This is a genomic window from Embleya sp. NPDC059237, from assembly GCF_042754105.1.
Lineage (GTDB): Bacteria > Actinomycetota > Actinomycetes > Streptomycetales > Streptomycetaceae > Embleya.
Genome location: NZ_JBHZAE010000005.1, coordinates 527,948 through 612,853, shown reverse-complemented (window position 1 = coordinate 612,853; position 84,906 = coordinate 527,948). Strand labels below are relative to the sequence as shown.

Sequence of the window (84,906 nt, the reverse complement as noted above, 5' to 3'; positions counted from 1 at the left end):
GTCAAATGAGGCAGAATCCGCTGCCATCCCCCAGAACAGCACACCCACCAGAAACGATCGAACGGCTCCAACGTCACAAGATCAGCGACAGAGCCGACGAACGTGCTCAGTCGTGGGACCGGGAGGACAACCCTGCGGCCGTGGGGGTGTCCGCGAGCGTCCATGACTCGACGGCGGTCTGAACCTTGAGCACGCGGGCGTAGGCTCTCAGGGATGCGGATAGGCGAGTTGTCCAAGCGCACGGGCGTGAGTCCGCGCTCACTGCGGTACTACGAAGAGCAGGGCCTGCTGACCAGCTCACGCTCCGACGCGGGGCAGCGTCACTATTCCGATGCTGCGGTCCAGCGCGTGTCACTCATCCGACAGCTGTTCGACGCGGGTATGTCCAGCAGGGTGATCGCGACTGTGCTGCCGTGTGTGGACGTCCCGGGTGACCTGGGCGTCGCCGAGGAGACGTTCACGGCGATGATGCGCGAGCGCGACCGGATCGACGCCGACATCGCGCACCTGATCGAAACCCGGGATGCACTCGACGTGCTGATCAGGGCCAACAGCCGACACCGGGCGGAGCTGTCCACGGGCCCGGAATCGGTGGCGCAGTCGGCCTGATGATGTGATCTGCATCTCAGTCGGTTGCCCCTCACGTCAATGTCAGAGGTGAGGATGGTGACAACGCCCGGAATCACCGGGTCGGTGGTACGAGAGGCGGCAGAAGATGGGCCAGGCGTGGGGTTTCGGCAGGTATGGCGGGCCCGAGGTGCAGGAGTTCTTCGATCGTCCCGATCCCGTCCCCGGTCGCGGCGAGGTGCTGATCCGGGTCGATGTCGCCGGCGTGAATCCCCTCGACCACCTTCTGCGCTCGGGTCTGGTCGACGGGCTCGACGGCGGGCGTCCGTTTCCCCGCGTGCTGGGCATGGAGGCAGCCGGAATCGTTCTCGCCCGGGGCGAGGACGTCGACGGGCTCGAGGTGGGTGACGCGGTCTTCGGCTTCGCACTCACCGGTGGCGGCACCTACGCCGAGACGACGGTGCTGTCCGCGCCGAACACCGCGCGCATCCCGGAGGGTCTGTCCACGACCGTGGCGGCAACGCTGCCAGTAGCCGGGACGACCGCGGTGGACGTGCTCGACCAGCTCGGCCTCCCGGCCGGTGCCACGGTCCTGGTCAACGGAGTCGGGGGCGGGGTCGGCCTTGCCGTCGCCCGGCTGGGTATCGGGCGCGATCTGCGTGTGATCGGCACCGGGAGTACCGCCAAACGCGAGCACGCCGAGGCCATCGGGGTGCGGTTCATCGACTACACCGCCGAGGACGTCGCCGCCGCGGCACGCGAGCTGGTTCCGGACGGCTTCGACGGGATCGTCGACCTGGCCGGAGGCACCTCGCTGCGGACGGTCGCTCCGCTGGCCCAGGATCCCCGCAACGTCATCGCTGTGGGTGATATGTCTGTGCCCGATCTCGGTGGGCGTTTCGTCGAGCGTCGCGTCGACCGCGAGAACCTGGAGCGGTCGGCCCGGCTGGCCCTCGACGGACTCCTCGCACCCGTAATCACCGCGGTCCATCCGCTCTCCGATGCCCCGGCCGCCCTCGCCACCGTCGAGAACGGTCACACCTCGGGCAAGGTTGTCATCAAGGTGGCATGAGCTGTGCCCGGCCGTCCGAAGCTGTCGACCGTCCATTGCGGACTGACGGAAACCCGTGGTCAGCGCATCATCAACTGAGCACGTTCGTCGGCTCTGTCGCTGATCTTGGATGCTGTTGGCGATCTTCTGTGGGTCAGTGATTCCGGGGGATCGCGAGCTCGTCGCAGAGTCGTTGGAAACGGCTGGGAGCTCTGGGTGTTCGGGTGGGCATCGTGCCTGGTGGCAGGCATCCGCTGAGCCGGGCGATGTTGGTGCCAGCGGCGGCGAGAACGTGTTGGACATGGGTCTTGGCAATGCCGCGGTAGCGGCAGTTGCGCATCCCGTGGGCCCGGACGGTCTCGGAGACGGTCGCCTCACAGCCGGCCCGCATCGCGTACCGCCGCCGCCTTTCCGGGGCCTGTTGATCCCGGCGGACCCGACTCTGGATCTCGTGTAGAGGCCGGGGCATCAGGGTCAGATGTCGACCACGGCCGCCGGTGTTGCCGGTGCTCGTGCGCGCAGAACACGAAGACTCCGCATGCGCCCGACGTCGACAGGGTCGCCGGTGCGCCCGAGGTCGGTGCGGCCCAGCGGACGGCCGTACGCGACGTCGAGGCCGCGTACACGGCGCTGGAACAGTCGCTGGGCGGGCACGCCGAGCGCCGTGGCGAGGCGGTGTCGGACGTGTGCGGTGCCATGTTGAAGCGTCCGTCGTTCTTCGGCGAAGGGGGCGGGAGGTGGAGCAAGGTCCGCTGTGAGCGCGAGATCGTGCGCGCGTACGTACTCGACGGACCCCGGGCAACGCACGCAACGATCGTCGCCGACGCCCTGACCGCCGCCGGCTGGTCCCGCCCCGGAGCCGATTTCGTGGATCCGGGTACCTCCCCGTGTCCCGCGCCCGCGCCGTCCACCCCCCGAACCCCTTCCACGCAGGTCGTCCACGAATACCCGTGCACCATCGAGGCGACTCTGCCGTCCCGCGTGAGCCTGCATGCGCGGTTCTCGGACCAGGACCCGTTGCCCTACTTCTCCTCCCGGCTGCGACTCACCGACGCACGTTCCACCACCGGCACGATCACCGATTTCGACGTCCACTCCGTCACGAACACGCCCCGAGCGGCCGGGAGCAGCGTCGTGATCGTGTCCGTCCTCGATCCCTACTTCCAGCAATGACCGTGTTCCCGAACCGATTTCGCGCCCGCGCCCGAACCGTCCGTACGGCGTACCAGTCCACCGGCGCGAGGCTCCGACACCGGCGGACCCTCCTCACCGAGACCGTTGCGATCCGCGCTGTGGGGAAGCACGAGGGCCCCTGACCCGGGGGCAGGGGCCCGGTGCCGGGAGCCGCACGCCGGGGTCACCCCTCGGGCGTGTGGGCGGAGGCGCCCGGCGACGCAGGACACCGGATGTGCCGAAGCACGCTGGTTGTCACCAACGACCGCGTCGAGCTGCGATTTCCCGCCGACGAAGCACGCAGGTTGTCACCGGATCGGCACACCGCTTGTCACCATCGACCGACAAGGCACACGTGTTGTCACCGGCCGGATCGCTCCGACCACTCCCCGACCTGCCCAAAAACGTGTCCCTCCGAGCAGAGATCCACGCGAACAACCGTGCCGATGTGACAACCAGCGTGCCTCGGCACACGACAGGCTCAGACGTCAGACCGACAACCCCACCCGAAAGTCGTAAGGAAAACCAGACAGGAAAACCCGACAGGAACCCGAAAGACGCCCCACAGGAACCGCCACTCCAGCGACACCGGTTCACCTCAACCGCGGCCAAGACCCGCCGACCGGACGCCCCAGGCCTCACCCACCGAAACAGCCCGCCACCCGTCCACAGGTCTTCCCAACCGAACCGACCATCCGTCCCAAATCCTGCAAAACCACAGGCCACAAGCCAGACCAAAGCCGAGCAAGACGCAAAACCCAGGCCACGCACCCAAGATCCAAAATCCCAGATCCTGCAAACACACTGGTCAACACATGATCAATCGACAAGAACTTTCAAAACAGCCGGGACGGAGCAACCGACGCGGTACTGCTGGGGTGGGTGGCGGCGTGCGGCGGGGCCGAGGACAGCCCGCTCGGATGCGCGGTGCACCTCGGCGAGGTCCTGGTCGTGTGGGATCCCGGGGAGTGGCACGGGATCTCGTCGCACGGGTCCGCCGACGACACCGCGACGGTGGCGCGGGCCGCCGAGCGGATCGCGGCCGAGGTCGCCGACGGCCGGTGGATCCTGGGCGCCGACCCCGACGACGGGGCGCCCCGCCCCGCCGGCCCGGACGAACTCGCGCGTGCGGTGCGCGCCGCGAGCGGGGACGCAGATCGGTGGCCGACTGCGGGCCGCCCGCCCGGCGGCCCTCCGCTTTGCCGGGCCCCGCCCGCACCCCGGGCGGCAGCGGCGCGAGGTCCTGGGACACCCTTCCGTCCCGGCTGTGATTCACGTCACTGCCGGCGGCTCGGTGCAGCACCCGGCCCCGTTCCGCCGTCATGGGGGCAGTGATCGGGACGGGACGAGGAGAGGAGGTCGGCGGGTGAGGTTTCGCAGGAGCGGTCCGGGCAACGGATTCACGGAGTTCGTCGCACAGCGGTCGGGAGCGTTGTTCCGCACCGCGTATGCGCTGACCGGTGACGTGCACGTGGCCGAGGATCTGGTGCAGGAGACGCTGGAGCGGGCGTGCCGACACTGGCGGAAGGTCGCGGTGGCGGACTCGCCGGAGGCGTACGTGCGCAAAGTGCTGGTCAACCTGGCCAACGACCGCTGGCGGCGGCTGTCGCGCCGGGGCGAGCGCCCCGGGCTGTCGGGGGTGCCCGAGACGGCCGACCCCCGGGACCGGTTCGGGCAGGTGGATCTGCGCGCGGAACTGATCGAGGCACTGCTCGGGCTGCCGATGGGCATGCGCAGCGTGGTGGTCCTGTACTACCTGCACGATCTGGACGCCCGGCAGGTCGCCGACGTCCTGGACATCTCTTCGAGTGCGGTGAGGTCCCAGCTCGCCCGCGGCCTGGCCAAGCTGCGCGATTCCGTATCGGGCGCCCAGGCGCCGCACACGCCGTCGGCCGCTTTCGGAGGTACGAAGTGAGGAACACGTCGTCCGGACCGGCCCCGTTCGAGCCGGGCCTCGAAGCCGAGCTGCGTGCCGCGGTGGCCTCCTTCGCCGACGGGCCGACGGCGCCGGTCGTCGACGCGGCCGCGATCGAGCGAGCCGTCAGCCGCAGCCGCACCCGCCGGGCGCTCCTCGGCACCGCTGCGGCGTGCTGCGTGCTGGCGTGCGCCACGGTGGGGTCCTTCGCGCTGAAGCCCGTGCCGCCCGCGCCCGGCGCCTCCCCGTCCCTGTCCCCACCGGCGAACGGGGCGTGCACCCCGCTCGCCACCGGCACCCCCAAGAGCGGAAGCGCCGATGCGACTCCGACACAGGAGCAGGAGCAGACCGCGGGAGCGGGCATCGCGCTGCCGGACCTGGCCGGCATGCCGGTCGAACAGGCCGAAAGCCTGCTGCGCGGACTCGGACTGAGCTGCACGATCATGCGGCACACGGACTGGAACGCTCCCGCCGGGCAGGTGATCGGCAGTCACCCCCGGGGCGGCGCAGAACCGGTGGCACCGGGCTCGTCCGTCCTCCTACTGGTCTCGACGGGCAAACCCGGCAGAACCTGAGCGACCGGGCCCTTCGGCCCGCGCACCGGCCGAGTGACCCAGGGGCCGGTGCCGGGCAGTCCGTCGACTCGGCACTCGGCCGCCCGCGCCGGACTCGACGGCGCGAACGACGTGATGTTCGCGACGGTCACCGCGATGTCCCCGGACGATCGGCGCGGCGCGGCGAACACCGCAATCGACACGCTCGCCGGCGTCCTGGGCATGGGCATGGCCGGCCCGCACTGCGTGGAGCCGGGCCAGGCGGGCCGCCTCGGTGGTGGTCTCGTCGGCGCTGCTGCCGCCGTCCGGCCGGCGGTCCGTGCGGGCCGGCAGATCGGCGGCGAGGTGGGTCTCGGCGACCGTGGGCACCCACACACGACCGTTCAGCTCCACGGCGGCCCCGTACTGCAGGGTCCGCAGGGCGTCCCGGCAGAGCAAACCCGGGTCGGCGCGGGAGCAGTCGCGGCGTCCGCCCGCCCCACCCCAACCCGGCCAGGGATGTCCCGACCTCTCGGACCCGGTACACGCGGCGCAGCGAACACGGTTCCGACGCGCGAACACACCGCCCGCCACGAGGAATTCCCCCTCGCGTTGCGCGGCCTTCCCAAACCCTGCGACACCGCAGGTCAACCGACCCATCGCCGAAAGGCACACCCACCACCACAGACCGAAGCCCCATGTCACCAAGCACAGGCCGATCTTCTCGATCGGTGCCGCACCCCATGTCAGAGCACCGCACCCCGAACCCGCCATTGAGAAGAGGCACCGCTGCGCGCACCCCGCGTCCGGTCGTCCTCTCGAACCCGGGAACCGAACCCACCGAACCGCAACGGGGCGTTGGCGCCCGCATCTCGGGCGAGCCTGGCGCGGCGTACCTGTCAACTTGGGAGTTCGAGCCGGGACGGTGCCGGGCGGTATGCATTCGCTGAAACGGACGAGGTTGGTTCCGGCGGCGACGAGGACGTGTCGGACGTGGGCCTTCGTCCGGAGGGGCCGGCTCGCCCGGACGTCGAACGGCACCCGCATCCCCGGTCCGTTCGTTCGACTCCTACGCCCCGAACATGTCGGACGCCGCTGCCCGGGCGTGCCCGTACACGGACTTCCATGGCGCTCCGGCGGCGGGTTCCGGCCGGGTTCTCGTCGAAGTGCCCGACCCGGGCGTGGCCGGCCTCGTCCACGAGCAGATACTCGATGGCGTTCCCGACGGAGAACGACGAGGTCTCACGGCCGAGCGTGTCGAAGACCCGGACCCGATTCGCACATGCGCCCGACGGAAGGGGACGCCAAAGGGAATTCTCAACCGCGTTGCCCGCCCCCCTCACACCCTGCAGCACCGCAGGTCAACCGACGCCCCACCGAAAGACACACCCGACACCACACACCGAAACCCCAGCCCACGAAACACGAAACAACATTCTCAATCCGTGCCGCACCCCAGGTCAGAGGACCACACCCGCACAACCCCGCTGAGACGACACACCCGCCCCCGTCCACAGGCTTTCCCAACCGAACCGACCATCCGTCCCAAATCCTGCAAAACCACAGGCCACAAGCCAGACCAAAGCCGAGCAAGACACAAAACCCAGGCCACGCACCCGAGATCCAAAATGCCAGATCCTGCAAACGCACTGGTCAACACATGATCAACCGACAAGAACTCTCAAAACAGCCGGGACGGAGCAGCCGTGAGGCCGCGGCCTGGGGGACAGAACTCGCTCGGCGCCGCGATCCGCCTCGCCGGTCAGGCGCCCTTGATGCGGTTCAGCTTCGTCAGGAGGTTCGCCAGGTCGGTGGCCGCAGAATGGTGGCCGTCGGCAAGGGCACGCCGATACAACTCCTCGGCGTCCTCCATACGACCCAACTTCTCCAATAGGAGCGCAAGGTTGTAGGCCGCAGAGCGGTGCCCGGCAGCAACGGCACGCCGATACAACTCCTCCGCTTCCTCCACGCGACCCAACCTCGCCAAATACCAGGCGAGGTCGAAGGCGGCGTACTCGTATCCGTCGGCGAGGGCACGCCGATACAACTCCTCCGCCTCTCCGACATCCCCCGAATCGTGAGTTCGCTTGGGGTTGTCGTCGAGGTCGGTGTCCGTGGTCGAAGGCACGTAGGCGGTCTCTTTGGGGCTCTGGGTTGTCGGTCGACGTTGGTCGCCGTGGGGTGGGAGGCGGTTGCGTGTCTCTGTGGCGCTGGTGGGGCGATCCTTTGGGTTTTTGGCGAGGAGGTCCAGGACGAGTTGGTTCAGGTGCGGTGACACGTCGGGGCGTAGCTCGATCGGCGCTTGCGGCTCTTCGTGGAGGTGGGCGTACATCTGCCCGGATGCCTCGTGGTGGGCGAAAGGTGTTCTACCGGTGAGGAGTTCGCAGAGGATGCAGCCGAGGGAGTAGAGATCGCCGCGGTGGTCGCCGACGCCTCCTTGCCAACGTTCGGGCGACATGTAGGGGGTGGTGCCGATCATGGCGCTTGCGCTGGCGGTGATGGTGGCGTAGGTGCGAGCGAGGCCGAAGTCGAGGATCTTGATGCGGCCTTCGTGGGTGAGGAAGAGGTTCGCGGGCTTCAGGTCGCGGTGCACCAGGTTCGCGGCCTGGGCGGCTTCGAGGGCGTCGCAGATCTGGCGGGTCCAGTCGACGACCTGGTCGATGGAGGGCAGGTTCTCCCGGCAATGGTGGGCAAGGTCTTGTCCGTGGAGGCGTTCCATGACGAGGTACATGGGTTCGCCTTCGGCCCCGCCGCCGGCGTCGTAGATGGTTACGACGTTGGGATGGTTGAAGGTGGAGGCGGCCTGGGCTTCGCGGACGAACATCCTCTCGGCCGCGGGGTCCCCGTTCTTGGTGAGGAGTTTGACGGCGACGGTCCGGTGCAATCGAAGGTCGTCGGCGGTCCAGACCTCACCCATGCCGTCATGGCCGAGGCGGTGCAGGAGTTCGTAACGCCCGTCGACGATGCGGTGTGTGTCGGCCACGGTGTGCCCCCTCTGCGCGTGGTCCTGGAATCGATGGTCTACCAGGCTGTGAACGGGCGCATCAGGGCTTTCCCCGTCTTGGGTGCGGGAGGAACGACGACGTGTCCGGCGCCGGCACCGGATCCGGCTGACGCTGCCTGCTCGGAGGCTCGCGGGGCGGACGCCTCCAAGCGTGACAAACGTGGATCGGCTGCCACGTCACTCCCGGGCGGCTCTGATCGCGCCGTCGCCGGGCCGCGCCGCAGGGGATGCCGGCCTCACCCGATCGTGAGCGGCGCGGGCACGGGAAGGGGCCATCGGGTGCCGGTGTCGGGGTCGCCCGCCCAGACGAACTGCTCGTCGTCGGCCGTGACGGTCATGCCGTGCTCGTACAGTCCGATCGCGCCCGCCGCGGTCCACGCGTCCCACGCGGCCTCGAGTTCGTCGACGAGGCGACGCGGACCGCCCTGAGAGGCGATCGGACGACCGTTCGGCGGCGTGGTGATCGTCGCCCAGGACTCGGTGCCGTCGTGGAGACGGGCGTGGACGCCGTGCGAATCGGCGGAGGTGTCGAACAGAACGTCGGGCAGCCGCAAGCGCAGCGCCCAGATCAGATGCGCGTCGTCGTGCAGGGGGTGTGGGTCGCGGGTGAGGGGGCGTTCGTGGTCGGGGTCACGGTCGGCGCGGACCTGTCGGTGGGTGGGGGTAGTGGGGGTTCCGCGGGCGTTCATGAATTGGGCGAGGCCGTGGAGCCATCCGCTCGCGGAGCGGCCGTCCTTGCCGATGGTGAGGGCGAAGTAGCCCAGGCGGGTCCAGGGGAAGACGATGTCGCCGCCGGGGGTGGTCTGTTCGATCCAGGCGCGGGGGACGCGTTCGACCGCGTAGGTGGCGATCAGCCGGTCGTAGGGGGCGGCCGGGGGCCGGCCGAGGGCGCCGTCGCCGACCCGGACGTCCACGCGCGCTCCGGCGCGGGTCAGGGTCGCGGCCGCGCCGGTGGCGAGGGCGGGGTCGGCCTCGATGCTGGTGACGTGTCCGGTGGGGCCGACGCGGTGGGCGATCAGGGCGGCGTTCCAACCGGTGCCGGTGCCCAACTCCAGGACACGGTGGCCGGGTTCGAGGTCGAGGGAGTCGAGCATGTCGACGACGATCGACGTACACGACAAGGACGAGGACGGGACGCCGTCGGTGATCTGAGTGATCGTCGCCTCGTCCGGGCCCGCGTGGACGAGCCGGGTCCAGCCCTGCGGGTCGCCGGCGCGGGTCACGCGCTGCCAGGCTTGGCCGTCCCAGGTCCACAGAGTGTCGGGCGCGAAGGCGTCGCGGGGCAGAGTCTCGACCGCCTCGCGCAGCCACGGGGAGTCCTTCGGCCACGCGTCGCCGGTGTCCATCGCCGCGAGCGCACGGCGGCGATGGCCGACGATGTCGCCGGGATCGACGCTCACTCCTGCCGGTCCTTCTTGTGCTTGCCCTTGGGGTCCTCGGGCTTCGGCACGCGACCGTCCCCGTTGCCGGGAGGCGGGTCGCCCTTGTCCAACGGCTGCTCCGGCTTACTGTGATCACCCACCACACACCCCCCGGGATCGTCACGTTCCGAAGTCCCATGATGACGCGGAACACACCCCAGGGGAACCGGCGCACACCACGTCGCCGAAACAACACACTGAACCGGACCCCCTCCGGGGAGGCGGAAGAGGCGTGTTGGCGGTCCGGGCCTTGTGCGCCCGTCCCGCGCGTTGCCAGCGAGCCACGCGAGATCTCTTTCAGGTCCGGTCTCGCCAGTACCCCGATCGTTCCGACGCTCGCGGCCACGCTCCGCCGGCATGCGGACCAGCGGCTCCGCAGTCGCGATGGGCACGATGCAGGCGGCGTGGGAGCAGGCGTGTGTTCTGCGCTCGGCGGGCGAGCCCGGGGCATGTCCGACCTGTTCGAGTGCATCGCAGCGGCCACGACGACGGCCGGGCCCGTCACCGGCGGCGAACCGCGGGCAATGGCCTGCGCCTTCCGACTTCGTGGACCTGATCGACGGACCGGGGGCCTGCGAACGCACCCTGCTGCAAGCCCTCGGCGTCGCCCTCACAGCACGGCAGCGGCGGGCTGCCTTTCCGCCGGAACGACTCGACGCCCTCTCCGCGCTTGGCATGAGGTGGACATGAGTTCGGGTATTGGACCGCCCCGGCCCCAATGCCACCGTCGGCGGAGCGCGCGGTGGTCTCGATCAGAGGGATCCCGCGCGCCCAGAACGGACGTACGGCTCGCGGGGCGAATCCGGGGCCGGTCTATGGATCGCTCTTTCGAGCGAGTGTGCTCGCACCTTTCGGATGAACTGCTCATGGTGATGCCGGCGTGAGTGAGTGCCCTTCGCGGGATCCACGCATTGTCCTCGTGGCATGCGTGCGGGCTGTGCCTCGCGACGGAACCACGGGAGATGTCGGCCCTGCGTGTGGCCGGCGCCGTCCTACGACCCGGCCAACCCCAAACTGGCCGGTTTTCACGCTGTACCGGTGGGCCCGGAAGAGCCTGGGAACAAGGGCACGTTGGTCGCGCCGTTGCTCGGTTGTCTCCATGCGTCTTGGTGGTCGATATCCTGGCCCGGCGTCCTGCCGCTTTCGATGCGGCCCAGCATTTCGGCGACGTAAATGCATTCCTCTTCGTCCTTCAAGAAGAGGGGTGTGATGGCGGACTCCTTGAAGGACTTGTGAATTTTCGTGTCACTCCACAGTTTGTCTGCGGCGAGGGCGAGGCGGTGGAGGAGGTAGGTCGTCGTCTCCGTGGTCATCGAGGCACCCTTCTTCCCTGCGGCGAAGGCACCATGCGCGACGAAGTTCCGTAGATCGACCAGTTCTTTGGCAGGCGGTACGTACTCGCCGTCGGCGGCAGGTCGGGTGGCCTCCAGGTAGTGCAGGCCATTTTTGAGTCGCAGCCCGGCACTGGTGGTGGCGGGCTCAACGCAGTGGCCGACGAGTTCGGCCGCGATCAGCGCCGCGAACACCGATCCCAGGTACACCTTGTTGCGGAAGGCAAGGCCGGAGACGGACATGTGCTCTCGCAACAGACCCGTCGTGTAGAGATACTTGCAGCTGAAGGTCGAGATGCCGTGCCGGGCGGCGATCGGTCTCCACGTCGTTGCCTGGGCACCCGAGAGGGTTCTTACGTCTTTGCGTATGGCATCTTTCATGTGGTCATCGTGGTCCGTGTGGGAGCCCCCTGCCCAGCGATTTCACATCATTGATGTCCGCCCCTTGGACACGGCTCCTCGCCCGTGCGCGGGGAGCGCGACCGCCGCGACGTCGACCTCGCCGGAGCCGTCCTGCGTTACGAGGTCAGCCGCAGCCTCCTGGCCCGCACCCTCGTCACCTATCCCGAAACCGTCGCCCTCGCCCGCGCGTTGACCACACTCCCCCACCGTGTTCCGCGGACACACCCCACGAGCCGGCTTACACGTATCGGCACACACGGGCGCTGGAACACATCGCCGGCCACCTCGAACTCCCCCGCCTGGTGGTCCCACCCGACGACCTCCTGTGGGCCGGGCTCCACCACCACGGCTCGGCCTGACCGGTAACGACCCGCCTCCCGATGAGAGCCGACACCCGCCTCGGGCCACCCACACCGACACCCCGAAACCCCCGCAAAAACCCGCGGCTACCTCACGACGCATCAATACATCACCGAGAAAACCCGGACCGTTCCCACGAAACTACGAAACCCCAGGCCACCACCACCGAGCCAGCCCCAAGAAACCCCCACCACCACACCCCGAGACCACCAAACAACCCGCCGGATTTCCAATCAACACACGAAACCCCAGACCAGCCATCAACCACACCCCCCACTACAACGCTCCGCCACAACGCTCGGGGGCGCCTCGGTACGAAGGAACTACTTCCAGCAGATCAGCTCCCGGCAGAAGGACTCTTACCTGGCCATCGCCCCACCCATAAGCGCGTCCTGTTCCGCGTGCCGGTCGCCCAGCTCGCGGAACACGGTAGCGGCGGCGGTATGGGCGTCCATCGCCTCCTCGAACCGCCGCACCTCCCGCAGGGTGAGCCCGAGGTTGTTCCGCGCCATGCCCTCGCGGTGCCGGTCGCCCAGCTCGCGGAATATGGTGACGGCGGCGGTTTGGGCGTCGATCGCCTCCTCGAACCGCCGCACCTCCCGCAGGGTGAGCCCGAGGTTGCCCCACGCCGCGCCCTCGCGGTGTCGATTGCCCAACTCTTGGTAGATGGTGACGGCAGTGGTTTGGGCGTCGATCGCCTCCTCGAACTGCCGCACATCGTGCAGGGCGGCCCCGAGGTTGCTCCACGCCGCGCCCTCGCGGTGCCGGTCGCCCAGCTCGCGGAACACGGTGGCAGCGGCGGTGTGGGCGGTGATCGCCTCCTTGAACCGCCGCACCGCCCGCAGGGTGAGCCCGAGGTTGGTCCACGCCGCGCCCTCGCCGTGTCGGTCGCCCAGCTCGCCGAACATGGTGGCAGCGGTGGTGTGGGCCTTGATCGCCTCCTTGAACCGCCGCACCGCCCGCAGGGTGAGCCCGAGATTGTTCCACGCCGTGCTCTCGTGGTGCCGGTCGCCCAGTTCGCGGAACACAGTGGCGGCGGTGGTGTGGGCGTCGATCGCCTCCTCGAACCGCCGCACATCGTGCAGGGCGAGCCCAAGGCTGTCCCACGCCCTGCCCTCGTAGTGCCGGTCGCCCGACTCTTGGCACGCGCCGAGGGCGGCGATGGTGACAGTGATCCAGTCGTCGAAGTAGCGCTGTTGGTCGAAGTAGACGGCGAGGGCGAGGGCGAGGTCGGTGGTCGTCTCCCCGTGGCCGAGGGGCGGGTCGGCGGTCGCCATGGCGACCAGGGTGGCGTGTTCGGCGTCCAGCCAGGCGAGGGCGTGGGCGCGGTCGGGGAAGCGGGGGTCGCATGGGCCGGGCCGGGTGTGGAGGTGGGTGGCGGCGGCAGCGGTGGTGATGCGGTAGTGGGCGTGGAGTCGGATTCGTGCCCGGTCGCGGTGGTCGGTGTCGGTGTGGGTCTTGCCGTGGTGGTCGGCGTGCAGGCGTACGAGGTCGTGCATGCGCCAGCGGCCCCAGGTGGCGGCGGGTTCGACGAGGTGGGCGCGGGCGAGGTCCTGCAGGAGTTCCTCCGTGTCGTGCAGTGCGGTGTCGGTGACGTCGGTGTGGGCGAGGTGGGCGGCGGCCTCGGTGGAGATGTCCACCCCGGGGTTGAGGGGGAGGAGGCGGAACAGGCGGGCGTGTTCGGGGTCGAGGCGGCGGTAGGACAGGTCGAACGCGGCGCGGACGGCGCGGTCCTCGCGGCGCAGCCTGTTCAGCCGAGTGTGTCCGCCGGTGAGGGCGGTGGCGAGGGAGGCGAGGGGTCGGGTGGGGGTGTCGGCGAGCAGGGCCGCGGCGATGTGCAGGGCCAGCGGCAGGCCCGCGCACATGCGTGCGACGGCGGTGGCGGCGTCGGGTTCGTCGTCGACACGCGTGTCGGCGGGGCCGCGGGTGGTGTGGAGTGAGCGGCGCAGGAGTTCGACGGCGTCGGTGTCGGTGAGGGTGTCGAGGTCGTGGAGGCGGGCGTCGAGGTCGAGGGTGTGGCGGGAGGTGACCAGGGCTGCGGTGATGCCGTCGGTGGGTAGGAGGGGGCGGGCCTGGTCGGCGGTGGAGGCGTTGTCGACGACCAGCAGGACGCGGCGGTCTTCGCGGGCGTAGGCGGTCAGGATGCTGCGGAACAGGCGGGCGCGGTCGTCGGTTTCGGCGGGGATGTGTTCGGCGGGGATGCCGAGGGCGCGTAGCCAGCCGTCCAGGGCGCGTGCGGGTGTGACGCGGCGTTCGGGGTCGTAGCCGAGGAGGTCGACGAACAGCGCCCCGCCGGGGAACCAGCCGGGCTTGCGCAGCGCCGCGGTGGCGGCTTGGACGGCGAGTTCGGTCTTGCCGATCCCGGCCAGGCCGGACACCGCCGCGACCGGCACCGACTGCGCAGCGTTTCGGCCGGGCGCCAGGTCTCGGAGCAGGCGGTCCAGGTGGGTGTCGCGGCCGGAGAACGCCGGCGACGGCGCGGGCAGCCCGGACAGCGCCGGTTCGATGCGCGGCGGCAGTTGCACGGTGATGTTCCGGCCTTGGACTACGGCGTGGAAGAACACACCGCCGCCGATGTCGTTGTGCGTGTCTCCGGTGTCCAGGGCGCCTCGGGGGCCGGGGTCGTCGTCCTCGCCGGGCGCGTCGGTCACGGGCCTTCGGCTTCGTTCGGTTCCGCCGCGGGACCCGCCCCCGGTGGTGGGGTGGTGAAGGTCAGCCCGGAGAAGTCCCGGCCCTGCAGGACGGGTCCCTGGAACGTGCCGCCGCCGATCCGATTGTGTGTTCCGCCGTCGCTGGTACGCACCAAACGGGCGTGCTCGTGCCACCGCGCCAGGTCCGCGCCGAACCGCGGGTCGCTTGCGGCGCGCTCCGCCAGCGCGGTGCTCAGCGCGTCCGCGCGGGCCCGATCGGCGGGCGCCGCCTCCAGCGCCGTGAACTCCGCCGCCCCCGACCCGGGCAACCCCTCCGGGTCGGCCGGGGGCGCGGCGTCGTCCGCGTTCCGAAACGGACGCCGCACCAGCGCACCCAGCCCCGCCCACGCCTGCCGCCCCAGCTCCCCGCCCACGCCCCCCGCGAGAGCCGCCAACAAACCGATCGTAATCGGATCCACTGTGTACCCCCCAGTACCGCGAACGGGTACCCACGGTAGGACCAACCGCTCTGTGGTGAAGGCGGATTCACCCACAATCCGGCAGGCGGCGACGCAAGCGTGACCTACCGGATGGGAACCCGAGTTGGTATTCGGATCGGCACGCAGTGCTCCTCGGGGACGGTGGCGGCAGGCGACGGTGGTGCTACGGCCGGATCTCGACGGGTGCGCCGCGGGCAGCGATCAGCGACGACGCGGGCGGGTCGGCGGGGGAAGTCGCGGCGTTGCCGCTCGTCGAGGCCCTCGGCGGCCTGTCGCGGGTCCCGACCGGGGCGACCTCGATCGGCCCGGGCGACGGCGAGGACCCGAAACAGGGCGGCGCTTCCCGCCGCAGCGCGGCACACGCTCTCGGTGGTGGGTCGCCGGTCGGTGCGACGGCCGCTGATGTGCGTCCTTGCGCACGGTCCGGATCCGGTGTCGAGGGCGGTCGTCGACGGCGCGGTCGTGTCGTGCGGGAGTCGTCGGGATTGGGGTGTGGGGCGGCACGTGTCGATTCCGTTTCGGTCCGTGGGTTGACGGCCGTGGCCGTCCGGGGTCGTGGGGTGGGGTGGCCGGCACCGGTGCGTGTGCGGTCGGTGCCAGCCACCCGGTGTGCCCCGCAGTGCGGCCTGCGGGGCACGGTGCCCGCACTCGCTGCGCCACGCGTCGCGGTCGCCGTCGTGAAGGGGACGGTCGATCGCGGGGGCGCGGTGGGCGGGCTTCGGAGGTGGGACCGTCCATGCGAGCGGGTGGTCCCACCGGCTTGCGGAGTCGGTATCGCGGCGGGGCGGCGTGCGATGCCGGCTCGGTGTCAGGGGGTTGAGAGTCGGGGGTGGGGTATGCGGCCTCGTCCCGTGCGGCGGGGCCCGGTCCGGCAGCCGCACGCGTCGGACAGCGGCCGACGGTGTGCCCGTGGGCAGGGGATCAGGATGGGTGCGGTCGTGCTGTCCGCGGATCGCACGAGGTGGTCGACGAAAGCGTGGAGCTGTTCGTAGGGCGGGAGTTCGTGGGGTGACAGCACTCGCGCGGCGATCGTGTGGGCGCGGGGGTCGTCGGTGGTGTGGCGGCTGAGTACCAGTGCCACGCGGTGTTGCGTGTCGGCGTGCGCGGGATCGGTGACGGCCCGCACGAGCCCGGGCAGGCCGCGGTCGGCGGCGACGTGTCGTGGACCGGTGCTCGTCGTGATCACGCGGGTGAGGTTCAGGGCTCCCCTGTCGCCCAGTTCGGCGCGAAGGAGTCCGTCGAGGCACACGGCGGCGTCCTCGGCGCGGCCGGTGGCCGCGAACAGGTGCAGGCACCATCCTCGGGCCGCGTTGCCGGCTCGGGGTAAATGGCGTCGGGTGCCGGGGAGTTCGCACGGTCCGAGCACGATGGCGGACCGGACGGGATCGATGGTGGTCACCGGTGTGCTCCCGGGAGAGGCGAGGGTCGAACGAGAAGTGTGGGGAGGGCCGGACCGGACACGGTCCCGGCTCGGGTGGCAGAGGTCCGCTCAACGCTCGGGGGGCTTTGCCGGGCGGCCGTGGCCCGGTGCGGTGTTTCCGGGTGGGGACGCCGGAGTGACGGCCGGCGGATTGTCGATGTTCGCGGTGTTCGCGGCGGCGATGTCGAGGTACACGTACACCTGTTCCGGGGTGGGAAGGTGCAGGTGGAGGGTGAGCCCGCAGGGGCAGGCTCCGCGGACGCGGTCGGCGAGGACGGTGCGGGCGGCGATGCGGTACGCCTCGAACGCCGTCCGTACGACGGCGTCGATGGTGGCCTCGGGGAACGGTTTCGCCGCCAGGCAGGCGGCGAGGTTGTAGCCGAGCGGGACGGTGGCCGTGGGCGAGGGCACCCGAACGAAGTACAGGCCCTGGTCGGTCAGGACGAAACCGTCGAGGCCGGCGGTGGTCAGGGCGAGCGTGCGAGCCGGACGGTCCTCGGCGCAGGCGTGCTCCAGGCGCGCGTGGTCCAGGAGTGTGATGTGGGTGGAGGTCTTGCGGGCCGTGGCGCGGTCGTGGGCTTCGGGGATGCGGGCGTGGGCGTCGGCGTCGAGGCGTCCCAGCGTGACGGCGATGCTGGAGAGCCAGACGGGGCCGGGGTGTCGCGGGGTGCCGGGCACGGTCCAGCGCACTCGTGTCGTGACCGCGGTCGAGGGGCCGTCCTGGGTTCCCGCTCATCCACCTGCCCACCGGCGCACGCACAGCACCATCGACAGGCCCGGCGCTCGATCGACAACCCGACTCGAAAGTCGTGAGGAAAACCGGACAGGAAAACTCGACAGGAAACCGAGACGCGCCGCAGGAACCGCCGCGCCCGCGACGCCTGGCTCGGCTCAACCGCGCCCGACCGGGTGTTCCGGGCATCGCCCGCCCGGGCTGCCTAGACAAGACGCGGGGGCAGGAACGACACGAACCCCCTCCGGGCACGGCTCCGACGCACGAACACACGGCCCACCGCGGGGAATGCACGAATCGCGCTGCGCGGCCTTCTCGAACCCCGCGACACCGCACGTCAACCGACCCACCACCGAAGGACACACCCACCACAGGCCCAAACCGACCCCGGACCACCAAGCGCAGACCGACAATTCCCAATCGGTGCCGCACCCCCGGGTCGGAACACCACACCCCGAACCCGCCGTTGAGAAGACGCAGCTCAAGCGGCCACCTGCGGCGGGCTCGCCTGCTCGATCGTCGTATCGCACGCATCTGCCGGGGCAGGGGCGGTCGGGGCCGGCCGCCCGTCCTGCCGGGAACCACCCGCCCCCTCTACGGCACCTGCAATATTCCTTACAACTTCATGGTACTTCCGGTTGGGACCCGACCAAGGGTGATGTGTCGGACCTTCCGAGCCGACCGATACCGGCAGACATCCTTCGAGGCTTGCGCGGCGACGGGTGTCGCCGGGTCGAGAGTCAGAGGCTGAGGTCGAGGACGCGTACCGCTTGTCCCGCCCATCGACCGGGGAGGGTGGTGGCCACGAACGCGCCGTCCGGGCGTTCGGGGGTGGCCTGGGCCGCGTATCGGGCGTGTGCCGCGCCCCACGTGTCGTCGGAAGCGATCGCAAGCGCGGCAGACAGGTCCAACTCAAGGACGCCGACGCCGGGCAGCGCGGCGATGTGCTCGGCAGTGCCGGGGCGGATCCGATCGGCCTCGACCAGGGCACAGGCCGGGGCGTACAGGAACCAACCCGCTTCGGCGTGCGCGCGATGAATGAGCCGGGAGGCCATGGCGTTCCCGCGCCCCGCAGCGACCATCGCGCTCTCGTCCAGCACAACGTGCAACGCGTCGCTCACCGCGGGCCCGCCGCCGCGATACGCCGATCCAACTCCGTGTCCAGGCTCGCCTGTTCGGCCTCGCTGGGGTCGTAGCCGCTCCACTCCCGCAACACCCGGCGGGCCTGTTCCGCGCGTTCCTCGCGCTCCCGCGGCGTGAGCAGGGTATCGGCGAGGCGCGCGAGATACGCGCGCAGCGACATGCCCTCAGCGGCCGCCACCTCGGCGAGCCGATCACGGGTCTCGGCGGGAATACGGACATTCGCATCCGACATCGTGGAACTCCTCTCACTCATGGGCAGCAGTGTACGGGTACGTACCCGTACACCGACGCCGGTACTCGCGCTTTCAGGTTCCGGGTGACGACGCGCAAGCCTGGTTCGAGCGGCTCTCCCCGCCGGAGCAGGCGAGAATCGCCGCGCAGCGGAAGGGCGGCGGCGACAAGGACCCCGGTGAACTCGTGGAGGCCAACGGAGGTCCCACCTCCGACGAAGGCGCCCGGGGTGGAGATCGGCCCAATAGGCGTGAGGTGAGGTTCGCAGTGGGTGTGGGTGGGCTTTGGTACCGGTGGGGATGTTTCGGGTCGCGCCGTCGAGCGGCGAGACCACCTGGTCGTTTATGTGCCGGGTCGCCGGGTGCCACGGGCCGGACGCCGTCACCCTGACGGGTCGTTGGCAATGGGTCAACCACCGCCCCGGCACGAGAGCGGAGCACGACGCGCGGACGCGGAGACGCTCCTCGACACGGCGGGGCGACAGACGTTGCCGCAGTTGTGCGGCGTCGGTGGGCACCATCCGTCGACGTCGCCACCCGGGCCATCCCGGCTGCGGTGCCGTGTCCGGGAGGTACCCGGGCCTTGCCGCCGGGGCGGCGGCCGACCGGACCCGCGAGCCCCTGCCGCGCGTACCGGCCCTTCCCACGGTCCACCGTCGGCAACGACACCCTGGCCGACTCCGCGACCACCCCTGGTGCGACCACAACACGATCCGGGCGCGTGGCCGTTTCAGAAGAGGTGTCCCGGCTCATCGCCGACACCCGTCACCTGTTCCCAGGAAAGCCTCATGGACAGCAAAACGTGACGACCCGATCAAGTGACCCCTAACGAATCACGAGCCACTAGTTTCGGTGGCGCCGGATCGAGAACTCTCCGACTTATTTCGAATCAATAGTTGCCTCAGGCGCAGGATGGACACGATAATCAAGTGAATAAATCCGGCAAATGTGAGCATGATCAGCCCGGCAATACTCAGATCCGAGTCGGTTGACGTCGGTTCACCCGAGTAGAGTGCGATCAGACAGGCAGTCTCTCCAATAATCGAACCGACGATGGCAGCGAGGGGCGCGAAGATTTCGAGGGTGATGCGATAGAGCCAATTGTGGGCCCTATTCCGCCCCTCCCCCACGAGCCTTTTGATGGTTCCGGGAATATCCACGTTGAAGAAATAAGCCACCAGCAGCAGAGGGATGACTGTCGACGCGGCCAGATAGTATTCGAGCCTTCCGTTCACGACACGGTCGGACTGGATCAGCGTATCCGCCAGAAGGGCTTGAATGGACATGGGATCCCTTTGTGTGGTCGCATCGTCGAAATAGAAAGCATCGTCGCGAGAGGGTGCCCGCGGCCGAAATATCCAGCCGCCATCCCTGTCGGCGACTCGGGCAAGCTTCATTTTGTTATACAACTCAGCATAATGTACGGTTGCAAAAGGGGCCCGAACGGCCCGAATGTCATTCGAGTGAATGTGGCTCGCTGATGATCGAGGCCCCCCGGACGTTGGGAGCGGCTTTGCCGGACCGGTGGATCGTGACTCGGTGGGGGTTGCTCAATCGTGTGTGTCTCCTTGGTGTGACCCTCGTCGACAAGGACGAGCGCCAGGCGGGTGGCACGTTCGGGCACGTTCCGCAGGAGGAGACGCCGGTGACGACCAAAACGTCGGTGGAGTCCGGGAGCCCCGTCCCGTAGCGGACGTGTTCCGCACCGCCGAACGGCAACGGCACGCGCAGCGTGACGAGTTCCGGCATCCCGCTCACCGACGCCCGACCCGGGCGACCAAGCCCCCGGGTGGGCACCCGTACACGGCCGGGTCGGGCCTGAACCACCACAGGTCTTCCTTGCCCGGGCAAAGGGCGAGCGCACGCAGGATGGCCCATTCCGCGATCCGGGCTTCGCCGTCCCGGGCACGGAGATCGGGCCACGGGCGGTGCCGCGGTGGGGGCTGCTCGAGACCGCCCCGGCCGCGGCACGAGAGAGGGCGCCGGCGTGGCAACGGCACATCCGTGAAGTGGAGTGCGGCCGTGCCGGCGGGCCCGACGGCGGTGGGGTGGTGCGGCCGGACTACGACCCGGTCAGGTTCACGTTGGCCGAGCGGGAACGGGCCACCCCGGGAGTCGACGGCGCCGGGGTTTCGGGCGGGCGTCGCGGACGACGGCGCAGCGCATCCGCGCCCGATACCGACGGCAGAACCTGTGGGGCCTGGTCGACCACCGCACGCCGCGTGCCGCCGGCGGGGTGGGACGGACCGACGAGCGGATCGTCGCCGCGATCGAAGAGGTGCTCCACGGGCGGCGAGGACGTTCCAAGGGGACCATCAAGGGCTTGATGCCCTTGCTCGCGCGACTCCTCGAGGATCGATACCGGCAATACGGTGCCGATGCCTCCACAGGCCACCTTCTATCGCCTCGTCGATAGACTCGCCCGTCCCGCCGACCATCCGGGGCGGTCCGTGCGCAATCCTGCGATCACCCAGGACGGACGGGGATTGACCCCGACGGTGGCGCTTCGACCCGGGGAACCGGTCCGGATCGACACCACGCGTCTCGATGTACTGGCCTTGTTCGAGGACGGCACGGTGCGGCGGCCCGAACGTAACCATCGCCGTCGACGTCGCCACCCGGGCGATCCCGGCCGCGGTGTTGTGCCCGGGCGGAACCAGGGCCGTGGACGCCGCTTTGTTGTCGGCGGAGATGGCGGTGCCGCACCCGGCCCGGCCCCGCCGGCCCGACGCGCTGCGCTTCGCCCATACCCGACTGCTCTCGCGATCGGCTGATGACGCCGGCGAACGCCTCGAGGGCGCTGCCACGCGCCCGGCCGCGGTTCCGGAGACGATCGTCGTGGACCGGGGGAAGGTCTTCGTGTCGGGGGCGTTCACCGCGGCCTGTGAGACGTTGGGAATCAGTGTCCGGCCGGCTCCGCCGGTTCGCGCCGACGGCCAAGGGCATCGTGGAGCGCACCTTCGGGACGATCGACACCCTGTTCTGCCGACACCTTCCGGGATACACCGGCTCCGACGCCGGCCGACGTGGCACGGATGTCGAACGCGAGGCGTGCTTCAGCGTCGCCCGGTTGCAGGACCCGCTCGACGAATGGCTCGTGCACCGGCACTACCGCCCCCACGAAGGACTGCGGCATCCTGTGATGCCGAAGGTCGCGTCGACGCCGACCCGGATGTGGGCCGCGCCGGTCGCGACCTGCGGGTACGTGCCGGTACCGCTGAGCGGCGGCGACTACCTCGAACTGTTGCCCGTGCGGTGGCAGGCCGCCGACGAACGCGGCATCCGCATCGACCACCGCACCTACGACCACAAGGTCCTGGGCCCGCTTCGCGGGCAGCCCTCCGGCATCGCCGCCCGAGGCGGGAAATGGGAGGTCCACCACAACCCCCACGACGGCCGCCGGGTGTGGATCCGCCTGCCCGACGGCGAGTCGACCGAGATCCCGTGGATCCACCGCGACCACACCCACCACCCGTTCGACGAACGCACCCGGTGGCTGCATAGGTCAGAACGAAGAGCAGTTGTAGGTGAGAGTTGGCAGCAGCAAGTGGCTGATGGAACCCGAAATGTTGGTGAGAAGTAGCAGCGGCTCCGGTGTCTGGGAATGGTGGTGACGTCGACTTGGCGGCGTCCGTACCCTTTGGCGGGTGAGTCTGATCGAGATGGTTCCGGGGCAGGTCGAGCTTGTCGTCAAGGGGCCGGGGTCGCAGGCGGCCTCGGTCCGGTTGTTCGATTGGTCGCGGGCGGAGTACGAGGTCGCCTTCGCCGTGGAGGTCGCCGATGACGGTGTGTGTGCACGGCTCGGGACCGTGACCGTGACCGTCTGGGACGCCATGGGCGAGTTCTTCGACGGCCTCGCGCGCGACTTCCGGGGCTGGGAGGGCGAGCGGGTCTGGGCCAACAACAACCTGATCGTGAAGGCTGTGTTCGGCTCGGGTGGTCACGTGTATCTGGGCTGGACCCTGAGGTCCGGATTCTTCCCCGGCGACTGGAGTTGCACTGTGACGACCGTGATCGAGGCCGGCGAAGGGATGACCGCCCTGGCCGCGGACCTGAGGGACTTCCTGCGCGAGGAATAGGTCGTCGGCGGTCGGCCCGTCCCCATCGCTCTCAGCCGGCAGCCTGCTGTTCGGCGCGAGCGCGGGTGATGGCGAGGCGGTAGGAGTCGGTGCCGGTCTCGATGATGTTGCCGCCGAAGGTGAGGCGGTCGACGATGGCCGCGCAGAGCCTGGGATCGGTGAAGGTCCTTGTCCAACCAACTGGGGCTGGCACTTGTTCCCTCTCGGGGATCGCCGCTGCCACCGGCCCGTATCCATCCCCCGCTGTCCTCGTTGGTCTTCGTGGTGGTGCTCGGAATCTCCAGGTGCTGCCTTGACAGGTCAGGTGCGAGGAAGGTGTGCCGGTGACGTCCCAGTTGCGGGTGATCCCAGGCGGCGGCGTCCCGCTTGAACCGGTGACCGCCGATCCGGGTGATCCACGCCCTCACCGAAGCCCTCCGCCGCGACCGCACCACCCACCGCGAGCGCGTCCGAGAACTCGAACAACGACTGGCCGCCGCGCACGGCGAGATCCTGCGCCTGCAACGCGTGGTCCAGTCGCATGGCCCGAGGCCGTGACGACACTCGCCAGACGACGGAACCTACGATCCAGAGCGCAATCCCAGAGCACTGTGCTCCACCACGCCCGAGGGAAGATCGCTCTTTCCTGAAGCTCGTGCCATCAGCTCCACGAGTCCGGCCCGGAGGTCGGCGGCCGGCTCACCGAGGACGATCGCGCTGATGATCAGCTCCATCATCAGACGGTCGTACTCGTCGCCCATGCTCCGATAGTTCTCTCGATCGCTCTCCACCACGGCGGAGGTGATCCTCACCCCACCACCAATCACCGGGGCAAAGGATGCTTCATAGATGCCGTGCCCGGTCCAACTCCGATGCGTGAAAAGGACATCGCCTTCGACGAAGACGTTCCACTTCTCATCCATGTCCCGGGCTCGATATCCACGCTGGATCCGGTTCCAGTCCTCGTCAGTCCAGACACGATCCGGCAACTGAGACACCGGCCGGGGCGTGTTGATCGGGTGGAGGCGCCGGAACGACTCTCGGGTGAGCGGGGCATCGGCAGTCATGACGCGATCCTATGGAGGCCCTGCTCCAACAGGACAGTGGATTACCTCCAAGAGCAGGCTGCCTGGGCGGGGCGCCCTCAACCGCCTTCCCAACGCGTCCGCAGCGTCCTGAACAGCAGCCTTGCAAAAGTCCTTCGTCACTACCCCAGATAAGCACAACGACTTGTCGCGCGGGAACCAGGCGGCCTTGATCCGACGCTCGGAACGGCGCCGGGACCGCTCGTCGCACTCGGCCATCAGCAGTTCGGCGAAAAATCCCAGGTAGGACATCTGCTCGCGGGCTGCGGTCTCGGCGAGTTCGGGGAACTGGGCGCGGATGGTGGGCAGCCGCAGTATCCGGCAGGCCTGGTCGACGGCGGCGTTGGCTGCCTGTTCGGTGAGTCCTCGTTGGCGGGGGAAGGTCACGGCGCTCTCCTTCAGGTGGTGGGGCGGTCCGGCCGGCGGTGTCGCAGCAACTGGTCGTAGTGGGCCACCGAGGGCAGCGGCCGGGTGTCGGGCGGCAGGTGGGCAAGACGCCGGGCGGTCAGGGACGTCACCGTCGCGCGGCCGGCCGCGGGTGGCTCCGGCTCGGCCGGATCCGCCGTGTCGGCCTCGGCGGCCTTGCGGGCCTCCAGCGCGACGGCGTCGGCGGTCAACGCTCCGGCCTTCAGGGCGACCGCGAGGCCCGCGACCAGGTGCTCGTGGGACAGATGGCGACTCAGCAGCAGGACCTCGATCAGGGCCCGGGTGCCGTCGCGCTCGCCGTGGGCTTTGCGGGCAGCCGCCCACCAGGCGTCGTGGATCGGGGTGAACCTGCCTGCGGAGCGCGCCTGTTCGAGCGCGGTCGCCCCGGGCAGGGCACCGGGTTTGCGCACCAGGGCCTCCAGGTAGTGGTCCAGGTCGAGGCGGGTGCCGCCCTTGGCGATCAGCCGCTCGTGACGTGCGACCTCCTCCCGCCCGTCGTGGACGACCACCTCGGAGGCGTGCAGCATCACGCGGACGGTGCGGCCGATCAGCCGCACCGGCACCGAGTAGCGGTTCGTGCGGACGCTGATCTGGCTGTCGCGGTCGACCCGCGGCGTGAACAGCCGGCCTGTCTCGAACGGTTCGTCAGGCAGCGGCGCCAGCAGCGGTCGCTCGGCGGCGAAGTACTCGCCGATGATGCGGGGCCGGGAGCGAATCCGGCGGGAGTCGTCCTGTTCGTCCCACCGCTCGATCATCGCGTTCAGCTCAGCCAGCGTCGCGACCTCCGGGACGGGAACGAGACGGTTGCGGCGGAACCAGCCGATCTGCCCCTCGACGCCGCCCTTCTCGTGGGCGCCACCGATGCCAGGCCGGCAGTAGAGAGCTTCCAGGCCGTGGTGCGAACGAAAGGCGGTCCACCGTTCGGCCTCCACCTGCTGCCGTGAGAAACCCAGGACCTGGGCGACCGCGGCCCTGAGGTTGTCGTAGCGGACCTTCCCGGTCGGCACCCCGCCCAACACGTTGAGAGCATGGACGTGACCCTCGAAGAACGCCTCCTGCCCGGCCGAAGCGAAAATGCGGTGCACCGACTTGCCCGAGTAGGACAGCCGGAACGCGAACAGGTAACAGGTCACCAACTCACCGGCCAGGCGCACCGTCACGTCCCCGAAGTCGACCTCCGCCTCCGCACCGGGCTTGTGGGTCTGCGGAATGAACGCGTCCGCCACCCCGCGGCCCGCCTGGAGCAGGATCTCCCCACGGCGGTCGGCGACGTAGGCGCGGACCATCTGGTACGAGATCTCGTCGGCGCCGTGCTCGTCGACCAGCCGGTCGAAGATCCGCTTCACCGTGTGGCGCTGCTTGCGCGGCGCATCCAGGTCCGCTCGCAGCATCCGGTCGATCAACGGCTTGAACGGGTCCAGCCGGGTCACCCTGGGCGGCAGCTTCTTCCGAGGCTCGGGCCATGCCGACGACAACGCCTTCTGCACGGTACGGAACCCGACGCCGTACTTGCGCTCCAGCGCTCGACTGGACAGGCCCGCGCGGGAATCGCGGCGGATCGCCGCGTACAGATCGACCTTGGACTTCGGCAGCATCCGGAACCCCTCGTCGTGCAGAGCACAACCATGGTCCCGAGGCAAGCACTCAAGTGCTGTCAAAACTCAGCGACATCACCCTCCCGTGGAAGACGGCGCTGTCAGGATCGAGCAACAGGTGCTGTCACAACTCGCCTATAAAGCCAGATCGCGGAGTTGGACGCGTTGGGCATGCGCTGGACATGACGAATGTGTGGCTCGTGTCGGGTCCGTGTGTGATCCGAAGGGCTGATTCGCCATCGACCGTGTCCGGGCCGGGACTTGGGGCGGTGGGGGTGCACCGAACCGCCACCGCACCATCGGATACGAGGCCGGGAACGGCTCGTCCTCCTCCAGCACGCCAGCCGCGCGCTCCACCAGGTCGACCCCCGTGAGCCCTCCGCCCTCGTGCAGGTTGTACAAGCTCGTTCGCACTCAACACCAGCACATGATCACGGACTCACACTCCGTCACCACCGGAAGTGAGGCAGAGCCGTTCGATTTACAGACCCTCTGGGTGGGGCGCGAGGGTCTTTCGTCGGTCGGTGCGGACGTCGCGATCCACACCGGACCCAAAGGCCCCCGCTCGTTCAGGACCCACCCGGCGGGCGGTCCGACACCCGCTTCCGTGGGGCGATTCGTCTACGCCGGGCAGGTCTTGGCCCAGCCGTGCCAGCTCCCGTTGAAGTGTGCGCTGCAGTACACGGTGCCGCCGGCGAGCACGAACACGTCGCGGTATTTGGTGCCGATCGTGGCGACGCCGTAGGTGTCGTCGGCGCGGCCGTTGCCGGGCATCTCCTTCCAGGCCCCGGCCGCCTTCCAGGTGTGCCAGATGGTCCGGTCGGGCGCGATCACGAACGTCTCGTCGGTCGAGCCGTTGCCGTCCCAGTCCACGTCCATCGTCGTGTTGCACTTGGCCGTGCCCTTGTATCCCCACCGCGTGACGGAGCACGAGGCCGCCGCGGCGGTCGAGGCCGACGGGAACGTTGCCGTCGCGGTGTTCGCCCCCGACGGGGCGGTGGGTACGGCGGAGGCAGGGGAGGCGGTCAACGCGGTACCCCCGAACAGGGCCATGCCTGCGGCGAGGATCGCGATCCTGCGGGTTGAAATGCGTGTCATGGGTTTGTTCCGTCCCTTCTTCGTCCCGGAACTTCGAAGGTAGGACGGGTCGTCCGCCTCCCACGTCAACCCGGGGTTCCAAGCCGCGAGCAAACCCTGGTGGTATGCGCGAGCACCGCATACACCCGTGGTTCCCGGAGTAATCCGACGCGGTGGCCCACGGCGACGGCGAGGCGGTGTCGGGGAATCGGTGCCGTTCCCGGACGCCGCACCGGCACCGCGATTCCGATCCGCGCGCAGTCACGGCGGGGAGCACGCTGTCCGGACCGTGGTCGACGACCACGCGCCGGCGGCCCTCGACGAGCTCGTTGACGAGTCTGGTGGCGAGGACGTACTCGACCGCTCGGGCGGCGGCGCGGAATCCGACGGCGATGCGGGCGTAGGCGGCGCGGGCGTTTTCGTCGAGGTCGTGGAGCATCGGCCGGGGCGACGTTCGTGTACGCGGGCATCGACGTGACCGCCACGCCGTTGTTCGCCGGGGTACGCGGCGCGCAACTCGCCGGGCGGGCTTGCCTGGTCGAGTGCGGCGCGTTCGCGGCACGGCTCGGGAAACACGAACCGTTCACCGAGTCGATCGCCGGGTTGGAAGCCGCGCTCGACCTGAACGCACACCGCGCCGGGACACTCCCCCGCCTCGCGCCCTATCTCCACCAACGCACCGCCGGACGCGTCGGCAGCCTCACCCGCCTGATCCGCCAAGCCGCCATCACCGCGATCGTGGACGGCACCGAACGCATCACCAAAACCAGCCTCGACCGGATCCGCTTGGACCATCTCGCCGAAACCCGGCACCAGCCGCGATCACGCACGTCCGGACGGTAGACCGCCCTGCGACCCACGCCAAAACGCCGTGACCAGCACAAACACGATCCGGGCCTTTATTGAGCTTTGCGGATCCGATTGTGTTGTTCATCGCGTCAGGGCGGTTGCTGCGAGGAAGCCGGTGAGGAGTACGGGGCGATGCCGGATGTCCCGCAGGCCTTGGCGGGCGACGGCGACGAGTTCGTCGAGCGTGCGGGCACCGAGGTTGGCCAGGGGACCGCTTTTGAGGTGCGCCCAACCGCCCTCGACCGGGTTGAGATCGGGAGAATACGGAGGCAGGAAGACCAGGGTCAGCCAGTCGACGCGTTCGGCGAACGCGCGCATCCGCCGGCTGCGATGACTGCCGAGGTTGTCCCACACCAGTACGATCGGGCGGTCGAACGTCCGGTGTATGTCGGGCAGTTGCCGAATCAGGTCCCGGTCGGTAACCGAGCCCGACACCATGCGGTAGAGGAATTTCGGCAATCCGTCCGGAGGGTAACAGCACCAGCCGACCAGCGAGGTCTTCGGCCGTTTCCCCATCCGCACCCGCAGGATCGGGGTGCGGCCGCGCGGGGCCCACGTCGCGCGGACCGGAGGCAACAGCGACAAGGCCGTCTCGTCCGCGAAGACGATCACCGCACCGGTCCGCCTCGCGGTGGTTTTACCCGGGGCCACACCGTGCTCCTCCAGGTCGTCACCGCCTCCTCGTCCCGTTCAAGCGCACGCCGGGCGGGCCGCTGCCGCGACCAGCCGTGAGCCTTCATCAGCCGCCACACGCTGGACGGCGACGCGTAGACGACCCCGGTGACCTGCGTGATCACCCGCCCGACCCGCGCAAGCGTCCAGACCTGCCCGGTGAAACCGGCGGCCTCCGGGCCGGCCTCGAGTACCGCCGCGACCGCGGCGAACCCCTCGTCCGACACACGCCGATGGGCACCCGGCGGGCCCGCCGAGCGCAACGCGTCCACACCGCCGTTCACCCACGCGCGATGCCACACCGACACCGCCTGCGATGACACACCCGACCGGCGGGCCACCTCCGCCTGCGACACCCCCGACGCGAACCAACCAGCCGCCCTCAAACGCAACTTCTCCCGGCGTTCCCGCTCAGCCGGAGTCATCCCCGAACTCCCCATACAGCGGGTATGCCCATATTTGACACACCGTCAACCGGACCCGGAAACCTCAGTAGACGCACAGGGCTATGTGCAACACACCCGCGCATTCTCAACAAAAACGCGAAACCCCCAGGTCAGACCCCCACAGCCTCCACCCGGACAACTCCGAAATGTTCTCATCCGACCTGCAACACCCCAGCTCACGCCACCGTCCACACACCAACCACCACCCCCGGAATCACAGACGCGGACGGCGACCGCACCACGGTCTCCAAGGCCGTGCGCTCCGAACGGCGCGCGGTGCGTGGGGCGTTCCCGCATCGACTGAAAGCAACCGACGATCCGTACGGCGCCCACCGCGGACGACGGGTCTGGGCGCCGGAGGAGGACGGTGGCCTCGCGCCGCTGCATGAGGAACGCCTGTACCCCCACCAGTTGCTGCGGTTGGACGTGGAGTGCGGGCGGCGGGACGAGGGGACGTTCCTGGCGAGTGTCTTCGGCTCCCTGGTCGGTGTCGGCGAACGGCACATCGACTTCTGTCCGGTCTTTGAGGGGCGGCACCGACCCGTCGCCATCCCCGCGCACCGCCTCGTGGCACTGACCGTCCTGCCCGGATGGGAGCGCCGACACGACGAGACGACCAAGAAGGTAGGACGACATGGCAGCCCCACGAAAGCATGTCCACCGAGGACGCCGTCACCGCTTCGACCGGAGGTGGTCGACGGCTTCGACCGGTGGACTGAGGCCCGATCACACGGCACACACCGCGCAGGCGGGCGGACGAAGCGGCACGTCGTAGCCGGTGCCGACCCATCCCGCCACCGGCGGTGTCCGGGAACCCGGCCGAACACCGTGACCGGCAGCGCGGATACGTGGCCGCGCGGCCGTAGTCCTCGCGCCGCCGTCAGCGGTCCACGCCGCCCAGGACCGGATCGGTGCTGGCCAGGGCCGCGACGACATCGGCGACCAGGCCGCCTTCGACCATCGCCGCGACCGCTTGCAGGTTGGCGAACGACGGGTCCCGCAGGTGGACACGGTACGGCCGGGGCCCGCCCGTCGAGACCAGGTGGCAGCCGAGTTCACCGCGCGGCGATTCCACGGCGGTGTACGACTGGCCCGACGGCACCGCGAAGCCTTCGGTGACCAGCCGGAAGTGGTGGATCAACGACTCCATCGACGTGCCCATGATCGTGGCGATGTGCTCCGGCGAATTACCGAGCCCGTCGGGCCCCAGCGAGAGTTGCGCGGGCCACGCGATCTTCTTGTCCGCGACCATCACCGGGCCCGGCCGCAACCGGTCGAGACACTGCTCGACGATCCGCAGCGACTCCCGCATCTCCGCAACGCGCACCCGGTAGCGGTCGTACGCATCGCATCCGTCGCGGGTCGGCACGTCGAACTCGTAGTTCTCATAGCCGCTGTACGGCTGCGTCTTGCGCAGGTCGTGCGGCAGCCCGCTCGCCCGCAGGATCGGCCCGGTGACGCCGAGCGCCATGCAACCCGTGATGTCCAGATACGCCACGCCGACGGTCCGAGACCGGAAGACCCCGTTTTCGTCCAGGAGTTGCTCGTAGTCGTGCAACCGTCCGGCCAGGACTCGCAGGAGATCACGGACTTGCGCCTCGGCCCCGCCGGGCAGGTCCTGCACGAGACCGCCGGGCCGGACGTACCCGTGGTTCATCCGCATCCCGGTGATCGCCTCGAAGACGTCGAGGATCAACTCCCGGTCGCGGAAGCCGTACGTCATGACGGTCAGCGCACCCAACTCCATCCCACCGGTGGCGATGGCGACCAAGTGCGAGGAGATCCGATTGAGCTCCATGAGCATCACCCGGACCACCCGGGCACGTTCGGGGACCTGGTCGGAGATGTCGAGCAGGCGTTCGACACCGAGACAGTAGACGACCTCGTTGAACACCGGCATCAGGTAGTCGGCACGCGTCACCAACATGACCGACTGGGTCCAGTTGCGGTACTCGCAGTTCTTCTCGATCCCGGTGTGCAGGTATCCGATACCGAGCCGTGCCTGCACGACCCGCTCGGCGTCGAGTTCGAGGACGAGTCGTAGAACTCCGTGCGTCGACGGATGCTGCGGCCCCAGATTGACGACGATGCGCTCGTCCGGTGCGGCGCCGATCTCGGTGACCGCGTCAGTCAAATCCTGCCCGCCGTCGACGAAAACCTCGCGCGCGGGTGCCGCGTCGTCGGGATCATCCTTGCTGCGGTGCGCCATGGCCGGCTCCCGGATCCGATGTCGGATGTTCACCCCCGCCGCTTTCCTGTCCACACCCACGAAGGACGAGCCGAACTCGATCACGGAACGGCGACGCCCTGCGACCGCCGCCCCCGTCCGAAGGCGCCCCCGGCTCGCCGCTACCCCCTCCTCACCGGCGCGAATCGCGATCAAGGCGCACCCCCGGCGGCCAGGCCGCCCGGATGTCCCCTGCCGGGCAAGGACTGCGCACTCCGAACGACATGAGGACCGGCCTGGGGGCGGCCGACAACAACCAGGAGCACGGACCGCGCGCCACAGGGCTCACCCGCGCGCCACCTCGGCCGCTGCGGATCGCCGTCCCCTCCGTTTCCGCTTTCGCACCGGTCGTTGACGCCATCCTGTCCCCGCGACATCCCCCGGCGACCTGCCGCGCCACATCGCGGCACCGATCGTGGCCGACTGCCTCCGCCCACCTCGACCACGTTCTCCGCGTGTGCCCACGCCGCGTGGCCGCACCCCGGCAAAACGAAGGGGCAACCGTGACCGACCTGCTCAAAGCCGCCTCCCACCCCCGTCTGTCGAACGACCCGACACGGCGGCGATGGCGCCGAACGTGTCCTCGCCGCCCACGGCGTGCCGCCAGAACACCCGATGTCGCGGCTCAACCGGCATACAGGTGATTTCATGCAAAGGGATTACATTTATCTATTCGACCCACTCTGTGGTGCATCACATGGAACATTGTGAGCAATCCGACTTCAAGGAGATGAGTCGACATGAAGCATCATGTTGCACCGTTTATCGCCGTTGGGTGCCTCGCCGGAGGGCAGTTGTTGCTGACGGCCCCGGCTCAGGCGGCGCCTTCCGCGGTCTGCTCCGGCAGCCACGTCATCACCACATCCGGCGGGCACCTTTCCTACACCGAGTGCACCGAGGGAAACTCGTCCCGGGTCTACGGATACGTCAAGGACACCGATGCCGACGGGCAGTGCGCCTATGCGAAGGTGCAGATCGGGAATTGGGTCAAGAGCTGGAAGGCGTGCGGACAGGGTGCCGTGACCAACTTCGACACCGGCTACCACGCCGGCCGCAACGCCAAGGTCTGGCTGTCCGAATCGTGAAACGTCGTTGCGCCGAGGAGTCGAGCGAGGCTCGCTCGTAGCGACATATACGGTCTTCGCCGTGAGCCGGTCGGCGGCACTACCGGTGAGCCACATCTGCCCCCTCGCGGCGCGGCCTGGTCACCAGCGACCGGTAGCTTACGGCGGAGGCCACCAACCCTTGCACTGACGTGCACACCACCACGCGACCGACCCGAGTTGGCCAACAGTCGGCTGGGTCCTCGATACCGGGAGGCTCCGCAACCGCCCTCACCCCGTCCGCCCGATGCGCCGGCACCACACTCCGCCGCCGGTGGCGGAAGCCCAACAGCGATCCGCCGCGGAGGCGGCCGGCCAGAACACCGCCACCGCACCCGGACAGCACATGGTTCTTCCCCGGCCGCCGCACGAGGCCCCGGGCACCAGGCGCGACGAGCAGTACCGGGATCCGCTGTCGCGCGCGACCTGGGTACTGGCACTGCTGGCCGTCGCCTCCGATGTCGTCGTCGAAGAGCACCTGACCCGCGTCGACGACGCAATCCGCTCTCTGCCCGAGGGCTCACGGCGGGCACTGATCCTAAGCTCCAGCCGCATTGGAGCATCCATGGCGGTCTCCGAACAACGAAGAGGATCCAACCTGGCCGGGATCGACGGCCTCTCCCCTTTGACCGTCCTGCTGGTCGCCCACCACGTCCGCACAGAGGCGTACTCGCGATTCACCATTGCCGCCTTGAGGGACATGGCACCGTATGGGGGCGCAGCGTGGCCCGCGCTCCTGGCGCTCGGCGACAAAATGAGGAACAGCCCCGACGAAGACGTGTTCGCGGCGCTGCGGGCGCACAAACCTCATGTGATCGGCAGTCTTGGCCACCCTCCGACGTACGACGCGGTCACGGCCGCCGGCGTCATCGGCCCGTTGGCAGCCCGACCCTTCGACTTTCCTTTGGACTGGGTGCTGGGTGTCGAGGCCGCCCTCGCACGCACCGGGAACGAGGCGCTCGGCGAAGTGGCCGACACGAAAGGCTGGTTCCGGTAGGAGATCGCAGGTACTCAGGGTCGTCAGGCCCCAGGTGTCGCCGCTGACGCGTGGCAGTCGGTAGCCCCGGCGTCCGAACGGCAGGTGCGGCCGGCACGGTCGGCCATGGACGCGGCGATCACGCTCAGGATGTGGAACCGGGTGGTCAGGGGTATCGAGCCGCAGGTGGTGGGAACCATGGCGACGGCGATCCAGTGCTTGCCCGGGTCGAGGTCGGCGTCACCGTCGTGGCGGATGGTATGGATGTGGGCTTCGTCGGCGGTGGTGGTGCCGGGGCGGACGGGGAAGCGGAAGCTCATGTCGTTGCCTTCGGCTCCGACGAAGCCGTGGGGTGCCTGGACACTGCGCGGTACGGCGATCGTCCAGTAGTCGCGGCCCGGTTGTTCGTTCGAGGGGATCCAGCGGATCTCGGTGCCGTGGATGACGGGTTGGATCCAGTTGGCCAGGACCGCCCGCATCCATTCCTCCGCGTGGCCGGAGTGAAATGGGGCATGGACTGCCGGCGGCCAGGGCGTCGATACCGGGCATAGCGGCGGGCCAGGCCGTTGTGTGCGCTGAATTCGGGCCGGTGCCAATAGTGAACGACGGTATGGCCCGCCCGTCACAGCCGTCCTCGCCCCTGCCCAGGGAACGCGGCCGTGCGGCCAGGCCGCTCACGGACGCCGAGGCGGTCACCGTCGTCCCGGGCCTGCACCCGATCTGGGCGGACACCACCGCCCGTGAGGTCACCGGCCTGAACCGCGACGTCGGCGGGACATTGCGCGGATGGCACCGGGTCACCGCACACCGACTCGCCGCATCCGCCGCGGGCCCGTAACGCACACGTGCGGACCATCGTGCGCCCTGGGCCGCCTTGGAGGGAGCGGGGTCGTGTCGGGTCGCTTGCCGAGTCCCGCGACGGTCGAACTATTCGAAGGAGTCGAGCCGTGAGTGGCGACACTGTCGAGTGGCTGCAGGACTCCTACTTCACCGAGTTCGGGTACTGCGTGACCTTCGCACGCGGGCTGTCGGCAATGGAGTTGCTGCGGCGCATGGGCTGCGACGTGACGCGCACGGCCCACAAGGGCGTGATCGACGCGAACCACTGGATCGAGGACGTCGCCGAGGAGTTCGGCCACGCCGCGGTCGCGGACAAGGAGGGGGTGATCCGGGCCGGCGATGCCGACGGGTGGGCCTTCGCCTTCGAGGACGCCCCCAGCCGCGGCACCCACCACGACGTCCTCGCCGCGGTGTCGGCCGGCACGGTGGCCCTGAGCACCTTCGAGAACATCAACGCGCTCACCATGTTCCACTACGCGCAGGCCGGGGACGTGGTGTGCGGGTTCGACCGGCCCCGGGACCGCTGGGGCTCCGACCCCGATCGGCTGGTGCCGCACCTGACCCGCGCGGGCCTGCTGCCCGGAACCACGTCACGGCTTCAATCCCAATAGTTCAGAGGAGCGTCGCCGACCTGCGACGGATCCGTCGTGACCGGATTCAATCAGCCACGTCCTCGGTCCGTGGGAGCGACCGGTCGATCGGCAGTTGCGTCTTCGATCGCCTCGAGGACCGCGTCGAGTCGCGAGGGTAACGATGTAGGCGCGGAGTCGGTGGCCGCGGCAGGCGGCGGCTCGCCGCGCGGGCGCCGTGGATGCCGCAGACTGACGAGCAAGTGAACGGCAGCCTGCGACGGATCGTTCGCGTCCTGTCGGCGCGGGTTGTGTCCGGACAGGGTCGACACAACGACGCGGGAGTTCGCCGTGTCGGGCAACTTCGGGCGCTCGTGTGCACCGGAGGCGAGGCTGTCGCCGGGACCGCGTCACGGGTTCTGGTGTGACGGGGTGCGGTCGCCGTCGGGAGCGGCGGCGTTGCGGTGTCCTCGTACCGCCGGGTGCGGTGCTGGTCGTCACAGCCGAGCAGGCGCACCTTGGGCAACGGGGTCGCTCGCCTTCGTGCCCGGTCCCGCCCTCGGATGTCGCTCGCACGTTCAGGCTTGCGTTGTCACGAGGGTGCCGGGTGTCAACCGCCGAGGTCGAACACTCCCCATGCGGTGAACGGCTCGGCCTGGACGTGATCCTGCTTCCTCGGGCGACGACGCGTCGGGGGCCGGGGGCGGAGCCGTCGGGCAGGGTGAGCAGGCCGACGTCCGTCGGCTCGACGGACGCTTCGGTGAGCTCTGCGTGGACGAGTCGGTCCCGCTCGTCGCCGTAGCCGCCGTAGAAGGCGACCCGGTCGCCGTGGACGGCCACCGCGTGGGCGCCCCGGACGCTGTTCGCACGCACCGTCACCGGCTGGTCGGGGCGGTCGGGGCGGTCGGGGCGTATCTCGACGAGGGGGAAGTCCGTGTACGGGCATGCCCAGGCCGTGGTGCCCGACACGTTCAGGGCGTAGCAGTCGAACAGGCCGGGGGATGCGGGCGCCGTCCGAGGTCCAGGCGAGTCGGCCTGTGCGGCTCCAGCGGCGGATTCCGTCCGGGTTCTCGTCGAAGTGTGCGACCCAGAGGTGGCCGCTCTCGTCCGCGAGCAGGTGTTCGATGGCCTCCCCGACAAAGAACGATGTGCTCTCGCGGCCGAGCGCGTCGAAGACCTGGACCTGGTTCGTGTCCTCGTTGCGGCGGGCGTGGGTCGGTGTCGACGTGGTGGGTGGCGAAGACCATCGGCATCACCAGCCAGAAGCTGCGGCGGGCTCGTCCTGCGCCACCGCTTCGTCGTCGAGCGGGTGGTGGGCCGTCGTTGTCGCCGCTACGGGGATGCCGTCGTTCGACGGTCCCTCGCATACGTCCGCCTACGCCACGCTCGTGTCCGTGTGTGCTTCGGTTCCGGTCCGGTGTGCGGTCGCTACGGTCGGGTGGTCGGCGCCGCCGGTAGGCCGCCGGCGGGGTTGACCGCTTCGACCGCCTTGACCAGTGGGGCCAACTCGGGGTTCCTGGCCGCTTCGTCGAGGGCCTCGCGCAGGGCGGTGTCGTTGGTCGGCCGGGCCTGTGCCAGAAGCTTCAGGCCGGCGTCGCTGACGTCGGTGTAGATGCCGCGGCGGTCGGTGGGGCACAGGTAGCGGGCCAGCAGCCCGCGGTCCTCGAGCCGGGTGACCAGGCGGGTGGTGGCGCTCTGGCTGAGTACGACCGCGTCGGCGACCTGCTTCATCTGCAGGTGGCCGCCCTCGCCGTCGTGCTGGCGGCTGAGCACGTCGAGCAGCGAATACTCCCGCACGCTCAGGTCGTGCTCGGTCTGCAGCGCGCGTTCGATCTGCGCCTCGATCCGGCCGTACAGGACGTAGAGCGCGGCCCATCCGTTGGCGAGGGCGGTCAGTGCGGGATCCGTGGCGGTCATGGGCCCGAGTCTCCTTCCGGGTACGACAGGCAGGCGTTCAGGATACTCCATTTTCTGAAATACCGGCTGCCGCATGTATGGCGCCCATGCAAGCATCCTCGGTGGATGACTACCGGCATTTGCACTTATAGCGCGTATGCAACTATTGTCGAGGCTCGTAAGGAGCACCAGCAATCGTATGAAGGGTTCGCATCATGCCTCTCGCGCTCCTCGCCCTGGCCATCGGGGCGTTCGGGATCGGCACCACCGAGTTCGTGGTCATGGGCCTGCTGCCCGAGATCGCGGACGGCTACGGCGTGTCGATCCCCACCGCCGGACTCCTCGTCACCGGTTACGCGGTCGGCGTCGTCGTGGGTGCGCCGCTGATGACCGTGCTCGGCAACCGGATCGGGCGCAAGACGATGCTCATGGCCCTGATGGGCCTGTTCGTCGTCGGCAATCTCGTCTCCGCACTCGCGCCCACCTTCGGCGTCATGCTCGCGGGGCGCATCGTGGCCTCGCTCGCCCACGGCGCCTTCTTCGGCATCGGCTCGGTGGTCGCCGCCGGCCTGGTCGCGCCCGACCGGAAGGCCGGCGCCATCGCCACCATGTTCACCGGACTGACCGTCGCCAACATCGTCGGCGTACCGCTGGGCACCTTCATCGGTCAGGCCGTCGGCTGGCGGGTCACCTTCGCGGGCGTCGCCGCGCTCGGCGTGATCGGCCTGCTCGGCATCGCGAGGCTGGTGCCGGCCATGCCCCGCCCCGAGGGCGCCCACCTGCGCCGGGAGCTGACCGCGTTCCGCAACCCGCAGGTGCTGCTCGCGATGGCGATGACGGTGCTCGGCTTCGGCGGTGTCTTCGCCGCCATCACCTACATCGCCCCGATGATGACCCACACGGCCGGCTACTCGGACGGCGCGGTCACCTGGCTGCTGGTGTTGTTCGGGGTCGGCATGTTCCTGGGCAACCTGCTCGGCGGCCGGTTCGCGGACCGCGCTCTGATGCCGATGTTGTACGTCACTCTCGGCGGGCTCGCCGTCGTGCTGGCGCTGTTCACCGTCACCGCGCACAACAGGATCCTGGCCGCGGTGACCATCCTGCTGGTCGGCGCGCTGGGCTTCGCCACCGTTCCGCCGCTCCAGAAGCGGGTTCTCGACCAGGCCCACGGCGCGCCCACCCTGGCCTCCGCCGTCAACATCGGCGCCTTCAATCTCGGCAACGCGCTCGCGGCCTGGCTCGGCGGGATGGTCATCTCCGCCGGACTCGGCTACACCGCCCCGAACTGGGTCGGCGCCGTACTCGCCGGCGCGGCCCTGGTCCTCGCCTTCTGGTCCGCCGCCCTGGAGCGTCGCACCTCGGCGCGGGAAACCGAGGCGGCCGAGCCCGCGGTCGTCCCCCCGACCGCCGACGTCCGCGTCCCCGTCCACCACTGACCCCCATCCCCCTCACACAGGAGCAGCACCACCATGAGCACCACCTCCATGACCCCGTTGACCACCGCCGACGCCGAGACCCTGATCACGGCCGCTCGTACCGCCGCCGAGGCGGCCGGGGTCGCGGTCGGCGTGACCGTCCTGGACGCGGGCGGGCACCTGCTCGCCTTCCGCCGCGACGACCGGGCCGTCCTGATCGCCGGCGAGACCAGCACCCGTAAGGCCTACACCGCCCTGCAGCTGAACGCCCCGACCGCCGATCTGGTCGACCTCGTCAAGCCCGACGGCCCGTTCCACTCGCCGACCACCGCACTCGACCGCCCCCTGCTGTTCATCGCCGGTGGCGTCCCGGTACACCGCGACGGCCGGCTGATCGGCGCCGTCGGCGTCGGCGGCGGCGCCCCCGAGCAGGACCACGGCTTCGCCACCGCGGCCCTCGCGAAGCTCGCCCGATGACCCGCGCTCCACAGCAGACCTTCGCGGACCACGGACGGCGCCTCGACACCGGAGATCTCGACCTGATCACCAAGAGCGGGTCACCGACGGAACGGACACCGTCGAACATCCCCGAAAACTCCTGAACCTCCCGACTCGGTCTGTAGCAGACCCCCATCAACCGAGAGAGCGGCACCACCATGAGCACCACCGTCCCCACCGTGAAGCTGAACAACGGCGTCGAGATCCCCCAACTCGGCTTCGGCGTCTTCCAGGTCCGCGAGGACCAGACCACCACCGCCGTCGCCGGCGCCCTGGAGGCCGGCTACCGCAGCATCGACACCGCCGCGATCTACGGCAACGAGACCGGCGTCGGTCGGGCCCTGGCCGACTCCGGACTCCCACGCGAGGAACTGTTCGTCACCACCAAGCTGTGGAACGCCGACCAGGGCTACGACCGCACCCTTCGCGCCTTCGACACCGCCCTCGCCAAGCTCGGCCTCGACACCGTCGACCTCTACCTGATCCACTGGCCCGCCCCCGCGCGCGACCTCTACCTCGACTCCTGGCGCGCCATCGAGCGCCTCGCCGCCGAGGGCCGCATCCGCGCGGCGGGCGTGTCCAACTTCCAACCCGCGCACCTCCGACGCCTGCTGGACGGCAGCGACCTCGTGCCTGCCGTCAACCAGATCGAGCTGCACCCCGGCCTCCAGCAGGCCGAGTTGCGCGCCTTCCACGCCGAACACGGCATCGCCACCGAGGCATGGAGCCCGCTCGCCCAAGGCGCCGTCCTGAACGACGAGGCGATCACCACCATCGCGGCCCGCACCGGCAAGTCCCCGGCGCAGGTGGTGCTGCGCTGGCATCTGCAACTCGGCAACATCGTCATCCCGAAGTCCGTCACCCCGGCCCGCATCCACGAGAACCTCGACGTGTTCGACTTCGCGCTCACCGACGAGGACATGGCCACGATCGCCGCCGGCGACCGCGACCTGCGCACCGGCCCGCACCCGGACCACCTCGACTGAGCACCCGGCGAGGCCGTCCCGGCCGGCCCCAGCCCACCCGGAACGGCCCGCCGCGCCCCGGCTCCCCGCATCGGGGACACCCCACACCCCCCACCGGCAAAACACCCGTCGAACATCGAAAGAGGCATCCCCATGTCCCTCCGCGAATTCCTCCCCGGCCGACTCGGCTTCGGCACCGCCCCCCTCGGCAACATGTTCCGCGCGATACCCGACGACGAGGCCGCCGCCACCGTCGAGGCCGCCTGGGACCAGGGCATCCGCTTCTACGACACCGCCCCCTTCTACGGGGCCGGCCTCGCCGAGGAGCGCCTGGGTGCGCTCCTGGCGACCAAGCCCCGCGACTCGTACGTGCTGTCCTCCAAGGTCGGCCGCGTCGTCCTCGACGAGCACGAGACGGGAAACCGCGAATTCGGCGAGAAAGGCGGCCTGTTCGAGCACGGCAACGCCAACCGCATGCTCCACGAGTGGACCGCCGACGCCACCGAGCGCTCGATCGAGGGCAGCCTGAAGCGCCTCGGTGTCGACCGCCTGGACATCGTCTGGGTCCACGACATCGCCCAGGACTTCCACGGCGACCTGTGGTTGCACAAGTACGAGGAGGCCCGTACCGGTGCCTTCCGGGTGCTCTCCCGACTCCGCGACGAGGGTGTGATCAAAGCCTGGGGACTCGGCGTCAACCGGACCGAGCCGATCGAGTTGACCCTGGCCCTGGACGAGCCCCGACCCGACGGATTCCTGCTCGCCGGCCGCTACACCCTCCTGGATCACCAACACGCCCTCGGGCGCCTGTTGCCGATGGCCCAGGCGGCGAACGTCGACATGATCGTCGGCGGACCGTACAGCTCCGGCGTGCTCGCCGGCGGCAACCACTTCGAGTACCGGCAGGCCCCGCCGGAGATCGTCGAGCGGGTCGGGCGGCTCAAGGTCCTCACCGAACGGCACGACATCGCCATCAAGGCCGCCGCCCTCCAGTTCTCCCTGGCCCACCCCGTGGCCGCCGCCGCCATCCCCGGCGCCACCCGCCCCGGTCGCATCGCCGAGGACGTCGCCGCCCTGAACGCGAACGTCCCGGCCGCGTTCTGGCACGACCTGCGCTCCGCCGGCCTCGTCGCCCCCGATGCCCCGCTCCCCCAGGGCGCCTGACCCCGAACGACCACCCGACCGAAACCCGAAACACAAACCCGACCCGAAACACCAAACCGAACAGAGAAACACGAACAGGAGAAAGACCATGGCGTCCACGTCCGTGAGCCGGATACTGCCCGCCCCGCCACAGCGGATATGGGACCTGATCGGCGGATTCGACACCCTGCCCGACTGGCTCCCCTACTTCCCCGAGAGCACCGCGCTCGAAGGCGGCCGGGTTCGCCGCCTGACGAACCCGGACGGCGACGTCATCGTCGAACGCCTGATGGACTTCAACGAGACCGAGCGCCGGTACACCTACGCCATCCTCGAAGCGCCCTTCCCCGTGACCGGCTACCTCTCCACCCTCCGGGTCCACGCGGTCCCCGGCCGAGAGCACGTCGCCGAGGTGCAGTGGTCCGGCCGCTTCACCCCCGACGGCGTCGAGGAGAGCGAGGCGGTCGACCTGTTCACCGGCATCTACCGCGACGGCCTCGACGCGCTGCACACCACGCTCACCGGCTGAGCCCACGCACTCGGCGGCGCGACGACCTCGCGCGATCGCGCGGTTTCACTTCGTGGACAGGTGGTATCCGGGCACTTCCGGCGACTGTGCCGGTGTCCGGTCCCGTGGTGGGGTTCGGCGGTATCCGCAACGCCTGTGGGAAGGAGGGCTCTGTCGTGCTCGGTCCTCGCGACATTCTTCGAGAGATCCATCGGGACGACGAGGCGTTCCGCCTGTTCTGCAGCATCGCGGCAAAGGGCGAGAGCCAGGGCGGGTGGGAGAACGGGCGGATCGCCGCCCTGGCCCGCGACCCGGAACTGGCGCCCAAGATCGCCCGGCACGGCGCCGACGAGGACAAGCACGGGCGCATCTTCAACGCCATGCTGCACCGCCGCGGGCTCGATCCGGTCGACGTCCCGCCCGAGACCGACTACTGCATGCTCCTCGAACGCCGGGGACTGGGCCTCGCCCACGATCGGCTGCGCCGGGACGAACCGCTGACCGAGGACGACATCGTCGAATACCTGGTGCACAGCCGCGTAACCGAGCAGCGCGCCGCGGAGGACATGCGGATGTTGCGTCGATACCTCGGCGACGACCCCGACATCGGCCGGGGCATCCGGATGATCTGCGAGGACGAGGAGAATCACCTCGCCTACTGCCACGAGGAGTTGCTGCGCCTGTCCGCCCGCGACGGCCGGACGCACATCGGGCGGGCCCTGCGCAGGACCGCCCGCGCCGAAATCGAGGTGAACCGCGACGTGAGCCTCGCGGTGATGGACCGCATGGGCCGTCTGCTCGGCTGGTCCCGCGCCCGGCGCCTGGCGCTGCGGGTCGGCATCCGGGTGACGTACGCCTACGACAGGGTGTGGGGCACCCGCCGCATGGTCCGCCTGCGCCCGCCCACACGGGCCGACGCCATGGGCCCGCGGGGCACCGATGGGGCCACCGCAGGCCCTCCTCCGGAGCAGGGTCGGACAAGCCGACCCGGCGGCGGGCCAGGCGACAGGGCCGGGTAGCCGTCGCGGCGGCCGACACCGGGCAGCCCTGCCCAGGAAACGGAAACGGGAACGGAAACAGACGCGGGCGCCGACGCGGACTCAACCGACCATCCGTGCCAGATCCTGCAAACCCAACGGTCAACACATGATCAATCGGCAAGATCTTTCAAAACAGCCGGGACGAAGCAGTCGAACCGTGACGAGCCGCCGGAGAATCCGACGGCCCGTCACGAGGGTCGAGGTGGCGGATGTCTATGCTTCGAGGACGGCCAGAATGTCCTTCGAAAGATTCGCATTCGAGTCCCACCACGCACGAAGCCGTGGCAGGTCGTTGGAATTCTCGGCGGTCAGTTTATCGATCGCCGAGACCAATTTATCACCCACGGCGCTGCCGCCGGCACGGTTCTTGATCTTGCCGTTGAGGGCGGCGACGATTTGCACGATATCGGATGCCCGTATTCCATCGGTGGAGGGTGCCGCGATGTTCCAGATATTGCCATTGCCGAGGGGGATCTTGGCTCCGAATTTCTGAATGGCCCGCTGCGCGTCTTGGAAAGTGAGCCCGTAGCGGGTGGCGCTCAGGCACGCATCGTATTGGGCGATGTCGTTGTCGTTCACATTCCTCGGATGGTCATCCGTGAGGCGGTGGCTCGCACCTTGTTCGAACTCCATGCCACCCGCCACGATATATGCAGGTCGGATGTAGTTTGCTTCATGGCCCGTCGCGCCTCCGGCCGGGTGGGTAACGCCCCAGATGGTGTCTTGATATGCCCAGTATGTCGCATTCTTGACCGCCTCCGGGGAGTCACTTTCGCCGTTCTTGAGGTCCAGCCACAGAAGCTTGCGGAAATTTGGCCCGGTGAGTACTTTGGCGGTCGCCTTCGCGACCGTGGTGTCGTCCGCCCCGCTGCCCTGGCTCTGGAATTGTTCCCGTAGCCTGATCAGGATTTGGGTCGCGGCGCCCCGGTCGAATCCGGACGATTCCAGTGCGTTGTAGGCCTGCCGATTGTAGGTTTGCAGACTGAGATCCTCACCGACGGGAGGGGTGACGGTCCACAGGTAATACCCGAGGCCCTCCGGATGGGTGAGGTCGCCGACGGTTCCGTCGGAGTCGGGGAAGATTTTCGCCTCGGTGACGGTCCACGTGATGTTCGGGGCGGACGTCATGTGCGCGATCTTCTTCGCGTCCTCCGTCATGACGTACATGTCGAGGGTGGGGAACCCGGCCATGCCCGCCAAGCCACTGACACCCGGAACGTTGACGCCCTGCAGCAGGTTGCCCAGCTTCTCCAGGAAGCCACTGGTCGGCTTGTTCGTCCCACTGAAGACGATGGCGTTCTCGATGTAGTTGGCCTCCGAGAGCTTTTCCGTTTGCCCCGGCCGGATCACCTGGGCTTCCCTTTTGATCTGGCCGACCAGCTTCTGAGTGAAGGGATCGTTGTCGGCGAGGGCACTCTGGGTGTTGGTCACCCGGTCAAAGAGGCTGTTGTCGCCGAAGAAGACGGCATCGAGGACGGTCTTCAGGTCCCCGTTCAGGTCCCTGCCCTTCTTCACCGTGGCGACCACGATGTTGGCCAGCGCTCGGGGGACGCCGATCTGCCCTCTCTTCACCTTCAGGTTCTCGGCCTCGATCTCGGTTTTGAACCACTCCTGCCATTCCCCGGCCGCCTTCACCGCCCCGCGCATCACCGCTTCCGTCACCACTCCCCCGACGCTCGCCGACGTCAAGCTGGCGAGCGCGGCCGACATGTCCGCCAGCACGAACATGGCGTGTGTCCGGTGGAGCACGTACACGTTCTGGTCGAGGTTGTTCTTCATACTCAGGGTCTGCGTGACGCCGGGGCGCGCCCAGTCCAGCATCGTGGTCCTCTTGATGAGGGATTTCAGGACCGGAATGTTGGTCTGCCCGGGGACCCATGTGCTGTATTCGCTGGAGTTGTATGTGGCGGCGCCGGCGGGGGCGGCTGCAATGAAGGTGGGTGCGAATCCGACGCCGAGCGAGAGAACCGCGGCGACGGCCCCCTTGGTCACCATCTTCGCCGACCTGTGTTCCTTTTTCTTGCTCGCGGACATTCGATTCCTCCCGGCAGAGCGCTTGAATGGGAAAGCCGTCCGGACCGTCTCCCGATTTCCCCACGACGCGTGTACGTACGAGGCCCGGGTCAGCCGACGGGGATGACCAGTCCGGGGTTCACGGACGGGTGCGGAGGGGTCCGCACACATCACTGACCCCCTCGATCACGACCGGCGTCCCCCGGCGTTCGGAGCGCCGATCAGCCGGTCCGCGAGGGGCGCCCGGGTGTCGCGTTCACCCAGTCGGCCGTCGTCCGCCCGGCGTGGCACGCTTCCGCCGACTCGGCGGGGCTCGGGAGGCCGAGTCGTTCCCGGCTGCGCCGGCCGTCTTGGAGATACTTCACGAGCTCCGGGTCCGCTCCGGGCCTCCCGGCGGTGTCGGCGGGTGCCAAAGCGGGGCCGGTCCGGGCCGGCAGGGCCTCGACCGGACTCTTGCGACACAAGGCGCCGGTCCCTCCATGCGGCACTGAACGTGCTCGGTCACACCGCGTTCCCCTCCCCGACCGGCGGCACCCACGTCGCGGGGCTCCCACCCACCGGCCAGTTGACGGCTCCTGCAACCTAGACGGATCCGCATCACCCCCACCAGAACAATTCAGGACATCCACAGCATCACCGGAATCTCGTATTCCGGCGGGCAGTGCCGACCGCTCCGACACCCCGTCTCGCCGCCCTGCGTCGCGACGATCGAAGACCGCGACAGGGCGTGCACCGCGACGTCCGACGGGCCGCCCCACCGACGAAGGAACTCGATGCCGTTCATCCGCGGCATCCGGTGGTCGGCCGGCAGCACCGCGACAGGGCTGTCCTGCGGCTTCAGCTCCCGCAACGCCTCCGACGCCGAGTCCTCGGACTCCGCACGCACCATCCGGTACCGGTCGCCGTACCGCCGCCGCAGGTCGCGGGCGACGGCCCGGGACGCCGCCGGATCGTCGTCCACGGTCGGGATCACCGCGCGCGCCGCGTCGGCGTTCTCGGCCATGTCCGCCTCCAGGGGGGCTTGTCGGCTTCCGGATGTTCGGGACCGAACTCGGGTTGGGTGCGGTGTGCCGATCCGTCCGCGGACGGCACGGCCGCGATGACGCCCGGTCAGCCGGTGTTCTCGGCACGCAGCATCCAGTGGTGCTTCTCCAGGGCCGCCGAGGAGGCCCTGTGTAAGAAGCTGTCCTCTTCGGGATGGTGTGCCGGATGCGGCGTCGTCGCAGGTCTTCGCGGCAGGGCCCGTTTCCGTGGGCCTTGTCCGCGGCGAGGCTGTCCGGTCTTGGTGCGTGACGTGCCCGGTCCGGTCCGCGGGACGCGGATCTTCTTCGGGACGGGCGCGAGTTGCGTGCGGTCGGCCCGCTGTCCCGGTGTGACGATCAAGTCGTAGACCGTCTTCCAGGGACCGAACCGTTCGGGCGGATCACGCCACCGAACCCCGGTCCGCACCCGATGCACAAGCCCGTCGATCACCTGCCCGTGATCCCGCCACCTGCCACAACGCCCGTTGCTCACCGGCAGGAACGGCCGCAATCGCTCCCACTCCGCATCCGTCGGATCACCCCGCCCCATACCCGGACCGACGACTCGACCGCGAGATGGTCACATGACCGACCGGACGTGTCCTAGTCGGTCGCAAGTCCACCGCAAGGGGGCGGAGGAGAGTTGGCTCAGCCGGGGGTTCGTCCACCGGAACGGGGCCGGCCGAAGCCCGGAACCACGCGCGCGGCGTCCGTGCCTTCCGTCTTTCGCGCTTCCATCGGCCCGAACCCATCAGCGCGGAAGGGACTGTTCGTGACACTACGGCTGAGCCTCGCGGTCGTCGTCGGCGACAGCATCGGCGGCACGCCCGCCGCCCGCGTGCCGAGCGAATTCCGTCCGTGAGCCGACCGATGTGGACGGGACGCCGGCGTCCTTCGCCGGCTCGCAAGCCACGCCTTCAAGGGAATCCGGGATCATGAAATCCTTTCTGCGCGCCGGTATCGGTGGCTTTTTTCTTCTCATCTCGCTGGCAGTAGCCGCATACAGTTTCTATCAATTGATGCGCACCGGTAGTTGTTCGTCCGGTGGGGTTTACGTGTCGAAGCGTGAATGCCCTGCGGGAACCACTCTATGGGCGTTCGCGCTGCCGATATCTTCGATCACGGGAATCCTGAGCGCCTTTCTGCTCGCGGCGGGCCTTCGGGGTGAACCCCTCGATCCGTTCGCGCCGGGCCGCGGGATCGCCGGACCTCGCCCCGCCCGCTCGAACGCCGTGGTGACCGGGCGGGCCGTGGGCATATTCCGCCACCTGCAGATGCACCGGGCCCTCGCGGACGAGTCTTTGGCAATGTCCGGCGATGCACTCGTGCGGCTGGAACGCCTGCAGGCGCTGCTGATCTCGGGTGCCCTGACGCCTGTGGAATTCGAGCAGGCCAAGGCAAGGCTCCTGGACGAGCTCTGACGGGCTCCGTCTGCCGCGGCCGGACCGTGGGGCCGGCACGGGCCGTCGCCGGTTCGGCCCTCCCCCGGCACACAAAATGGCGGACGCCGCAATATCGACTGCACCGGAATACGCCCGGCACGATCATTTCCGAATGACGGCCGGAACGCAGCAATAAGCACCGGGACGAGAAGGCAACAACAAGCGCCGATCAGGGCAGGCCCACCGAGCCGTCCCCGTCCGGAATTCCGGACGTTGCGAAGCGGATGCAAGCGAGTCGCAAGACCGGCAGCGAACCATGTGCAGGAGGGCAACTCACGCACATCCGACAGAACGAGGACGGAAGAGATGCTGAATCCGACGGTCGTCGGTGCCCACCGCGGCGGCGTGCTCCAGGGGGCGCCTGTTCACGGCCCGCGCCGCGCGTGGGGATCCCGGGTGTCCGAGGCGCTCCTCGGCGGCCTCGCCCTGGATGGACGTGTCGCATGAGCGGGCCGCAGGTCTTCCCCGTGGCCGACGGACCCGGCGCGGACCCGTGGATGATTCCCGGATACACGCCGTCGAGGGAGCTGGGTTCGGGCGCGAGTGGCCGGGTGATGCTCGCCCGGCACGACGGGACCGGGTCGCCGGTGGCGATCAAGTACCTGTCGGAACGGCTGCGCGGCGACAGCACGTTCCTCGCCGGGTTCCGCGCCGAGGCCAAGCTGCTGGGCACCCTTCGGTCCCCCTATGTGGTCGAGTTCTACGAGTACGTGGAGACGTCCCTCGGTGCGGCGATCGTCATGGAGTTGGTGGACGGCATTCCGCTCCGCGCGCTGCTCGGGCAGGAGGGCGCCACCGAGCCCGAGGCGGCACTCGTTGTGCTCAAGGGATCGCTGCTCGGCCTTGCCGCCGCCCATGCGGCGGGGGTGGTACATCGGGACTACAAGCCCGACAACGTCCTGATCGCCGCCGACGGGACGTCCAAGCTGGTCGACTTCGGCATCGCGGTGCCCAGTGGGGAGGCCGGGGAATCGGCCGGCACCCCCATGTACATGGCGCCCGAGCAGTGGACCGGCCGGCCGGCGAGTCCCGCGACGGATGTGTACGCGGCGACCGCCACGTTCTTCGAGTGCCTCACCGGCGCCAAGCCGTACGCCGGCGAGACCGTCAGGGAACTGGCGATGCAGCACATGGGGGCGCCCGTCCCGGACGAGCTCGCCCCCGAGCGGGTGCGTCCGTTGATCCGCAGCGGTCTCGCCAAGACGCCCGGGCAACGTCCGGCCACCGCTGCGGACTTCGTAGCCGAACTCGAAGTCGTGGCGACAGCCGCTTACGGCGAGGACTGGGAGGAACGGGGGCAGCGCAAACTCGCCGCGCTGGCGGCCCTGCTACCTCTGCTGTTCCCCCGGGCCAACCCCGGCGGCGCCTCGGACACCACGGCGCTGGCCACCACCGACCTCGGCCCCGGCCCCGGCCCTGAATCAAGCGCCACCCCCGGCTCCGGGCCCGGACCGGGCCGGGGCAAACGCAGTCGTCCGCCGCTGAACCGCAAGGGAAAGGCCCTGGCCGGGGTGGCCGCCGGCGCGTTGCTGCTCGGTGGGATCGCCATGACCGCGGTGGCCGTGGGCAGCGATCACCCGGTGAACGAACCGGTGGCGATGTCCGGCCCTTCGACGTCCGGTTCGCCATCCGGCAGTGCTTCCGCGAGCGCAACCGCGAGCGACGAGCCGTCGACGACCGGAGCGCCCAGCGTGTCCGCTTCGGCGCAGGAGACGACCGACGAGCCGTCGGCCCCGAGCAAGGCACCGCCGGGCACGGACAGCCCGGCGGGCCATGACGACCTCTCCGGTGGTTCGTCGAGTGGCGGGGGAGGCGGTAACTCGTCCGGTTCCGGCACCCCCGGCGGTGGCACCTCGGGCGGGCCGTCGGGCGGATCCGGCGGAGCGTCGGGCGCAGGCACCAGCACCTCGGGAAGGACGAGCAGCGGCAGTTCCTCGGGCGTGGGCACCACCGTGCCGCCCGTCACCCCGGCACCGGAACTCCACGTCGTCTCCGTGAGGATCGACGCGAGCGGTCCGCCGGCGTCCGGGTGCGCCCTGGTGGCTTCCGTGACCGTACTGACCGACGGGGCCGCCGACGGAACGCTCCACCTGACCTGGTTCACCGGTTCCTCCGCCAGGGCGGTCGGGACGGTGGTCGCCACCGACGCGGTCGCCCTTCCCAAGGGGCGGACGCAGGTCTCCGGCAGGTACACCCACACGTTCATCACCCCGGAACGCTCGCCCTACCTCGGCGTCAAGGTCTCGACCGGCCCGGCCGCCGATTCCGGCAACGGTGCCTTCGTGACCGTCTCGGCGCCCCGCGGCTGCAATCCGCCCCGCTGAGAGTCCGGGAATCCACGCCGTACGAAGGAGAGGAGATGCCGGATGACCACACCTCAGGACAAGCCCGACGAGAGCACCGTGCGCCTTCCCCACGTGGACGAGGTCGGCACCGTACGACTGCCGCCCGCCGCCCTCGCCGCCACGCTCCACATCCCGGAACCCGTCGCACCCGAGTCGGAGGAGGCGCCGCGCTTCGGCCCCGGAGTGCCCACCCTGAGGGACCCCGCCGACGGCCGGGTGGCGAGCGTCTGGCACGGCACCCCGTCCCCGGGCCCGAGGCCGCAGGACGTCCCACGCCGACGCCGACCGCGCAGGAGCATTCTTGGCGGCCTGCTGTTGCCGGCGCTCGTACTGATCGCGGTACTCGTCTACCTCGCCTGGCAGCGGTACGCTCCCCCGCTCGCCGTGACCGGAGCCACCGTCCACGCCGATGCTGCGGGTCCGGCCTGCGACGGCACCGCCACGGTCGTCGGCACCCTGCACACCAACGGCCGTGCAGGCACGGTCAACTACCGCTGGAAGCGCAGCGACGGCACGGTTTCCGGCGTTCTCCGGCAGCGGGTCGCCCGGGACGCGCACCGGACGGACGTCGTCCTGCGCTGGACCTTCGACGGCCACGGGACCGTGCAGGCGACCGCCACCCTGGAGATCCTGTCGCCCGACCCGGCGGACGCGTCGGCCACCTTCACCTATGCCTGCCCATGAGGTCGCCGATCGACCGCAGGAGGCCGGCGGCCTCGCAGCGCTCGGCGATGGGGTACGCCTGGCGCAAGGCGGACTCGGCCTCCCGGGCGGGGCCGTGGACCGCCAGGGAGTACAGGGCACGGGCATGTTCGAGACGGGCGGGGCCGGGCGCGAGCAGCGTCACCGCCTCCCGGAGTTCGGGCACCCCGTGGGCGCCGCGCAGCTCGCCCAGCACCCGCAAGGACCGACCCACCATGCTCGGCGCGCCCCATCGGCGGGCCAGCGCGAGCTCCTCCCGGGCAAGGGTCTCCGCCTCGGCCCGTTGGCCGACACCCGCCAGCGCCTGCACGCGCAGCGGCGCCCACGGCCGCCAGGCGTGGTTGACCACGGACGGCCGTAGCTGCCGGGCGGCGTCCAAGCCGGTGAGCGCCTCGTCGTGACGCCCTTCCGCGATGAGCACCCGGGCCTGCGTCTCCCTGGTGAGGAGGTCGCCCTCGGCATCCCCGGCCAAGGCGCGCATGCGATCCAGGCACGCGCGGGCACCGGCGGTATCGCCCAGATCCAGCAGAACCCCCGTCAAGATGTCCCAGCCTCGCGAGGCGCCGGGTGCGAGGCCCCACGCCTGGTGCAGCTCCACGGAGATCGTGAGGGACTTGAGTGCCGCTCGGAGATCTCCCCGGTCCCACTGGGTGAAACCCCGCCACATGTGGGTCGAGAGGACGGAGAACAGCGAGCCGCGCTCGTCGGCGCGGGCCAGTGCCGCGCCCCACAGCTCTCCGACCTCCTCGTCCGCCAGGTGCAGGACGATGACGGCGGCGTACCAGAGCAGCTCTTCCCCCGCGTCCAGCAGAACACCGTCGGCGACGGCGGAGCGAGCGAGCGCAACGGCCCCGCTGCGTTCGCTCCCGTCCTGGGCCGCTTCCCAGGACAGGTAGGCGGCGAGCATCCGGGCGCCGGACCCGTCGCCGTCGATGACGGCGTCCTGCGGGCTGCGCCACGGCTGCCGGTCCAGGCCGTGCATGTAGGCGCTCATCCGCTCCAGCGCCAGCAGGCCCTGCCGTTCGTCCTTCAGTTCGGCGGGCAGCCGGGCCGCGGCACCCCGGGCGAACTCGGTCGCCTGCCCCTGCCTGCCGGCGAAGACCAGGATCCGGGACAGGAGAAGCGCCGCAACGGCCCGGCGCGGCGGGTCGGTCAGCGTCTCATAGGCCTGACGCAGGTGTTCCACGGCGGCGGGACCGTTGCCGAGGGTCTCGGCGCGGCCGAGTTCGAGGAGCACCTCGGGCTGTCGGGCGGGGCCGGGCGGCTCCCGCAGGGCGCGGGTGAGGTAGGTGGCCGCGGCGTCGGCGGCACCGCGGCCCGCGGCTTCCCGGGCGGCGGTGCACAGCATGTCGACGACCCAGGGGTCGCCGCGGTGCGGGGTGAGCAGCAGGTGCGCCGCCGTCTGCTCGGGGGGTGAGGCCGCGGCGTGCAGGATGCGGGCGGCCCGCTCGTGCCGCAATTGTCGTTCGCCGGGCGGCAGATCCCGGTAGATCGCGTCTCCCACGAGGGGGTGCACGAAGCCGAACGGGTAGTGGTCGCGGATGATTTCGGCCCGGACCAAGGGCGCGATGGCGTCCGCCGCCTCGTTCTCGGACACTTCCATGACGGCGGCGACGTCGGGCAGTGTCGCGCCGTCGCCGAGAACGGCGACCGTTTGGGCCGCGACCGTCGCGTCGGCGGGCAGCCGGGCGAGGCGGCTGAGGACCAACTGGGAGACGGCCCTGGACCCTACGGAGGTGACGGTGCCGGCGTGGGCGGCCTCGGGCCGGATGCCGCGTGACTGAAGCGCCCGCACCAACTGGCGCAGTAGCAGGGGGTTGCCGGACGTGGCCCGGTGGCAGGCGTCGGCGAACGTCGCGTCGGGGGGCTCGCCCAGCGCGTCGCGGACCACGTCGGCCACGCCCGCCGGCGTGAGCGGAGTGGGGTGGATCCGCAAGGCCGCGGTGTTGTCGGCGAGTTCGGCCAGCAGCTCCCCGTCGTGGTGCGGTTCGCCGGTACGCAGGGTGACGGCGATGAGGATGGGAAGTCCTTCGAGGCGGCCCGCGAGATGGGCCAGGAAGCGGAGCGAGCCGGTGTCGCACCACTGCAGGTCGTCGACGGCCAGGAGGAGGGGGCGTTCGGCGGCGAGCCTGAGGGTCAACTGGTGGAGGCCGTTCAGGACCGCGTAGCTGTCGGGCTGGTGGCCGGGGTCGGCCGCGTCGGGGTCGAAGACCGCGGTGGACGCGGCGGCGGCTCCGGTCATCAGTTCGCCGCCGCGTCTGACGACCAGGCGTTCGAGGAGTTGGCGCACGGCGCCGTATCCGTAGTCCTTCTCACGCTGGCTGCCGCGTGCGGTCAGCGTCAGCACGTCATGTTCGGCGGCCAGCCGGCGGACCTCGGCGAGGAGACGGCTCTTGCCGATACCGGCGGGGCCCTCCACGAAAACCAAGCCGGCCCTGCTCTTCAGCGCACCGGCCAAACAATCGCCCAGTTCGGTCAGTTGCCGGTCCCGGTCCACCAGGACGTCCGCGCCCCGGGAAGCCGATCGGGCTGCGCCGGCGGGCTGTATTGGCGTCCCCTCCGGGGCCGCGGTCGCTGTCTCTCGGTGCGCGAATCCGGTAGACACAGGCCGGTCGAGCGCGGGTGACTGGGCGAGAACGTCCGCTTCGAGGGTGCGCAGAGCGAAGCCGGGATCGGTTCCGAGTTCCTCGGCAAGGACCTGTCTGGCGCGCCGCAACGCGCTCAGCGCGTCGCCCTGCCGGTGCGAACGGTAGAGGGCCAGGGCGAGCAGACGCCAGCGTTCCTCGCGCAGGCGGTCCTGTCCGATCAGTGCCTCGATCTCCGGCACGAGGACCGCGTCCTCACCACGCTCGAGACGTGCGGCGAGCAGTCGCTCACGAGCCACCTCACGCAACTCCGCCAGCCGTGCGGTCTCCCCCCGGGCCCACAACTCCGCCGAGTACTCGGCGAACGCCGGTCCTCGCCACAGCGCCAGTCCGCCCTCGAGGACCCGCACCACCTCGGCCGGGTCGGTGATCGTGGCGGCATGTCGCAGTGACTGTTCGAAGCACCACGCGTCGACTGCCTCGTCCGGTATCCGCAGGACGTATCCGGAGCCCTCGCTGACGATGAAGCCGCTGCGGGACCTGGCCTCCCGTCCGGGTTCGAGCCGGCGTCGCAGATGCGAGACGTACGCGTGCAGGGCGCCTTGTGCCCTCGGCGGCGGCGATCCGCCCCACACCGCGTCGACCAGCCGGTCACTGGTGATGATCCCGCCCCGTGCCACCAGCAGGAGGGCCAGCACTGCGCGCTGCCGAAGCCCTCCCAGGTCCACGACCTGGTCCTGGAACGTGGCTCTCACCTCGCCCAACACGCTGATCTGCAGCCCGCCTCGCATCATCGCCCCCTCTCGTGATCCACACATGGTGACACGCCACCGGGGGCAACGGCTGCGCCCGTTCGAGCACGGGGCGGCGAGCTGCCGGAGGTCGTCCCCTCCCGATGTCCGTTGCTGGAACGTACTGTTCGGCACGAGGTGCCGGATCGTGCCGGGACGCGGTGTTCTCGCTGGTCGGCGGCGGATCGTGCGGTCGGGGATCGGGGATCGGGGCGATACGGAGGACGGCTTCGGAGCGGCCGGGCAGACCCTCGTCGTCACGGGCGCAGACATCGACGGAGGCCGCGCAGGCGGGCGGCGAACGGGCGGCCGACGAACGGGCGGCCGTGGAACCGCTCGACCGCCCGCGACTCCGCTCTGCCGGAGCCGGTACGGGGACTGCCGACGGCCGTACGGGGACTGCCCGGATCCGTACACGGACTACCGAAGTCCGCGCAGGGACTGCCGAAGTCCGCCCGGGACCACAGGCAGGTCGATGATGCGTGGTACCGGCAACTGCGGTTCGGCCGGCCGGCTGTCGACGGCGCCCTGCGACGTGGACGGCGAAACGGCCCCTGCGGCCAGGAGCCGTCCGGCCGATCCGGTCCGGGGATTGTCGGCCCCCGGACCGGCCCAAGTCCGCGCAATCTGCGCAGTACCGCCACGGCATCGAACAACTCGAGGCCCACGGAATCATCACGTTCGCGTCCTTCGTCGTCGGCTTCCCGGGCGAGAACGCGGACACCGTCCGAGAGACCATCGACTTCCTCAACACCGCCGCGCCGACCTTCTTCCGCGCCGAACCGTGGTGGTACAACCACCGATCGCCGATCCACGCCCGGGCTGCGGAACTGCGCGCCTTCGGCAAGGGTTACGACTGGCGGCACGCGAGCATGGACGTCCACGGGTCCATGCCCCACCTCGTCGGCAAAGGCATGCGCCATGCGCTGGAACGACCACCCGGGCCACCCCGAATCCCAGGCGGCGAGCACCGAGTTGGCCCGCCTGTTCGAAACCGTGAAGATGACACCGGCCAAATACACCGCGCCATCCACTTCCTGACCGCCCCCGGCCAGAACGCCCAGCTCGCCTCCGCACACCGGGTGCGCAGCGTGTCGACATAATCACGCCATGGATGCGAAGATGCTCTCGGCCGCCGCCGAGACCTGCCGGGCCGCCCTCGACGCGCACGCGCAACACGACTGGGACCGGCCGATCCCGGACTTGACCTGGACCGTTGCGCAGACCGTCGCGCACGTGAGCGACACCCTTCTGTGGTACGCCACCGACCTCGCCGGCGGTACCCGGGAGCTGAGCACCATGGACCTCACCGTCCGCCCCGACACCCCGCCCACCGACCTCACACGCACCCTGAACACCTTCGCCGACGTCCTGGCCCGCGTCGTCGACACCACCCCCGCCGACGCCCGCGGCTTCCACCCCTACGGACTCGCCGACGCCTCCGGCTTCGCCGCCATGGCCTGCGACGAGATCCTCGTCCACACCCACGACGCACTACGAGGCCTGGACCAGGAATTCACCCCACCCACCGACCTCGCCCACGCCACGCTGGAACGCCTCTTCCCCTGGGCCCCGGAACACTCCGATCCCTGGCAGACCTTGCTCTGGGCCAACGGCCGCTGCAACCTCCCCCGAAGCCCCCACCAAACCAATTGGCGCTGGCACTGCGCCCCCCTGGCGGAATGGGACGGCGCCAACCCCGGTAACCCGGACCGGGAGCCGCAGGAGGCCACCTTCTGACGTCCGAGGACATCGCGTTGATACCCGGGCATCGCCGGTCGTCTCCTCGTGTATGCCCGGCGGACCGCCTGTGGTGCGGGGTAGGTCGGCGCGGTTGTCGCCCTCTACGAGTGGCCGGCGGGCGAGCACATCTCATTCGCCGCGTGGACGTGCGCACGTATGCGGCGCACCTCGAGGTCAGACGATCGGGACCTTCGATCCAGCGGGCCGGACCCGGCCTATGCGCTTTTTCGACAATCACGGCAACTGCGTGGCCGGGGGGCAAGCGTCGGCGAGGACGGTGTGAACATTCGCGGGGAGACGGGCGACGTGGTGATCGCCGAAGACATGACGGTCGGTCTTCCCGGGGGCTTCCGGCCGTTCCCGGTAAAGGTGCCACAACACCATCGTGCTGTGCGCGTCCATCCGTACACCTTTGTCGGCTTGTTCGGCTCCGGCTCGGGTCCGGGCGAGGCGGTGGCAATCGGTGCGGTCTCGACGGGGGCGCCGCCGATCCGGCCGAAGTCGTGGGGCAAGCGCAGCTCCGGCCGGGTTCGCAAGGTGGTCGGGACACCGAAGCGGCTCGTGTCACCGCCGGGCACGCTCGGGAGCGGGCCGGGGCCGGGTCTGCTTCGGGTGGCGTTGGAGCGTACTCGGTCGGGGCGTGGCCCGTACGGATGATCACGCAGCAACCGGCCTCGCGATCACGGTTCGGCTGCGGGGGTGACAGGCGGGGTTCGCTTTCGGCTTTTACTGTGAAGCCATGGCCCGCTCCCACGAACCGTCCGAGAGGTCGCGAGGCTCGGGCGCGACGCGCACGAACCGGACCGACTATGCCGGTGCCGTGTACGGATCCCTGCTCGCGGCCTCCGTGGTGGCCACCGCCGGGACCCTGGGCGACTATCCACGACTGGAGCTGAGCCTCCTGCTCATTGTCACCGGTCTTGTTTTCTGGGCCGCCCACGTCTACGCGCGCCTGGCCGGCGAACGGCTCCACGGTCAACGACCCGACTTCGTCGAGGTGCGCCGCGTCGCGCGCCACGAGCGGTCCATCGTCGAAGCAGCCGTGCTCCCCGCCGCGGTTGTGGCCGGGAGCCCTCTCCTGGGCCTCGGCCTCGGCGCCACCGCGTGGCTTGCCCTCGGTATCGCCGTGGCGCAACAGGTCGTCTGGGCTTCCCTCGGTGCCGTCGCCGCCGGGGCCGGTCGCATGCAGGTGGTCGCCGAGGGGGCCGTGAACCTCCTCCTCGGGCTGATCATCGTTGCCGCGAAGGCGGCGTTGGGCCACTGACCGCACCCGTGGGGACTCCGTTGCCGGCGGTGTCGCCGTTCGTGGTCTTTCTGCACAGTCGGACGTACGCCTGGATGGCCCCGCGAGGTGATGATGTCCTCCGCGTGGAGCACCGACCTCTCGATTCTTGCGTGCGGCTCCGGAGCGGCCGGAGGGTCACCCCGGACCGGGGCGTCGATCGCGAGCCGAGATGCGTCGCCGGCCGTCCGCTGCTGAAATGACGAAGGCGACGGTCACCGTCGGCCCCGGCGCCATGGCACACCGTGAATGCACACGTCGACGACCCGAGCGGACAAGGAGCCGACATGAGTGACGAACCCTACGAGCCCGGCCCGATCGACTATCTGGTGATCGAGTTTCCCGGGAGTCGGATGACCGGCGAGGGGCTGCCCCTTCTGGTCGATCTGGTCGACCGTGGCATCATCCGGGTGCTGGATCTGCTCTTCGTCCGCAAGAGCGCGGACGGATCGGTCCAAGGGGTCGAACTCGCCGACCTGACCGGCGACGACAATCTCGACCTCGCCGTCTTCGAGGGGGCCTCGTCGGGACTGCTCGGTCAGGACGAGATCGACGACGCAAGCAAGGTACTGGAGCCCGGCAACGCGGCGGCCGTCCTCGTCTACGAGAACGTGTGGGCGGGCCCGCTCGCAGCGGCCCTGCGACGTGGCGGAGCCCGGCTCGTCGCCAATGGACGTATCCCGGTCCAGGAGATTCTGGCATCGCTCGACGCCGCCGAGAGCTCGGCCTGAGTCACTTTCCACGAACGCCGTTCCCGCACCAGCAGAGGAGACAGATCATGCCAGGGCTTCTTCGCGGCATCGCCCGGACCGCCGTCGTCGCCGGAACCGCCACCGCGGTCTCCAACCGAGTCTCCCGGCGCCAGGCCGGTCGCTGGGCCCAACAGGAACCGCAGCAACCCGCACCCGGACCCGCCTACGCCGCCGAACCCGCACCATCCGCACCGGCGGACGACATGAGCAGCAAGCTCGCCCAGCTCAAGGAGTTGGGCGAGCTGAAGCAACAAGGCGTACTCAGTGAAAGCGAGTTCGAGGCCCAAAAGGCCGCGATCCTCGGCTCCTGACTCGTTCGACAAGAACGTCGGGCGGAACAGGATTCGGACCGCCCGAGAACCGCCCGATCCCCCGTCCCGCGCGGAAGACACCTCAACAGGCGAATCCTGCCCGAAAGCTTGGCTTCGACCGCCGGTAGGCGTAACTCAACGTGCGCGATCCCACACGCTTCGCGCATATTCGACTCGTATGGCAATCCTTCCACCGTCGCTCGGAGAGTGGTATGAGCACGCCGTCGGAGCCGCCCAACACCGGGTCTGCCCGGGTCGTCCGCACGCCGGTCCATCATCGGGGCTCCCGTGCGGGGCGAATCGTGATGAGCATCGTTTCGGCCGTGTTGATCACACTCACCTGCGTCCTGGTGCCACTTTCACTGATCACCGTGTGGGTGCACGACATCGTGCTGGACACCGACAGGTACGTCGAGACGGTCGCCCCACTCGCGTCGAACCCGGCGATCGAATCCGCCGCGGCCGACAGGATCACCAAGGCGGTCGACGTTCGGGTCGACGGCAAAGAGGTCACCGCGGATCTCGCGGCCTGGTTGGAGTCCCAGGGGTTGCCACCTCGAGTGGGCAACGCCGTGAAGTCACTGGCACCGCAGTTGGACGACGCCGCAACCCAGGCCGCCCACAAGGCGGCGACCCGCTTCACCCAGAGCGACAGATTCGAGACGGTCTGGAAGAACGCCAACCGGGCCGCCCATTCGGCGCTCGACCACGCGCTCACCGGCAAGGGCCGGGGCGCGGTCGGGGTCAACGAGGGCACCGTCACCCTCGATGTCGGCGCCGCGGTGGACACGGTCAAGCAAGACCTCGTGAACGCCGGGGTCAGCCCCGCGGACAAGATTCCCGACGTCGACAAGCAGATGGTGCTCGTCCAGTCCGACAAACTGCGGAAGTTCCAGAACGCGGCGCACGCGCTCGACGTGCTCGGCAACTGGTTGCCCATCATCGCCGTTCTGCTCGGCGCGATCGGGGTGCTCCTGGCCCGGCGTCGTCGCCGGGCCCTGGTCACCACCGCCCTGGGTGTCGCCTTCGGCTGCCTGGTCGTGGCCATCGCCCTGGTGATCGCGCGGCGCTTCTATCTGGATCACCTGCCCGCCCAGGTACAGTCCCCCGCCGCCGCCTCGGCGATCTTCGACACGCTGCTGCGCTTTTTGAAGAACAGCGTCCGCACCGGGATCGTCCTGGGTCTGGTCGTCGCCCTCGGCGCCTACCTGTCCGGGACGGGCCGTCTTCCGCGGGCCGTGCGCGGTTCGATGGAGCGCGCGGCCGACTCCGTGGCGCGGTGGGCCGACACACACGGGCTGCACACGGGGAGGACGGGCACCTGGGTGGCCGCCCACCGGCGGTGGCTGGCCATCGGCGCGCTCCTCGTCATCGCCCTGTGGTTCGCCCTGTGGAATCGCCCGACCGCGTTGACGATCCTGCTGCTCGTGGCCGTACTTCTCGCCCTGCTCGCGATCATCGCGCTGTTGGCCGCGACGGGACGAACGACGCTCTCGCGGACTCACGCCCAAAACGGGCGGCCGGGTCCGGTCGGTGGCGGTGTGCCGTGATCCCCTCGCCCCGGAGCCGGTCCGATCATGCGTGTGACGGCCCGTCGGGCAACTCGTCGGTGCGCGCCGGATGAGGCGATCGGGTGAGGTCCCGCCGTAAACTGGAGGTCGGACCACCGTGACGGTGCGGACATCGGGTGCAGCACCCCTGGCCCGTTGCCGACACGCCGAGGAAGGCGCGGCTCCGAGGTGACATCCGGCGGCGTGTCCCACCGATATCCGCCGCCGTGCCGGTGGGTGGTGGTCGCCGATCGCGGCGCGCATAGGTTCCGCGCGGGCGTCGTGCCCGTCCCGTGTGGAAAGGCCACGGTCCCGGTGCTCCCGGCCCCACCCGCAACGGTGAGGTGGGCGGCGGCTCCGCCGTCCCGGACGGCCCCGCGGCTGCCGTCGGGATTGATCGAAGGAGATCGATCATGGACTACCCACTTCTCAACGCGTTCTGGACCATGCTCTGGTTCTTCTTGTGGATCCTCTGGATCATGCTCCTCTTCCACGTATTCGGGGACATCATCCGCGATGACTCGCTCAGCGGATGGGGCAAGGCGGGCTGGCTGGTTCTGTGCGTGGTGCTGCCGTACCTCGGCGTCTTCGTGTACTTCATCGCGCGGGGGCGCGGCATGGGCGAACGCGACCGACGCAGGGTCGAGCAGCAGCAGCAGGAGTTCCGCTCATATGTGCGGGAGGCGGCGGCCACGCCTGGCACGTCCGACGAACTGGCCCGCATCGCCCAGCTCAGGAACGACGGTGACATCACCGTCGAGGAATACGAACGAGCCAAGGCCAAGATCCTGGCCTGAGATCGCGCGATCGGACGTCCGACACCGGATGAACACGTCCTTGGGTTCGCGTTCGTCCGCCGTCGCTACTTCCGGGCCGAGCCGGGTTGGGTCGTGGGGATGCGTCCGGTGAAGAACAGGGCGAGGAGGGCGCTGAGGGCGAGGACGGCGAGTGCGGCCCGCAGGCCGTCGAGTCTGGCCGCGTCGTTCGCCTCGATGGCCGCGTGTTTCACCTCCGTGCTCGTGCCGGCTTTGTCGAGGGCGGAGGTGAGCTGCTCGTCCGACAGGAAGGGGACGCCGCCTTCGAGTTCCACGGTCGCGTGGCTCGCGACGGATGCCGGAATCGCCGGATTATGTTCGATGGCGCTCAGGAACGACGAGGTCATGGCGGCGATCAGGAGCGATCCCGCGAGCGCCGTCCCGATCGAGGCACCGAGGTTGGTGACCGCGTTCTGCACGCCGCCGACCTCCGCGCTCCGCTCGTCGGGGACCGCGGATACCGTGACCGAGCCGAGCTGCGACGCCAACGCGCCCATACCGAGTCCGATCAACAGCAGGGGCACGGTGACGATCTCGGGGCCCGCGTCCGCGTCCAGCGCGGCCATCATGGCCACCGCCCCCGCGAGCAGCGCGAGGATTCCCAGTCGCACCACGCGCCGCGGCGAGACGTCCGGCAGGAACCGCGGGATCAGGATCGCGGCCGCCAGCAGCGTGAGCGAGAGCGGCAGGATGCGGGCGCCGGTCGCCAACGCCGACAGGCCCAACGCGATCGACAGGTAGAGCGGAACGATGAAGAACACGCCCATCTGCACGAGGTACTGGAAGAAGAACATCGTCAGGCCCCCGGTGAGTTGCCGATTGCGCAGCATCGTCGGGTCCACGAGCGGATCCCCACCCCGGGCCGACAGGCGGGTCTCCCAGGAGAGGAAGAGCCTGACGAGGGCTATTCCGGACAACATCAGCCAGACGACCAGCGACACCCCCAACCAGGCGGGGGCTTCGGGTTTGGGTCGAAACCACCCCCACTCGGCCGACTTGAGCACTCCGAACACGAAGAGCCCGAGCCCACCGGCGGACAACACGGCGCCGACGACGTCCAGGCGCTCTCGCGCTGTGACGGGAGCGTCGGCGACCCGAGCCGCGAGTACCAGGATCACCGCCACGAGCAGGACTTCGCCGGCGAAGACCCAGCGCCACGAGAAGTACGTAGTCGCCACGCCGCCGATCAGCGGACCCGCGGCGATCGCCACCGCCCCCGCGGCGGCAACGAGCCCGTATGCGGAAGGGCGACGCTCCGCCGGGAAGTTTCCCGCCACCAATGCCACGATCGCGGGCAGGATGAGCGCCGCACCGACTCCTTCCAACACCGCCCAACCGAGCAGCAACACCGGCAGGTTCGGGGCCAGCGCGGTGGTCAGCGAACCGCACCCGTAGATGCCACAACCGATCATGAACCCACGCCGACGACCGATGAGCCCGCCGACCTTGCCCCCCGGAATCATGAGCATCGCCATCACGAGCGTGTAGGCCGTGATCGCGCCCTGGATGCCGGTCACCGTCGTGCCCACGTCCTCGGCCACCGTCGCGATCGACACGTTCATGACCGAACTGTCCAGGGCCATCAGGAATTGCCCCAGGACCAGCGGGACCAGCACCAGGCGTGTCCCTGGGGGACGCACCGGCCTGTCCATCGCGGCTGTCATGACCACATGGTTCCAGCACCCGACAAGAGCCCCGATCCGCCGCGCCGCAACGTCAGCCGGATGGCGGGCACCGGCACCGAAATGTTGTGTAGCGGGACCCGACGGGTGGTACCGAGTGCGGTGACACGCTCTCGCACGACCCCGATCCGCATTCACCCACATGAGGACAGCAGCCATGGTCCTTGATCTCGTCCTCATCGGAACGGCCATCACCCTGGGACCGATGCACAACTCCGCGTTCATCCTGTTGCTGTCCGCAGACAGAGGGTTGTTGAAAGGGCTTGTGTTCACCCTGACCTGGCTCGTGGAACTCGTCGTGGTGGTCGCGGGGGTGTTGCTGTTGACCGGGGGCGTTCCGCCTACGAGACACAGCGCGCCTTCGACGGCGGGTCTCGTGGTCAAGCTGACCATGGGCATCGCGCTGGTGGTCTACGGCGATCACAAACGACGCCGAGGCGCCACCCGTTCCCGGGGAGAACCGAGGTGGATGGCACGGCTGGATCGTGTTTCCGCTTGGACCGCGGCCGGCCTCGCCGTCCTGCTCCAGCCGTGGGCGATGGTCGCCGCGGGTGGGGCCACCGTGATGAACGCGGACCTTTCCTCGGCCGCCACGTTCGTGGCCCTGATGAGCTACTTCCTGCTCGCCTCGGCCACTTTGTTCGGGATGGAGTTGTACGCCACGTTCGCGCCGGCGCGGGCACACATCGAGCTCGAGCGGTTGCGCACGGCCCTCAATACACACCAGGACCAGGCGATCGTCGTGTTGTCGCTGCTGCTGGGCCTGTGGTTGGCCGCGAAGAGCACGTACGAACTCGTCACGCTCTCGTAGAGGTCGCCGCCTCGAACGTCGTCGGGTTCCGCAACACGTTCAGCGCGTCGCGTCGTCACCCGCGCGCAGGCCGCGGATCAGCAGGGCCGTCAAGTGATCGGCTTGCTCGGGCGGCACCTGCTCGCGCAGCCATGCTGCGGCGTTCGTCAGCGCGTGTACGTCCCCCGCGGTGACATCGTCCCGGACCGCTCCCGCTTCGCGTGAGGTCGACAGCAGGCGTTCGGTCGTTGCCGCCAGGTGTGCGCACGCGTCGTGCAGCTCGGACGCCTCGTCGGCGAAGCCCTCCATCAGCAGCGTCGCCAGCCCCCGGTATGCCGCGGCGTGCACCGAGACCGCGCCTATCCACGCCGTCAGGGCCGCCAACGCCGTTTCCTGTGCGGGCAGTTCGTCGCCGAATGCGAACAGGGCGGCGTGCTGTTCGCGCAGCAGTGCCGCGGACAGCGCGCCTCGGTTCGGGAAATGCCCGTACAGCGTTCCGATCGCTACGCCGGCCTGCCGGGCGATGCCCTCCAACGACGCGCCGGTGCCCTGCTCACGGAACGCCTGATCGGCCGCCGCGAGGATGCGTTCCCGATTGCGTCGTGCGTCGGCGCGCGGCCGACGCGTTCCCGTACCACTCATGCATGACCCCTAGACAAGTTGAGGGGTCCTCGGATTAATATTCCGAGGACTCCTCATCTTAGCCGAAGGGGCTTCCCATGATTCTGGTCACCGGGGCAACCGGATCCATCGGCAGGCACCTGGTCCGGCGGCTCGACGAACTCGGGGCGCCGTTCAAGGCCCTCGTGCGCAACGCCGATCAGGGCCGCGCCCTCCGCTGCCCGTACGTTGTCGGCGACTTCGACGACCCCGAATCGATCTCGGCGGCAGTCGTCGGTATCGATCGGATTCTGCTCAACGGCGCGGGCGCGGTCCCCATCGCCGACGACCGCCCGCAGCCCATGGTCGGGCAGCAGAAGACCGTCATCGACGCGGCCGGCCACGCCGGTGTACGGCGAATCGTCAAAGTCTCCGTGTGGCATGCCCACCAGGGCGGCAGGCTCGCGCAGGGGGCGCACTGGGAGATCGAGCGGCACTTGAAGGCGTCCGGTGTCGAATGGTCGCTTCTGCACCCGAGCGGCTTCATGCAGAACTTCCTCACCGGCGCGGGCACGTTCAACGACGACGGGAACCTCATCGCGCCGGCGGTCGATGCGCCCGTCTCCTACATCGACTGCCACGACATCGCCGCGAGTGCGGCCGTACTGCTCACCGAACCACGCGGCGCGGGCGAAACCTTCGTCCTGACCGGTCCGGAAGCACTCACCATGCGCGAGGTCGCGGGCCTGCTCGAGGGTCCCCTCGGCAGACCCGTCGGTGTCGTCGCCCTGGGAGCCGAGGACATGGCGGCCAGGCTCGAAGCCCAGGGCGTACCCCGGCGGTTCGCCGACGACGTCGCCCACCTGTGGGCCGACGTGGGCACCGGCTCGCTGGCCGCGACCACGCCCGAGGTCGAGCATCTGACCGGCCGCGCACCCCGGACCTTCGCCGCGTTCCTCGCCGCCAATGGGGGTGCCTTCCGCTGAGATCGCGTCCCCACGCCGGTCGGCTCGATGACGCCGGGTCGCGGGTGGTGCGTGGGGAAGTCCCCGTCGCGTCGCGGCCGTGCCGGCTGGGATGTTGATCTCACGGACGTGTGGTGCGAGGGAGGGAGCGTCGTGGCAGGACTCGGGTGGAGGGTCGTACCGTGCGCACTGGCGGGTGTGCTGCTGTTGGCGGGGTGTGCCGGGGACGACGACGAGCGCGGCAAGGGCGACTCGCCGGTCGCGAACCAGCGTGGCGACGACACTCCGGCCCAGGTGTTCAACTTCCCCGACGGCTTCGGGAACCTCGCCACCAAGTGCGTCGGCCACGGATTCCGCGCCTACGTGACCACGAACGCGAGCGGCCCCTCCAACGTGCAGGTCGTCCCGGACGCGGCGTGCGCGGGGTGAATGCGACGCGACGGACGAACCCGCTGCGCCCATCGCACACGATGCGATGGGCGCCGATCGTGTCGGTGTTCCTGGTCCTGGGCGCCGTCGCCGGGTGTTCGCAGGAGTACTACGACGAGCGCGGCAAGGCGGACGCCCCGGTGTTCGGTGACCGGGGCGAGGACAGTCCTGCGGAAGTGTTCAACTTCCCCGACGGGTTCGGCAACCTCGCCACCAAGTGCGTCGGGCCCGGCAAGCGTGCCTACACCACGACCAAGGGATCGGTGTCGATCGACGAGGACGTGGTGATCATCCCCGCAAACGCGGTGCTCGTGGACGACCCGGCCTGCCCGAAACACTGACCCGCCGGCGAACCGACGAATCATCGATGGTTCAGGGCCCGTAGGGCGTTCCATGCCGGGGCGCCGTGGCGAAGGATGACCGCCGCGGACAGGGTCCCGCGGGTGCGAGCGCGCATGACGCTCGCGTTGGATCGGTCCGCCCGGCAATGGGAGCCGTGGCCGGCGAGTGACCTGCGGGTTGTGGGGTAGCCGCGCCCGTAAGCCCGATCACCCGGGAGCGAGGTCGTTGGCCGCAGTCGCGCCGAAGAGCCGCAACGAGCGCGAGGAGGAAAGTGAGGATTCCATGAGCACCGTTGGACAGCCGAGCCGCGGCAATTCCCAGGAGTCGATGGGCAATCTCGTCTCACGAGCGTCGCAGCAGATTTCCGAGTTGGTCCGCGAAGAAATGCAGCTTGCCCGGGCGGAGATGACCCAAAAGGGCAAACGCTTCGGGGTCGGCGGTGGCCTGTTCGGCGGCGCCGGCCTGATCGGCGTCCTGGCCGCGCAAGCCCTCGTCGTCACCGTGGTCGCAGCCTTGGCCCTGCTTGTGCCGGTGTGGGCTTCGGCCCTGATCACCGCTGCCCTGTTGGCGGCCGTCGCCGCGGGAATGGCCGCCGCCGGGAAGAAGCAGATCGCCAGGGCCGGGATTCCCGCACCCGAACAGACCATCGACAGTTTCAGGGCCGACCTCGCCGTAATCAAGGAGAAGGCACACCGATGACCCACCAGCCCCAGGACAAGGAATCCGCGCCCACGCGCGAGCAGTTGCGCGAAAAGATCGAGGACACCCGCGACGAACTCGGCCGTACGGTGGAGGCACTGGCGGCCAAGGCCGACGTCAAGGCCCAGGTCAAGGCCAAGGCGGCCGTTATCAAGGAGCAAACCGCCGAGAAGGCCGCCCACGTCGGCGATCGACTCCGGGACAAGGCGGCGGAGGCCACCGAGTCGGTCAAGGACAAGACGCCCGACCCGGTTCTCGACAAGGCGGCCCATACCGCCACCCACCTCCGCGACAGTGTGGCCCGAGCCGGACAGCTCGCCGCCGACAAGACCCCCGACCCGGTCCACGAGAAGGCGCACATGGCCGCGACCATGGCAAAGGCCAACCGCACCCCGCTGATCGCAGCGGCAACCGTGGCACTGGCCCTCGTGCTGCTGGTGCGCCGAGGCCGGAGGCGCCGGTGAAGGCGTCCAAGGTCGCGTACAAGCCGGTCGGCCTGGTGCTCGGTGCCGCCGCCGGCATGATTGCCGGCGTGGTCTTCAAGCAGTCGTGGAAGATGATCACCGGTGACGACGACGCCCCCGATGCCATCGACGAGGACCGCACCTGGGCCCAGGTTCTGCTTGCCGCGGGCTTGCAAGGCGCAATCTTCGCCGTCGTCAAGGCCGCCGTCGACCGAGCCGGAGCGGCAACCACCCGGCGTCTGACCGGCACCTGGCCCGGCTGAAGCCGGTGGGGGCACGGTTATCCCGCCTCGAAGGCGGTGCGCAGGATGTCGCGATGGGCGCGGACATGGCGGATGTCCGCCTCGTAGAGGTCGGCGTGGCCGTCCGCGATGTGTTGCCGGAACGCCTCGTTGCCCTGCGCGGCCTGGTCGCGCATGAAGTCGATCAGGGCTTGCAGACGGTCGGGGACGGTGTCGATGACCTCGGCGCCCACGCCCGGCCCGTACGCGCGGCAGAAGGCGGCGACCCGGTGTCCCTGCTCGTGCGGTGTGCCGAAGCTCTCCGGGTTGTCCGGCGCCTGCAGTGGCGCGAACCGGTACACGGTGTAGGCGACGTCCCAGACGCGTGGCCCCGGGTGCGCGGCATCGAAGTCGATGAAACCGACTGCCACGCCGTTCTTCACCACGCAGTTGTACTGGGCGGCGTCGCCGTGGCACATGACCTCGGCTGGCTGCCGGACCGGGAACAGCCAGGGGTCGGCGGGGTCCGGCCGGAACGTGGCGCTCGCGTCGTGGAGGTCGCGCAGCAATGTGGCCGCGGAGGTGAGGAGTTCGGGGCTTCTGAGATCCGGGGTGAGCGCGTTGTGTACCTCGCCGTCGAGGAAGGTGAGCATCTCGTTGCCGTCGGCGTCGAAGCCCCGTGGCTCCGGTACGCCGTGGAAGCCCTGGTCGTGGATGTGGCGTAGCAGCCGGTGGATCGCCGGCGTCGCCGGGGATGCCGGCCGGTGGACGACGTCACCGTGGCGGCGCACGATGTTCACGCCGCCGCGGAGTTCCTGCCATTCGGTCATTCGTGCCTCACTGTCGTCGCGCACTGAACATGTCTATGGGTCGTGGGTCGTGGGTCGAGCTGTCGGCTTGCCAGTCGTCGCGGCGGTCGGCACGCATTCGGGCGGCTGGGGACGTCATTGGCATTTCGAGCGGCACCGTCGGGGTGGCGGTTCGTGGATAGCCCATGTAACGCTGCCGCCGCGCATCGGGGGGTCTCAACCCCGGGTGATGGAGAGTTTCATGCCCACGTAACAGCACTGGCGATGCCGCCGGTATCCACGGTCACCATCCTGGGCTCGCGCTGCCCGAGGCTGCCCAGTGTGCACGGGAAGTGGTCACCGGCCGGCCACAACGGCAACCGGGCGAGTTCGTCGGGCGAAGGACGGGCAACCGTGCGTCGTCGCAGGAGCAGCGCCTGGTGCGCGTAGTCCATCGTGGTCAGGAAGTGGTAGAAGATCGTCGTACCGAACACGCCCGCCGCCTGGGATCCGTCGGGGAGCGGTGGGCGTGGTGTGTCGTTCCACTGCACCGGGATGTTGCGGATCTCGATCTCCCCAATTTTGAAGGAGTCCAGGACGCCCACGTGAATCACGACGGGGTGGCCGTCCACGACCCCGCCTTCCCAAGTGGCCAGTGCCCGCAGTCCGGCCGTGTGCGCCGCCTCCGTCGACAGGTCGAGCGTGCCGTAGGTGTCGAGATGGAACTTCTGCGGCTCTCCGCCGTTGACCCTCGCCTCGACCGACGGCACCGGGTCCAGGGTGTGGAACGGCACGCGGGTGTCGCGGGCGCCGGAGATCTGCCATGGGGTGCCGTCGATCCGGGAGTAGGCCTCGGCAAACGCTTCATCACGCGGCCGGCCGGTACGGCGCATCAGCGGGACGGCACGCGAGAGTTGGTCCTGTCGTACGAAGCACTCCGCGAGGCGCTGGGTGGAGGAGACGTCGTCCGGTGCCAGGGCGAGGGCCTCGGACAGGTGCCTCTCGGCGGTGCGGAACCGGTTGGACAACAGTGCGATGTAGCCGATCCGGGCGTGCGCGTTCGCGTTGCCCGGATCGTCGCGCAGATGGCATCGGTAGCCCCGCTCGGCATCGGCGAACCGGCCTCGCCGAAAGAGCCGATCCGGGTCGGCCGCGGCAGCGAGCGCGGAGGGCGCGGAACCGAGCAGAGGAAGGGCCGCGCCCACCGCCGCGGCCGCACCCGCTCGCTGCAGGAACGCTCGGCGGTCGAGGCCTTGGCCGACCTTTCGAAAAGACATGTCGGACTCCTGGGATGACGAGGGATGCGTAATCTGCGATGTGCGGGATGTTGGGTATTCGCGGTGACGGTGCGGCACTTCCGCCGTGCTGTGGCTGTCACCGCGACCGATGCGGCTGTGCACAATCAACACGAGGACGCGTTTCGTCGGCGTTTCCGCTGCGGAGGGGACGGCGTCGAAGGCCGGGTGCTGCTCGGTGGCGGCGTTGAGCCAGGTACCGCTGCGCACCGTGGCGCCGACCGCCGTGAGCTTACGCCGCGGAAACGGCCCGTCCGCGAGCATCGACGCGCGGGAGCCGTGGGGGAAGGACGACACACATGCGGGTATTGGTGGTCGAGGACGAGCCGATGCTCGCCGACGCGATCACGGAGTGGTTGCGCGAGGAGGCCCACGCGGTGGACGTGGCCTACGACGGCGAGCGGGCACTGGAATGCCTGAGCGTCAACGACTACGACGTGGTGGTCCTGGACCGGGACCTGCCGGCCGTACCGGGCGACGATGTGTGCCGCGCCGTGGTGGCCTCCGATTCGCCGGTGCGCGTGCTGATGCTCACGGCCGCCGCCGGGATCGTCGACCGGGTCGCCGGGCTGGGCCTGGGCGCCGACGACTACCTGACCAAGCCCTTCGCGTTCGCCGAACTCGCGGCGAGGGTATTGGCGTTGGGGCGACGATCCCGAGCGGCCATGCCGCCGGTGTTGCGCCGCGCCGGCATCACGTTGGATGCGGCCCGACGCGAGGTGTACCGCAATGGACGCTATGTGCCGCTCTCACGTTAGGAGTTCGCCGTCCTGGTCGAACTCCTGCGCGCCGACGGCGCGCCGGTCTCCGCGGAGGAACTGCTGGAGAAGGCGTGGGACGAGCACACCGACCCGTTCACCGGGGCGGTGCGGCTGGTGATGCTCAAGCCGCGTCGCAAACTGGGCGATCCGCCGGTGATCGAGACCGTCGCCGGCGTGGGATATCTGATCCGATGAGATCCCGACTCGCTCACGTGCGGTCCAAGACCGGTCCGGCGAACAGGCGCCACCGGCGCCGGACACCGCGACCGACCGACGGCCGGGTCCGTGGCGCCCGCCGCGGCGCCCCGAACGGCGAAGGGACCCGGGGCACTTCGCGGTCCTGCCGCGCCGGATGGGGCTGCGCACCCGGCTCACGGTGATCTACGGCGTGATGTTCCTGGTGGCCGGCGTACTGCTGCTGACCCTCACGTACACCCTGTTCACCCAGCAGCTCGACCGGCGGGGCGCGAGGGTGATCGCCAAGGTCGGGCCGGAGGGTTCCCGTGTGCTCGTCTCCGTGCCGGGCAAGGGCAAGACGACCCTTGCGCCGGATCCGGCCCACACCCTTGCGGCACAGGGGCCCATGACGCCGGATACCGACGTCGAGCGGTGGTTCGAGGACCAGCGCCGCGAGTTGCGCGACGCCGCCTCCCATTCGCTGATCACTCAGGGCGGCATCGCGCTGCTGGCGATCGGCGGCGCGGCGACCGCGGCACATGCGCTGTAGTTCTTCGTCGCAGGTGAGGTTCCGGTAGCGGCCGCTGCGGCGGGACAGCGCGAGTTCCGCCCGGATGCGGGGCAGCGCCGGGGCGGCGGCCGATCCCATCCGGTTCAGGCACGCCAAGACGTGGTTCGAGGTCGCGTCGTTCCTCTCCCAGGCCGCCGACAGGCTGTGTACGACGAGGTCGGCTTCGGCCTCGCCTGCGATATCCCACAGCGCCGCCGCGGCGTGGACGCGGGTCCACTCGTGTCCGTCGTGAACCATGGCTCGCAGACGCGGCAGTACGGCCCTCGCGGGCGCACCGATCCGGCCGAGGACGTCGATCGCGTCGTGGCTTCGATGGCTGTCGAGAAGCCGCTCCAGGCGTGGCACGACGTCGGCCGGGTCGCGTTCGATCGCCCACAGGGCGGCGGTCGCGGCCGCGCGCACATTCACGTCCGGTGCGTCGGCGAGGGGGCGAAGCATCGCCGAAGCCGGCGCGGCGTCGGTGTCGAAGGACGCGAGCGCCGTCAGGGCCGCGGCCACGGTGCTCCACTGCTCGTGGCGGACCGCGGCGCCGGTGAAGTCGGTGATCGCGTCGACGGCCGCCGGGTCGCCCAGTTCGGTGAGGGCGCAGACAATGGCACGCGCACTCATGGCGGACCGCTGCCGCGCGGGGTCGATGCCGGCGAGGCGGCGGGACAACCGCGGCACCAGGTCGTCGGCGGCCCCGCGCAGATGTCCGGCGACCTGTTCGGCGCGCCAAGCGTCCACGTCGTCGTCCAGGGCCGTCAATAGCGCGGAAGAGACCGAGTGCCTCGATCGCCGCGCTCCGTACCCGGATATCGGGGTCCGCGGCGTAGGCGACGAAGGCATCGGCGTGTTCGCGCATCAGCGCGGCGCTGTCGGAGGTCGCCGTCGACAAAGTGCCGTCGGGGGCGACGTAGACGGTGCTGCCGCGCTCGACGGCGGCGCGGCCGATGCTGAGGAGCAGTGCGACGATCGCGGCGCGGTCGGGCGTTGTGGGATCGTCGGCCATGTCGAACAGGAACGGAAGGCTTGCTGCGGTACACGGGTACACGTCGCCCTGGTGGTGGGCCGCGCCGTAGAAGTCGTCGAGTGCTCTGGTGCGGGTCTCGGGGTCGGGTGAGGTCATTGCCCGCAGCCATACCGAGACGTCGTCGGCCGGACCGTAGGCGTGGCCCATCGACGACCAGGCGATGGCATCCAAGTCGTTGATCATGCGCGGCACCATGTCGCGGGGCACCGACACCACTCCACGACTCGGGGGCAGAACGGGGCTTGCCTGGGCGCGAGTTGCGCAGTCGTGGCTCGAGGCGTAAGGCTCCACCGCACTTCCGCGGCTGCGGCGAACGATGCCTTCCGCTTCCGATCACAGTGCCTTCGGTGGGATTTCCCTGCTCGGACAGGGTGGCGGTCGATCTTCGGGTGGGCTGAGGGTCGCAACGGCGACGACGGCCTCGCAGAGAACAACGCCCTCACGTCGATCCTCGACGCCTGCTGATCCGGGTGGGCCCAGCGGCCCGCCCGCTGCTCGGAGCGGCGGGCGGGCCCACGGGCCCACGGACTCCATGGTGTCCGTCGCATCGCAACCGACGGGTGGATCGTCAGTAGCAGTCCAGACTGGACGCCGCGTCGTTCGACTGCACGTTGGACGAACTCGCGCCCGGCAACATCCTCCAGATGCGGCCGCCGCCGGCGCCGTAGTCGTTCCAGACGTCGACGAACCTCGACGGGGAGTTGTCCGCCCAGGCCGATGCCTGGTCGTTGAAGCCGTAGTCGGTCAGGTTGATGATCAGGCCCGAGCAGATTGCCGGGATCGCGTTCCAGGCGAGCATGCGCCCGCCGAAGCCGCTGTGCTCCCACAGACAGAACTGGTTGTAGCCGCAGTCGGCGACGCCGCGCAGGCCGGCGAGCTTCAAGGTGACGGCGCCGTTCTGCCAGGAGACGGTGTCCGTGCCGGTCTGCACTCCCCCGGGGTGCTCGGCGAGCACCCGGGCCATCTGCGTCCGTAAGGATTCCGCCGTGGGCGCGGCGTCGGCGACGCCGGTGCCGGCGGGTAAGCCGAGGCCGACGACGACCGCGGTGACCAGTGCGGCTGACTTGATCTTCATTCGATACCCTCGCTGTCCGTTCGCATGGATACGTTCGGTACGTTCGCGCGGTTCGATGGATCGAGGAACGGGGCGGCGGCGGTGGGTACCCGATGGACCCTGGCGGACTCTCACGCGTAGGGCGGGAAGTGCTCACCGGGCCGATTCTGCTCCGCGCCGCTCCCGTACCCATTAAGTCAATCCCGGGGCACCCAGGCAAGCAAACACGATATGAACTCCCGCCCCGGACATGGCAATTGCCAACCCCGGAACGGCATTGGCCGGCACGCCAGGCTCACACGCGAGACGCTGACCGCACCGAAGTGACAGCGGGTGGCCCTCTGGCGGGTGTGTGCCCTGTCGCTTCCATGTGCGACGGAGCACGCGACACCCCGGGTGACGGGCAATCGGTCCGGGCAGGCCGGTGCCTGTGCCGCGTGGGGTCGGTGAGTGGTCCATGTCGAATTTGTCTGGGGCTCACGGGGAGTTCGACAGTCAGATGGCCCCGATCGGCCCACCCCCGGGGTCGCCGGGCGGGTCGCGGCCGGGCGCCGGCCGGCGCAACACCGGCGCCCGGCCCGCGACCGGCGAATGACGGGTAACGGCAACGTGTGGATCGTGCTCCGCTTTCGGTGGATGAAAAGTGACCCTCTTCGTGAGCTTGTGATCGGTCCGGCTCCTGGGGAGTCGGGAAGAAGAGTGATCGAGGTGGAGGACCGGGTCGAGATTCGGCGCGATGTGCCCCTATGGGCGCCGCCACGCCGGGGTGCACCTTGTCGACCCTCGGTCCGGGACCACGGCTTCGTGGGGCTCGGGATTCAGGCGCGCAGTTCGGGCGGGACGTAGTCGAACGTCGGGCCGGCCGTCGTGTCCGACCCGTCGGGCATCGCCATCAGGGCCTCGGCTTGCGTCCGCAGACGGTACATGGTGCCCGTGGCGGCCGGGAGCATCTGCGGGCTGCCGTTGAACGTCTCCTCCAGTTGATGCAGGAGGGTGCAGTACGTGCGGTTGAACCCGTCCTGCGCCTCACGGATCGGGCTGCCCGGCAGGTGGTCGTCGAGACGCGGGTTGCGCCGCATCCGGCGTATGCCTTGGGAATCCACGCGCAGCGGTTCGCCGGTCGGTCCGGACCGTGGCGTGTCGCCGCGTCGGTAGCGGCGGCCGACCCTGAGCTCCTGGAAGCGGTAGTAGTGCGCCACTTGTTCGCGCTCGAGGTGGTGAACGTCTCGGTCACCGTCCCATACTCGGCCGCGCAGCAGGCCCTCGCCCTGGTCGACGATCTCTTCCAGGGCAGCCAACGCCGATGTCAGATCGGTGACTTCGACCAATCGGCCGGCGGTGTACCGGAAATGGCAGTCCCGCACCTGACGGGCGCTGTCGCCGCGGAAGACCTCCTCTTCGCCGAGCCGGGCGCACAGTTCGCGCAGTCCTTCCTCGATCGCGGCATAGAACTGACCGATCGTCGCATATCGATCCGACTGTGCCGGCGCGTCCGGCGGCGCGGGCTGCTCCAGTCGGAGGAACTGGTCGAGCGCCTCGCGCCCGAACGGAAGCAATGACAGTTCCAGTGATGGGTCGCCGTGCGGCAACCGTCGCGGGTGCGGCTGCAACATGCGCGGTGTGTCCAGTTCCGGCCGACCGCCCACCGCGTTGAGCAAGTTCGCGGACAATGCCAGGTGCAGCATCTCTTCGACGAAGACACCGGTCACCGCCCGAACGGCATCGGGGTTTCGCTCCTGCTCCAGCGAGTACAGCGCGCACAGGTACGGGGGCAGGGTTGCGTGCTCCAACTCGATTGCCCACTGCAGGTGTTCGTGCAGATCGTCCAGTGTGGCGATCTGCGGCGTGGCGGAGACATCGTCGGGGTGTTGCCGCACCGGGTGGTTCACAAGTTCCTCGTTTCGCCGGTCGTCGGGTCGGTTTCCATCGGTGCGGACGGCTCGGTGGAGATCCGGTCGCACGCTGCCTCCCCGCCGTCGAAGAGAGCGCCGATCAGGCCACCGAGTGCCATCTGCATTCCCACGTCGAACTTGTCGTCTTCGTCGTCGCCGGTGACGGTGGTCATGTTTCGCCTCCACGGGTGGAATCGGGTCGTCGTCTCGCGTTGCGACCGGTTCGCCGGATCGCTTGAATCAGCTGTATGGACGCCTGCCGGACGCGAACAGGCGGGTGAAGGTCTCGTTCCGGTCGGCCACCAACGCGTAGGCGGTGTCGCCACGGCGGCGGGCGGCGTCGATCGGCCCGGACGGCAGTGGCGTCCGTCCTCCGTCCGCGCGGGGGATCGTCGGACCGAGAATCCGAGCGGCGGCTCGCCCGACTACTTTGCGGCGACCGCGGCCCGCCCGCGATGTCGCCGGACACGGCCGCCGTTTTTTATGCGGTCATGGCCCCTCCTCGGCTCCGAGGGGGGAACCCGGCCGATACGGCGGGCAGGCGGCACGCCGTATCGGCCGAGGTGCCATTGGTGCGTACCACGTGCTAGTAGTGCTTTGTTAGGTGAGGTTCCCATGTGTGCTGTTTTGGGTGCATGGTGGGAGGGTGGATCTCGGGGATGTGGAGCGTCTGCGGGAGGAACTCGCGGCGTTCGTGGGTGAGATGTTCGGGTCGCTGTCGAGGACGGATCAGCGACGTCAGGGCGACTGTTATGCGCGTGGGTTGATGGTGGACGGTCGGCGGAAGTCGATCGTGCCGATGGCCGAGCGGCTGCCGGACGGGAACGCGCAGGCGTTGCAGCAGTTCGTGGCGGACTCGCCGTGGGACCACCAACAGGTGCTGCGGCGGGTCGCGGAACGGATGTGCGCGGCGATCGATCCGCGGGTGTGGGTGGTGGACGACACGTCGTTCCCCAAGTGCGGGAGGGCGTCGGTCGGGGTCGCCCGGCAGTACTGCGGCGCGCTGGGCAAACGGGCGAACTGCCAGGTGGGGGTGAGCGTCCACGCGGCGACGGACGCGATGTCGTGCCCGTTGCAGTGGCGACTGTTCCTGCCCGAGGAGTGGGCGCAGGACCCGGAGCGACGCAGTCGGGCCGGGGTTCCCGACGATGTCGGGCACGTCGAGAAGTGGCGCCTGGCCCTGGATGCGATCGACACCCTGATCGGGTGGGGACTGGTCCCGCCGGTGATCGTGGCGGACGCCGGATACGGGCAGATCGGCGAGTTCCGGCACGAACTCGCCGCGCGGGGGCTCGATTTCGTGGTCGCGGTGCGCGGCGACGAGATCGCCCACACCGGCGACGCGCTGCCGTCGACGCTCGCGTACTCGGGCCTGGGACCGCGTCCGCTGCCCCGATACCGGGACCGGGCCCGCTCCCTGGTGGAGCACGCGGTTGCCGCGGGGCGGGAGGCGTTCGTCGAGGTCGGGTGGCGGCAGGGCTCGCGCGGCGCGATGCGGTCACGGTTCGCCACGACCGCGGTGCGACCGGCCGGCAAGGCCCCCCGGCGGCTCGCCCGGGCCGCCGCCGGGGACGCCGACATCGCCTGGGACGGGGTGCTGCCCGTGCTCACCATGCTCACCGAGTGGCCGGCCGACGCCCACGCGCCGACCGACCACTGGCTGACGAACCTGCCCCCGGACACACCCGTCGCGAAACTGGTCCGGCTCGCGAAGATGCGTTGGCGCGTCGAGCACGACTACCGCGAACTGAAACACGGCCTCGGACTGGACCACTACGAGGGCCGGACCTGGCGCGGATGGCACCACCACGTCACCCTGGTCACCGCCGCCCACGCCTTCCTCACGCTCCACCGGACCGACCCAAAAGCCCTCACTCCGGCCTGACGCTCTACCGGGTCCTCGACACCCTCCAGGACCTCCTCGGCTGTTGGACCGGAACCTGCCCCACCTGCCACCGGACCCTGCCCCGCCAACGCCCACCACGAAGACCAAAACCAACACCGACCTGACAAAGCACTACTAGACGGTGGCCTGCTTCAGCCAGTCCTTGTAGGTGATCTCGGCGAGGATGGCGCCGTCGACCGGAACGAGCGTGAGTTCGTCGGGTACCGCGCCGAAGTAGTGCGCCTGCGAGTCGGTGACCACCTCACGCGGGTCGCCCCACGCAGCCAGGGCCCTCCGGAAGAACTCGTCCATCCGGTACCGCGTCGGCCCGGCGATCTCGACCATCGCGTTGCTCGGTGTGCCCACTGCGGTCCGGCCCACCAACTGCGCGACGTCGTCGCCGGCGACCGGTTGGAAGGCGACCGGCGCGATGTGCACCTCGTTGCCCGTTGTCGCCTCGTCCGCGATGCGCCGGCCGAACTCGTAGAACTGCGTCGCGTGCACGATCGAGAACGGGATGGGCGATTCCTTGACGAGTTGCTCCTGGGCGATCTTCGCGCGGAAGTAGCCGATGTCGGGTCGGCGGTCGCTGCCCACCACCGACAGCACCACGTGGTGCCCCACTCCCGCCTCCTGCTCGGCGGCCAACAGGTTGCGGGTGGAGGTGGTGAAGAAGTCCAACACCGCGGCGTCTTCGAACGACGGCGAGTTGGACACGTCGACGACGGCGTCCGCGCCCTTCATCACCTCGGCCAACCCCTCGCCGGTGAGGGTGTTCACTCCGGTGTTCGGCGCCGCCGCGACCGCTTCGTGCCCGTGCTCGCCCAACTTGCCGACGACCTTCGAACCGATCAGGCCGGTACCACCGATGACCACGATCTTCATGCCGAATCCTCTCTGTTTCCCGGGGACCTCGTCGTCACCCGGACGACAGATAAGACCGGGCACCCCGTGCGGATGTGACAGATCCGGATCCGCCGAAACCATTTTCGGCTGTCGGACCGCCTGCACGGGTGTCACCTCGGCGTCGGCTGCCGGAGACGGATGACCGCGCGATCGAGGCAGGGAGCGGGCCGACGCCGGCGGGGGTGAGGAGTTCTTCCAGGGAGGCGATGTCTCCCGTCCGGGCCGCCGAGACGAAGGCTTCGAACAGGTGTCGGTGCTCGGCGGCGTCGACGTTCTCGCGCTGTTCCTCGAGCAGGTGCTTGCGGGCCCGGCTCACGATCTTTCGTACGTTGACGGAGCTGAGCCGGAGCATGTCCGCGATGTCCGTATAGGTGTAATCGAATGCCTCCCGCAGGACGTACACGGCCCGTTCGGTGGGGGCCAGTTTCTCCAGGACGAGGAGCAGGGCGAGTTCGAGCGCTTCGGCCCGTTCGGCGCCGGCCGCGGGGTCGCTTCCGGTGTCGACGGGTTCGGGGAGCCATGGGCCGATGTAGGTCTCACGGCGGACCCGGGCGGACCGGGCCACGTTGATGGCCAGGCGGGTGGTGGCGCTGGACAGGAACGCCGCGGGGTTGACCACCACCGAACGATCGGCCCGCTGCCACCGCAGCCACACCTCTTGGACCACGTCCTCCGCCTCGGCCGTACTGCCCAGCATCCGGTACGCGATACCGAACAGGCGTGGGCGCAGCTCCACAAACACGGCAAGGGCCTCGTCCAGCGTGCCTTCCGTGGGGGAGAACTCCGAATGCATGAGCCTGTTGTCTCCGTTCCTGCAGGTATGGGTGCGATGACTCGCCCGGCCAAGGGACATCGGGCAACCGGTCCCCGGGGCAATGGGCTCGAGCCCCCGGGCCGATCGGCCACGACGTCCGCCGATCCGGCTGTGTTCACCGTCGTCCATCGCCCCCTCCGTGGCACCCCGGGGAATGCCTGGTCCACCCCCTGGTCACTCCCGGGCCATCCCCCGGGGTAACCGGGGGGTGGCCCGGTGCCGCGGCACCTCGCAAGCGCTGCCGGCGGCGTCCGACGGCGCAGCCCGAACCGGCGAACTCGACATGGGCGGCACGCGGACGGCCGGCGTCCGAAAGGGCGGAGACCGCGCCGCTCAACCCATGTGCGCGGCCTTGCGGACGGGCACCGGCTCGCCCGGGCCGTGTTGCTGCGCGGTCAGGTCTTGTTCACCGGCGAAAGATCCGGCGGCGCTCTGCCACTGTGCGATGCTCACCGCACCGCCGGGGGCCGCCACCCGAGCACGGGGACCTGCTCCTGCGGGGCCTCCCGCAATCACCGTCGACGGTCACGCGGCGGGAATGCCCATGGCGCGCAGGGCTCCGGACGCCTTCTGCACCAAAGAGTCTCCGGCGGGGGAAATCCTCTCGGCCGGTATCCGCTTGGCGCCCGCATGGGCTTCAACGTCTGGGATATCCAGGGCAGTACGGACGAGGCCGGCCCGCTCTCAGCGCCGCGACGGTGACGTGGGCGGGTTCCAGCCCAGATGGAGAACGGCCACGTCGTCCGCCAGCCCTCCGAAGGGAGCCGCCATCGAGGCGACGCCGCCCACCAGGGCATCGACGAACTCCTGGGACGGCAGATGGGAGTAGTGGGTCGCCAGGCGCAGGAGTCCGTCCTCACCGAGCCGTGCGGAAGGTTCCGTCCTCCCCTCGAACAGGCCATCGGTGAAGACGACCACACGGTCCAGCGGAAGAAGTTCCAGCTCGGTCTCCGACCAGTCCGCCTGCCCGGGAAAGAGCCCCAGCGCCGTGCCTGTTCGTGGCTCCACCCATCGCAACTCCCCCGCCCGCCGAAGGAGAAAGCCGGAGTGTCCGGCGCTGACTGCCCTCACGGCGGTGCCCCCGGAGGGAAACACCAAGGACATGACGGTGGTGTAGGTGTCGCCGTCCGGTCTTTCACCGATCAGGATTCTTTCGAGAAGCCTCAGTTGCTCGAGCTGTGTCTTTCCGCAGAGAAGGGCGGTCCGCCACGCCACACGCAACTGCACCGCCAGGGCGGCTTCGGCCGCTCCATGCCCTGAGACATCACCGAGGATGACATGTACGCTGGAATCCTCGATTTGCACCACATCGTAGAAGTCGCCGCTCAACAGCGCGTGAGCGCGCCCCGGCTCATATCGTGAGACCGCGGAGAAATCATTCCCTCGGAGAGCCGGCACGGGAAGCAGACCCCGCTCCAGTGTGAGCGAGTCGCGAACGATCAGCGCATTGGCTTCCCTTGTGGCCGTGGCCGTCTCCATGTGCCTTCTCCGCAGAGCGCGCCGAATGACACCGCGCAGCTTTTCCGGGTCGGCGCATCTTCCGTCCACGTAGGCGTGCGCAGCGCCCTCACTCGGTCCGATCGCCGCGGCCGATGCGGCGTCGGCGAGAACGACCAGAGCCGCGTGCGGGGCCGATCGGCGCAGGCGGCGGGCGGTCTCGGCCGGTCTCGCCCCGGAAGAGGAACGACCCACCAAAACACACATCGGCCCGCGGCACACGGCGAGGAACGGCCCCGCTTCACCGGCATTCCTGTACCACACCATTGACCGAACGACTGGAACCGGCAGCAAAAGGCGTATATGGAAGGCCTCTTCCTCGTCTTCCGAAATCAGGAGCACGGTGAGGTCACGGAAACGTGAATTCCCTTTCGTTGCCGCATCTCCCCGGACGTCCGCCCTGTGTCGATGGGAGTCGTGCGCGCCCGGCGCCGAGAATACGCTGGTCATGTCAAGGCTTTCCGTTGGCAAGTGAATACCCGTCCGTCCCCGGCGTTCGTCGCCGAAACGCGCCCCCTGATCGTCCTCTGTTCAGACAGGTCAGGCGCGGGAAGTGTGACATGTCAGGCGTGCGCGCAATTACGGGAGACCGTGGGGTGCGACTCCGGCATTCGCGGGCGAGTACGGCGCCCGTCGTGCATCAACTCGGCGATGTCGGTGGGGATGGCGGGACGGGTTCGCGGCGCACTCCGGTCGTCGAGGACCACACCAGGTCGACGCTCGGATCCGGGTGCTTATCGGGGTGGTCCGACCGGTTGTGACAGCCCCGTGTTTCCCGCCGCTCCAACGCGCACTCGAGTGTCGCGCGAGCGGCGAGGACGGCGGACCTGAGGTCGTAGGCGTACGCGAGGTCCTGGAAGCCGCCGATATCGACGTGCACTCCCGCGTTCCCCATACGATCTTCGATCTCGTCCAGTTCGGCGAGCCCGGCGGCGAGCCCGCTCTCGTCCCGCACGACACCGGCGAACTCCGTCATCAGGTGGCGCACCGCGCGGGACAGCGCGCGGACGTTCTCGTCGTCGCCGGTGGCCAGGAGCCGGTTCACGTCGGTCTCCGCGGCCCGAACCGCCGCCGGCGACCGATAGTGGGCGGTGAGCCTGGCCGAGTACTCCGCCGCGGCCCGGCCGGCGAGTCGGCCGTGGACGAGTCGTTCGACGAGGGAGTTCTGCGCCGGCCGGTGCACAGCGTGCAGGGCACCGGCCGCCTCCCCGATCGCGTAGAGCCCCGTGACATCGGTGCGGTGGTCCTCGGGCCGAACCCGGACACCGCCCAAGGAGTACTGGGCGGTCGGCGCGACCTCGATCGGGTCCTGGGTGATGTCGAGCATCTGCAGGTCCAACAGGGCCTGGTACACCCGCGGCAGCCGCGTCAGGATCGTCTCACGCTGTAGGTGGGACAGGTCGAGCCACACGCCGCCCGCCCGGGTTCCGCGGCCCTCTTTGATCTCCGTGTGGGATGCCAGAGCGATCCTGTCCCGGCTGCCGAGGTCCGATCGCTCGGTGTCGTAGCGCGTCATGAACCGCTCGCCGAGGTTGTTGAGCAGGACCCCGCCCTCGCCGCGTACCTCCTCACCGACGAGCACGCCGGCCGCGTGCTCGGGCCCGATCAGCCCGAAGGGGTGGAAGTGCACCAGCTCGGGGTTTTGCAACCGGGCGCCGGCCTCGACCGCGAGGCGGAAGGCGTCGCCGGTGTTCTCGTGGCGAGCCGAGGACGTACGTCTCCAGATGCGCGTGTGCCCTCCGGTCGCGAGGATCACGGAGTCGGCGTGCACGAGGTAGCGCGAGCCGTCGACGAGGTCGAATCCGTGGGCGCCGAACACCGTCCCGTCGTCCACCAGCAGACGGGTGACGTACACACTCGACAGGATGGGAACACCGAGCTGCTTCGCGTGTTCGCGAAGCGCACGCCGCACCTCCGGGCCGGTGTACTCGCCGGCGGACGCGATGCGGCGGGAGGTGGGGTCACCGAACCGGCGCCGGGTGGGGCCACCGTGATCCCGGTGGTCGGGACGCGTACCGGAGCGTGCCATGGTGTGGAACTCCCGCTGTGTGTAGCGGGCCACGATCCGCGCGGTGCGTGGGTCTGCCGGCAAGAGGCTCTCCCGCAACGAACCGGCTGAACGCCGTTCTCCCGGGTCGCTGCCGATGGTGGCGGTTGCCCTCTCGAAACCTTCCGGTGCCATGACGGTGTGGACATCGTCGGTCATACGTCGATCCACCGCGATCACCGCGACACCGGACTCGGCGACTTCGACGGCTGCTCGGAGGCCTTCCCCACCGGCTCCCACCACGAGCACGGACGTGGCGAGCTGGTATCCGAACGACGACATGGGACCTCCTGCGACAGGGCGGGCGAGAGCATAGGCAGTGGTCGACCGGATAGCGGGGCCGAATGTGACAGCCTCGTGGCATTTCCTGACGTGGAATCTGTCACAACATCCAAACGCAAGGTGTTGACACTGTTTCCGATATCGTGGCAAAGACCATTCCAAGAACCGTTGTGGGAGCTTTCCGGGCCCTGATTCCCCTAAGGAGTCATGTCGCATGATCGCCAGTCCGCTTCCGGACCTGGTCGGCCGACATCGCGAATGCGCGGCCCTCGACGAGCTGCTGATCGGCCTGCGCCACGGCGCGTCCCGAGTGCTGGTGGTCCGTGGCGAAGCCGGCATCGGGAAGTCGGTGCTTCTGGAATACCTGGCGGCGCGGGCGTCAAGGGTGACGGTGACCCGGGCGTACGGCATCGAGGCCGATATGGAACTGCCCTACGCGAGCCTGCACCAACTGTGTGCACCGTTCCTGGGCGAGCTCGAAAAGCTGCCGACACCCCAACGCGATGCCCTGCGCGTGGCGTTCGGAATGGCGGCCGGAGACCCGCCCGACCGCTTCCTGGTCGGCCTCGCCGTGCTTACTCTGCTCACCCGAGCCTCGGAGACCCGACCGGTTCTCGTACTGGTCGACGATGCCCAGTGGCTGGACCAGGTATCCCTGCAGACGCTGGAGTTCGTAGCCAGGCGGCTGCTCGCCGAGGCGGTCGCGATGGCGTTCGCGGTACGCGACCCCGAGGGACAGGCCGCACTCGACGGTCTGCCGGCACTGCGGATCGGCGCTCTCGACCCCGCCGCGGCGGGCGAACTCCTCGAGGCCACCGTCGGCGGACGGCTGGAGAAACGGGTCCGGGACCGGTTCGTGGCCGAAATGCACGGCAACCCGCTCGCGCTGCTCGAATTTTCCCGCGGCCGCAGCGCCGCCGAGCTGGCCTACGGCCTGGACTCGTCGAGTCACCCGAGCACCCGGGTGCCGATCGCGTGCCGTGTCGAACGGGACTTCGTCATCCGGCTCGGTGCCCTGCCGGCTGCGACTCGGACACTGCTGCTGATCGCCGCGGCGGAACCGAGCGGTGACGCGCGCCTGTTGGTCCGCGCAGCCGCCTCTCTCGAGATCACCACACATGCCGCACCGGCCAAGGCGGCCGGCCTGATCGAATTCGGCGAGTCCATTCGGTTTCGGCATCCGCTGGTGCGTTCGGCGGTCTACCACGGAGCCGAGCCCGAGGAACGCCGAGCCGTGCACCGGGCGTTGGCCGAGGCCACCGACCCGGTCCTGGACCCCGACCGGCGGGCTTGGCACGCCTCCCAGGCCGCCGACGGGCCGGACGAGGAGGTCGCCGCGGGGCTGGAGCAGGCGGCCGACCGCGCGCGGCAGCGCGGCGGCATCGCGGCCGAGGCGGTCCTGCTGGAACGCGCGGCCGAGGTGACGCCGGACCGGTGGCCGCGGGGCCGCCGAGCCCTGGCCGCCGCCGAGGCGCACTTCTCGGCCGCCGCGCCCGACCGGGCGACGGAACTCGCGACGCTGGCCGAACTGTGTCCCCTCGGCGCGCTGGACCGCGCGCGCCTGGCACGGCTGCGGGCCCGAATCCTCTTCGCCCGCAGCCGCAGCGACGAGGCGGCACCTCTCCTCCTCGAGGCGGCGGCACAGTTCACCGCCGCCGGGTCGACACTGGCGCGGGAAACATACCTGGAAGCGATCAGCGCGACCATCTTCGCGGGCCGGGTCCACGGTCCCGCAGGCGCCCGCGCCGCCGCGATCGCGGCCCGCGGCTCCGGGGCACCCCCGTCCGGCTCCAAGGCCGCAGACCTGCTCCTGGACGGTGTGGCGGCACTCCTCACGGACGGACCCGAGACCGGTGTCCCGGCACTGCGAGGCGCGTTGGAGCTACTCGCACACGAGGAGCTCGGTACTCGGGAGTCGACGATGCGCTGGCTTTTGCTGGCCCCGGTCGCGCTGGAGGCGTTCATTCACTACGCCTGGGACTTGCACGCGTGGGACGCGCTGTCGAGTCGCGCGGTGCGCCTGGCCCGCGACATCGGAGCGCTGGGCGCGCTGCCACCCGCCCTCATCTACGCGGGCGGGGTGCACATCCACTACGGCGACTTCGGCGAGGCGGCCAGGATGATCGGCGAAGCCGACGCGCTCGCCGACTCGACCGGCCACGCCCCGCACAAGTACGCGACGCTGGTCCTGGCCGCGTGGCGAGGCGAGGCGGACGTCGCCGCCGCCATCATCGAGGAAGCCAAGCAGCGGGCCGACCAACAAGGCGAGGTGTCGCTGCTGGGCGCCATGGGCTACATCCAAGGGGTGCTGTTCAACGCCCTGGCACGCTACGAAGAGGCATTGGAGGCCGCACGCACGGGCATCGAGCACGACGGGTTCAACTTCACCGGGCTGTCGCTGGTCGAGCACATCGAGGCCGCCACCCGGTGCGGTGAACTCGACCAGGCCCGCGCCTCGCTGGCCCGGCTCGTCGAACTCACTCGCGCCGCCGATTCGGGTTGGGCTCGTGGCGCCGGCGCCCGCAGCCGGGCTCTGGTCACCGAAGGTGACGAGGCCGACGGTCTGTACCGGACGGCGATCAAGGAGTTCGGCCGCGGCGGGGTGACCGTGGAGGTGGCGCGCACCCATCTGCTGTATGGCGAGTGGCTGCGCCGCAACAACCGCCGAGCGTCGGCCCGGGAGCACCTGCGCACAGCTCACGAGATGTTCGACGGAATGCGGGCACATGCCTTCGCCGAGCGGGCCCGCCGCGAGTTGCTCGCCACCGGCGAGCACGTCAGGGCGCGGGAGGACAAGCCGGCGAGCGCCCTCACCCCCCAGGAGTCACAGGTCGCCGGGCTCGCCGCCGACGGCATGACGAACGCGAGGATCGGCGCGGAGCTGTTCATCAGCCCCCACACCGTGGAGTGGCATCTGCGGAAGGTCTACACCAAGCTCGGCATCAACACACGTCGGGCGCTGCCCGACGCCCTCGCGAGCACTTCGGCCGGGGACACCGGAGGCCAGGAGAGCCGGTGCGGGACCCCGGGGTCCCCACGGACTCGACCACGTGGAACAAGGGCGCGATGAGGGGTCCCCGGGACCGGGGCCGAAGACGTGGTCCAGGAGGTGTGGTTGCGCCGGCAGCTCGCCCACCGGGCGCAGATCAGGAATCCGGCCGCGTTCCTGACCACGGCAACGACCCGTCTGGTCATCAACGTCATCCGGTCGGGGCGACACCGCCACGAGACCCCGGCCGAGCCGCAGTCGGCCGACCTCGGCGACCGGACCGCCCAGGATCCCGTACTGCGTGCCGAGCAGGCCACGGCCGTCGAGGCGGCCCTGGCCCTGCTCATGGCGAGGCTGACGCCGGTGCGGCTTGCCGCCTACGTGCTGCGGAAGGGCTTCGGCTACGCCTATGCCGAACTCGCGGAGTTGCTTCGGATCAGCGCCCCGAACGCACGGGTGGTGGTCCACCGCGCGCAGGCCGGCCTCGAAGGCGGCCGTGAGCGACCGGTCCCCGTCGAGCAACACCGCCGCCTCGTCACCGCGTTCCGGACCGCGGCCGGTACCGGGGATCTGGAAGGCCTCGTGCGATGTCTCGTCCCCGAGCCCCGTCGACCGCTTGCGGCCGCGGTCGCGCCGATCGCCCGGTCCGGCTCACCTGCCCGCCTGATGGGGGTCGGTGGGCCTGGGCAGCAGGAAGCCGTCGACGTACATATCGACATGCTCGTTGTGGAACGCGGTGAGCCCGGCGATACGATTGGCGTGGATGGTGGGGAAATCGTACGTCCAGGCGATGTCCTCGTGGGAGGCGGTGTCGCTGTCGAACGACCAGTAGGCGCTCGTCGTCCCCTTGTACGGGCATCGGGTCACGGTGTCCGAGCGCCGCAGCCGGGCCCAGTCGATATTCGTGCGGTCGAGGTAGTAGCGGGTCGGCAGGCCGGTCTCGAACAGTTTCACGCAACCGGTGGCCTCCGCGAGCACGACGCCGTCCGACTCGACGCGTACGGTGCTGCCGGATCGCAGGGCGTCCACGCGGGAGTAGGGGCTCCGGGGATGCACGAAGACCGGCTCGTCCTCCTCGAACCAGGAGTCCAGCGCCTCCCACTCGAAGCGCACGGTGCCGTGCAGGGGCGCCGGGGCGCCCTCCGCCCAGACCCACGCACTCGCCGCACGGACGTTCGGGCCGACCTGCAGGGTGTGGCGGTGCGCGGGGCCCGCACCGAGTTGCGCCGTGTGCTTGTCGTCGTGGAGCACACCGTCCACCAGGTCCTCGATCGGGATGCTGAACTGGGGGTAGGCCCGCCATTCCCACACGTACAGCGCACGGCGGGTGTCGAAGGCCACCCGGCCGTCGATGATTCCCCGGATGCGGCGGGGAACGGGCTCGACGTGCCCGATCGGAACGATGAGGCTCGGGTGCAGGACACTTTCGGTTGCCATCATGATCTCCTTGTGTTCGCTGATGATGTGCCGGCCGGCGCGTGTCATGGGCGCGCTGCCCGCCGGAGGGCGGGTGGCCGTGTCGCCGACCCGCCCTCCGGCCGGTCCGCAGTCAGCGAACCGGCCGCGCCGCGCTCTCGATGATCCGCGCCA

73 protein-coding genes and 7 pseudogenes (1 of these 80 running past the window's edge) are annotated in these 84,906 nt (G+C 69.6%); 41 read left to right on the top strand and 39 right to left on the bottom strand.

Annotated features, from left to right (window positions below):
* Positions 1–213 precede the first annotated feature (213 nt).
* Both ACFXKZ_RS19625 and ACFXKZ_RS19620 read left to right on the top strand, forming a co-directional pair.
* Complete coding sequence (locus ACFXKZ_RS19625; protein WP_380002043.1) at positions 214–609, top strand: MerR family transcriptional regulator; 396 nt, start codon at positions 214–216, stop codon at positions 607–609.
* A gap of 106 nt (positions 610–715) precedes the next feature.
* Positions 716–1,639, top strand: a complete 924-nt coding sequence (locus ACFXKZ_RS19620) for an NADP-dependent oxidoreductase (protein WP_380002041.1) — start codon at positions 716–718, stop codon at positions 1,637–1,639.
* A 133-nt stretch (positions 1,640–1,772) separates the two neighbouring features.
* On the opposite strand, the gene ACFXKZ_RS19615 is transcribed toward ACFXKZ_RS19620, so the two are convergent.
* Positions 1,773–2,420 (bottom strand): transposase, encoded by a 648-nt coding sequence (locus tag ACFXKZ_RS19615; protein ID WP_380002088.1) that lies wholly within the window; start codon positions 2,418–2,420, stop codon positions 1,773–1,775.
* On the opposite strand from ACFXKZ_RS19615, the gene ACFXKZ_RS19610 reads away from it, so the two are divergent.
* The 3 genes from ACFXKZ_RS19610 to ACFXKZ_RS19600 all read left to right on the top strand — a co-directional run bounded on the left by ACFXKZ_RS19610 (position 2,315) and on the right by ACFXKZ_RS19600 (position 5,281).
* The gene (locus ACFXKZ_RS19610) at positions 2,315–2,791 is read left to right on the top strand and encodes a hypothetical protein (RefSeq protein ID WP_380002090.1); all 477 of its coding nucleotides are present in this window, start codon (positions 2,315–2,317) and stop codon (positions 2,789–2,791) included. The two genes, ACFXKZ_RS19615 and ACFXKZ_RS19610, sit on opposite strands and share 106 nt — an antisense overlap.
* 1,366 nt (positions 2,792–4,157) lie before the next feature.
* Positions 4,158–4,706, top strand: coding sequence for a SigE family RNA polymerase sigma factor (locus tag ACFXKZ_RS19605; protein ID WP_380002039.1), 549 nt, complete (start codon positions 4,158–4,160; stop codon positions 4,704–4,706).
* Positions 4,703–5,281, top strand: coding sequence for a PASTA domain-containing protein (locus tag ACFXKZ_RS19600; RefSeq protein ID WP_380002037.1), 579 nt, complete (start codon positions 4,703–4,705; stop codon positions 5,279–5,281). The genes ACFXKZ_RS19605 and ACFXKZ_RS19600 overlap by 4 nt, the downstream gene beginning before the upstream one ends.
* Positions 5,282–7,001: 1,720 nt before the next feature.
* Here the strand turns inward: ACFXKZ_RS19600 and ACFXKZ_RS19595 are convergent.
* The 11 genes from ACFXKZ_RS19595 to ACFXKZ_RS19545 form a co-directional block, all read right to left on the bottom strand.
* Positions 7,002–8,222: a tetratricopeptide repeat protein gene (locus tag ACFXKZ_RS19595; protein WP_380002035.1), complete on the bottom strand. Its 1,221-nt coding sequence runs from the start codon at positions 8,220–8,222 to the stop codon at positions 7,002–7,004.
* 257 nt (positions 8,223–8,479) lie between these two features.
* Positions 8,480–9,643 (bottom strand): methyltransferase domain-containing protein, encoded by a 1,164-nt coding sequence (locus ACFXKZ_RS19590; protein WP_380002033.1) that lies wholly within the window; start codon positions 9,641–9,643, stop codon positions 8,480–8,482.
* Positions 9,640–9,765 carry a hypothetical protein gene (locus ACFXKZ_RS19585; protein ID WP_380002031.1) on the bottom strand — a complete coding sequence of 42 codons (126 nt, stop codon included), beginning with the start codon at positions 9,763–9,765 and terminating at the stop codon, positions 9,640–9,642. The genes ACFXKZ_RS19590 and ACFXKZ_RS19585 overlap by 4 nt, the downstream gene beginning before the upstream one ends.
* Positions 9,766–10,689: 924 nt before the next feature.
* Entirely contained in the window at positions 10,690–11,376 is a 687-nt protein-coding gene (locus ACFXKZ_RS19580) for a hypothetical protein (protein WP_380002029.1), read from the bottom strand.
* A gap of 740 nt (positions 11,377–12,116) precedes the next feature.
* The gene (locus ACFXKZ_RS19575; RefSeq protein WP_380002027.1) at positions 12,117–14,408 is read right to left on the bottom strand and encodes a tetratricopeptide repeat protein; all 2,292 of its coding nucleotides are present in this window, start codon (positions 14,406–14,408) and stop codon (positions 12,117–12,119) included.
* Positions 14,405–14,842: a hypothetical protein gene (locus ACFXKZ_RS19570; RefSeq protein WP_380002025.1), complete on the bottom strand. Its 438-nt coding sequence runs from the start codon at positions 14,840–14,842 to the stop codon at positions 14,405–14,407. The genes ACFXKZ_RS19575 and ACFXKZ_RS19570 overlap by 4 nt, the downstream gene beginning before the upstream one ends.
* An 853-nt stretch (positions 14,843–15,695) precedes the next feature.
* Complete coding sequence (locus tag ACFXKZ_RS19565) at positions 15,696–16,286, bottom strand: hypothetical protein (protein WP_380002023.1); 591 nt, start codon at positions 16,284–16,286, stop codon at positions 15,696–15,698.
* Between the two features lie 90 nt (positions 16,287–16,376).
* Positions 16,377–16,985 carry a hypothetical protein gene (locus tag ACFXKZ_RS19560; protein ID WP_380002021.1) on the bottom strand — a complete coding sequence of 203 codons (609 nt, stop codon included), beginning with the start codon at positions 16,983–16,985 and terminating at the stop codon, positions 16,377–16,379.
* A 795-nt stretch (positions 16,986–17,780) separates the two neighbouring features.
* Positions 17,781–18,161 carry a hypothetical protein gene (locus ACFXKZ_RS19555; protein ID WP_380002019.1) on the bottom strand — a complete coding sequence of 127 codons (381 nt, stop codon included), beginning with the start codon at positions 18,159–18,161 and terminating at the stop codon, positions 17,781–17,783.
* Positions 18,158–18,415: an Arc family DNA-binding protein gene (locus ACFXKZ_RS19550; protein ID WP_380002086.1), complete on the bottom strand. Its 258-nt coding sequence runs from the start codon at positions 18,413–18,415 to the stop codon at positions 18,158–18,160. Before ACFXKZ_RS19550 ends, ACFXKZ_RS19555 begins: the two co-directional genes overlap by 4 nt.
* 831 nt (positions 18,416–19,246) lie before the next feature.
* On the bottom strand, positions 19,247–19,810 hold the full coding sequence (locus tag ACFXKZ_RS19545; protein WP_380002017.1) for a hypothetical protein: 564 nt from the start codon (positions 19,808–19,810) through the stop codon (positions 19,247–19,249).
* A 1,505-nt stretch (positions 19,811–21,315) separates the two neighbouring features.
* Here ACFXKZ_RS19545 and ACFXKZ_RS19540 point away from each other — a divergent pair.
* Both ACFXKZ_RS19540 and ACFXKZ_RS19535 read left to right on the top strand, forming a co-directional pair.
* Positions 21,316–21,996, top strand: coding sequence for a hypothetical protein (locus ACFXKZ_RS19540; RefSeq protein ID WP_380002015.1), 681 nt, complete (start codon positions 21,316–21,318; stop codon positions 21,994–21,996).
* A gap of 64 nt (positions 21,997–22,060) precedes the next feature.
* Positions 22,061–22,492, top strand: a complete 432-nt coding sequence (locus ACFXKZ_RS19535) for a DUF6228 family protein (RefSeq protein ID WP_380002013.1) — start codon at positions 22,061–22,063, stop codon at positions 22,490–22,492.
* Positions 22,493–22,523: 31 nt separating this feature from the next.
* On the opposite strand, the pseudogene ACFXKZ_RS19530 reads toward ACFXKZ_RS19535, so the two are convergent.
* Positions 22,524–22,670 (bottom strand): annotated as a pseudogene (locus ACFXKZ_RS19530) (ATP-binding protein); the annotation flags it as partial.
* 212 nt (positions 22,671–22,882) lie between these two features.
* Between ACFXKZ_RS19530 and ACFXKZ_RS19525 the strand changes: the two are divergent.
* Complete coding sequence (locus tag ACFXKZ_RS19525) at positions 22,883–23,029, top strand: hypothetical protein (protein ID WP_380002011.1); 147 nt, start codon at positions 22,883–22,885, stop codon at positions 23,027–23,029.
* 23 nt (positions 23,030–23,052) lie between these two features.
* Here the strand turns inward: ACFXKZ_RS19525 and ACFXKZ_RS19520 are convergent, their stop codons facing one another.
* The 4 genes and pseudogenes from ACFXKZ_RS19520 to ACFXKZ_RS19505 all read right to left on the bottom strand — a co-directional run bounded on the left by ACFXKZ_RS19520 (position 23,053) and on the right by ACFXKZ_RS19505 (position 26,675).
* The gene (locus ACFXKZ_RS19520; protein ID WP_380002009.1) at positions 23,053–23,538 is read right to left on the bottom strand and encodes a hypothetical protein; all 486 of its coding nucleotides are present in this window, start codon (positions 23,536–23,538) and stop codon (positions 23,053–23,055) included.
* A 156-nt stretch (positions 23,539–23,694) separates the two neighbouring features.
* Positions 23,695–23,943, bottom strand: a pseudogene (locus tag ACFXKZ_RS19515) (ATP-binding protein); the annotation flags it as partial.
* An 11-nt stretch (positions 23,944–23,954) separates the two neighbouring features.
* Positions 23,955–25,577: an IS21 family transposase gene (gene istA, locus ACFXKZ_RS19510; protein ID WP_380002007.1), complete on the bottom strand. Its 1,623-nt coding sequence runs from the start codon at positions 25,575–25,577 to the stop codon at positions 23,955–23,957.
* Between the two features lie 621 nt (positions 25,578–26,198).
* Positions 26,199–26,675: a hypothetical protein gene (locus tag ACFXKZ_RS19505; protein ID WP_380002005.1), complete on the bottom strand. Its 477-nt coding sequence runs from the start codon at positions 26,673–26,675 to the stop codon at positions 26,199–26,201.
* Positions 26,676–27,098: 423 nt separating this feature from the next.
* Here ACFXKZ_RS19505 and ACFXKZ_RS19500 point away from each other — a divergent pair.
* Positions 27,099–27,497: pseudogene (locus ACFXKZ_RS19500) on the top strand (ATP/GTP-binding protein); the annotation flags it as partial.
* A gap of 87 nt (positions 27,498–27,584) precedes the next feature.
* On the opposite strand, the gene ACFXKZ_RS19495 reads toward ACFXKZ_RS19500, so the two are convergent.
* The 3 genes from ACFXKZ_RS19495 to ACFXKZ_RS19485 form a co-directional block, all read right to left on the bottom strand.
* Entirely contained in the window at positions 27,585–28,154 is a 570-nt protein-coding gene (locus ACFXKZ_RS19495; protein ID WP_380002003.1) for an IS630 family transposase, read from the bottom strand.
* Positions 28,112–28,600: a winged helix-turn-helix domain-containing protein gene (locus ACFXKZ_RS19490; RefSeq protein WP_380002001.1), complete on the bottom strand. Its 489-nt coding sequence runs from the start codon at positions 28,598–28,600 to the stop codon at positions 28,112–28,114. The genes ACFXKZ_RS19495 and ACFXKZ_RS19490 overlap by 43 nt, the downstream gene beginning before the upstream one ends.
* A 901-nt stretch (positions 28,601–29,501) precedes the next feature.
* Complete coding sequence (locus tag ACFXKZ_RS19485) at positions 29,502–30,830, bottom strand: NADH-quinone oxidoreductase subunit D (RefSeq protein WP_380001999.1); 1,329 nt, start codon at positions 30,828–30,830, stop codon at positions 29,502–29,504.
* Between the two features lie 758 nt (positions 30,831–31,588).
* Here ACFXKZ_RS19485 and ACFXKZ_RS19480 point away from each other — a divergent pair.
* Together ACFXKZ_RS19480 and ACFXKZ_RS19475 are read left to right on the top strand one after the other, a co-directional pair.
* Positions 31,589–31,933: a hypothetical protein gene (locus ACFXKZ_RS19480; protein WP_380001997.1), complete on the top strand. Its 345-nt coding sequence runs from the start codon at positions 31,589–31,591 to the stop codon at positions 31,931–31,933.
* Positions 31,934–32,225: 292 nt separating this feature from the next.
* Positions 32,226–32,948 (top strand): hypothetical protein, encoded by a 723-nt coding sequence (locus ACFXKZ_RS19475; protein ID WP_380001995.1) that lies wholly within the window; start codon positions 32,226–32,228, stop codon positions 32,946–32,948.
* 23 nt (positions 32,949–32,971) lie between these two features.
* Here the strand turns inward: ACFXKZ_RS19475 and ACFXKZ_RS19470 are convergent, their stop codons facing one another.
* On the bottom strand, positions 32,972–33,406 hold the full coding sequence (locus ACFXKZ_RS19470) for a hypothetical protein (protein WP_380001993.1): 435 nt from the start codon (positions 33,404–33,406) through the stop codon (positions 32,972–32,974).
* Positions 33,407–33,537: 131 nt separating this feature from the next.
* Between ACFXKZ_RS19470 and ACFXKZ_RS19465 the strand changes: the two genes are divergently transcribed.
* Positions 33,538–33,765, top strand: a complete 228-nt coding sequence (locus ACFXKZ_RS19465) for a hypothetical protein (protein ID WP_380001992.1) — start codon at positions 33,538–33,540, stop codon at positions 33,763–33,765.
* A 109-nt stretch (positions 33,766–33,874) separates the two neighbouring features.
* A complete protein-coding gene (locus ACFXKZ_RS19460; RefSeq protein ID WP_380001990.1) occupies positions 33,875–34,378 on the top strand; it encodes a DUF6461 domain-containing protein in 504 nt (167 codons plus the stop codon).
* A 1,386-nt stretch (positions 34,379–35,764) separates the two neighbouring features.
* On the opposite strand, the gene ACFXKZ_RS19455 is transcribed toward ACFXKZ_RS19460, so the two are convergent.
* The gene (locus tag ACFXKZ_RS19455) at positions 35,765–36,253 is read right to left on the bottom strand and encodes a MarR family winged helix-turn-helix transcriptional regulator (RefSeq protein ID WP_380001988.1); all 489 of its coding nucleotides are present in this window, start codon (positions 36,251–36,253) and stop codon (positions 35,765–35,767) included.
* A gap of 194 nt (positions 36,254–36,447) precedes the next feature.
* Between ACFXKZ_RS19455 and ACFXKZ_RS19450 the strand changes: the two genes are divergently transcribed.
* From ACFXKZ_RS19450 to ACFXKZ_RS19420, 7 genes are all read left to right on the top strand, one after another.
* Positions 36,448–37,668: an MFS transporter gene (locus ACFXKZ_RS19450; RefSeq protein ID WP_380001986.1), complete on the top strand. Its 1,221-nt coding sequence runs from the start codon at positions 36,448–36,450 to the stop codon at positions 37,666–37,668.
* A gap of 33 nt (positions 37,669–37,701) precedes the next feature.
* On the top strand, positions 37,702–38,124 hold the full coding sequence (locus ACFXKZ_RS19445; protein WP_380001984.1) for a heme-binding protein: 423 nt from the start codon (positions 37,702–37,704) through the stop codon (positions 38,122–38,124).
* Positions 38,121–38,249 (top strand): hypothetical protein, encoded by a 129-nt coding sequence (locus tag ACFXKZ_RS19440; RefSeq protein WP_380001982.1) that lies wholly within the window; start codon positions 38,121–38,123, stop codon positions 38,247–38,249. Before ACFXKZ_RS19445 ends, ACFXKZ_RS19440 begins: the two co-directional genes overlap by 4 nt.
* 54 nt (positions 38,250–38,303) lie before the next feature.
* Positions 38,304–39,131 (top strand): aldo/keto reductase, encoded by an 828-nt coding sequence (locus ACFXKZ_RS19435; protein ID WP_380001980.1) that lies wholly within the window; start codon positions 38,304–38,306, stop codon positions 39,129–39,131.
* A gap of 132 nt (positions 39,132–39,263) precedes the next feature.
* Entirely contained in the window at positions 39,264–40,274 is a 1,011-nt protein-coding gene (locus ACFXKZ_RS19430) for an aldo/keto reductase (protein ID WP_380001978.1), read from the top strand.
* An 88-nt stretch (positions 40,275–40,362) separates the two neighbouring features.
* Positions 40,363–40,782 (top strand): SRPBCC family protein, encoded by a 420-nt coding sequence (locus ACFXKZ_RS19425; protein WP_380001976.1) that lies wholly within the window; start codon positions 40,363–40,365, stop codon positions 40,780–40,782.
* A 155-nt stretch (positions 40,783–40,937) separates the two neighbouring features.
* A complete protein-coding gene (locus tag ACFXKZ_RS19420) occupies positions 40,938–41,780 on the top strand; it encodes a ferritin-like domain-containing protein (RefSeq protein ID WP_380001974.1) in 843 nt (280 codons plus the stop codon).
* A 234-nt stretch (positions 41,781–42,014) separates the two neighbouring features.
* Here the strand turns inward: ACFXKZ_RS19420 and ACFXKZ_RS19415 are convergent, their stop codons facing one another.
* From ACFXKZ_RS19415 to ACFXKZ_RS19405, 3 genes and pseudogenes are all read right to left on the bottom strand, one after another.
* Positions 42,015–43,835 carry a hypothetical protein gene (locus ACFXKZ_RS19415; protein WP_380001972.1) on the bottom strand — a complete coding sequence of 607 codons (1,821 nt, stop codon included), beginning with the start codon at positions 43,833–43,835 and terminating at the stop codon, positions 42,015–42,017.
* Positions 43,836–44,571: 736 nt separating this feature from the next.
* Positions 44,572–44,817 (bottom strand): annotated as a pseudogene (locus ACFXKZ_RS19410) (fused response regulator/thioredoxin-disulfide reductase); the annotation flags it as partial.
* Positions 44,818–45,200: 383 nt separating this feature from the next.
* Positions 45,201–45,386: pseudogene (locus tag ACFXKZ_RS19405) on the bottom strand (transposase); the annotation flags it as partial.
* 385 nt (positions 45,387–45,771) lie between these two features.
* On the opposite strand from ACFXKZ_RS19405, the gene ACFXKZ_RS19400 reads away from it, so the two are divergent.
* The 3 genes from ACFXKZ_RS19400 to ACFXKZ_RS19390 all read left to right on the top strand — a co-directional run bounded on the left by ACFXKZ_RS19400 (position 45,772) and on the right by ACFXKZ_RS19390 (position 49,307).
* Positions 45,772–46,257 carry an SHOCT domain-containing protein gene (locus tag ACFXKZ_RS19400; protein WP_380001970.1) on the top strand — a complete coding sequence of 162 codons (486 nt, stop codon included), beginning with the start codon at positions 45,772–45,774 and terminating at the stop codon, positions 46,255–46,257.
* Between the two features lie 464 nt (positions 46,258–46,721).
* Positions 46,722–48,602, top strand: coding sequence for a serine/threonine-protein kinase (locus ACFXKZ_RS19395; protein WP_380001968.1), 1,881 nt, complete (start codon positions 46,722–46,724; stop codon positions 48,600–48,602).
* Positions 48,603–48,644: 42 nt separating this feature from the next.
* On the top strand, positions 48,645–49,307 hold the full coding sequence (locus ACFXKZ_RS19390; protein WP_380001966.1) for a hypothetical protein: 663 nt from the start codon (positions 48,645–48,647) through the stop codon (positions 49,305–49,307).
* On the opposite strand, the gene ACFXKZ_RS19385 is transcribed toward ACFXKZ_RS19390, so the two are convergent.
* Positions 49,288–52,704, bottom strand: coding sequence for a BTAD domain-containing putative transcriptional regulator (locus ACFXKZ_RS19385; RefSeq protein WP_380001964.1), 3,417 nt, complete (start codon positions 52,702–52,704; stop codon positions 49,288–49,290). The two genes, ACFXKZ_RS19390 and ACFXKZ_RS19385, sit on opposite strands and share 20 nt — an antisense overlap.
* A gap of 1,107 nt (positions 52,705–53,811) precedes the next feature.
* On the opposite strand from ACFXKZ_RS19385, the gene ACFXKZ_RS19380 reads away from it, so the two are divergent.
* The 6 genes from ACFXKZ_RS19380 to ACFXKZ_RS19355 all read left to right on the top strand — a co-directional run bounded on the left by ACFXKZ_RS19380 (position 53,812) and on the right by ACFXKZ_RS19355 (position 59,136).
* Entirely contained in the window at positions 53,812–54,441 is a 630-nt protein-coding gene (locus tag ACFXKZ_RS19380; protein WP_380001962.1) for a maleylpyruvate isomerase N-terminal domain-containing protein, read from the top strand.
* 823 nt (positions 54,442–55,264) lie between these two features.
* On the top strand, positions 55,265–55,708 hold the full coding sequence (locus ACFXKZ_RS19375) for a hypothetical protein (protein ID WP_380001960.1): 444 nt from the start codon (positions 55,265–55,267) through the stop codon (positions 55,706–55,708).
* A gap of 305 nt (positions 55,709–56,013) precedes the next feature.
* Complete coding sequence (locus ACFXKZ_RS19370; RefSeq protein WP_380001958.1) at positions 56,014–56,457, top strand: DUF6325 family protein; 444 nt, start codon at positions 56,014–56,016, stop codon at positions 56,455–56,457.
* Between the two features lie 47 nt (positions 56,458–56,504).
* Positions 56,505–56,789 carry an SHOCT domain-containing protein gene (locus ACFXKZ_RS19365; protein ID WP_380001956.1) on the top strand — a complete coding sequence of 95 codons (285 nt, stop codon included), beginning with the start codon at positions 56,505–56,507 and terminating at the stop codon, positions 56,787–56,789.
* Between the two features lie 305 nt (positions 56,790–57,094).
* Entirely contained in the window at positions 57,095–58,339 is a 1,245-nt protein-coding gene (locus tag ACFXKZ_RS19360; protein ID WP_380001954.1) for a hypothetical protein, read from the top strand.
* Between the two features lie 413 nt (positions 58,340–58,752).
* Entirely contained in the window at positions 58,753–59,136 is a 384-nt protein-coding gene (locus tag ACFXKZ_RS19355) for an SHOCT domain-containing protein (protein ID WP_380001952.1), read from the top strand.
* Positions 59,137–59,201: 65 nt separating this feature from the next.
* On the opposite strand, the gene ACFXKZ_RS19350 is transcribed toward ACFXKZ_RS19355, so the two are convergent.
* Positions 59,202–60,818: an MFS transporter gene (locus ACFXKZ_RS19350; RefSeq protein ID WP_380001950.1), complete on the bottom strand. Its 1,617-nt coding sequence runs from the start codon at positions 60,816–60,818 to the stop codon at positions 59,202–59,204.
* Positions 60,819–60,993: 175 nt separating this feature from the next.
* Here ACFXKZ_RS19350 and ACFXKZ_RS19345 point away from each other — a divergent pair, with 175 nt between their 5' ends.
* Complete coding sequence (locus ACFXKZ_RS19345; RefSeq protein ID WP_380001948.1) at positions 60,994–61,647, top strand: GAP family protein; 654 nt, start codon at positions 60,994–60,996, stop codon at positions 61,645–61,647.
* A gap of 39 nt (positions 61,648–61,686) precedes the next feature.
* Here ACFXKZ_RS19345 and ACFXKZ_RS19340 read toward each other — a convergent pair whose 3' ends face one another.
* Positions 61,687–62,268 (bottom strand): TetR/AcrR family transcriptional regulator, encoded by a 582-nt coding sequence (locus ACFXKZ_RS19340; RefSeq protein WP_380001946.1) that lies wholly within the window; start codon positions 62,266–62,268, stop codon positions 61,687–61,689.
* A gap of 77 nt (positions 62,269–62,345) precedes the next feature.
* Here ACFXKZ_RS19340 and ACFXKZ_RS19335 point away from each other — a divergent pair, with 77 nt between their 5' ends.
* The 6 genes from ACFXKZ_RS19335 to ACFXKZ_RS19310 all read left to right on the top strand — a co-directional run bounded on the left by ACFXKZ_RS19335 (position 62,346) and on the right by ACFXKZ_RS19310 (position 65,388).
* The gene (locus tag ACFXKZ_RS19335) at positions 62,346–63,212 is read left to right on the top strand and encodes an NmrA family NAD(P)-binding protein (RefSeq protein WP_380001944.1); all 867 of its coding nucleotides are present in this window, start codon (positions 62,346–62,348) and stop codon (positions 63,210–63,212) included.
* A gap of 132 nt (positions 63,213–63,344) precedes the next feature.
* Positions 63,345–63,620 (top strand): hypothetical protein, encoded by a 276-nt coding sequence (locus tag ACFXKZ_RS19330; protein WP_380001942.1) that lies wholly within the window; start codon positions 63,345–63,347, stop codon positions 63,618–63,620.
* Positions 63,621–63,661: 41 nt separating this feature from the next.
* The gene (locus ACFXKZ_RS19325) at positions 63,662–63,961 is read left to right on the top strand and encodes a hypothetical protein (RefSeq protein ID WP_380001940.1); all 300 of its coding nucleotides are present in this window, start codon (positions 63,662–63,664) and stop codon (positions 63,959–63,961) included.
* Between the two features lie 283 nt (positions 63,962–64,244).
* Positions 64,245–64,661: a phage holin family protein gene (locus tag ACFXKZ_RS19320; RefSeq protein ID WP_380002084.1), complete on the top strand. Its 417-nt coding sequence runs from the start codon at positions 64,245–64,247 to the stop codon at positions 64,659–64,661.
* Positions 64,658–65,125: a DUF3618 domain-containing protein gene (locus ACFXKZ_RS19315; RefSeq protein ID WP_380001938.1), complete on the top strand. Its 468-nt coding sequence runs from the start codon at positions 64,658–64,660 to the stop codon at positions 65,123–65,125. Before ACFXKZ_RS19320 ends, ACFXKZ_RS19315 begins: the two co-directional genes overlap by 4 nt.
* Positions 65,122–65,388, top strand: a complete 267-nt coding sequence (locus tag ACFXKZ_RS19310; RefSeq protein WP_380001936.1) for a DUF4235 domain-containing protein — start codon at positions 65,122–65,124, stop codon at positions 65,386–65,388. The genes ACFXKZ_RS19315 and ACFXKZ_RS19310 overlap by 4 nt, the downstream gene beginning before the upstream one ends.
* A gap of 17 nt (positions 65,389–65,405) precedes the next feature.
* On the opposite strand, the gene ACFXKZ_RS19305 is transcribed toward ACFXKZ_RS19310, so the two are convergent.
* Both ACFXKZ_RS19305 and ACFXKZ_RS19300 read right to left on the bottom strand, forming a co-directional pair.
* Complete coding sequence (locus tag ACFXKZ_RS19305) at positions 65,406–66,176, bottom strand: phosphotransferase (protein WP_380001934.1); 771 nt, start codon at positions 66,174–66,176, stop codon at positions 65,406–65,408.
* A 218-nt stretch (positions 66,177–66,394) separates the two neighbouring features.
* Entirely contained in the window at positions 66,395–67,411 is a 1,017-nt protein-coding gene (locus ACFXKZ_RS19300) for an aspartyl protease family protein (RefSeq protein WP_380001932.1), read from the bottom strand.
* 317 nt (positions 67,412–67,728) lie between these two features.
* Between ACFXKZ_RS19300 and ACFXKZ_RS19295 the strand changes: the two are divergent.
* From ACFXKZ_RS19295 to ACFXKZ_RS19285, 3 genes and pseudogenes are all read left to right on the top strand, one after another.
* Positions 67,729–68,385, top strand: a pseudogene (locus ACFXKZ_RS19295) (response regulator transcription factor).
* 157 nt (positions 68,386–68,542) lie between these two features.
* Complete coding sequence (locus tag ACFXKZ_RS19290) at positions 68,543–68,917, top strand: hypothetical protein (RefSeq protein ID WP_380001930.1); 375 nt, start codon at positions 68,543–68,545, stop codon at positions 68,915–68,917.
* Between the two features lie 165 nt (positions 68,918–69,082).
* Entirely contained in the window at positions 69,083–69,688 is a 606-nt protein-coding gene (locus ACFXKZ_RS19285; protein ID WP_380001928.1) for a hypothetical protein, read from the top strand.
* 830 nt (positions 69,689–70,518) lie between these two features.
* Here the strand turns inward: ACFXKZ_RS19285 and ACFXKZ_RS19280 are convergent.
* The 3 genes from ACFXKZ_RS19280 to ACFXKZ_RS19270 all read right to left on the bottom strand — a co-directional run bounded on the left by ACFXKZ_RS19280 (position 70,519) and on the right by ACFXKZ_RS19270 (position 73,069).
* Positions 70,519–71,025, bottom strand: a complete 507-nt coding sequence (locus tag ACFXKZ_RS19280) for a peptidase inhibitor family I36 protein (protein WP_380001926.1) — start codon at positions 71,023–71,025, stop codon at positions 70,519–70,521.
* Between the two features lie 797 nt (positions 71,026–71,822).
* Positions 71,823–72,893: a ferritin-like protein gene (locus ACFXKZ_RS19275; protein WP_380001924.1), complete on the bottom strand. Its 1,071-nt coding sequence runs from the start codon at positions 72,891–72,893 to the stop codon at positions 71,823–71,825.
* On the bottom strand, positions 72,890–73,069 hold the full coding sequence (locus ACFXKZ_RS19270; protein WP_380001922.1) for a hypothetical protein: 180 nt from the start codon (positions 73,067–73,069) through the stop codon (positions 72,890–72,892). The genes ACFXKZ_RS19275 and ACFXKZ_RS19270 overlap by 4 nt, the downstream gene beginning before the upstream one ends.
* A gap of 473 nt (positions 73,070–73,542) precedes the next feature.
* Between ACFXKZ_RS19270 and ACFXKZ_RS19265 the strand changes: the two genes are divergently transcribed.
* Positions 73,543–74,781, top strand: coding sequence for an IS701 family transposase (locus ACFXKZ_RS19265; RefSeq protein WP_380001920.1), 1,239 nt, complete (start codon positions 73,543–73,545; stop codon positions 74,779–74,781).
* Positions 74,782–74,916: 135 nt separating this feature from the next.
* Here the strand turns inward: ACFXKZ_RS19265 and ACFXKZ_RS19260 are convergent, their stop codons facing one another.
* From ACFXKZ_RS19260 to ACFXKZ_RS19245, 4 genes are all read right to left on the bottom strand, one after another.
* A complete protein-coding gene (locus ACFXKZ_RS19260; protein WP_380001918.1) occupies positions 74,917–75,666 on the bottom strand; it encodes an SDR family oxidoreductase in 750 nt (249 codons plus the stop codon).
* Between the two features lie 34 nt (positions 75,667–75,700).
* The gene (locus tag ACFXKZ_RS19255) at positions 75,701–76,480 is read right to left on the bottom strand and encodes a sigma-70 family RNA polymerase sigma factor (protein WP_380001916.1); all 780 of its coding nucleotides are present in this window, start codon (positions 76,478–76,480) and stop codon (positions 75,701–75,703) included.
* Between the two features lie 705 nt (positions 76,481–77,185).
* Positions 77,186–78,448 (bottom strand): PP2C family protein-serine/threonine phosphatase, encoded by a 1,263-nt coding sequence (locus tag ACFXKZ_RS19250; RefSeq protein WP_380001914.1) that lies wholly within the window; start codon positions 78,446–78,448, stop codon positions 77,186–77,188.
* Positions 78,449–78,638: 190 nt separating this feature from the next.
* The gene (locus ACFXKZ_RS19245) at positions 78,639–80,327 is read right to left on the bottom strand and encodes an FAD-binding protein (RefSeq protein WP_380001912.1); all 1,689 of its coding nucleotides are present in this window, start codon (positions 80,325–80,327) and stop codon (positions 78,639–78,641) included.
* Positions 80,328–80,541: 214 nt separating this feature from the next.
* Between ACFXKZ_RS19245 and ACFXKZ_RS19240 the strand changes: the two genes are divergently transcribed.
* On the top strand, positions 80,542–83,397 hold the full coding sequence (locus tag ACFXKZ_RS19240) for an AAA family ATPase (RefSeq protein WP_380001911.1): 2,856 nt from the start codon (positions 80,542–80,544) through the stop codon (positions 83,395–83,397).
* Positions 83,398–83,967: 570 nt separating this feature from the next.
* On the opposite strand, the gene ACFXKZ_RS19235 is transcribed toward ACFXKZ_RS19240, so the two are convergent.
* Both ACFXKZ_RS19235 and ACFXKZ_RS19230 read right to left on the bottom strand, forming a co-directional pair.
* The gene (locus tag ACFXKZ_RS19235) at positions 83,968–84,753 is read right to left on the bottom strand and encodes a DUF427 domain-containing protein (RefSeq protein ID WP_380001909.1); all 786 of its coding nucleotides are present in this window, start codon (positions 84,751–84,753) and stop codon (positions 83,968–83,970) included.
* Between the two features lie 112 nt (positions 84,754–84,865).
* Positions 84,866–84,906: pseudogene (locus ACFXKZ_RS19230) on the bottom strand (alpha/beta hydrolase) (its annotated part continues 574 nt past the right edge of the window); the annotation flags it as partial.

Bases quoted from the DNA above. Each gene is read 5' to 3' on its own strand.
- ACFXKZ_RS19315 (WP_380001938.1), top strand. From the start codon at position 64,658: ATGACCCACCAGCCCCAGGACAAGGAATCCGCGCCCACGCGCGAGCAG.
- ACFXKZ_RS19545 (WP_380002017.1), bottom strand. From the start codon at position 19,810: ATGAAGCTTGCCCGAGTCGCCGACAGGGATGGCGGCTGGATATTTCGG.
- ACFXKZ_RS19240 (WP_380001911.1), top strand. From the start codon at position 80,542: ATGATCGCCAGTCCGCTTCCGGACCTGGTCGGCCGACATCGCGAATGC.
- ACFXKZ_RS19550 (WP_380002086.1), bottom strand. From the start codon at position 18,415: ATGTCGGATGCGAATGTCCGTATTCCCGCCGAGACCCGTGATCGGCTC.
- ACFXKZ_RS19480 (WP_380001997.1), top strand. From the start codon at position 31,589: ATGAAGCATCATGTTGCACCGTTTATCGCCGTTGGGTGCCTCGCCGGA.
- ACFXKZ_RS19450 (WP_380001986.1), top strand. From the start codon at position 36,448: ATGCCTCTCGCGCTCCTCGCCCTGGCCATCGGGGCGTTCGGGATCGGC.
- ACFXKZ_RS19365 (WP_380001956.1), top strand. From the start codon at position 56,505: ATGCCAGGGCTTCTTCGCGGCATCGCCCGGACCGCCGTCGTCGCCGGA.
- ACFXKZ_RS19580 (WP_380002029.1), bottom strand. From the start codon at position 11,376: ATGAAAGATGCCATACGCAAAGACGTAAGAACCCTCTCGGGTGCCCAG.
- ACFXKZ_RS19245 (WP_380001912.1), bottom strand. From the start codon at position 80,327: ATGTCGTCGTTCGGATACCAGCTCGCCACGTCCGTGCTCGTGGTGGGA.
- ACFXKZ_RS19325 (WP_380001940.1), top strand. From the start codon at position 63,662: ATGCGATGGGCGCCGATCGTGTCGGTGTTCCTGGTCCTGGGCGCCGTC.
- ACFXKZ_RS19465 (WP_380001992.1), top strand. From the start codon at position 33,538: ATGGCCCGCCCGTCACAGCCGTCCTCGCCCCTGCCCAGGGAACGCGGC.
- ACFXKZ_RS19290 (WP_380001930.1), top strand. From the start codon at position 68,543: ATGGGGCTGCGCACCCGGCTCACGGTGATCTACGGCGTGATGTTCCTG.
- ACFXKZ_RS19425 (WP_380001976.1), top strand. From the start codon at position 40,363: ATGGCGTCCACGTCCGTGAGCCGGATACTGCCCGCCCCGCCACAGCGG.
- ACFXKZ_RS19300 (WP_380001932.1), bottom strand. From the start codon at position 67,411: ATGTCTTTTCGAAAGGTCGGCCAAGGCCTCGACCGCCGAGCGTTCCTG.
- ACFXKZ_RS19400 (WP_380001970.1), top strand. From the start codon at position 45,772: ATGAAATCCTTTCTGCGCGCCGGTATCGGTGGCTTTTTTCTTCTCATC.
- ACFXKZ_RS19395 (WP_380001968.1), top strand. From the start codon at position 46,722: ATGAGCGGGCCGCAGGTCTTCCCCGTGGCCGACGGACCCGGCGCGGAC.
- ACFXKZ_RS19335 (WP_380001944.1), top strand. From the start codon at position 62,346: ATGATTCTGGTCACCGGGGCAACCGGATCCATCGGCAGGCACCTGGTC.
- ACFXKZ_RS19440 (WP_380001982.1), top strand. From the start codon at position 38,121: ATGACCCGCGCTCCACAGCAGACCTTCGCGGACCACGGACGGCGCCTC.
- ACFXKZ_RS19360 (WP_380001954.1), top strand. From the start codon at position 57,095: ATGAGCATCGTTTCGGCCGTGTTGATCACACTCACCTGCGTCCTGGTG.
- ACFXKZ_RS19250 (WP_380001914.1), bottom strand. From the start codon at position 78,448: ATGACCAGCGTATTCTCGGCGCCGGGCGCGCACGACTCCCATCGACAC.
- ACFXKZ_RS19445 (WP_380001984.1), top strand. From the start codon at position 37,702: ATGAGCACCACCTCCATGACCCCGTTGACCACCGCCGACGCCGAGACC.
- ACFXKZ_RS19340 (WP_380001946.1), bottom strand. From the start codon at position 62,268: ATGAGTGGTACGGGAACGCGTCGGCCGCGCGCCGACGCACGACGCAAT.
- ACFXKZ_RS19385 (WP_380001964.1), bottom strand. From the start codon at position 52,704: ATGATGCGAGGCGGGCTGCAGATCAGCGTGTTGGGCGAGGTGAGAGCC.
- ACFXKZ_RS19435 (WP_380001980.1), top strand. From the start codon at position 38,304: ATGAGCACCACCGTCCCCACCGTGAAGCTGAACAACGGCGTCGAGATC.
- ACFXKZ_RS19370 (WP_380001958.1), top strand. From the start codon at position 56,014: ATGAGTGACGAACCCTACGAGCCCGGCCCGATCGACTATCTGGTGATC.
- ACFXKZ_RS19255 (WP_380001916.1), bottom strand. From the start codon at position 76,480: ATGCATTCGGAGTTCTCCCCCACGGAAGGCACGCTGGACGAGGCCCTT.
- ACFXKZ_RS19350 (WP_380001950.1), bottom strand. From the start codon at position 60,818: ATGACAGCCGCGATGGACAGGCCGGTGCGTCCCCCAGGGACACGCCTG.
- ACFXKZ_RS19505 (WP_380002005.1), bottom strand. From the start codon at position 26,675: ATGACACGCATTTCAACCCGCAGGATCGCGATCCTCGCCGCAGGCATG.
- ACFXKZ_RS19390 (WP_380001966.1), top strand. From the start codon at position 48,645: ATGACCACACCTCAGGACAAGCCCGACGAGAGCACCGTGCGCCTTCCC.
- ACFXKZ_RS19280 (WP_380001926.1), bottom strand. From the start codon at position 71,025: ATGAAGATCAAGTCAGCCGCACTGGTCACCGCGGTCGTCGTCGGCCTC.
- ACFXKZ_RS19355 (WP_380001952.1), top strand. From the start codon at position 58,753: ATGGACTACCCACTTCTCAACGCGTTCTGGACCATGCTCTGGTTCTTC.
- ACFXKZ_RS19235 (WP_380001909.1), bottom strand. From the start codon at position 84,753: ATGGCAACCGAAAGTGTCCTGCACCCGAGCCTCATCGTTCCGATCGGG.
- ACFXKZ_RS19625 (WP_380002043.1), top strand. From the start codon at position 214: ATGCGGATAGGCGAGTTGTCCAAGCGCACGGGCGTGAGTCCGCGCTCA.
- ACFXKZ_RS19270 (WP_380001922.1), bottom strand. From the start codon at position 73,069: ATGACCACCGTCACCGGCGACGACGAAGACGACAAGTTCGACGTGGGA.
- ACFXKZ_RS19520 (WP_380002009.1), bottom strand. From the start codon at position 23,538: ATGACTGCCGATGCCCCGCTCACCCGAGAGTCGTTCCGGCGCCTCCAC.
- ACFXKZ_RS19430 (WP_380001978.1), top strand. From the start codon at position 39,264: ATGTCCCTCCGCGAATTCCTCCCCGGCCGACTCGGCTTCGGCACCGCC.
- ACFXKZ_RS19415 (WP_380001972.1), bottom strand. From the start codon at position 43,835: ATGTCCGCGAGCAAGAAAAAGGAACACAGGTCGGCGAAGATGGTGACC.
- ACFXKZ_RS19260 (WP_380001918.1), bottom strand. From the start codon at position 75,666: ATGAAGATCGTGGTCATCGGTGGTACCGGCCTGATCGGTTCGAAGGTC.
- ACFXKZ_RS19610 (WP_380002090.1), top strand. From the start codon at position 2,315: ATGTTGAAGCGTCCGTCGTTCTTCGGCGAAGGGGGCGGGAGGTGGAGC.
- ACFXKZ_RS19345 (WP_380001948.1), top strand. From the start codon at position 60,994: ATGGTCCTTGATCTCGTCCTCATCGGAACGGCCATCACCCTGGGACCG.
- ACFXKZ_RS19305 (WP_380001934.1), bottom strand. From the start codon at position 66,176: ATGACCGAATGGCAGGAACTCCGCGGCGGCGTGAACATCGTGCGCCGC.
- ACFXKZ_RS19620 (WP_380002041.1), top strand. From the start codon at position 716: ATGGGCCAGGCGTGGGGTTTCGGCAGGTATGGCGGGCCCGAGGTGCAG.
- ACFXKZ_RS19455 (WP_380001988.1), bottom strand. From the start codon at position 36,253: ATGACCGCCACGGATCCCGCACTGACCGCCCTCGCCAACGGATGGGCC.
- ACFXKZ_RS19470 (WP_380001993.1), bottom strand. From the start codon at position 33,406: ATGCGGGCGGTCCTGGCCAACTGGATCCAACCCGTCATCCACGGCACC.
- ACFXKZ_RS19485 (WP_380001999.1), bottom strand. From the start codon at position 30,830: ATGGCGCACCGCAGCAAGGATGATCCCGACGACGCGGCACCCGCGCGC.
- ACFXKZ_RS19490 (WP_380002001.1), bottom strand. From the start codon at position 28,600: ATGACTCCGGCTGAGCGGGAACGCCGGGAGAAGTTGCGTTTGAGGGCG.
- ACFXKZ_RS19320 (WP_380002084.1), top strand. From the start codon at position 64,245: ATGAGCACCGTTGGACAGCCGAGCCGCGGCAATTCCCAGGAGTCGATG.
- istA (WP_380002007.1), bottom strand. From the start codon at position 25,577: ATGCTGCCGAAGTCCAAGGTCGATCTGTACGCGGCGATCCGCCGCGAT.
- ACFXKZ_RS19380 (WP_380001962.1), top strand. From the start codon at position 53,812: ATGGATGCGAAGATGCTCTCGGCCGCCGCCGAGACCTGCCGGGCCGCC.